This is a genomic window from Enterobacter sp. WI-ESBL-E8 (assembly GCF_053364895.1).
This window is the reverse complement of the sequence record NZ_JBRWXJ010000001.1, coordinates 3,080,920-3,196,262: the sequence shown is the minus strand read 5'-3', so window position 1 is coordinate 3,196,262 and position 115,343 is coordinate 3,080,920. Positions and strand designations below refer to the sequence as shown.

General features: G+C 54.4%; 105 protein-coding genes, 4 tRNA genes, 1 pseudogene and 1 other annotated feature (1 of these 111 running past the window's edge). Of the genes and pseudogenes, 57 read left to right on the top strand and 53 right to left on the bottom strand.

Annotation, left to right across the window (positions count from 1 at the left end):
• The 20 genes from wcaJ to ugd form a co-directional block, all read left to right on the top strand.
• Positions 1 to 787 carry the 3' portion of an undecaprenyl-phosphate glucose phosphotransferase gene (gene wcaJ / locus ACWHWP_RS15235; protein ID WP_047346487.1) on the top strand. 608 nt of this gene lie to the left of the window's left edge, so only the last 787 of its 1,395 coding nucleotides appear in the window; its start codon lies off the left edge, out of view; its stop codon occupies positions 785 to 787.
• Position 788: 1 nt separating this feature from the next.
• Positions 789 to 2,267, top strand: coding sequence for a colanic acid undecaprenyl disphosphate flippase WzxC (gene wzxC, locus ACWHWP_RS15230; RefSeq protein WP_447855944.1), 1,479 nt, complete (start codon positions 789 to 791; stop codon positions 2,265 to 2,267).
• Between the two features lie 17 nt (positions 2,268 to 2,284).
• A complete protein-coding gene (gene wcaK / locus ACWHWP_RS15225) occupies positions 2,285 to 3,565 on the top strand; it encodes a colanic acid biosynthesis pyruvyl transferase WcaK (protein WP_447855943.1) in 1,281 nt (426 codons plus the stop codon).
• On the top strand, positions 3,562 to 4,782 hold the full coding sequence (wcaL, locus tag ACWHWP_RS15220; protein ID WP_447855942.1) for a colanic acid biosynthesis glycosyltransferase WcaL: 1,221 nt from the start codon (positions 3,562 to 3,564) through the stop codon (positions 4,780 to 4,782). Before wcaK ends, wcaL begins: the two co-directional genes overlap by 4 nt.
• A gap of 12 nt (positions 4,783 to 4,794) precedes the next feature.
• Positions 4,795 to 6,186, top strand: coding sequence for a colanic acid biosynthesis protein WcaM (gene wcaM, locus ACWHWP_RS15215; RefSeq protein WP_447855941.1), 1,392 nt, complete (start codon positions 4,795 to 4,797; stop codon positions 6,184 to 6,186).
• Between the two features lie 176 nt (positions 6,187 to 6,362).
• The gene (gene galF, locus ACWHWP_RS15210; protein ID WP_063431930.1) at positions 6,363 to 7,259 is read left to right on the top strand and encodes a GalU regulator GalF; all 897 of its coding nucleotides are present in this window, start codon (positions 6,363 to 6,365) and stop codon (positions 7,257 to 7,259) included.
• 327 nt (positions 7,260 to 7,586) lie between these two features.
• Positions 7,587 to 8,219, top strand: coding sequence for an acetyltransferase (locus ACWHWP_RS15205; RefSeq protein ID WP_447855940.1), 633 nt, complete (start codon positions 7,587 to 7,589; stop codon positions 8,217 to 8,219).
• Entirely contained in the window at positions 8,212 to 9,252 is a 1,041-nt protein-coding gene (gene neuB / locus ACWHWP_RS15200) for an N-acetylneuraminate synthase (RefSeq protein WP_447855939.1), read from the top strand. The genes ACWHWP_RS15205 and neuB overlap by 8 nt, the downstream gene beginning before the upstream one ends.
• 6 nt (positions 9,253 to 9,258) lie before the next feature.
• Positions 9,259 to 10,521, top strand: a complete 1,263-nt coding sequence (locus tag ACWHWP_RS15195) for a cytidylyltransferase domain-containing protein (protein ID WP_447855938.1) — start codon at positions 9,259 to 9,261, stop codon at positions 10,519 to 10,521.
• On the top strand, positions 10,518 to 11,672 hold the full coding sequence (gene neuC / locus ACWHWP_RS15190) for a UDP-N-acetylglucosamine 2-epimerase (RefSeq protein ID WP_447855937.1): 1,155 nt from the start codon (positions 10,518 to 10,520) through the stop codon (positions 11,670 to 11,672). The genes ACWHWP_RS15195 and neuC overlap by 4 nt, the downstream gene beginning before the upstream one ends.
• Before the next feature lie 27 nt (positions 11,673 to 11,699).
• Positions 11,700 to 12,956, top strand: a complete 1,257-nt coding sequence (locus ACWHWP_RS15185) for a lipopolysaccharide biosynthesis protein (protein WP_447855936.1) — start codon at positions 11,700 to 11,702, stop codon at positions 12,954 to 12,956.
• Between the two features lie 98 nt (positions 12,957 to 13,054).
• Positions 13,055 to 14,392: a DUF6418 domain-containing protein gene (locus ACWHWP_RS15180; RefSeq protein WP_447855935.1), complete on the top strand. Its 1,338-nt coding sequence runs from the start codon at positions 13,055 to 13,057 to the stop codon at positions 14,390 to 14,392.
• Positions 14,392 to 15,354, top strand: a complete 963-nt coding sequence (locus ACWHWP_RS15175) for a polysialyltransferase family glycosyltransferase (RefSeq protein WP_447855934.1) — start codon at positions 14,392 to 14,394, stop codon at positions 15,352 to 15,354. The genes ACWHWP_RS15180 and ACWHWP_RS15175 overlap by 1 nt, the downstream gene beginning before the upstream one ends.
• A gap of 48 nt (positions 15,355 to 15,402) precedes the next feature.
• The gene (locus ACWHWP_RS15170) at positions 15,403 to 16,128 is read left to right on the top strand and encodes a glycosyltransferase family 32 protein (protein WP_447855933.1); all 726 of its coding nucleotides are present in this window, start codon (positions 15,403 to 15,405) and stop codon (positions 16,126 to 16,128) included.
• The gene (gene wecB / locus ACWHWP_RS15165) at positions 16,128 to 17,225 is read left to right on the top strand and encodes a non-hydrolyzing UDP-N-acetylglucosamine 2-epimerase (protein WP_447855932.1); all 1,098 of its coding nucleotides are present in this window, start codon (positions 16,128 to 16,130) and stop codon (positions 17,223 to 17,225) included. The genes ACWHWP_RS15170 and wecB overlap by 1 nt, the downstream gene beginning before the upstream one ends.
• Positions 17,226 to 17,305: 80 nt before the next feature.
• Complete coding sequence (locus tag ACWHWP_RS15160) at positions 17,306 to 18,112, top strand: glycosyltransferase (RefSeq protein ID WP_447855931.1); 807 nt, start codon at positions 17,306 to 17,308, stop codon at positions 18,110 to 18,112.
• Between the two features lie 144 nt (positions 18,113 to 18,256).
• Positions 18,257 to 19,663 (top strand): NADP-dependent phosphogluconate dehydrogenase, encoded by a 1,407-nt coding sequence (gene gndA, locus ACWHWP_RS15155; RefSeq protein WP_447855930.1) that lies wholly within the window; start codon positions 18,257 to 18,259, stop codon positions 19,661 to 19,663.
• A gap of 94 nt (positions 19,664 to 19,757) precedes the next feature.
• A complete protein-coding gene (gene rfbB / locus ACWHWP_RS15150; protein ID WP_447855929.1) occupies positions 19,758 to 20,843 on the top strand; it encodes a dTDP-glucose 4,6-dehydratase in 1,086 nt (361 codons plus the stop codon).
• Positions 20,843 to 21,724, top strand: a complete 882-nt coding sequence (gene rfbA, locus ACWHWP_RS15145) for a glucose-1-phosphate thymidylyltransferase RfbA (protein ID WP_252068358.1) — start codon at positions 20,843 to 20,845, stop codon at positions 21,722 to 21,724. The genes rfbB and rfbA overlap by 1 nt, the downstream gene beginning before the upstream one ends.
• A gap of 228 nt (positions 21,725 to 21,952) precedes the next feature.
• Entirely contained in the window at positions 21,953 to 23,119 is a 1,167-nt protein-coding gene (ugd, locus tag ACWHWP_RS15140) for a UDP-glucose 6-dehydrogenase (protein WP_447855928.1), read from the top strand.
• 52 nt (positions 23,120 to 23,171) lie between these two features.
• Here ugd and ACWHWP_RS15135 read toward each other — a convergent pair whose 3' ends face one another.
• Positions 23,172 to 24,176 (bottom strand): NAD-dependent epimerase, encoded by a 1,005-nt coding sequence (locus ACWHWP_RS15135; protein WP_063431908.1) that lies wholly within the window; start codon positions 24,174 to 24,176, stop codon positions 23,172 to 23,174.
• Between the two features lie 192 nt (positions 24,177 to 24,368).
• Here ACWHWP_RS15135 and wzzB point away from each other — a divergent pair, with 192 nt between their 5' ends.
• Complete coding sequence (gene wzzB, locus ACWHWP_RS15130; protein WP_447856690.1) at positions 24,369 to 25,349, top strand: LPS O-antigen chain length determinant protein WzzB; 981 nt, start codon at positions 24,369 to 24,371, stop codon at positions 25,347 to 25,349.
• A gap of 41 nt (positions 25,350 to 25,390) precedes the next feature.
• Here the strand turns inward: wzzB and hisIE are convergent, their stop codons facing one another.
• The 9 genes from hisIE to hisL all read right to left on the bottom strand — a co-directional run bounded on the left by hisIE (position 25,391) and on the right by hisL (position 32,607).
• On the bottom strand, positions 25,391 to 26,002 hold the full coding sequence (gene hisIE, locus ACWHWP_RS15125) for a bifunctional phosphoribosyl-AMP cyclohydrolase/phosphoribosyl-ATP diphosphatase HisIE (RefSeq protein WP_447855927.1): 612 nt from the start codon (positions 26,000 to 26,002) through the stop codon (positions 25,391 to 25,393).
• Positions 25,996 to 26,772, bottom strand: a complete 777-nt coding sequence (gene hisF / locus ACWHWP_RS15120) for an imidazole glycerol phosphate synthase subunit HisF (RefSeq protein ID WP_059311169.1) — start codon at positions 26,770 to 26,772, stop codon at positions 25,996 to 25,998. Before hisF ends, hisIE begins: the two co-directional genes overlap by 7 nt.
• Complete coding sequence (gene hisA / locus ACWHWP_RS15115) at positions 26,754 to 27,491, bottom strand: 1-(5-phosphoribosyl)-5-[(5-phosphoribosylamino)methylideneamino]imidazole-4-carboxamide isomerase (RefSeq protein ID WP_447855926.1); 738 nt, start codon at positions 27,489 to 27,491, stop codon at positions 26,754 to 26,756. Before hisA ends, hisF begins: the two co-directional genes overlap by 19 nt.
• Complete coding sequence (hisH, locus tag ACWHWP_RS15110; protein ID WP_059311171.1) at positions 27,491 to 28,081, bottom strand: imidazole glycerol phosphate synthase subunit HisH; 591 nt, start codon at positions 28,079 to 28,081, stop codon at positions 27,491 to 27,493. Before hisH ends, hisA begins: the two co-directional genes overlap by 1 nt.
• Positions 28,081 to 29,148 carry a bifunctional histidinol-phosphatase/imidazoleglycerol-phosphate dehydratase HisB gene (gene hisB, locus ACWHWP_RS15105; protein ID WP_059311172.1) on the bottom strand — a complete coding sequence of 356 codons (1,068 nt, stop codon included), beginning with the start codon at positions 29,146 to 29,148 and terminating at the stop codon, positions 28,081 to 28,083. The genes hisH and hisB overlap by 1 nt, the downstream gene beginning before the upstream one ends.
• Positions 29,145 to 30,206: a histidinol-phosphate transaminase gene (hisC, locus tag ACWHWP_RS15100; protein WP_059311173.1), complete on the bottom strand. Its 1,062-nt coding sequence runs from the start codon at positions 30,204 to 30,206 to the stop codon at positions 29,145 to 29,147. The genes hisB and hisC overlap by 4 nt, the downstream gene beginning before the upstream one ends.
• Positions 30,203 to 31,507, bottom strand: coding sequence for a histidinol dehydrogenase (gene hisD / locus ACWHWP_RS15095; protein WP_063957624.1), 1,305 nt, complete (start codon positions 31,505 to 31,507; stop codon positions 30,203 to 30,205). The genes hisC and hisD overlap by 4 nt, the downstream gene beginning before the upstream one ends.
• Positions 31,508 to 31,512: 5 nt before the next feature.
• On the bottom strand, positions 31,513 to 32,412 hold the full coding sequence (gene hisG, locus ACWHWP_RS15090; protein WP_000886595.1) for an ATP phosphoribosyltransferase: 900 nt from the start codon (positions 32,410 to 32,412) through the stop codon (positions 31,513 to 31,515).
• Between the two features lie 45 nt (positions 32,413 to 32,457).
• Positions 32,458 to 32,581 (bottom strand) — a sequence feature (His leader region).
• Positions 32,557 to 32,607: a his operon leader peptide gene (gene hisL / locus ACWHWP_RS15085; protein WP_001364200.1), complete on the bottom strand. Its 51-nt coding sequence runs from the start codon at positions 32,605 to 32,607 to the stop codon at positions 32,557 to 32,559. Its footprint overlaps the feature before it by 25 nt.
• Positions 32,608 to 32,782: 175 nt before the next feature.
• Between hisL and ACWHWP_RS15080 the strand changes: the two genes are divergently transcribed.
• The 4 genes from ACWHWP_RS15080 to plaP all read left to right on the top strand — a co-directional run bounded on the left by ACWHWP_RS15080 (position 32,783) and on the right by plaP (position 36,208).
• Positions 32,783 to 33,607 (top strand): SDR family oxidoreductase, encoded by an 825-nt coding sequence (locus ACWHWP_RS15080; protein WP_047346457.1) that lies wholly within the window; start codon positions 32,783 to 32,785, stop codon positions 33,605 to 33,607.
• A gap of 41 nt (positions 33,608 to 33,648) precedes the next feature.
• Positions 33,649 to 34,578 carry a LysR substrate-binding domain-containing protein gene (locus tag ACWHWP_RS15075; protein WP_059311175.1) on the top strand — a complete coding sequence of 310 codons (930 nt, stop codon included), beginning with the start codon at positions 33,649 to 33,651 and terminating at the stop codon, positions 34,576 to 34,578.
• 219 nt (positions 34,579 to 34,797) lie between these two features.
• The gene (gene yoeI, locus ACWHWP_RS15070) at positions 34,798 to 34,860 is read left to right on the top strand and encodes a membrane protein YoeI (protein WP_417063699.1); all 63 of its coding nucleotides are present in this window, start codon (positions 34,798 to 34,800) and stop codon (positions 34,858 to 34,860) included.
• On the top strand, positions 34,850 to 36,208 hold the full coding sequence (plaP, locus tag ACWHWP_RS15065) for a putrescine/proton symporter PlaP (RefSeq protein WP_447855925.1): 1,359 nt from the start codon (positions 34,850 to 34,852) through the stop codon (positions 36,206 to 36,208). The genes yoeI and plaP overlap by 11 nt, the downstream gene beginning before the upstream one ends.
• A gap of 100 nt (positions 36,209 to 36,308) precedes the next feature.
• On the opposite strand, the gene sbcB is transcribed toward plaP, so the two are convergent.
• Entirely contained in the window at positions 36,309 to 37,745 is a 1,437-nt protein-coding gene (gene sbcB, locus ACWHWP_RS15060) for an exodeoxyribonuclease I (RefSeq protein ID WP_415270342.1), read from the bottom strand.
• Between the two features lie 198 nt (positions 37,746 to 37,943).
• Between sbcB and dacD the strand changes: the two genes are divergently transcribed.
• The 4 genes from dacD (at position 37,944) to ACWHWP_RS15040 (ending at position 41,337) form a co-directional block, all read left to right on the top strand.
• Entirely contained in the window at positions 37,944 to 39,110 is a 1,167-nt protein-coding gene (gene dacD / locus ACWHWP_RS15055) for a serine-type D-Ala-D-Ala carboxypeptidase DacD (protein ID WP_045887846.1), read from the top strand.
• 119 nt (positions 39,111 to 39,229) lie between these two features.
• On the top strand, positions 39,230 to 39,703 hold the full coding sequence (gene sbmC, locus ACWHWP_RS15050; protein ID WP_063957623.1) for a DNA gyrase inhibitor SbmC: 474 nt from the start codon (positions 39,230 to 39,232) through the stop codon (positions 39,701 to 39,703).
• A gap of 92 nt (positions 39,704 to 39,795) precedes the next feature.
• Complete coding sequence (locus tag ACWHWP_RS15045; protein ID WP_063957622.1) at positions 39,796 to 40,854, top strand: FUSC family protein; 1,059 nt, start codon at positions 39,796 to 39,798, stop codon at positions 40,852 to 40,854.
• A 147-nt stretch (positions 40,855 to 41,001) separates the two neighbouring features.
• Positions 41,002 to 41,337 carry a DUF496 family protein gene (locus ACWHWP_RS15040; protein WP_008499467.1) on the top strand — a complete coding sequence of 112 codons (336 nt, stop codon included), beginning with the start codon at positions 41,002 to 41,004 and terminating at the stop codon, positions 41,335 to 41,337.
• A 47-nt stretch (positions 41,338 to 41,384) separates the two neighbouring features.
• Here the strand turns inward: ACWHWP_RS15040 and ACWHWP_RS15035 are convergent, their stop codons facing one another.
• A complete protein-coding gene (locus tag ACWHWP_RS15035) occupies positions 41,385 to 41,720 on the bottom strand; it encodes a gamma-glutamylcyclotransferase family protein (RefSeq protein WP_047346450.1) in 336 nt (111 codons plus the stop codon).
• A gap of 53 nt (positions 41,721 to 41,773) precedes the next feature.
• Positions 41,774 to 41,849, bottom strand: a tRNA-Asn gene (locus ACWHWP_RS15030).
• 161 nt (positions 41,850 to 42,010) lie between these two features.
• Here ACWHWP_RS15030 and emmdR point away from each other — a divergent pair.
• Both emmdR and ACWHWP_RS15020 read left to right on the top strand, forming a co-directional pair.
• A complete protein-coding gene (gene emmdR / locus ACWHWP_RS15025; protein WP_123138894.1) occupies positions 42,011 to 43,465 on the top strand; it encodes a multidrug efflux MATE transporter EmmdR in 1,455 nt (484 codons plus the stop codon).
• 103 nt (positions 43,466 to 43,568) lie between these two features.
• A tRNA-Asn gene (locus tag ACWHWP_RS15020) sits at positions 43,569 to 43,644 on the top strand.
• A gap of 142 nt (positions 43,645 to 43,786) precedes the next feature.
• Here the strand turns inward: ACWHWP_RS15020 and ACWHWP_RS15015 are convergent.
• The 3 genes from ACWHWP_RS15015 to shiA form a co-directional block, all read right to left on the bottom strand.
• A complete protein-coding gene (locus ACWHWP_RS15015) occupies positions 43,787 to 45,553 on the bottom strand; it encodes an aminopeptidase P family protein (protein ID WP_447855924.1) in 1,767 nt (588 codons plus the stop codon).
• Positions 45,554 to 45,571: 18 nt separating this feature from the next.
• Complete coding sequence (locus ACWHWP_RS15010) at positions 45,572 to 47,026, bottom strand: AMP nucleosidase (RefSeq protein WP_447855923.1); 1,455 nt, start codon at positions 47,024 to 47,026, stop codon at positions 45,572 to 45,574.
• 73 nt (positions 47,027 to 47,099) lie between these two features.
• A complete protein-coding gene (shiA, locus tag ACWHWP_RS15005; RefSeq protein WP_059310263.1) occupies positions 47,100 to 48,416 on the bottom strand; it encodes a shikimate transporter in 1,317 nt (438 codons plus the stop codon).
• 256 nt (positions 48,417 to 48,672) lie between these two features.
• Here shiA and pagP point away from each other — a divergent pair, with 256 nt between their 5' ends.
• A complete protein-coding gene (gene pagP / locus ACWHWP_RS15000) occupies positions 48,673 to 49,248 on the top strand; it encodes a lipid IV(A) palmitoyltransferase PagP (protein WP_447855921.1) in 576 nt (191 codons plus the stop codon).
• Here pagP and ACWHWP_RS14995 read toward each other — a convergent pair.
• The 3 genes from ACWHWP_RS14995 to ACWHWP_RS14985 are packed head-to-tail and all read right to left on the bottom strand — an operon-like array spanning position 49,245 to position 54,354.
• Positions 49,245 to 50,210, bottom strand: coding sequence for an acyltransferase (locus ACWHWP_RS14995; RefSeq protein ID WP_447855919.1), 966 nt, complete (start codon positions 50,208 to 50,210; stop codon positions 49,245 to 49,247). The two genes, pagP and ACWHWP_RS14995, sit on opposite strands and share 4 nt — an antisense overlap.
• Entirely contained in the window at positions 50,207 to 53,269 is a 3,063-nt protein-coding gene (locus ACWHWP_RS14990; protein WP_447855917.1) for an efflux RND transporter permease subunit, read from the bottom strand. Before ACWHWP_RS14990 ends, ACWHWP_RS14995 begins: the two co-directional genes overlap by 4 nt.
• Positions 53,269 to 54,354, bottom strand: a complete 1,086-nt coding sequence (locus ACWHWP_RS14985) for an efflux RND transporter periplasmic adaptor subunit (protein ID WP_447855916.1) — start codon at positions 54,352 to 54,354, stop codon at positions 53,269 to 53,271. Before ACWHWP_RS14985 ends, ACWHWP_RS14990 begins: the two co-directional genes overlap by 1 nt.
• Before the next feature lie 396 nt (positions 54,355 to 54,750).
• Here ACWHWP_RS14985 and ACWHWP_RS14980 point away from each other — a divergent pair, with 396 nt between their 5' ends.
• From ACWHWP_RS14980 to ldtA, 3 genes are all read left to right on the top strand, one after another.
• Positions 54,751 to 55,182 carry a universal stress protein gene (locus ACWHWP_RS14980; protein WP_063432480.1) on the top strand — a complete coding sequence of 144 codons (432 nt, stop codon included), beginning with the start codon at positions 54,751 to 54,753 and terminating at the stop codon, positions 55,180 to 55,182.
• Between the two features lie 47 nt (positions 55,183 to 55,229).
• Entirely contained in the window at positions 55,230 to 57,923 is a 2,694-nt protein-coding gene (locus ACWHWP_RS14975) for a cation-transporting P-type ATPase (RefSeq protein WP_447855914.1), read from the top strand.
• Between the two features lie 63 nt (positions 57,924 to 57,986).
• Positions 57,987 to 58,883 (top strand): L,D-transpeptidase, encoded by an 897-nt coding sequence (ldtA, locus tag ACWHWP_RS14970; RefSeq protein WP_063957614.1) that lies wholly within the window; start codon positions 57,987 to 57,989, stop codon positions 58,881 to 58,883.
• A gap of 134 nt (positions 58,884 to 59,017) precedes the next feature.
• Here the strand turns inward: ldtA and ACWHWP_RS14965 are convergent.
• Positions 59,018 to 59,093: transfer RNA gene (locus ACWHWP_RS14965), tRNA-Asn, on the bottom strand.
• Positions 59,094 to 59,414: 321 nt separating this feature from the next.
• On the opposite strand from ACWHWP_RS14965, the gene nac reads away from it, so the two are divergent.
• Positions 59,415 to 60,332, top strand: a complete 918-nt coding sequence (gene nac / locus ACWHWP_RS14960; protein ID WP_045908128.1) for a nitrogen assimilation transcriptional regulator NAC — start codon at positions 59,415 to 59,417, stop codon at positions 60,330 to 60,332.
• Between the two features lie 96 nt (positions 60,333 to 60,428).
• The gene (gene cbl / locus ACWHWP_RS14955) at positions 60,429 to 61,379 is read left to right on the top strand and encodes an HTH-type transcriptional regulator Cbl (RefSeq protein WP_063957613.1); all 951 of its coding nucleotides are present in this window, start codon (positions 60,429 to 60,431) and stop codon (positions 61,377 to 61,379) included.
• A 54-nt stretch (positions 61,380 to 61,433) separates the two neighbouring features.
• Here cbl and ACWHWP_RS14950 read toward each other — a convergent pair whose 3' ends face one another.
• A complete protein-coding gene (locus ACWHWP_RS14950; protein ID WP_447855912.1) occupies positions 61,434 to 62,354 on the bottom strand; it encodes a LysR substrate-binding domain-containing protein in 921 nt (306 codons plus the stop codon).
• A 140-nt stretch (positions 62,355 to 62,494) separates the two neighbouring features.
• Between ACWHWP_RS14950 and ACWHWP_RS14945 the strand changes: the two genes are divergently transcribed.
• From ACWHWP_RS14945 to ACWHWP_RS14935, 3 genes are all read left to right on the top strand, one after another.
• Entirely contained in the window at positions 62,495 to 62,884 is a 390-nt protein-coding gene (locus ACWHWP_RS14945; protein WP_059310254.1) for a RidA family protein, read from the top strand.
• Positions 62,885 to 63,339: 455 nt separating this feature from the next.
• Positions 63,340 to 63,597, top strand: coding sequence for an AbrB/MazE/SpoVT family DNA-binding domain-containing protein (locus ACWHWP_RS14940; protein WP_064594547.1), 258 nt, complete (start codon positions 63,340 to 63,342; stop codon positions 63,595 to 63,597).
• The gene (locus ACWHWP_RS14935; protein ID WP_059310252.1) at positions 63,598 to 63,930 is read left to right on the top strand and encodes a type II toxin-antitoxin system PemK/MazF family toxin; all 333 of its coding nucleotides are present in this window, start codon (positions 63,598 to 63,600) and stop codon (positions 63,928 to 63,930) included.
• 54 nt (positions 63,931 to 63,984) lie between these two features.
• Here the strand turns inward: ACWHWP_RS14935 and ACWHWP_RS14930 are convergent.
• From ACWHWP_RS14930 to ACWHWP_RS14905, 6 genes are all read right to left on the bottom strand, one after another.
• Positions 63,985 to 64,060: transfer RNA gene (locus ACWHWP_RS14930), tRNA-Asn, on the bottom strand.
• Between the two features lie 168 nt (positions 64,061 to 64,228).
• A complete protein-coding gene (locus tag ACWHWP_RS14925; protein ID WP_063957608.1) occupies positions 64,229 to 66,418 on the bottom strand; it encodes a TonB-dependent siderophore receptor in 2,190 nt (729 codons plus the stop codon).
• A gap of 26 nt (positions 66,419 to 66,444) precedes the next feature.
• Positions 66,445 to 67,770 carry a lysine N(6)-hydroxylase/L-ornithine N(5)-oxygenase family protein gene (locus tag ACWHWP_RS14920; protein WP_447855911.1) on the bottom strand — a complete coding sequence of 442 codons (1,326 nt, stop codon included), beginning with the start codon at positions 67,768 to 67,770 and terminating at the stop codon, positions 66,445 to 66,447.
• Positions 67,767 to 69,509 carry an aerobactin synthase IucC gene (gene iucC, locus ACWHWP_RS14915; protein WP_447855910.1) on the bottom strand — a complete coding sequence of 581 codons (1,743 nt, stop codon included), beginning with the start codon at positions 69,507 to 69,509 and terminating at the stop codon, positions 67,767 to 67,769. Before iucC ends, ACWHWP_RS14920 begins: the two co-directional genes overlap by 4 nt.
• Positions 69,506 to 70,453 (bottom strand): GNAT family N-acetyltransferase, encoded by a 948-nt coding sequence (locus tag ACWHWP_RS14910; RefSeq protein ID WP_447855909.1) that lies wholly within the window; start codon positions 70,451 to 70,453, stop codon positions 69,506 to 69,508. Before ACWHWP_RS14910 ends, iucC begins: the two co-directional genes overlap by 4 nt.
• On the bottom strand, positions 70,453 to 72,195 hold the full coding sequence (locus ACWHWP_RS14905) for an IucA/IucC family protein (protein WP_447855907.1): 1,743 nt from the start codon (positions 72,193 to 72,195) through the stop codon (positions 70,453 to 70,455). Before ACWHWP_RS14905 ends, ACWHWP_RS14910 begins: the two co-directional genes overlap by 1 nt.
• A 141-nt stretch (positions 72,196 to 72,336) precedes the next feature.
• On the opposite strand from ACWHWP_RS14905, the gene ACWHWP_RS14900 reads away from it, so the two are divergent.
• On the top strand, positions 72,337 to 73,548 hold the full coding sequence (locus ACWHWP_RS14900) for an MFS transporter (RefSeq protein WP_447855906.1): 1,212 nt from the start codon (positions 72,337 to 72,339) through the stop codon (positions 73,546 to 73,548).
• Here the strand turns inward: ACWHWP_RS14900 and mtfA are convergent.
• Complete coding sequence (gene mtfA / locus ACWHWP_RS14895; protein ID WP_059310246.1) at positions 73,545 to 74,330, bottom strand: DgsA anti-repressor MtfA; 786 nt, start codon at positions 74,328 to 74,330, stop codon at positions 73,545 to 73,547. The two genes, ACWHWP_RS14900 and mtfA, sit on opposite strands and share 4 nt — an antisense overlap.
• 220 nt (positions 74,331 to 74,550) lie before the next feature.
• Here mtfA and ACWHWP_RS14890 point away from each other — a divergent pair, with 220 nt between their 5' ends.
• The 3 genes from ACWHWP_RS14890 (at position 74,551) to ACWHWP_RS14880 (ending at position 77,214) form a co-directional block, all read left to right on the top strand.
• On the top strand, positions 74,551 to 74,697 hold the full coding sequence (locus ACWHWP_RS14890) for a DUF2256 domain-containing protein (protein WP_014884425.1): 147 nt from the start codon (positions 74,551 to 74,553) through the stop codon (positions 74,695 to 74,697).
• The gene (locus ACWHWP_RS14885) at positions 74,694 to 76,223 is read left to right on the top strand and encodes a cryptochrome/photolyase family protein (RefSeq protein WP_447855905.1); all 1,530 of its coding nucleotides are present in this window, start codon (positions 74,694 to 74,696) and stop codon (positions 76,221 to 76,223) included. Before ACWHWP_RS14890 ends, ACWHWP_RS14885 begins: the two co-directional genes overlap by 4 nt.
• Before the next feature lie 91 nt (positions 76,224 to 76,314).
• The gene (locus ACWHWP_RS14880; protein ID WP_047346013.1) at positions 76,315 to 77,214 is read left to right on the top strand and encodes a LysR family transcriptional regulator; all 900 of its coding nucleotides are present in this window, start codon (positions 76,315 to 76,317) and stop codon (positions 77,212 to 77,214) included.
• Here ACWHWP_RS14880 and ACWHWP_RS14875 read toward each other — a convergent pair.
• The 3 genes from ACWHWP_RS14875 to ACWHWP_RS14865 all read right to left on the bottom strand — a co-directional run bounded on the left by ACWHWP_RS14875 (position 77,189) and on the right by ACWHWP_RS14865 (position 80,866).
• On the bottom strand, positions 77,189 to 77,977 hold the full coding sequence (locus tag ACWHWP_RS14875) for a substrate-binding domain-containing protein (RefSeq protein WP_447855904.1): 789 nt from the start codon (positions 77,975 to 77,977) through the stop codon (positions 77,189 to 77,191). The genes ACWHWP_RS14880 and ACWHWP_RS14875 overlap by 26 nt on opposite strands.
• Positions 77,974 to 79,287: an MFS transporter gene (tcuC, locus tag ACWHWP_RS14870; protein WP_063431834.1), complete on the bottom strand. Its 1,314-nt coding sequence runs from the start codon at positions 79,285 to 79,287 to the stop codon at positions 77,974 to 77,976. Before tcuC ends, ACWHWP_RS14875 begins: the two co-directional genes overlap by 4 nt.
• Before the next feature lie 280 nt (positions 79,288 to 79,567).
• The gene (locus tag ACWHWP_RS14865; protein ID WP_447855903.1) at positions 79,568 to 80,866 is read right to left on the bottom strand and encodes a serine hydrolase domain-containing protein; all 1,299 of its coding nucleotides are present in this window, start codon (positions 80,864 to 80,866) and stop codon (positions 79,568 to 79,570) included.
• Positions 80,867 to 80,967: 101 nt separating this feature from the next.
• Between ACWHWP_RS14865 and ACWHWP_RS14860 the strand changes: the two genes are divergently transcribed.
• Positions 80,968 to 81,861 carry a LysR family transcriptional regulator gene (locus ACWHWP_RS14860; protein WP_059310241.1) on the top strand — a complete coding sequence of 298 codons (894 nt, stop codon included), beginning with the start codon at positions 80,968 to 80,970 and terminating at the stop codon, positions 81,859 to 81,861.
• Here ACWHWP_RS14860 and fumA read toward each other — a convergent pair.
• Together fumA and ACWHWP_RS14850 are read right to left on the bottom strand one after the other, a co-directional pair.
• A complete protein-coding gene (gene fumA / locus ACWHWP_RS14855) occupies positions 81,850 to 83,499 on the bottom strand; it encodes a class I fumarate hydratase FumA (RefSeq protein WP_447855902.1) in 1,650 nt (549 codons plus the stop codon). The genes ACWHWP_RS14860 and fumA overlap by 12 nt on opposite strands.
• Positions 83,500 to 83,554: 55 nt before the next feature.
• On the bottom strand, positions 83,555 to 85,063 hold the full coding sequence (locus ACWHWP_RS14850; RefSeq protein WP_072250552.1) for an anion permease: 1,509 nt from the start codon (positions 85,061 to 85,063) through the stop codon (positions 83,555 to 83,557).
• A gap of 609 nt (positions 85,064 to 85,672) precedes the next feature.
• Between ACWHWP_RS14850 and ACWHWP_RS14845 the strand changes: the two genes are divergently transcribed.
• Positions 85,673 to 88,453 carry a flavocytochrome c gene (locus ACWHWP_RS14845; protein ID WP_447855901.1) on the top strand — a complete coding sequence of 927 codons (2,781 nt, stop codon included), beginning with the start codon at positions 85,673 to 85,675 and terminating at the stop codon, positions 88,451 to 88,453.
• 94 nt (positions 88,454 to 88,547) lie between these two features.
• Positions 88,548 to 89,510 carry an FAD:protein FMN transferase gene (locus ACWHWP_RS14840; RefSeq protein WP_447855900.1) on the top strand — a complete coding sequence of 321 codons (963 nt, stop codon included), beginning with the start codon at positions 88,548 to 88,550 and terminating at the stop codon, positions 89,508 to 89,510.
• Here the strand turns inward: ACWHWP_RS14840 and dcuR are convergent.
• Both dcuR and ACWHWP_RS14830 read right to left on the bottom strand, forming a co-directional pair.
• Complete coding sequence (gene dcuR / locus ACWHWP_RS14835) at positions 89,491 to 90,210, bottom strand: two-component system response regulator DcuR (protein ID WP_063431846.1); 720 nt, start codon at positions 90,208 to 90,210, stop codon at positions 89,491 to 89,493. The two genes, ACWHWP_RS14840 and dcuR, sit on opposite strands and share 20 nt — an antisense overlap.
• Positions 90,207 to 91,823 carry a sensor histidine kinase gene (locus ACWHWP_RS14830; RefSeq protein ID WP_059310236.1) on the bottom strand — a complete coding sequence of 539 codons (1,617 nt, stop codon included), beginning with the start codon at positions 91,821 to 91,823 and terminating at the stop codon, positions 90,207 to 90,209. The genes dcuR and ACWHWP_RS14830 overlap by 4 nt, the downstream gene beginning before the upstream one ends.
• Before the next feature lie 165 nt (positions 91,824 to 91,988).
• On the opposite strand from ACWHWP_RS14830, the gene ACWHWP_RS14825 reads away from it, so the two are divergent.
• Positions 91,989 to 92,852, top strand: coding sequence for an N-acetylmuramic acid 6-phosphate etherase (locus tag ACWHWP_RS14825; protein ID WP_447855899.1), 864 nt, complete (start codon positions 91,989 to 91,991; stop codon positions 92,850 to 92,852).
• A gap of 52 nt (positions 92,853 to 92,904) precedes the next feature.
• On the opposite strand, the gene ACWHWP_RS14820 is transcribed toward ACWHWP_RS14825, so the two are convergent.
• Positions 92,905 to 93,978, bottom strand: coding sequence for a porin (locus ACWHWP_RS14820; RefSeq protein WP_059310234.1), 1,074 nt, complete (start codon positions 93,976 to 93,978; stop codon positions 92,905 to 92,907).
• Positions 93,979 to 94,262: 284 nt separating this feature from the next.
• On the opposite strand from ACWHWP_RS14820, the gene ACWHWP_RS14815 reads away from it, so the two are divergent.
• The 3 genes from ACWHWP_RS14815 to ACWHWP_RS14805 all read left to right on the top strand — a co-directional run bounded on the left by ACWHWP_RS14815 (position 94,263) and on the right by ACWHWP_RS14805 (position 96,913).
• A complete protein-coding gene (locus ACWHWP_RS14815; RefSeq protein ID WP_447855898.1) occupies positions 94,263 to 94,964 on the top strand; it encodes a phosphohydrolase in 702 nt (233 codons plus the stop codon).
• 61 nt (positions 94,965 to 95,025) lie between these two features.
• Positions 95,026 to 96,441: a DNA cytosine methyltransferase gene (locus ACWHWP_RS14810; RefSeq protein WP_447855897.1), complete on the top strand. Its 1,416-nt coding sequence runs from the start codon at positions 95,026 to 95,028 to the stop codon at positions 96,439 to 96,441.
• Positions 96,422 to 96,913 (top strand): very short patch repair endonuclease, encoded by a 492-nt coding sequence (locus ACWHWP_RS14805; protein ID WP_447855896.1) that lies wholly within the window; start codon positions 96,422 to 96,424, stop codon positions 96,911 to 96,913. The genes ACWHWP_RS14810 and ACWHWP_RS14805 overlap by 20 nt, the downstream gene beginning before the upstream one ends.
• Here ACWHWP_RS14805 and yedA read toward each other — a convergent pair.
• Positions 96,885 to 97,799 (bottom strand): drug/metabolite exporter YedA, encoded by a 915-nt coding sequence (yedA, locus tag ACWHWP_RS14800; protein ID WP_447855895.1) that lies wholly within the window; start codon positions 97,797 to 97,799, stop codon positions 96,885 to 96,887. The genes ACWHWP_RS14805 and yedA overlap by 29 nt on opposite strands.
• A 178-nt stretch (positions 97,800 to 97,977) precedes the next feature.
• Here yedA and ACWHWP_RS14795 point away from each other — a divergent pair, with 178 nt between their 5' ends.
• From ACWHWP_RS14795 to dgcQ, 3 genes are all read left to right on the top strand, one after another.
• Positions 97,978 to 98,889: a DUF808 domain-containing protein gene (locus ACWHWP_RS14795; protein ID WP_447855894.1), complete on the top strand. Its 912-nt coding sequence runs from the start codon at positions 97,978 to 97,980 to the stop codon at positions 98,887 to 98,889.
• A 78-nt stretch (positions 98,890 to 98,967) separates the two neighbouring features.
• Positions 98,968 to 99,150 carry a YodC family protein gene (locus ACWHWP_RS14790; protein WP_008500307.1) on the top strand — a complete coding sequence of 61 codons (183 nt, stop codon included), beginning with the start codon at positions 98,968 to 98,970 and terminating at the stop codon, positions 99,148 to 99,150.
• A 73-nt stretch (positions 99,151 to 99,223) separates the two neighbouring features.
• On the top strand, positions 99,224 to 100,924 hold the full coding sequence (gene dgcQ, locus ACWHWP_RS14785) for a cellulose biosynthesis regulator diguanylate cyclase DgcQ (RefSeq protein ID WP_063957593.1): 1,701 nt from the start codon (positions 99,224 to 99,226) through the stop codon (positions 100,922 to 100,924).
• Here dgcQ and ACWHWP_RS14780 read toward each other — a convergent pair.
• Both ACWHWP_RS14780 and yodD read right to left on the bottom strand, forming a co-directional pair.
• Positions 100,909 to 101,709: a mannosyl-3-phosphoglycerate phosphatase-related protein gene (locus ACWHWP_RS14780; protein ID WP_447855893.1), complete on the bottom strand. Its 801-nt coding sequence runs from the start codon at positions 101,707 to 101,709 to the stop codon at positions 100,909 to 100,911. The genes dgcQ and ACWHWP_RS14780 overlap by 16 nt on opposite strands.
• A gap of 302 nt (positions 101,710 to 102,011) precedes the next feature.
• A complete protein-coding gene (gene yodD / locus ACWHWP_RS14775; RefSeq protein ID WP_008500310.1) occupies positions 102,012 to 102,239 on the bottom strand; it encodes a YodD family peroxide/acid resistance protein in 228 nt (75 codons plus the stop codon).
• 129 nt (positions 102,240 to 102,368) lie between these two features.
• Between yodD and dsrB the strand changes: the two genes are divergently transcribed.
• The gene (gene dsrB / locus ACWHWP_RS14770) at positions 102,369 to 102,557 is read left to right on the top strand and encodes a protein DsrB (protein ID WP_013097741.1); all 189 of its coding nucleotides are present in this window, start codon (positions 102,369 to 102,371) and stop codon (positions 102,555 to 102,557) included.
• Positions 102,558 to 102,664: 107 nt separating this feature from the next.
• Here dsrB and rcsA read toward each other — a convergent pair whose 3' ends face one another.
• The 14 genes and pseudogenes from rcsA to fliF form a co-directional block, all read right to left on the bottom strand.
• A complete protein-coding gene (rcsA, locus tag ACWHWP_RS14765; RefSeq protein ID WP_008500313.1) occupies positions 102,665 to 103,288 on the bottom strand; it encodes a transcriptional regulator RcsA in 624 nt (207 codons plus the stop codon).
• A 287-nt stretch (positions 103,289 to 103,575) separates the two neighbouring features.
• Positions 103,576 to 104,368, bottom strand: a pseudogene (gene fliR, locus ACWHWP_RS14760) (flagellar biosynthetic protein FliR); the annotation flags it as partial.
• Between the two features lie 7 nt (positions 104,369 to 104,375).
• Positions 104,376 to 104,645, bottom strand: a complete 270-nt coding sequence (gene fliQ / locus ACWHWP_RS14755; protein WP_008500315.1) for a flagellar biosynthesis protein FliQ — start codon at positions 104,643 to 104,645, stop codon at positions 104,376 to 104,378.
• A gap of 9 nt (positions 104,646 to 104,654) precedes the next feature.
• Positions 104,655 to 105,392 (bottom strand): flagellar type III secretion system pore protein FliP, encoded by a 738-nt coding sequence (gene fliP / locus ACWHWP_RS14750; RefSeq protein WP_047345993.1) that lies wholly within the window; start codon positions 105,390 to 105,392, stop codon positions 104,655 to 104,657.
• Positions 105,392 to 105,766 (bottom strand): flagellar biosynthetic protein FliO, encoded by a 375-nt coding sequence (gene fliO / locus ACWHWP_RS14745; RefSeq protein WP_059310226.1) that lies wholly within the window; start codon positions 105,764 to 105,766, stop codon positions 105,392 to 105,394. The genes fliP and fliO overlap by 1 nt, the downstream gene beginning before the upstream one ends.
• Before the next feature lie 2 nt (positions 105,767 to 105,768).
• A complete protein-coding gene (gene fliN / locus ACWHWP_RS14740) occupies positions 105,769 to 106,182 on the bottom strand; it encodes a flagellar motor switch protein FliN (protein WP_014170738.1) in 414 nt (137 codons plus the stop codon).
• On the bottom strand, positions 106,179 to 107,183 hold the full coding sequence (fliM, locus tag ACWHWP_RS14735; protein WP_014170737.1) for a flagellar motor switch protein FliM: 1,005 nt from the start codon (positions 107,181 to 107,183) through the stop codon (positions 106,179 to 106,181). The genes fliN and fliM overlap by 4 nt, the downstream gene beginning before the upstream one ends.
• 4 nt (positions 107,184 to 107,187) lie before the next feature.
• On the bottom strand, positions 107,188 to 107,658 hold the full coding sequence (fliL, locus tag ACWHWP_RS14730; RefSeq protein ID WP_047345991.1) for a flagellar basal body-associated protein FliL: 471 nt from the start codon (positions 107,656 to 107,658) through the stop codon (positions 107,188 to 107,190).
• A 106-nt stretch (positions 107,659 to 107,764) separates the two neighbouring features.
• On the bottom strand, positions 107,765 to 109,006 hold the full coding sequence (gene fliK, locus ACWHWP_RS14725; protein WP_447855892.1) for a flagellar hook length control protein FliK: 1,242 nt from the start codon (positions 109,004 to 109,006) through the stop codon (positions 107,765 to 107,767).
• The gene (gene fliJ / locus ACWHWP_RS14720; protein WP_010432373.1) at positions 109,003 to 109,446 is read right to left on the bottom strand and encodes a flagellar export protein FliJ; all 444 of its coding nucleotides are present in this window, start codon (positions 109,444 to 109,446) and stop codon (positions 109,003 to 109,005) included. Before fliJ ends, fliK begins: the two co-directional genes overlap by 4 nt.
• Positions 109,447 to 109,467: 21 nt before the next feature.
• Complete coding sequence (gene fliI / locus ACWHWP_RS14715) at positions 109,468 to 110,838, bottom strand: flagellar protein export ATPase FliI (RefSeq protein WP_047345988.1); 1,371 nt, start codon at positions 110,836 to 110,838, stop codon at positions 109,468 to 109,470.
• Complete coding sequence (gene fliH, locus ACWHWP_RS14710; protein WP_447855891.1) at positions 110,838 to 111,545, bottom strand: flagellar assembly protein FliH; 708 nt, start codon at positions 111,543 to 111,545, stop codon at positions 110,838 to 110,840. Before fliH ends, fliI begins: the two co-directional genes overlap by 1 nt.
• Positions 111,538 to 112,536 carry a flagellar motor switch protein FliG gene (gene fliG, locus ACWHWP_RS14705; protein ID WP_047345986.1) on the bottom strand — a complete coding sequence of 333 codons (999 nt, stop codon included), beginning with the start codon at positions 112,534 to 112,536 and terminating at the stop codon, positions 111,538 to 111,540. The genes fliH and fliG overlap by 8 nt, the downstream gene beginning before the upstream one ends.
• A complete protein-coding gene (gene fliF, locus ACWHWP_RS14700) occupies positions 112,529 to 114,205 on the bottom strand; it encodes a flagellar basal-body MS-ring/collar protein FliF (protein WP_447855890.1) in 1,677 nt (558 codons plus the stop codon). Before fliF ends, fliG begins: the two co-directional genes overlap by 8 nt.
• A gap of 228 nt (positions 114,206 to 114,433) precedes the next feature.
• Between fliF and fliE the strand changes: the two genes are divergently transcribed.
• Together fliE and yedD are read left to right on the top strand one after the other, a co-directional pair.
• The gene (fliE, locus tag ACWHWP_RS14695; RefSeq protein WP_008500329.1) at positions 114,434 to 114,748 is read left to right on the top strand and encodes a flagellar hook-basal body complex protein FliE; all 315 of its coding nucleotides are present in this window, start codon (positions 114,434 to 114,436) and stop codon (positions 114,746 to 114,748) included.
• A gap of 74 nt (positions 114,749 to 114,822) precedes the next feature.
• Entirely contained in the window at positions 114,823 to 115,236 is a 414-nt protein-coding gene (gene yedD / locus ACWHWP_RS14690) for a lipoprotein YedD (protein WP_025759923.1), read from the top strand.
• The last annotated feature ends 107 nt before the right edge of the window (positions 115,237 to 115,343 follow it).

Genomic DNA, 115,343 nt, shown 5'->3' with positions numbered 1-115,343 from the left:
CAAAATTCACAACGTCTACATCGCCATGCAGATGAAAGACGAATCCCGCATTAAGCAACTGATGCGCGAGCTGGCGGATACCACCTGTTCGGTGATCCTGATCCCGGACGTGTTTACGTTCAACATCCTTCACTCCCGCATTGAAGAGGTGAACGGTGTGCCGGTCGTACCGCTGTACGACACGCCGCTGTCAGGTATTAACCGCGTGCTGAAGCGTCTGGAAGATATCGTGCTCTCTTCGCTGATTTTACTGCTCATCTCCCCGGTGCTGTGCTGCATCGCCCTGGCGGTGAAGCTGAGCTCTCCCGGACCGGTTATCTTCCGTCAGACCCGCTACGGCATGGACGGTAAGCCGATTATGGTGTGGAAATTCCGCTCCATGAAGGTGATGGAAAACGACAAGGTGGTAACCCAGGCAACGCAGAACGATCCGCGCGTCACCCGCGTGGGGAACTTCCTGCGTCGTACCTCGCTGGACGAGCTGCCGCAGTTCATCAACGTGTTCACCGGCGGGATGTCGATTGTCGGACCTCGCCCGCACGCGGTCGCGCATAACGAGCAGTACCGTTCGCTGATTGAAGGCTACATGCTGCGCCATAAGGTGAAGCCAGGCATCACGGGCTGGGCGCAGATTAACGGCTGGCGCGGTGAAACCGACACGCTGGAAAAAATGGAAAAACGTATTGAGTTCGATCTGGAGTACATCCGTGAGTGGAGCGTCTGGTTCGATATCAAGATTGTTTTTCTGACTATCTTCAAAGGTTTCGTGAACAAAGCGGCGTATTAAGATGAGCTTACGTGAAAAAACCATCAGCGGCGCGAAGTGGTCAGCGATGGCGACTATCGTCATCATTGGCCTTGGCCTGGTGCAGATGACCGTCCTGGCGCGCATTATCGATAATCACCAGTTCGGTCTGCTGACCGTTTCGCTGGTGATTATCGCGCTGGCCGATACGCTGTCTGACTTTGGTATCGCCAACTCGATTATCCAGCGCAAAGAGATTAGCCACCTTGAACTGACCACGCTCTACTGGCTGAACGTGGGGCTGGGGATTTTCGTGTTTGTGCTGGTCTTCCTGCTGAGCGACACCATCGCCAGCGTGCTGCACAACCCGGATCTCGCGCCGCTGATGCGTACGCTGTCGTTTGCTTTCGTGGTGATCCCGCACGGGCAGCAGTTCCGCGCGCTGATGCAAAAAGAGCTCGAGTTCAACAAGATCGGCATGATCGAGACCAGCGCCGTGCTGGCGGGCTTTACCTTCACCGTGGTGAGCGCCCATTTCTGGCCGCTGGCGATGACGGCCATTCTGGGGTATCTGGTTAACTCTGCCGTACGCACGCTGCTGTTTGGCTATTTTGGCCGCAAAATCTACCGTCCGGGGCTGCATTTCTCGCTGGCTTCCGTCTCCTCCAACCTGCGCTTTGGCGCATGGCTGACGGCGGACAGTATCATCAACTATGTAAATACCAACCTCTCAACGCTGGTGCTGGCACGTATTCTGGGCGCGAGCGTGGCGGGGGGCTACAACCTGGCCTACAACGTTGCGGTCGTTCCCCCGATGAAGCTGAACCCGATTATTACCCGCGTGCTGTTCCCGGCGTTTGCCAAGATTCAGGACGACACCGAGAAGCTGCGCGTCAATTTTTACAAGCTGCTTTCGGTGGTGGGGATTATTAACTTCCCGGTGCTGCTGGGGCTGATGGTGGTTTCCAGCAACTTCGTGCCGCTGGTGTTTGGCGAAAAGTGGAACGGAATTATCCCGATCCTGCAGCTGCTTTGCGTGGTGGGGCTGCTGCGCTCCGTGGGGAATCCGATTGGTTCCCTGCTGATGGCGAAGGCGCGCGTGGATATCAGCTTTAAGTTCAACGTCTTTAAAACCTTCCTGTTTATTCCGGCAATTATCGTGGGTGGACACATGGCGGGTGCCATCGGCGTCACGCTGGCCTTCCTGCTGGTGCAGATTATCAACACCGTTCTGAGCTACTTCATCATGATCAAACCGGTGCTGGGTTCCAGCTACCGTCAGTACATCCTGAGCCTATGGCTGCCGTTTTATCTCTCCTTACCCACGCTTGCGGTCAGCTATGGCCTGGGCGTGGTGCTCAGCGGTCATCTGCCGCTGGCGGCGCTGCTGGCGGTTCAGGTCGCCGCGGGCGCGCTGGCCTTCGTCGTGATGATTGTGCTGTCGCGCAATGCGCTGGTGGTAGAGATGAAGCGCCAGTTTTGCCGTAACGAAAAAATGAAAACGCTGCTTCGCGCAGGCTAGTTATTTAAGAGGCCATTATGAAATTATTAATTCTTGGCAACCATACCTGCGGCAACCGTGGCGACAGCGCCATCCTGCGCGGTTTACTGGATGCGATTAACACCCTTAAGCCTGAGACCGAAGTGGACGTGATGAGCCGTTATCCGGTCAGTTCATCCTGGTTACTGAACCGTCCGGTGATGGGCGACCCGCTCTACAGCCAGATGAAACAGCATAACAACGCCGCGGGCGTGATGGGGCGCGTGAAGAAAGTGCTGCGCCGTCGCTACCAGCACCAGGTGCTGCTTTCCCGCGTGACCGACACCGGCAAGCTGCGCAACATCGCTATCGCGCAGGGCTTTACCGATTTCGTTCGTCTGCTGTCGGGCTATGACGCCATTATCCAGGTTGGCGGTTCGTTCTTCGTCGATCTCTACGGCGTGCCGCAGTTTGAGCATGCGCTTTGTACGTTCATGGCGAAAAAGCCGCTGTTTATGATTGGTCACAGCGTGGGGCCTTTCCAGGACCCGCAGTTTAACCAGCTGGCAAACTACGTGTTTGGTCACTGCGACGCGCTGATCCTGCGCGAGTCGGTTAGCCTCGACATGATGAAGCGCAGCGAGATCGACACGTCAAAAGTTGAGCACGGCGTGGACACGGCCTGGCTGGTGGATCACCAGGACGACAGCTTCCAGGCAAGCTACGCGGTGCAGCACTGGCTCGACGTAGCGGCGAAACAGAAAACCGTTGCGATTACCCTGCGCGAGCTGGCGCCCTTCGATAAGCGTTTAGGCACGACGCAGGCGGCGTATGAGAAAGCGTTCGCCGACGTGGTGAACCGCGTGCTGGACAGCGGTTATCAGGTCCTGGCGCTGTCCACCTGCACCGGGATCGACAGCTACAACAAAGATGACCGCATGGTGGCGCTGAACCTGCGCAATCTTGTCAACGACCCGTCCCGCTATCACGTGGTGATGGACGAACTGAACGACCTGGAGATGGGCAAGCTGCTCTCCGCCTGCGACCTGACCGTAGGCACCCGTCTGCACTCGGCGATTATCTCGATGAACTTCGGTACGCCGGCCATTGCCATCAACTATGAGCACAAATCCGCCGGGATTATGCAGCAGCTCGGCATGCCGGAAATGGCCGTGGATATCCGTCATCTGCTGGATGGTTCGCTCGGCGCGATGGTGGGGGACAGCCTGGGCCAGCTGCCGGCCATCAATGAACGCCTGGCCGCGGCGGTGAAAGCCGAGCGCGAAAAAGGGATCGGCATGGTGAAATCGGTACTGGATCGCGTACGGGAGGGGAAATGAAGGTTGATTTCTTCTTGCTGAAATTTCCGCTGTCGTCTGAAACGTTTGTCCTGAACCAAATCACCGCGTTTATCGATATGGGATATGACGTGGAGATTATCGCCCTGCAAAAGGGCGATACCCAAAACACCCATGCGGCGTATACCCAGTATGGGCTGGAGGCGAAAACCCGCTGGCTGCAGGATGAGCCTTCCGGGAAGGTGAGCAAGCTGCGCCACCGGGCCAGCCGGACCTTACGCGGGATCCATCGCGCGTCGACCTGGCGCGCGCTGAATGTGACCCGCTATGGCGCAGAGTCCCGCAATTTGATCCTGTCGGCCATCTGCGGGCAAACGGCGCAGCCGTATCGTGCGGACGTGTTTATCGCCCACTTTGGCCCGGCGGGCGTTACCGCCGCGAAGCTGCGCGAGCTGGGGGTGATTGACGGTAAAATCGCGACCATCTTCCACGGCATTGATATTTCCAGCCGTGAAGTGCTGAACCACTATACCCCGGAGTATCAGCAGCTTTTCCGACGCGGTGACGTGATGCTTCCCATTAGTGAACTGTGGGCCGGACGGCTTAAAAACATGGGCTGCCCGGGAGAGAAAATTGCCGTTTCGCGTATGGGGGTGGATCTTACCCGCTTCACTCGCCGCCCGGTGAAGGTGCCGGGCAAACCGCTGCAGATCATCTCCGTCGCGCGTCTGACCGAGAAGAAAGGGCTGCATGTGGCCATTGAAGCCTGCCGCCAGCTGAAGGCGCGCGGGGTGGATTTCCACTATCGCATTCTCGGCATTGGGCCGTGGGAGCGTCGTCTGCGCACGCTTATCGAGCAGTATCAGCTGGAAGATGTTGTCGAGATGCCGGGCTTCAAGCCGAGCCACGAGGTCAAGGCCATGCTTGATGAAGCGGATGTGTTCCTGCTGCCTTCCGTCACGGGCACCGATGGCGATATGGAAGGCATTCCGGTGGCGCTGATGGAGGCGATGGCCGTGGGGATTCCAGTGGTATCGACCCTGCACAGCGGGATCCCGGAGCTTATCCAGTCTGACTATTCCGGCTGGCTGGTGCCGGAAAATAACGCCATGGCCCTGGCCGATCGATTAGCGGCATTCAGCGACATCGACCAGCAGGCGCTGGAGCCCGTGCTCCACAATGCCCGACAAAAAGTAGAAACCGATTTTAACCAGCAGGTGATTAATCGCCGGTTAGCGAGCCTGCTGCAAACGTTGTAACGCCGAGGTTGTATGCTGAAAAAGATTACCCGACGCACCTTCGTCTCTTCTCTGTCCGTTCTGGCCGCCGCGCCGCTGCTGTCGCCCCGCCTTGCGCGGGCGGCAGCCGGAAGAACGGTTTCTGTGAATCAGTACAATAACAACGACTGGATTGCCGCCTTTAAGCAGGCGTTTAAAGATGGGGACACGGTTGTTGTCCCTGCGGGGCTCACCTGCGAAAACATCAATACGGGCATTTTCATTCCCGACGGGAAAACGCTGCTGATCCGCGGGGCGTTAACCGGCAACGGACGCGGCCGCTTCGTCCTTCAGGAGGGCAGTAAGGTCATTGGCGAGGGCGCGGGACGCACGGAAAATATTACCCTGGACGTTCGCGGCTCTGACTGTGCGATCAAAGGACTCGCGATGAGCGGGTTTGGTCCGGTGACGCAGATCTACATCGGCGGGAAGAAGCCCAGCGTGATGCGCAATCTTGTCATTGATAACATCAGCGTGAGCCAGGCCAACTATGCCATCCTGCGCCAGGGTTTCCATAACCAGGTGGACGGCGCCCGCATCACCAACAGCAAGTTTAGCCACCTGCAGGGCGATGCCATCGAGTGGAACGTCGCCATCAATGACCGCAATATCCTGATTTCCGACCATGTGATCGACAACATTAACTGCACGAACGGCAAGATCAACTGGGGCATTGGCATTGGCCTCGCCGGAAGCACCTACGATAATGACTATCCGGAAAAGCAAACTGTTAAGAACTTCGTGGTGGCCAACATCACCGGCAGCAACTGCCGTCAGCTCGTGCACGTTGAAAACGGCAAGCATTTTGTTATCCGTAATATAAAGGCCAAAAATATTACGCCCGACTTCAGTAAAAAGGCGGGAATAGACAACGCCACGGTAGCAATTTATGGCTGTGATAATTTCATTATCGATAATGTCGACATGGTAAATAGTGCCGGAATGCTCATCGGCTACGGCGTGATTAAAGGCGATTATTTGTCCATTCCGCAAAACTTTAAGCTCAACAATATTCACCTCGATAATCGCCAGCTGGCGTATAAGCTGCGCGGAATACAAATTTCATCCGGCAACGCCACGTCATTTGTTGCGATTACTAACCTCGAGATGCAGCGCGCTACCCTGGAACTGCACAATAAGCCTCAGCATCTTTTCTTAAGAAATATCAATGTGATGCAGGAAGCTGCCGTGGGGCCTGCCCTGAAGATCAATTTCGACCTGCGCAAGGACGTGCGGGGCAAATTTATGGCTAAAGAGGAGACGCTACTGTCGCTGGCGAACATAAAAGCCGTCAATGAGAAGGGGCAAAGCTCGGTGGATATCGACCGGGTTGATCAGCAGGTGGTGAATACCGAGCGGCTGAATTTTGCGCTTCCGCACAGATAATCGACAATTGTCGATTTTGGGACTATTCCTGGCACAAAAGCGTGATCTAATCAGATTACAACTACAGAAATTAGTGTAGCCAGGGCGTAACATTACCTAATAATCACGGCAAATCATGCTGGCGAAAACGGGTTTAAGAGCTATAATTCGTCAACCATTTTAAGGTGGAAGATATAATGATTAATTTGAAAGCAGTCATTCCGGTAGCAGGCTTGGGCATGCATATGCTGCCAGCCACTAAAGCCATTCCTAAAGAGATGCTGCCGATCGTCGACAAGCCGATGATTCAGTACATTGTCGACGAGATTGTTGCTGCAGGGATCAAAGAAATCGTCCTGGTTACGCACTCGTCTAAGAATGCGGTAGAAAACCACTTCGACACCTCTTACGAACTCGAGGCGCTGCTTGAGCAGCGCGTCAAACGCCAGCTGCTGGCGGAAGTACAGTCTATTTGTCCGCCGGGCGTGACCATCATGAACGTGCGCCAGGCGCAGCCGCTGGGGCTGGGTCACTCCATTCTGTGCGCCCGTCCGGTTGTAGGTGATAACCCGTTCATCGTTGTGCTGCCGGACATCATCATTGATACCGCGTCTGCCGATCCGCTGCGTTACAACCTGGCGGCAATGGTGGCACGTTTCAATGAAACGGGCCGTAGCCAGGTACTGGCGAAACGCATGAAAGGGGATCTCTCCGAGTACTCCGTTATTCAGACGAAAGAGCCGCTGGAGACGGAAGGGCAGGTGAGCCGCATCGTTGAGTTCATCGAAAAGCCGGATCAGCCGCAGACGCTGGATTCCGACCTGATGGCGGTTGGCCGCTATGTTCTGAACGCAGATATCTGGGCCGAGCTGGAAAAAACCGCGCCAGGTGCCTGGGACCGTATCCAGTTGACCGACGCCATTGCCGAGCTGGCGAAAAAGCAGTCCGTTGATGCGATGCTAATGACAGGTGATAGCTATGACTGCGGTAAGAAAATGGGGTATATGCAGGCGTTTGTGAACTATGGGCTGCGCAACCTGAAGGAAGGGGCGAAGTTCAGAAGTCGGATTGAGAAGTTGCTGGCTGACAACTGACCCCCTCAGAACAAACCTTAACTATTCGAATGACAACTGATATTCTGTAAGTGTATATTGCTTAAGAATATTTGTTGTCATTTGTTACGTATAGCGACTGCATTCTATATCGAATTTCTGTGCGATAGAAAGCATCTTTTCACTTGTATCTGTTGCGCCTTAGGATCACAATCGAACCTTGTTTCGGATAGAGTCGGTTTCATGCGTTATAACATTTGCCCGGAAGCAGTTCAGTGCACTGGTAGCTGTAAAGCCAGGGGCGGTAGCATGGTTTTTATCCATATCACCTTCTGATTTGGCCCGGGTATATTTATATAATGGTGCTAAATGAAAAAAAAATTGATAATTATTGGGGCAGGGGGCTTTGCTAAAGCAGTAATAGATAGCCTGGATCATAATCAATTCTCGGTAGAAGGCTTTTTGGATAGCATAAAAACGGGATCCCATCAAGGATATCCGATATTGGGACATTCATTGAAAGATATCCCCGAGGTTAGAGAATATAAGTATTTTATTGCAATCGGGGATCCAGATGACAGGGCATTATGGTTCCAAAAAATTAAGGATGCTGAGCTTGAAACAATAAATGTGATCGATAAAACATCTATCGTATCGTCACGCTCCACCCTTGGAACCTGTATTTATATCGGTAAAATGGCGATTGTAAATTGCGATTCCTATCTGGAAGATGGTGTTGTAATAAATACACGAGCCTTGGTTGAACATGGCAATCATATTTCCTACTGCTCAAATATTTCCACAAATGTCGTTCTCAATGGCGATGTTCGTGTTGGTGAAAAAACCTTTATCGGTAGTTGTACCGTTGTCAATGGGCAATTAACTATCGGAAACTCAACTATTGTTGGCTCAGGTTCGGTTGTTATTCGAGATATACCCAATAATGTGGTTGTCGCTGGGTCCCCAACTAGACTAATAAAAGAAAGGAACAAAAATGGCTAATATTTATATTGTCGCTGAAATCGGTTGTAATCACAATGGTGATTTTAAATTAGCCAAGCAAATGGTTGATGAGGCAAAGAAAGCGGGTGTAGATGCTGTAAAATTCCAAACATTCAAAGCAGACCAGCTTATTTCGAAATATGCACCGAAAGCTGAATATCAAATAAAAGTTACCGGGAGCGAGGAATCTCAGTTAGATATGACGAGAAAGCTGGAACTTCCCTATGATGAGTTTATAAAGCTTGAAGAATATGCAAAATCATTAGGTTTGGATGTTTTTTCTACTCCTTTCGATTTTGATTCTATTGATTTCCTCGCATCTAGACACCAAAAAGTTTGGAAGATTCCATCTGGAGAGTTACTTAATTTACCTTATCTTGAAAAAATTGCGCGACTGCCAATCGAAAATAAAAAAATAGTAATTTCTACAGGTATGGCAACGACTGAAGAAATTAAGATGGCACTTAAAATACTTAGCGACAATGGTATTTCGTCTTCAAGTATTACAATACTCCATTGCAATACGGAATATCCAACACCTTTCGAAGATGTCAACCTAAACACTATCGCAGGATTTAAAAATATTTTCAGTGAATATAATGTTGGATTCTCTGATCATTCTCCTGGATATTTTGCTGGTATAGCATCTGTGCCATATGGCATCACTTTCATTGAAAAACACTTTACCCTTAATAAAGATTTCGAAGGCCCGGATCATAAGGCATCAGTTACTCCAGATGAATTGAAATTATTATGTGAAGGAATTCGAGCGGTTGAGCAATCTTTAGGAAGCTTTGAGAAATTAGTCACTCCATCAGAAAGAAAAAATAAGATAGTAGCAAGAAAATCTATTGTAGCAAACCGAAAAATAAAAAAAGATGAAGTGTTTACAATTGAAAATATTACAACAAAGCGTCCTGGAAATGGAATCAGTCCTATGCACTGGTATGACTTATTGGGCCAGAAAGCACAAACCGATTTTGAAGAAGATCAGTTGATTGTCCATTCGGGTTTTAAAGAACAAGAGGTATAATTTGGAATGCTTAAGAAGATAGCAATCATACCTGCGCGCTCTGGGTCCAAAGGATTAGCAAATAAAAATGTTTTAATGCTAATAGACCGCCCATTAATTGCTTATACTATTGAAGCGGCAAAAAAATCTGAATTATTCGAACATGTCATTGTTTCGACTGATTCTCATGAATATAAAGCCATCGCCGAATATTATGGAGCAGAAGTTGTGATGCGCGGTGAAGAATTATCTTCAGATGCTGCTACCTCTTTTATGGTTGTTGAAGACGTTCTTAATAAATATGAAAATTTTGATTACTTCGTATTATTACAACCAACTTCACCTTTCCGTACAGCCGAACATATCTGTGAGGCTGTGAATTTGTTTGAGAAAGCAACCCATGCTAAATTTCTGTCTTCGGTTGTAGAAAGTAGTAAAAGCATTGATTTGATTAAGCCGATTTCTGAATCTTTGAGTATGGCTAGTTTTGATTTGGATTACAGTAATTATAGGCGTCAAAATTACAAACAGTATACGCCTAATGGGGCTATATTTATCGGTTATAATGATGATTATATCCGTCAGAAGCACTTTTTCGGAGCAGAAAGTATCGCATATATTATGTCGAAGGAAGATTCTGTCGATATAGATGACAGGCTGGATTTTGATATTGCAATTATGTTGATGAATAAAAGGCTAAAAAATGAGCTCTTACTGAGTTCTGTAAATAGACGTATACAAGAAAAGAAAGATGCTTTCAAGTATTGCAAACCAGTGACATTAATTGGTCATTCAATTTTTGATTTTTGGAATGTTGAACTTTTAGGTGATAAAAAAGTTAACAATTTTGGTATCGCTGGAATAACGTCAGAGCAATATTTCAATCTTATATTAAAAAATGGATTAATCGATAGTATTGGTGATAATGTATTTATTATGGCAGGCACTAACGATATTGTAATCGATGGATGGAGTCCTGATTATACTGTCCGCTGGGTTAACAAAATTATTGATTATTTATTGTGCTTAAATCAAAAGGCCAAAATATTTGTTCTTAGTGTCCCACCAGTCATTGGCAGAATAGAACGAAATAACAATACTATAGAAATTTTGAACCAGGTTCTTAAAGCTGATATTGAAAACAAAAGAAATATTAAATGGCTTCAGTTAAGCAAGGATTTTTACGATGCTTATGGTAATCTAAATATAGAATTTACAAATGACGGATTACATTTTAGCAACTACGCTTATAAATGCCTTGAAAAATTAATTTTGAGTTATTTGGAATGAAAAAGAAAATTCTGTATGTCACTGGCTCACGAGCCGAATACGGTATCATGAAGCGCCTTCTTCTAGCTCTCAGAGATGACGAAGATATAGAGTTATCAATAGTCGCTACTGGTATGCATTGCGATGAAAAATATGGCTTAACCTATAAAAATATTGAAAGTGATGGCTTGATTGTTAACAAGCTAATCAATATCAACATCAATAATTCAACCAATGCTGACGTTATTAACTCAATGTCAGTCTGTCAAAAAGCATTTGGCTTATATTTTCAGAATAACAAATATGATGCCGTAATGATTCTTGGTGACCGTTATGAGATTTTCTCTGTCGCGATAGCTGCTGCTATGCATAATCTACCAATCATTCATCTTCATGGTGGAGAAAAAACATTAGGTAATTATGATGAGTTTATACGGCATGCTATAACTAAAATGTCTCGGCTTCATTTTGCCTCGACTGAGGAATACAGAAAAAGAATAATACAGATGGGAGAGCATCCTGAAAGTGTAGTTAACATTGGCGCACTTGGGGCAGAAAATGCACTTTCAATGGAATTGCCTTCAAAAAATAAACTTGAAGATAATTTCGGCTCCTTAAAAAGTCCTTATTTTGTGGTGGTTTTCCATCCAGAAACATTAAGTTCCGTTTCACCGGGATATCAGGTTACTGAGCTTCTTAATGCATTGCAAAAATTTAACGATCGCTATGAATATATATTTATAGGGTCAAATTCAGATACTGGTTCAGAGGAGATAATGACAAAAATTATCAATTTTTGTCATTCGACAAACTCTAGGATTTTTACGTCGGTTAAACCTGAAGAGTATCTTGCGCTAAACAAATATTCACAAGGCCTTATTGGTAACTCTTCTTCCGGGTTGATTGAAATCCCGTCATTACATATTCCAACTATAAATATCGGTGATCGCCAGAGGGGGAGAGTGCGCGGAGTGAGTGTCATCGATTGCTTGTGCAATACGAACGCTATCGTACAGGCGATCAATACCAGTCAAGAATGTGAATTTCGTGAAAAAATTAAAACCTCTGAAAACCCCTATTATAAAAATGATGTACTGAAAGCAGCATTGACAGCGATAAAAACTTTTCTGGAAGAGAATATTACAGAATACAAGGATTTTTATGATCTCTAACTTGAGTATAAACATTGGTCTCTTAAAATGAATTTGGTCAGGAATTCAACAATATATTTATCTTCAAATATATTAAATGCATTGGTACCTTTTCTTTTGCTACCAATTTTGACACATAATCTCAATCCTGGAGACTATGGTCAGATTGCTATGTTTCAGACTCTTGTTAGTGGACTCGCTGCTTTAACAGGGCTCAATACGATAGGTGCTGCAAATCGCCGCTATTATGATGACCAGACTCAAAATGAACTTAGTACATACAATGGAGCATGTATACACATACTTCTGTTGAGCTCGATTATACTTATTTTAGCTGCGACATTATTTAGCACGCAATTAAGTGAGTTGCTTAATATACCATCTTATTGGATTTACTTGGCAATAATTGTTTCTGCTGGAACCTTTATCATTCAGTTACGATTAGCGCAGTGGCAAATTCGTGAGCGAGCCTGGAATTACGGTTTTTTGCAAGTATCACAAAGTGTCTTTATTTTTGTATTAACATTAATTTTTCTTTTCGTAGTTAAGCAAGGTGCAGTTAGTCGCATCAACGCTTTGCTCTTAGGCACTATAGTCTATGTACTGTTCTCATTATTTACGCTTTTTAAAGAACGCTTATTAAATATTAAGACCATAAATACAGATTATATTAAAGATGCACTAAAGTTTGGCATACCTCTCGTCCCTCATATTGTTGGGATTTTCTTTTTAAGTGCGATAGACCGTATACTGATAAGCGGAAAGCTCGGTATAGAGGAAGCTGGGGTTTATATGCTAGGGGTTCAATTAAGTCTTGGAATGGTTGTAGTATTCGATGCCATTAACAAGGCTTTGATTCCGTGGCTCTTCAGAACCCTATCTGTGAATGATGTAGTCAAACTAAAAAAATTGGTAAGATTTTCATATTGCTATTTTGTCGTTTTATCTTTCCTTGGTGCTTTATCTTTTTGGATTGGCCCGCTTGTCGTAAATCTATTCGCAGGCCCTCAGTACCAACAAGCAACAAGCGTAATAGGTTGGCTCTGTCTAGGTCAGGCGTTTAATGGAATGTATTTGATGGTTACAAATTATCTGTTTTATGCAAAAAAGACCGGGCGTTTATCAATCATTACTATAAGCTCTGGGGTGTTTAATATTGTACTTTTACTCATAATGATGAAAATCAATGGAATAATTGGTGTGGCGATGGCTTTTTCGATATCAATGTTTATAAGGTTTATTGCTACATGGGCTCTTGTTTGGCAGTTAAATCTTGTATCGTGGAACATCCTTAAAAAAGCATAATGCAGCACTTCCACTTTATGAGGTATATCCTTTTAAAGTTATTTGTAACACACCATAATAGAGTAACACTGTTTATACTATATTTAAGGATTTACCTGGTGAATATAAGCGTATTCTTGTTTTACAGAATTATTTTGCTGTCTTTGACAGGTATTCTTGCCCTAATAAATGCTTTTGGACAAGATGTAAATATAGCCGGGGTCGTTGTTTTATTAACGTATCTATTCGTAGTATTCTATTATCGTCCTATTGAATTTGCTAACAACTTGATTTTTTTTATTATTCTTGTTGCTATGCTAATTGGCGGCGCTTTGATTGAAAGTGGCACTTATCTTTTTGAAATAAACGCATATAGCTATTGGAATGGAACATTCATAGTAAATTTATTTTTTTCCCTTATTTTTATCGAGTTTTTGTTAGTAAATCTGGCACCAACTCGTTCCAAATCTGTTCTAAAAATCAATCGTTTCAATATCGAAGTGATAATTATTGTTTTTATAGTTATATTATATGCGACTTTTTTGCATACCGGTGTACCATTATTTAATGGCACTCACCGAACTGTGTATTTTAGTACAATAGTGCCAGGGTATGTCAATTTGATAAAAGGGAGATTGAGTTTCGTGTGCCTTGCGCTTGGCATGTACTATTTTAATACCAGATACAAACGTTATCTCATTTACTTTGCGCTTATTGTTATTTATCATATCTTATGTTCGATCAAAGGTGGTGAGTTATTAATTATATTATACTGTTTTTATTTGCCAATCACCCTTCATTATGCAACAAGATATGGAGAAGCAGAGAAACAAAAACTTTATAAAAAAATACGAACGACTCTTTTGTTTTTCATTGTGGGTATTTTTTCAGTAATATTTATTAACTATCAGACAGTCGAAAACTATGATAGTGGTACATCTGCAATCGAGAAAATTCAAAAGCGTATCGAAGCTGCAGGACAGGTTTGGTGGGTAATTAATGATGATAGTCAGGTTCCGGAAAAAATTCGGTGGGATAAGTTTGCGCAAAACTTTTCTGCAGGTAATAATAAGTTCGATCAGGGAATGAATGAGCTTATGAATGTTGTGGTTCCGCCTAAAACGTTAGATGAATGGCGCTCAACAGAAGACCGCGGAAGAAGTCTTGCAAATGGATTTCCTGCCATAGGATATTATTATTTTGGTTATATAGGTGTAACACTCTTCTTAATTATATTTGGCTTTATTATTATAGTCATTAAAAAAGATATCCTTGCATCATTTGAAAGTGGTGATGTACTTTCATTTCTTTTTTTAGGACCTATCCTTGAGTTGATAATTCGAGTTGTAGCCCAGGGAGATATTAATCTTTTCTTTGAGGCTAGAACCTATGCAATATTTATTGCCTATATGGCTTACAGCCTTATGAAAAAAGCAGTAGTTGGGGTTAATAGATAATGAGAGTAAATTATTTCTTTTTATGGAATTATAATAAATTTCCATTTGTATACTCAATGATGAGAGGAGATGAGAAGAATATAATCATAATTAATACTCAAGATTGTAATGAACTCTATGCCAGTTTACTTGCTCTGAAGAAGTTAGATAAGATTTTTGATGTGATTCTTTTCAAGAACAATGTCACTGAATATATTTTTAATATTCTGGAAAGAATATCTATTTATCCGTTTAGAAAAAAGAACCATATCATCAATTTTTACCTTGATGGTTTTGTTGGCTATTATCCTTTGGTATTAGCTAATATAGGTCAACCGGATAAAGTTTTCTTTTACGAGGAAGGCGAAAGTACATATTGCGAAGATGTTCTTTTTGAAAAGAAAACAAAACCACAATTAAAAAGCATCATTAATACGTTCATAAAAAAGATACTCTTTGTTCAGCAAAACTCTATTAATGACATCTCAGGGTTTTATGTCAGAGATAAAAAACGTCTTGAAAGAATATTATCAACCAAAAAAGATTTGTTATGTAAGTTCCCTGTTCAAGAAATAGATGATATTCAAGCCATCAAAAACTTTTCTGAGAATGATAAGGGAGTTATTAAAGCTGTTTTCTTTAATGATTTTGACTGCGACTTCACACCTTATAACTCTAAAAAAGCAATTGTTTTAACGCAGCCAACTTATCTTTATGGCATGCATTCGAAAGAAGAGTTAGCCGACCTTTTTAATCGAGAAATAATAAAGCTCAAAGAAAATAATTATGATGTTTTTTTGAAATTACACCCTAGAGAAAAAGAAGATATTTATATTAAAGATAATGTTCGACGCATTAATGGGAAATTCCCATTCGAGTTATTGGCGATTTATAATATTCAGTTTGATGTAGGGTTAACATACAATTCAACAGCGATTAATTCCAGTTTAATTAAAAATAAAATATTGCTTAGTCAATTGTAGTTTTTGATTATAAGTTTAAATTTCAAATAATATACCATGAGGTCTAGTGTGATTCCAAAAAAAATTCATTATTGTTGGTTCGGACGTGGGCAAATGCCAGAGTTGGCTTTAAATTGCATCAAGTCATGGAAAGAAAAACTCCCTGATTATGAGATTGTGGAATGGAATGAAGACTCGTTTGATATTAATAGCAATCAGTATGTCAAAGAAGCCTATGAATCGAGAAAATTTGCATTCGTTACAGATTATGTGCGGCTGTATGCGCTCTATCATCAGGGTGGTATCTACATGGATACTGATGTCGAAGTGGTTAAATCATTAGATTCTTTCTTAGTGCACGATGCTTTTACCGGTTGTGAAGATGACTTGATGTGTGTGACGGGCACAATGGCTTCAATAAAAGGCCATAAATGGATAGGTGATCTTTTATCCGGGTATGATACTAGGACATTTATTTTACCGGATGGTAGCTTTGACAAAACACCGAATACAGGGGTAATAACTGACTTAACAATCCGCGACTTTGGCTGGAAACCTAAAAACGAACTCCAGTATCTCAACGAAGGGTTAGTTATTTATCCATTTGATGTGTTTTGTGCTAAACAATGGCGTACGGGTGAAATCGTTGTAACTGATAATACGCACACAATTCATCACTTTTCCGCTTCATGGTATTCGAAATCTGATAAATTAAAACACAGAATTGCTGTTTTTCTGGGGCCTAAAATTAGTGGGCATATAAAAGTTTTACTTAAAAAATTAAAGGGAAAATAATGAAAAAAGTAATGGTTGTATTTGGCACTAGACCAGAAGCAATTAAAATGTGTCCATTGGTTAAAGAATTAAAAACAAGAAATAAGATTGCAACTATTGTATGTGTAACTGGACAACACAGGCAAATGCTTGATCAAGTTTTAACTGCTTTTAAAATAGTCCCCGATTATGATCTTTCTATAATGAAGGATCAGCAGACTCTGTTTGATGTTACAGCTAACATCCTTGATAAAATGAAGTCTGTTTTAGCTGAGGTTAAACCTGACATCGTGTTGGTTCATGGTGACACAACCACTACCTTCGCAACTGCACTCGCTTGTTTCTATCTTCAAATCCCCGTTGGACATGTTGAAGCTGGGCTGAGAACTTATAATATTGACTCTCCATTCCCGGAAGAATTTAACAGACAGGCCGTCGGGATTGTAGCAAAATATCATTTCGCACCGACCAAAACTTCACGGGAAAACTTATTGCAGGAAGGGAAAAACCCTTCTTCAATTCATGTGACAGGTAATACAGCCATTGATGCATTAAAAACGACTGTTAAAGATAGCTATACACATGAATATCTGACATGGGCTGCAGATAGTCGGCTTATTATGATTACAGCACATCGCAGAGAGAATTTGGGTGAGCCAATGCGTAACATGTTTCGCGCAATAAAACGTATTATTGACGAAACATCAGATATCAAAGCTATTTATCCTATTCATTTGAATCCCGTTGTTAGAGAAGCTGCACAAGAAATCCTTGGTGACTGTGACCGTGTGAGAATAATCGAACCACTCGAAGTTTTTGACTTTCATAACTTCCTCGCACGATCGTTCATTATCTTAACTGACAGTGGCGGTATTCAGGAGGAAGCGCCAAGCCTGGGTAAACCTGTTCTTGTTATGCGCAATACTACTGAGCGTCCTGAGGGAATTCATGCAGGTACGCTGAAACTGGTAGGTACTAATGAGGATGTTATCTACAATACATTTAGAGAATTACTTGATGATAAAAATGAATATAATAATATGAGTAAAGCGAGTAATCCATATGGTGATGGATTTGCGAGTAAAAGGATTGCTGATATTTTAGAAATGGATGTTTAGTTTTTTTTGCTTTTTAATTGCATGCACTGATATGTATTAGCTACTTATCTGTCATGGCTATTTCCCGGATGTGTCATAATATGAAATTCACAGTGCTACTTTCTTTATATCATAAAGAAAAACCAGAATATCTTTATCAGTGTTTACAAAGCATCAATAATAATACACTTAAACCTGACCAGGTTGTTATGGTATACGATGGTCCGATTGGTGAAGAGCTTTCAGCAGTTGTGAATAACTTTACTCCGCTAATTAATATAAATGTTGTGGAATTACCGGAAAATGTGGGGTTGGGCAAAGCACTTAATCATGGAATGAACTTTTGTCAGTATAACTTGGTTTTACGAATGGATACTGACGATGTTTGCCTTCCGGATCGTTTTGAACATCAAGTTTCTCTTATGGCACAATATCCGAACGTTGCTTTATCAGGTGGCGCAATTAATGAGTTCAATGAAGATATGACTTCTTCGCAAGGGATCCGTTTCTCAGTCTGCAGTCATGAGCAAATAAAAGAATATTCCAAAAAAAGAAGTCCCTTCAATCATATGACCGTTGCCTTTAAAAAGGATGTCATTCAAAGCGTAGGTGGATATCAACATCATTTTTTAATGGAAGACTATAATTTATGGCTAAGAGTAATTGCAGCAGGGCATGAAACTCTTAACATAAATAAAGTGCTTGTAAATGTACGAGCTGGTCAAAACATGATTAGTCGTAGAAGGGGGCTGGCCTACGTTAAAAGCGAGATGCGCCTTGCAAAATTAAAATATGAATTAAATATTGATAATGTCTTTAATGTTTTTATTTGTTCTGTTATGAGGATAGTCCCTCGATTATTACCGACCCCATTATTAAGTCTTGTATATAAAGCGCTCAGAAAATAATCATTTTGTCACCTGCCTATATTTTCCATTGTGTGCGTTTTTCATGTCTTAACCACTGGTTAAAATGAAATTCATAGATTAACATCAGGCATACATTTCAAGCCGCGCATAAGTCGCGGTGACCACACCTGACAGGAGTATGTAATGTCCAAGCAACAGATCGGCGTTGTCGGTATGGCAGTGATGGGGCGCAACCTGGCGCTCAACATCGAAAGCCGTGGTTATACCGTCTCCGTTTTCAACCGCTCCCGTGAAAAAACTGAAGAAGTGATTGCCGAAAACCCAGGCAAGAAACTGGTTCCTTTCTATACGGTTAAAGAGTTTGTTGAGTCCCTGGAAACGCCTCGTCGTATCCTGTTAATGGTGAAAGCGGGTGCAGGTACCGATGCTGCCATCGACTCCCTGAAACCTTATCTGGACAAAGGCGACATCATCATTGATGGTGGTAACACCTACTTCCAGGACACCATCCGTCGTAACCGTGAACTGTCTGCCGAAGGCTTCAACTTCATCGGTACCGGTGTATCCGGTGGTGAGGAAGGCGCTCTGAAGGGCCCATCCATTATGCCTGGCGGTCAGAAAGAAGCGTACGAACTGGTCGCACCTATCCTGACCAAAATTGCTGCCGTCGCTGAAGACGGTGAGCCATGCGTAACCTACATCGGTGCTGATGGTGCTGGCCACTATGTGAAGATGGTTCACAACGGCATCGAATACGGCGACATGCAGCTGATCGCAGAAGCCTATTCGCTGCTGAAAGGCGGCCTCAACCTCTCCAACGAAGAACTTGCTGAGACCTTTAGCGAGTGGAACAAAGGCGAGCTGAACAGCTACCTGATCGACATCACCAAAGATATCTTCACCAAGAAAGATGAAGACGGCAAATACCTGGTTGATGTGATTCTGGATGAAGCCGCAAACAAGGGTACCGGTAAATGGACCAGCCAGAGCTCTCTGGATCTGGGCGAGCCGCTGTCTCTGATTACTGAATCCGTATTCGCTCGCTACATCTCTTCTCTGAAAGAGCAGCGCGTTGCGGCATCCAAAGTGCTGTCTGGCCCGCAGGCCAAACCAGCAGGCGATAAAGCTGAGTTCGTTGAGAAAGTACGCCGTGCCCTGTACCTGGGTAAAATCGTTTCTTACGCACAGGGCTTCTCTCAGCTGCGTGCTGCTTCAGACGAAAATAACTGGGATCTGAACTACGGTGAAATCGCGAAGATTTTCCGTGCGGGCTGCATCATTCGCGCCCAGTTCCTGCAGAAAATCACCGATGCCTACGCTGAAAATGCGGGCATTGCGAACCTGCTGCTGGCTCCGTACTTCAAGAAAATCGCGGATGAATACCAGCAGGCGCTGCGTGACGTTGTTGCTTACGCTGTGCAGAACGGTATTCCAGTCCCAACCTTCTCTGCTGCAGTGGCGTACTACGACAGCTACCGTGCTGCCGTACTGCCTGCCAACCTGATTCAGGCGCAGCGCGACTACTTCGGTGCGCACACCTATAAACGCACTGATAAAGAAGGTGTGTTCCACACCGAATGGCTCGATTAATCTGATTTAGTTGTTGCTATTCCATCAAGCCCGGTAGCGATACCGGGCTTTTTTATCCCGCCCAATCCACTCACTTTTTAACGGAATAGATTGCGTGAAAATTCTTGTTACTGGCGGAGCCGGTTTTATCGGCTCCGCAGTTATCCGACACATTATTAGCAATACTCGGGATAGCGTTGTTAACGTTGATAAACTGACCTATGCCGGTAACCTGGAATCATTGCGCGAAGTCAGCGATAACGCACGTTACGTATTCGAACATGCTGACATATGCGACAAAGCGGCCATGGAGCGCATTTTTGCCGCTCATCAGCCGGAGGCAATAATGCACCTGGCGGCAGAAAGCCATGTCGATCGTTCTATTACCGGGCCTGCGGCGTTCATTGAAACCAATATTGTCGGTACCTACGTCCTGCTGGAAACCTGCCGCGCTTACTGGTCATCACTGGATGATGCTGCAAAAGCAGCATTCCGTTTTCATCATATATCGACCGATGAAGTTTATGGTGATTTACCGCATCCTGATGAGCAAGCTGTTTCCACGCCATTACCGCTTTTCACAGAAACAACCTCATACGCACCGAGTAGCCCGTATTCCGCCTCCAAAGCGTCCAGCGATCATTTAGTCCGGGCGTGGGTCCGTACTTACGGCCTGCCGGCAATAGTGACTAACTGCTCAAACAATTATGGGCCTTTCCACTTCCCGGAAAAACTTATCCCGCTTGTCATTCTTAATGCCATTGAGAACAAGCCCTTACCGATTTACGGGAAGGGCGATCAAATTCGCGACTGGCTGTACGTGGAAGATCACGCCCGCGCGCTTTATACCGTTCTGACAACAGGCAAACCCGGCGAAACGTATAATATCGGTGGTCACAACGAGAAGAAAAATATTGAGGTTGTACACACCATTTGCGACTTGCTGGATGAAATCGTTCCGAAGGAAAAATCATATCGCGAACAGATAACCTATGTCACAGATCGTCCCGGCCACGACCGCCGTTATGCTATCGATGCGCATAAAATTAGTCGTGAACTGGGCTGGACGCCCAAGGAAACCTTTGAGAGCGGTATACGTAAAACGGTTGAGTGGTATTTAAACAATTCAGAATGGGTTTCTAATGTTAAAAGTGGTGCCTATAAGAGCTGGATTGAACAGAATTATGGGGAGCGCAGGTAATGACGAAGCGTAAAGGTATTATCTTAGCGGGCGGTTCGGGCACTCGACTTTACCCCGTAACAATGGCGGTGAGTAAGCAGCTGTTGCCCATTTATGACAAGCCGATGATCTATTATCCGCTTTCAACGCTGATGCTCGCAGGCATTAAAGATATTCTTATCATCAGTACACCGCAGGATACCCCTCGCTTTGAGCAACTTCTGGGTGATGGCAGTCAGTGGGGGCTGCGTCTCCAATATAAGATACAGCCGAGCCCCGACGGTTTAGCTCAGGCGTTCATCCTTGGCGAAGCGTTTATCGGCGAGGACAACTGTGCTCTGGTTTTAGGGGATAATATTTTTTATGGTCACGATCTCCCCCGATTGCTTGAGGGCGCCGCCAGCCAGGAAGATGGAGCGACCGTATTTGCCTATCATGTCAGCGATCCAGAACGTTACGGTGTGGTGGAGTTCGACAAAGAGGGTACAGCGATAGGTCTTGAAGAAAAACCTCAGCAGCCGAAAAGTAACTACGCCATAACGGGACTCTATTTTTACGATAACGATGTCATTGAGATGGCGAAGAGCTTAAGCCCTTCAGCGCGGGGCGAACTGGAAATAACCGATATCAACCGGCTTTATATGCAGCAGGGAAGATTATCCGTTGCGATGATGCGACGCGGTTATGCATGGCTGGATACGGGGACGCACCAGAGCATGATTGAAGCGAGTAACTTCATCGCCACTATTGAAGAGCGTCAGGGGTTGAAAGTGTCTTGTCCCGAAGAGATTGCATTCCGCAGAGGCTTCATTGATGCCGAACAACTTCGTGCACTTGCAGAGCCTTTGAAAAAGACCGGCTATGGGCAATACCTGCTAAATCTGACTAAGGGATTAGTCTGATTTGAACCTGCTTGCGATAAAGTCTGCGGCATCGTGAAAGAGCGCAGAGTTGCTGGAAGAAAGGCGCTTTGAGCCCTGTTCAGGCAACCCTCAGTCAGGGGGAAGTGCGTTTATCCCCCCAGGGATAACCTTGACAGTGAAATAGCGTTAGCGATAAAAAACCACCAGTTAATCATTGTGGTGACTGTTTGAATGTCATCAGAAACTCATACTGAAGAAGCCAAACGAATGAAAATAACCATTTCCGGAACAGGCTATGTTGGCCTTTCAAACGGTATCCTGATTGCGCAGAACCATGAAGTGGTCGCGCTGGATATTGTGCAGGCCAAAGTGGATATGCTTAACCAAAAGAAATCTCCGATCGTCGACAAAGAGATCCAGGATTATCTTTCAAATAAGCCGCTGAATTTCCGCGCGACGACGGATAAAGAAGACGCCTATCGCGATGCGGATTACGTCATCATCGCGACGCCAACGGACTACGATCCAAAAACCAACTACTTCAACACCTCTACGGTGGAAGCGGTGATCAAAGACGTTATCGCGATTAATCCAAAAGCGGTGATGGTTATTAAATCGACTATTCCGGTAGGTTTCACTAAATCTATTAAAGAGAAGTTCGGAATTGATAATATCTTCTTCTCGCCAGAATTCCTGCGTGAGGGAAGGGCGCTGTACGATAACCTGCATCCTTCTCGTATCGTTATTGGTGAGCGTTCAGAACGCGCCGAGCGTTTTGCCGCACTGCTTCAGGAAGGTGCTGTTAAGAAAGATATCGCGGTACTGTTTACCGACTCTACGGAAGCGGAGGCGATTAAGCTCTTCGCAAATACCTATCTTGCCATGCGTGTGGCCTACTTTAACGAGCTGGACAGCTATGCAGAAAGCCTCGGCCTGAACACCCGTCAGATCATTGAAGGTGTCTGCCTTGATCCACGTATCGGCAATCACTATAACAATCCATCATTCGGTTACGGCGGTTACTGCCTGCCAAAAGACACTAAGCAGCTGCTGGCCAACTATCAGGCGGTACCGAATAACCTGATTTCAGCCATTGTTGACGCCAACCGCACGCGTAAAGATTTCATCTCTGACTCTATCCTTGCGCGTCAGCCTAAAGTTGTGGGCGTGTATCGTCTGATCATGAAGAGCGGTTCAGATAACTTCCGTGCCTCTTCCATTCAGGGCATCATGAAGCGCATTAAGGCGAAAGGGGTGCAGGTTATTATTTATGAACCAGCGATGCAGGAAGATGAGTTTTTCCACTCCCGAGTGATTCGCGATCTGGATGCGTTCAAGCAGGAAGCGGACGTGATCATCTCTAACCGCATGGCGGAAGAGCTGGCGGACGTAGCGGATAAAGTCTATACCCGCGATCTGTTCGGAAGTGATTGATTACTCTTAACGCACGTAAAAAACCCGGCCATGTTGCCGGGTTTTTTTATTTTCAGACCTTGTAGAAAGCGCGATACCAGTCGACAAAGTTTTTCACCCCGTCTTTGACCGAGGTCTGCGGTTTAAAGCCAATAACGTCATATAACGCTTTCGTATCCGCGCTGGTCTCCAGCACGTCACCCGGTTGAATCGGCATCATATTTTTCTCTGCTTCTTTGCCGAGTGCTTCTTCCAGCGCCGTAATGTAATCCATTAGCTCGACCGGGGAGCTGTTACCAATGTTGTAAACGCGATAAGGCGCGGAGCTGGTCGCCGGGGAACCGGTCTCGACGGTCCAGTCCGCATCGGCCTGAGGAATGACATCCTGCAGACGAATAATGGCTTCGGCGATGTCGTCAATGTAAGTGAAGTCGCGCTTCATCTTGCCGTAGTTGTAAACGTCAATGCTTTTGCCTTCAATCATCGCTTTGGTGAATTTAAACAGCGCCATATCCGGACGGCCCCACGGGCCATACACGGTAAAGAAGCGTAGGCCAGTGGTCGGCAGGTTATACAGATGGGAGTAGGTATGCGACATCAGCTCATTGGCTTTTTTGGTCGCCGCGTACAGTGACACCGGGTGGTCTACGGAGTCGTCTGTAGAGAATGGCATCTTGCGGTTCAGACCGTAAACGGAGCTTGATGAGGCATACAGCAGGTGCTGTACCTTGTTATGACGACAACCTTCCAGCACGTTGAGGTGACCCACCAGGTTGGCGTCCGCATAGGCATGCGGGTTTTCAAGGGAGTAGCGTACACCTGCCTGTGCAGCCAGATGGATCACGCGATCAAACTTCTCGCTGGCAAACAGCGCTGCCATCCCTTCACGATCGGCTAACTCCAGCTTGTAGAAAGTGAAATTCGCGGATTTGAGCAAGTCCAGACGTGCCAGCTTGAGGTTCACATCATAGTAGTCATTGAGATTATCAATCCCGACGACCTGGTGTCCGGCATCCAGCAAGCGTTTACTGACATGAGAACCGATAAACCCTGCCGCGCCCGTAACCAAAAATTTCATATCTTCCCTCATTACTTTTCTATCTTGTCGATGCCTGAGGCATCAGAATTGCTATATGATAGCGCGTTGACCGCGAGTTATATAACCCATCTTTCCGATATAACTCATCGGATTCTGATAGAAAAATCGCTGGCAACAGATACACTATGTGAACATGATTATTTTTGCCCTTTTTCATCTGTTAGGGATTGTATGACGCAGAACAACAATACTCCGGTTAATAGCAGTAATGGTCCGGAGCAAATTGATTTACTTGATTTAGTGCTACAGCTGTGGCGTGGGAAGTGGATAATTGGCGCTTTTGTTGCTGTTTTTATCGTCCTGGCGGGTATTTACATTACGGTTGCAAAAGAGAAATGGACCTCTTCCGCAATCATTGCTCAGCCGGATGTGGCGCAGATTGCCACTTACGCCAATGCGCTGAATATCCTGTACGGTAGCGCAGCACCTTCACTGCCGGACATCCAAAACCGTGCTATTGGCCGTTTCAATTCCTCATTTTCTGCTTTAGCGCAAGCGCTCGAAAACCAGGAAATACCAGAAAAGCTGACCATCGACGCTACCGTTAAGGGCCAGCCGCTGCCGTTAAGCGTCTCCTATACCGGTGAGTCTGCAGAAGCTGCGCAAAAACAGCTGGCACAGTACATCCAGCAGGTAGATGAGCAAACGGCGAAGGAACTCGCTCTCGACCTCAAAGATAACATTAAACAGCAGATCACCACGCTAAATGACTCGCTGGAAAACCAGGAGAAGGTTGCTCAGGAGCAGAAAGAGCTGCGTATTAAACAGATCACGGAAGCGCTAAAGAACGCTGATGCAGCGAAAATTACCACTCCGCAGATCCAGCAAACCCAGGATGTGACTCAGGAAACGATGTTCTTACTAGGAAGCGAAGCGCTGAAATCAATGATTGATAACGAAGCATCTCGCCCGCTGGTATTCTCCGCAGCTTACTATCAGACGAAACAAAACTTACTGGATATCGAGAAGTTGAACGTGAAGCCGGATACCATCCACGTTTATCGTTACGTCATGAAGCCGGATCTCCCTATCCGACGTGATAGCCCGAAAAAGGCAATTGCGTTAATTCTGGCGGTGTTACTTGGCGGGGTTATCGGTTCTGGTGTGGTTCTGGGTCGCAACGCACTGCGAAACTACAAGCCCAAAGCCTGATTCACCTGAGATAAAAAAACCGGGGATATACCCCGGTTTTTTTATTTGTGACGCTTTCGAAGATTTTCTATCACCGCCGTCAAATCCAGCTCCTGATCCTGCAGCAGCACCAGCAGGTGATACATCAAATCCGACGCCTCGTTAGTCAGCTCCTCGCGGTCATGCACCGTCGCGGCCAGCGCGGTTTCAACGCCTTCCTCACCCACCTTCTGCGCAATACGCTTGGTTCCGCTTGCATACAGCTTGGCGGTATAAGAACTCTCAGGATCCGCCGTTTTACGCTCAGCCAGCAGCTGTTCCAGTTGGTACAGGAACAACCACTGGTGACTCGCCTCTCCAAAGCAGCTGCTGGTGCCCTTGTGGCAGGTTGGTCCGATGGGGTTTGCCAGCACCAGTAGGGTATCGTTATCGCAGTCGGGCGTAATGCTTACTACATTCAGGAAATGGCCTGAGGTTTCGCCTTTGGTCCACAGGCGTTGTTTGGTGCGCGAGAAAAACGTCACCTTACCGCTGCCGAGCGTTTTTGCCAGCGCGTCCTGGTTCATATACCCCAGCATCAGCACTTCGCCTGAAACCGCATGCTGCACAACCACCGGCAGTAATCCGTCAGTTTTTTCCCAGTCCAGCTGCGCCTGTTGTTGCTCTGTTAACATACCCTGATCTCCACGCCCTGGTCGGCCAGGTACGTTTTTAACTCACCAATATTAATAATCTGTTTGTGGAACACGGACGCGGCCAGCGCGCCGTCAACGTTCGCGTCGCGGAAGGCTTCCAGGAAATGTTCCATGGTGCCCGCGCCGCCGGAGGCGATCAGCGGTACGTGGCAGACCGCACGGACTTTTTTAAGCTGTTCGAGATCGTAACCGTTACGCACGCCGTCCTGGTTCATCATGTTCAACACGATTTCGCCCGCGCCACGCTTCTGCACTTCCTGTACCCAGTCGAGCGTTTCCCACTGCGTCACGCGCGTCCGGCTCTCATCGCCGGTATACTGGTTGACGTGGTACTTGCCCGTTGCGGCGTCATACCAGGTGTCGATCCCAACGACAATACACTGTACGCCAAAACGATCGGCGAGTCGGGTAATGAGCTCCGGCTCGGCCAGGGCAGGGGAGTTGATGGAAATCTTGTCGGCACCAAACGAGAGAATTTTGGCCGCATCGTCAGCGGATTTGATCCCGCCCGCCACGCAGAAGGGGATATCAATCACTTCCGCCACGCGCGCTACCCAGCTTTTATCAACCACTCGGCCATCGCTGGAGGCGGTGATATCGTAAAATACCAGCTCGTCTGCGCCTTCTTCGGCATAGCGTTTTGCCAGCGGAACGATGTCGCCGATGATCTCGTGGTTGCGGAACTGCACGCCTTTCACAACCTGACCATCGCGTACGTCAAGACAAGGGATTATCCGTTTTGCCAGCATTGAATCGCCTCCGTCACAGTAAATTTTCCTTCCAACAGGGCCCGGCCCACAATCACACCCTGCACGCCCGTTTCGCGCAGCGCGGCAATATCTTGCAGATCGCCAATTCCACCCGAAGACTGGAAGGCCACCTGCGGATAACGGGCGCAGACTTCTTCATATAGAGAAACATTAGAGCCCGCCAGCGTACCGTCGCGGGAGATATCTGTGCACAGCACGTGCTTCAGGCCGACGGGCAGATACATCTCGACCAGCGCTTCCAGCGTCACGCCAGAGTTTTCCTGCCAGCCGCTAACGGCAACCTGCTTGTTACCCTGTTCATCAATGCGAACGTCCAGCGCCAGCACCAGCGCATTGGCGCCGAAGCGGCGGAACCAGTCCTTCACCGTATCAGGATCTTTCACTGCGGTAGAACCGACCACCACGCGCGCCACGCCCGCGTCCAGCAGGGCGGCAACATCGTCTTCCGTACGCACGCCGCCGCCAACCTGCACGGGGACATCCACCCCAGCAACCAGCTTTTTGAGCAGTGGGATCTGGCGTTTCGCCGGGTCCTTCGCGCCGGTCAAATCCACGAGATGCAGGACCTGAGCACCCTGCGCGGCATACTCCTGCAGGCGCGGCAGCGGGTCGTTCCCGTAGTCACGCTGCTGCCCGTAGTCACCCTGGTGGAGACGAACAACCGTGCCGTCAATTAAATCTAAAGCGGGAATAATCATCACATCTCCAGGAAGTTTTTCAGCAGCTGCGCGCCCGCGGCGCCAGAGCGCTCCGGGTGAAACTGCACGCCGAAGAAGTTGTCTTTCTGCACGGCCGCCGTAAACGCCTCGCCGTAATTGCACTGGGCGATCGTATTTGCGTTCACCGGCATGGCGTAGCTGTGCACGAAGTAGAAATACGCGCCGTCTTCAATGCCGCGAAACAGGCGGTCGCCAGCTTTGGCGTAAACGCGGTTCCAGCCCATGTGCGGCAGAGGCAGGCCGTGGTCGACCATTTTCGGCACGTCTTCGTCAATAATGCCCAGCAGGTCGACGCCGTTACTCTCTTCGCTCCGGCGGCCCAGGATCTGCATGCCCAGGCAAATGCCCAGCACCGGCTGGGTACAGGCTTTGATAAGCTCAACCAGCTCGCGCTCGTGTATCTGATCCATTGCCGCCTGCGCGGTGCCCACGCCCGGCAGGAATAGCTTGTCGGCGCGCAGCACCACGTCCGGGTCGCGGCTGACCACGGGCTCATAGCCGTGGCGCGAGATGGCCGACTTTACGGAGTTCAGGTTGGCGCATCCGGTATCCAGAATCACCACATTCATTACAGCACTCCTTTCGATGAAGGCAGGGCGTCACCTTCCACGCGAATCGCCTGGCGAAGGGTACGGCCGAAGGCCTTGAAGAGACTCTCCACGCGGTGGTGGTCGTTCTTGCCCTTGGTCTTCAGGTGTAGCGTAAGGCCCATGGTGTAGGACAGTGAACGGAAGAAGTGCTCCACCATTTCGGTACTCAGGTCGCCAACGCGCTGGTAGGTAAAATCGGCTTTATATTCCAGGTGCGGACGACCGGAGATGTCCATTGCGCAGCGCGCAAGGCACTCGTCCATCGGCAGGACAAAGCCAAAACGGTTAATGCCGCGCTTATCGCCGAGCGCCAGCTTCAGCGCTTCACCCAGCGCCAGACCGGTATCTTCCACGGTGTGGTGATCGTCAATATACAGGTCGCCTTTTACCGCGATCTCCATGCGGAAACCGCCGTGGGTGGCAATCTGGTCCAGCATATGGTCGAAGAAACCGACGCCGGTGTGGATCTTGCTGCCGCCTTCACGGTCCAGCCAGACCTTCACGTCTATCTGCGTCTCTTTGGTGTTGCGCTCTACGTGGGAATAGCGGTCACGTTTTGTTAGCTGCTCGCCAATCTTCGCCCAGTTAAGGCTGTTGCGGTCATAGCGTAGCCCCGCGATGCCCATGTTTTCCGCCAGCGTAATATCGGTGATGCGATCGCCGATGACATAGCTGTTGGTTTTATCCAGCGCATCTTCCGCCAGGTAGCGTTCTACCAGCTTCACCTTCGGCTTACGGCAGTCACACTCATCGGCCGGCATGTGCGGGCAAATCAGCACCTCGTCGAATACGACACCCTGAGAGGTCAGTACCTGCATCATCAGATTATGCGGGCCGTCAAAGTCCGCCTGCGGGAAGCTGTCGGTGCCCAGACCGTCCTGATTGGTGATCATCACCAGCTTAAAGCCGGCCTTTTGCAGCTTGAGCAACACCGGAATGACGTCTGGTTCAAACGCCAGCTTGTCGAAACGATCGACCTGAAAATCTGCTGGTGGCTCCGAAATAAGGGTGCCGTCACGATCGATGAAAAGGATCTTCTGGGTCATACTTTCTCCGCTTTCAGGGCGTCAATCACGCGCTGGCTCTCTGCACGGGTGCCTACGGTAATACGCAGGCAGCCGCTCAGGGAGGGTTGTTTATTCTGGTCTCGTAAGATAATGCCCTGATCCCACAAAGATTTAAATACGGCACTGGAAGCGGTGAAGCGCGCCAGGATGTAGTTCGTTTCTGAGTCAAACACCTGCTCCACGCAAGGAATCTCTTTCAGGGCGGTCACCAGATACTGACGCTCCTCAAGAATCTGCGCCACGCGCTCGCGCATCGCGTTGATCCCCTGTGGGGTTAGCGCCTGCGCTGCAATATCAGCAACCGGCGTGGAAAGCGGATACGGGGCGATCACTTTCAGCAGCAGGTCGATGACCTCTTTATTCGCCAGGGTGAATCCGCAGCGCAGACCCGCGAGGGCGAAAGCCTTCGACAGCGTGCGCAGCACCACAAGATGCGGATACTCTTCCAGCCAGCCTGCCAGCGTCGCCTGCGGGCAGAACTCGATATAGGCTTCGTCGGCTACCACCAGGGCTTTGCCGCGCGTCATCTCAAGCAGGGTGCGGATATCCTGCGGGTTGATAATCTGCCCGGTCGGATTGTTCGGGCTGCAAACAAACACCACTTTTACGCCTTCGAGATTGTCGGCAATGCCCTGAAGATCCAGCTGCCAGTTGTCCAGCGCCTGCACGTTGCGGCACGCCACGCCGAAGGTCTCCGCGCTGACGCTGTACATGCCGTAGGTCGGCTGGCAGTACATCACCGCGTCTTTGCCCGGCTCGCAGAAGGCGCGGATCAGCAGCTCAATGCCTTCGTCCGCGCCGCGGCTGACCAGCACCTGCTCAGGCTTCACCCCCGCGTACTGCGCGTAGTTTTCAATAACCGCTTTCGGCTGACACTCCGGATAGCGGTTCAGCGTTTGTTGCGACAGCTCAAACTGCACCGCCGTCGGGAATTCATTGGCGTTCAGCCAGACGTCACCGTTACCGCCCAGACGACGTGCAGACTGGTAAGGCGTCAGGCGACGGACATTTTCGCGGGCTAACTCTTCAATGCTCATGCTTGCTCCTTCAGGGCTGCAACGCGCAGCGTAACGGCATTTTTGTGGGCTGTCAGGCGCTCGGCGCCAGCCAGCGTCTCAATGGTGGACGCCAGCGAGGCAAACCCTTCACGGGAGAGTTCCTGCACGGTCATGCGTTTCTGGAAATCCGCCAGCCCCAGGCTGGAACAGGTAGAGGTGTAGCCATACGTCGGCAGAACGTGGTTGGTGCCGGAGGCGTAATCGCCCGCGGATTCCGGTGACCAGTCGCCGAGGAACACCGAGCCCGCGCTGGTGATGCTGTCGACAAGATCGCGCGCGTTGCGGGTCTGAATAATCAGGTGCTCCGGGCCGTACTGGTTGGAAATGGCGATGCACTGCGCCAGATCGCGCGCCACAATCAGGCGGCTGGCCGACAACGCCTGACGTGCCGTTTCGGCGCGGGGCAGGTCGGCAAGCTGGCGCTCGACGGCTTCGCCGACGCGCGTGGCCATATCGGCATCCGGGGTTAGCAGTATCACCTGCGAGTCCGGGCCGTGTTCAGCCTGCGAAAGCAGGTCGGACGCCACGAAATCCGGCGTTGCGCCGCTGTCGGCAATGACCAGTACTTCAGACGGACCGGCAGGCATGTCAATTGCCGCGCCGTCCAGACGCTGGCTGACCTGGCGCTTGGCTTCGGTCACAAAGGCGTTGCCCGGGCCAAAAATTTTGTCGACCTTTGGAATGGATTCGGTGCCAAACGCCAGGGCAGAAATTGCCTGCGCGCCGCCCACTTTATAGACCGCCTGCACGCCGCACAGCTTCGCCGCATACAGAATCTCGTCGGCAATCGGGGGCGGTGAGCAAAGCACCACTTTCTGGCAGCCGGCGATGCGCGCCGGGGTGGCCAGCATCAATACGGTGGAGAAAAGCGGGGCAGAGCCGCCGGGAATATAGAGGCCGACGGACGCAACCGGACGGGTCACCTGCTGACAGCGCACGCCGGGCAGGGTCTCGACATCCACGGTCTGCAGCTTTTGTGCGGTGTGGAAGGTATCAATGTTTTTCACCGCGACGGCCATCGCCTGCTTGATGTCGTCACCCAGACGATTGCTGGCATCGATGATTTCCTGCTCGGTTACCCTCAATGCGCCGACGTTCGTCTTATCAAACTTTGCGCTGTACTCACGCAGCGCGTCATCGCCGCGGGCTTTGACGTTATCAAGGATCTCTGCCACTGTGCGTGAAATGCTTTCGGAGGCGGAAATCGCCGGGCGCATCAGCAGCTCGCGCTGTTGCGCTTCGCTACGCGTATTCCAGTCGATGATTGTGTTAAAACCCATGGCCGTTACTCCATCATCTTTTCAATTGGCAGCACCAGGATAGAGCTTGCCCCCAGCGCCTTCAGTTTTTCCATGGTTTCCCAGAACAGGGTTTCGCTGCTGACCATGTGCATCGCCACGCGCTGCTGATCGCCCGCCAGCGGCAGGATGGTTGGGCGCTCAGCGCCCGGCAGCAGGGCAATCACTTCATCCAGACGCTCGGTTGGGGCGTGCATCATGATGTATTTGGATTCACGCGCCTGAATCACGCCCTGAATACGGGTCAGGAGTTTGTCGATCAGCTGCTGCTTCGCGTCAGCCATCTCGCCATCGCGCTGGATCAGGCACGCTTTGGATCGGTAGATCACTTCAACTTCGCGCAGGCCGTTCGCTTCCAGCGTGGCGCCGGTGGAGACCAGGTCACAGATGGCGTCCGCGAGACCCGCACGCGGGGCCACTTCAACAGAGCCGTTCAGCAGACAGGATTTAAACTGCACGCCTTTCTGGTCCAGGTAACGCTTTAACAGGTGAGGGTAGGAGGTGGCGATACGTTTTCCGTTCAGCGCGGCTGGGCCGTCCCACGCTTCATCGACTGGCGTCGCCAGCGACAGGCGGCAGCCGCCGAAGTCCAGGCGGCGCAGGGTGAAGTAACGCGGGTCTTCACCCTGAGCGCGGCGGGTCAGCAGCTCTTCTTCCAGCACGTTTTCACCTATGATGCCGAGGTCAACGACGCCATCCATGACCAGGCCTGGAATATCGTCATCACGCACGCGCAGAATGTCGATGGGCATGTTTTCAGCCAGAGCAATCAGACGCTGGGTGTGCAGGTTAATTTTAATCCCGCAGCGGGCCAGCAGTTCGCGTGAATCGTCACTCAAACGGCCTGATTTTTGAATAGCTATGCGTAAACGTGAGTTATCTAACATTCTTTATTCCTCGTTAACCTGTTTTAACCTGTCTGAATTTGGTCCAAAAAAAAGCCCCCGGAAGAAGATCTTCCGGGGGCTTTTTCATGCGTTCATGCACCACTGGAAGATCCAAACGTCTTCCAGCACACATCGCCTGAAAGACTAGTCAGGATGATGGTGATGATGGTGGTGTTTAAATTGAACGCGTGTCATATAAATTCTCGATGAATGCTTATTCATTTGATGTCTTTTAACCTAAACCAGTTATACGACATATTGCAAGGGCTTTTTTTGATCATTAATTCATTTCATATTGATGCTATGAATTGTGTGTTCTGCCGGGCTGGCGTAGCCTTATAAAAGACGAGTGAGAGTCAGGAGAATTCGCATGAAAAAGGTCGCGATTGTCGGTTTAGGATGGCTGGGAATGCCGCTGGCGATGTCATTAGCCGCGAAAGGCTGGCAGGTGACCGGGAGCAAAACCACGGCGGATGGGGTAGAGGCAGCGCGCATGTGCGGTATTGACGGCGTGGAATTGCGCCTTGAGCCGCAGCTGGTGTGCGATGCTGACGATCTGGACACGCTGATGAACGTCGATGCGCTGGTGATAACCTTACCCGCCCGTCGCAGCGGGCCGGGCGAGTCATTTTACCTGCAGGCGATGCAGGAGATTGTCGACAGCGCGCTGGCGCACCATGTTCCTCGCATTATTTTTACCAGTTCAACCTCGGTCTATGGTGAGGTTGAAGGCGTAGTGAAAGAAACTTCCGAGCGCCGTCCCGTTACCGCGAGCGGGCAGGTCCTGAAAGAACTGGAAGACTGGCTGCATAATCTTCCCGGTACGCAGGTCGATATCGTCCGTCTGGCGGGACTAGTCGGCCCCGGGCGTCATCCGGGACGTTTTTTTGCCGGGAAGTCTGCGCCAGACGGCCAGCATGTCGTCAACCTGGTGCATCTTGGCGATGTCATTGGCGCGATCGAACTCCTCTTACAGGCTCCAAAAGGTGGACACATCTATAATATATGTGCACCGTCTCATCCCGCGCGCAGCACGTTTTACCCGCTGATGGCGCGCCAGCTGGGCCTTGCTCCGCCGGTTTTTGGTGAGACAAAGGATGACAGTAAAGGCAAAGTTGTTGATGGCAATCGCATTTGCCATGAGCTGGGGTTTGAGTATCAGTATCCCGATCCGCTGGTGATGCCCATGGAATAAGTCCCGCAGCGGAGACGATCGCGTACCGGAAGGGGGCGAATATGAAACCGCTGCTGGATGTTCTTATTATTCTGGATGCACTGGAAAAAGAGGGGAGCTTTGCGGCTGCGTCGGCAAAGCTCTTTAAAACCCCTTCGGCGCTGAGCTATACCGTTCAAAAGCTGGAAAGCGATCTCAATATCCAGATCCTCGATCGCTCCGGGCACCGCGCGCGGTTCACCCGTACCGGGCAAATGCTGCTGGAAAAGGGACGTGAAGTCCTCCATACCGTTCGCGAGCTGGAAAAACAGGCCGTCAAGCTCCACCAGGGGTGGGAAAATGAGCTTGTTATTGGCGTGGATGATACTTTTCCCTTTTCTCTCCTGACGCCGCTGATTGAAGCCTTCTTTCAACACCACAGCGTGACCCGGCTAATCTTTATCAACGGCGTGCTGGGTGGCTCCTGGGATGCCTTAACCCAGGGCAGGGCGGATATTTTTGTCGGCGCACTCCATGAACCACCCCAGTTGAGCGAGTTTGGTTTTGCCCGTCTGGGCGTGCTGGAGCAGGTATTCGCCGTGGCACCCCATCATCCGCTGGCTCAGGAGCCAGAGCCCTTAAATCGACGCGTAATTAAGAGCTATCGCGCGATAGTGGTCGGGGACAGTTCTCGTCCAGAGTGTGCGGTTTCCTCGCAGCTGCTTGACGAGCAGGAAGCCATTACCGTTTTTGACTTTAAAACCAAGCTGGAGCTGCAGATAAGCGGTCTGGGCTGCGGCTATTTACCCCGCTATCTGGCGCAGCGGTTTATCGACAGCGGTGCGCTTGTTGAAAAACAGGTACTTGCTCAAAGCAGTAATGAATCGGTGTGGGTAGGCTGGAATGAACAAACTGCCGGGCTGGCCAGCGCCTGGTGGCGGGACGAAATTTTAGCAAATAGTGCTATCGCCGCCGTTTACTCTCAGCCCGACGTCCAGAAATCAGCCAGTTAGCAAAAAGAAAATCGTCCCGCGCTTTGCAAAGTATTGCCTTTTGTATCCGATGTGGGGCAAAATGCCGCCGCTGCAACCAAATGAATAATCGACGATATAAAAGGCGTCGGTTATTTTTTTTTGCATGTACGAAACGAAACTAAAAACCAAGAGGCCGGGCTTCGTACCGGATAGATATTTACTAAAATCCGACAGTTGTTGTCGCTGAGGAAGAAAGAAATGGGGCAATTTTTAGCTTACGTGGCGGTTATCACCGTAAAGGAGAATAACTATGTCGCTTAACGCAACTCCAAACACCTCTCGCGTGGAATTACGTAAAACGCTTACGTTGATTCCGGTTGTTATGATGGGCCTGGCCTATATGCAACCAATGACGCTGTTCGATACATTCGGTATCGTATCAGGCCTCACGGACGGTCATGTGCCGACGGCTTACGCCTTCGCGCTGATTGCAATCCTCTTTACCGCGCTCAGCTACGGTAAACTGGTGCGTCGCTATCCGTCTGCCGGTTCCGCCTACACCTACGCCCAGAAATCCATCAGCCCGACAGTTGGCTTTATGGTGGGCTGGTCATCGCTGCTCGACTACCTGTTCGCACCGATGATCAACATTCTGCTGGCAAAAATTTATTTTGAAGCCCTGGTGCCGTCGATTCCATCCTGGATGTTCGTCGTGGCGCTGGTGGCCTTTATGACGGCCTTTAACCTGCGCAGCATCAAATCCGTTGCCAACTTTAACTCCGTTATCGTTGTGCTTCAGGTTGTCCTGATTGCCGTTATTCTTGGCATGGTGATCTACGGCGTGTTCCACGGCGAAGGCGCTGGCACCCTGGCGAGCAGCAAGCCGTTCTGGTCTGGTGATGCACACGTGATCCCGATGATTACCGGGGCAACTATTCTCTGCTTCTCCTTTACCGGTTTTGACGGGATCAGCAACCTGTCTGAGGAAACCAAGGATGCAGAGCGCGTCATTCCGCGTGCTATTTTCCTGACGGCGCTGATTGGCGGTCTGATCTTTATTTTCTCGACCTATTTCCTGCAGCTGTACTTCCCGGATATCTCTCGCTTCAAGGATCCGGATGCGTCTCAGCCGGAAATTATGCTCTATGTGGCGGGTAAAGCGTTCCAGGTTGGCGCGCTGATCTTCTCCACCATCACTGTACTGGCGTCCGGTATGGCTGCGCATGCAGGCGTTGCGCGTCTGATGTACGTCATGGGCCGTGATGGCGTATTCCCGAAAAGCTTCTTCGGCTACGTTCACCCAACGTGGCGCACGCCGGCGATGAACATCATCCTGGTCGGTGCAATTGCGCTTCTGGCGATTAACTTTGACCTGGTGATGGCAACAGCGCTGATTAACTTCGGTGCGCTGGTAGCGTTCACCTTTGTTAACCTGTCGGTTATCTCTCAGTTCTGGATCCGCGAAAAGCGTAACAAGACGCTGAAAGATCACTTCCAGTATCTGTTCCTGCCGATGTGCGGTGCCCTGACCGTGGGCGCGCTGTGGGTTAACCTGGAAGAGAGCTCTATGGTGCTTGGTCTGATTTGGGCGGCAATCGGCCTGGTTTACCTGGCCTGCGTCACGAAGAGCTTCCGTAACCCGGTTCCTCAGTACGAAGACGTTGCGTAATACTGTGTCGGGTGGCGGCTACGCCTTACCCGACCTACAAACCCCGTAGGGGACAAAAAAAAGCCGGAGACATCGCCTCCGGCTTTTTTATATTCATCACTCAGACTATCTCTTGCGCGTACTTGAATAACGCTTTCAGCAGCGCCTGCTTCTCTTCGTTCCCTTCGTATTGACCGTAAAGCATCTCCAGCTCCTGTGCGTAGTTGTGCAGATACTCTGGCGTAAACACGTTGCGACGATGCTGCAGCCAGCGTTCCTGCTCTGCTTCATCCAGCGTGCCGGGGTAGTTACGCGCGCGGTAATTAAACATCAGTTTTTCGATGCGTTTATCGGCGAAAGTGATATCCAGCGCCGGTAAGTTACGCGGCTCGGTTTGCAGCACGATATTCATGGCCGCGCGATCGGCATCGCTGAAGAACCCGTTGTACAGCTGGGCATCCACGTTTTCTGACGGCACGAACGGCTCGGCTTCGGCAAAGATGGCGACCACTTTCTCACGCACCTGCGGGTTTTCACGCAGTACTTTCAGGTTATCAAGGCAGTGCTGTCGGTTAATGCCCAGCCTGTCGGCATCTTCCGGGCGCAGCGTATTCGCCTGCGCCAGTACCGGGCATTTATTGATATGCACCAGTTTGACCGGCACCGCAGGCAGATCGCCGAGTTCATTTTTCGGGGTGTAAAGCCGCTCGCGCAGGGTATCGCTGTCGAGCTCCAGCAGCGGCGAAATGTCGCCGGCTAAATCCACCATGATGACCGCATTACGGTTGTCCGGATGCCACGCCAGCGGTGCGACCCAGCTGGTATTGCCGCGCCAGGCGCCAAACATGCCGGAAATATGCACCAGCGGCTTCATCTGCGGCACGTCAATCAGCGTGGTCAATTTCTGCTTGCTGCGGTGGCTCAGCAGATACTCAAACAGCCTTGGCTGCGCGCTTTTCACCAGCCTCGCCATGGCAATGGTGGCATAGACGTCCGCCATCGCGTCGTGGGCATTGCTGTGCTCTATACCGTTGGCGCGCGTCAGGTGCTCCAGCCGGAAGCTCGTCAGCCCTTCCTCATTTTCCGGCCAGTTGATGCCTTCAGGACGCAGGGCATAGCAGGCGCGCATGATGTCGAGTAAATCCCAGCGCGAATTGCGGTTCTGCCAGCTCCAGGCGTAGGGATCGTAGAAGTTGCGATAAAAGATGTTGCGCGTCACTTCGTCATCGAAACGGATGTTGTTGTAACCGACCACGCAGGTATGGGGGACGGTGAACAGATCGTGGATGCGGCGGGCGAACTCCGCCTCGCTAAGGCCTTTTTCCCGCGCTTCCTGCGGCGTGATCCCGGTGACCATGACCGCGCCCGGCTGCGGCAGGTAGTCATCAGCGGGCTTACAGTAGAAGACCTCAGGCTCGCCAATGATGTTGAATTCGTCGTCGGTGCGGATGGCGGCAAACTGCGCCGGTCGGTCCAGCGCCGGGTGAGTGCCAAAGGTTTCGTAGTCGTGGAACAAAAAAGTCGGGCGTGCGGCAGAGTCAGACACCAGTAATACCATCCTGTTAAAAAATGACGTGACTATGGTAAACGATCGCGCGGGCCAGACCGAATAAAAAGCACCGTTGTGACACAAATTTGCGCGGCAGCTTCAGCGGAAAATCTGCGTCCTGTCACATTTTTTTGCAATTAAGCCAGGTAACGACATCAGAACTCCCGTAAAAAGGTCATCGATTTTTAATGACCTGAGGATATACCGTTGAAACGCCGTCTGTTTATTGCTGTTTCTTTACTCGCTTCGAGTGTCTCATCTGCTTTTGCGGCCGAACCGCTGGATTTTTCGCCGCAGCCTCCGGCCATTCAGGCTGGCTCCTGGGTGCTGATGGATTACACGACTGGTCAGATCTTAACGGCGGGCAACGAACATCAACAACGTAATCCGGCGAGCCTGACCAAGCTGATGACGGGCTATGTGGTGGATCGGGCCATTGATAGCCATCGCATTACGCCGGACGACATTGTCACCGTAGGACGTGATGCCTGGGCAAAAGGCAACCCGGTTTTTGACGGTTCGTCGCTGATGTTCCTGAAAGAGGGCGATCGCGTCTCCGTGCGCGATCTGAGCCGCGGTCTGATTGTCGATTCCGGTAACGATGCCTGCGTGGCGCTGGCAGATCACGTGGCGGGCGGCCAGCCGCAGTTTGTGAAGATGATGAACGACTATGTGCAAAAGCTGAACCTGCGCGATACGCACTTTGAAACCGTCCACGGCCTGGACGCGCCGGGCCAGCACAGCTCTGCCTATGACCTGGCCGTACTCTCCCGGGCCATCATTCACGGCGAGCCTGAGTTTTACCATATGTACAGCGAAAAGAGCCTCACCTGGAATGGGATCACCCAGCAAAACCGCAACGGCCTGCTGTGGGATAAAACCATGAACGTGGACGGTCTTAAAACGGGGCATACCTCGGGGGCAGGCTTTAACCTGATTGCGTCCGCCGTTGACGGCCAGCGTCGCTTGATTGCGGTGGTAATGGGGGCGGACAGCCCGAAAGGGCGCGAGGACCAGGCCCGGAAACTCCTGCACTGGGGGCAGCAGAATTTCGATACGGTGCAGATCCTGCACAACGGTAAAAAAGTGGGGACAGAGCGTATCTGGTACGGCGATAAGGAGCAGGTGAAGCTGGGCACCGACCAGGACTTCTGGCTGGCCCTGCCGAAAGCGGAAGTGCCGAATATCAAAGCCAAATACGTGCTGGATAAAAAAGAGCTGGAAGCGCCAATTGCCGCGCATCAGCGGGTCGGTGAGATCCAGCTCTATGACCGCGACAAGGTGGTAGCCCACTGGCCGCTGGTGACGCTGGAAGCCGTTGATAAAGGCGGCCTGTTCTCCCGCATGAGCGACTATCTGCACCACACGCTTTAACTGCTGCTGAGCAGACTGGCAGGGTTGCGAGTCTGCTCACATAATAAACACTTCACGTTTGCCGATAGGCCACGATCCGCTTTATAGTGTATAAATATACAGTGATAAATGGAGGCAGCATGGACTACAGCATTAAGCAGCAACAGAAACGTAAGATTGCCGGTTTTCATTTGGTCGGGCCGTGGGAACACACGGTAAAACAGGGTTTTGAACAGCTGGTGATGTGGGTCGACGGGCGTCACATTGAGCCACTGGAGTGGGTTGCGGTCTACTACGATAACCCGGATGAGGTCCCGGCAGAAAAACTGCGCTGCGACACGGCCGTCACGGTACCGGATGATTTCGTTATCCCGGAAAACAGCGAAGGCGTCATGATGACGGAAATCGCGGCCGGGGATTATGCCGTGGCGACGGCGCGCGTGGAAAACTACGACTTCGCCACGCCTTGGTATCAGTTCTTTAATTCCCTCCTGCAGGACAATAAGTACCAGATGGCGCTTAAGCCCTGCTTCGAGCGCTATCTCAACGACGGCAATGCAGACGGCTTCTGGGATATCGAAATGTATATCGCAGTAGAGCATAAAAAGGTTTAAGCCTGCTAAATGAAGGGTTTTTCAGCCGGAAGCGATCCGCCCGGCTGAAAACACAGTACAATTGTGATTTGCCGTGTAGCTGGAGAGCGGGTGTGCGTCCCGACAAATCATTAACTCCTTTTGAAATTCGCTTGTACAAACACTACCGCGTGGTGCATGGATGTCGCATCGCGCTGGCGTTCGTGTTGACGTTTGTCCTGGTCCGCTTGCTGGATGTTCCGGAAGGGACGTGGCCGCTGATCACGCTGGTGGTGGTGATGGGGCCCATCTCGTTTTGGGGAAACGTTGTTCCGCGCGCCTTCGAGCGGATTGGCGGGACCGTTTTAGGCTCGGCGCTTGGGCTTATCGCCCTGAAGCTGGAGCTTATATCGTTTCCAGTTATGCTGGCATGGTGCGGTGCCGCTATGTTCCTGTGCGGCTGGCTGGCATTGGGCAAAAGACCGTATCAGGCGCTGCTGATTGGGATTACTCTCGCGGTGGTGGTTGGTGCGCCCGCCGGAGATATGACCACCGCGCTGTGGCGAAGCGGGGATGTCATTCTGGGGTCACTGCTGGCCATGCTCTTTACCGGTATCTGGCCGCAGCGTGCTTTTCTGCACTGGCGCATTCAGATGGCCAACTACGTTACCGCGTTTAACCGCGTCTATCAGGCCGGTTTTTCTCCCAACCTGGTTGAGCGTCCCCGGCTGGAAAAGCATCTGCAAACGATCCTCAACGACGTGGTTAAAATGCGCGGCCTGATCACCCCCGCCAGCAAAGAAACCCATATTCAGAAAGCAATTTTCGAAGCCATCCAGACGGTAAGCCGCAACCTGGTCTGCATGCTTGAACTGCAGATCAACGCGCACTGGGCCTCGCGCCCCAGCCATCTGCTGATGCTTAACGCGCAGACCCTCAAAGAGACCCAGCAGATGACGCAGCAAACGCTGTTGACCATCGCACACGCGCTCTATGAAGGTAACCCGCAGCCGATACTGGCGAACAGCGAGCGGCTGAATGAGATCGTTGCGGAGCTGAAGCAGTTAATCAATGAACGCCAGGGCGATAACGTGGCAGAAACGCCTATTCACGGCTATGTCTGGCTGAGTATGGAACTGGCGCGTCAGCTTGAGCTGCTATCGCATCTTATTTGCCGGGCGCTGCGCAAATAAAAGGCGTATGTGACGCCTGCTGCTTCGATTCAGCAGCAATTGGGGTTATGATAGATTTAAACGATATACTCATTGTCATTCGCAGCCGCTGTCTGTTACAACGGTTGCCTTAACGAATCCGAATCTCACATTATCAGGGGTGTAAAAATGGAAACTACCAAGCCTTCGTTCCAGGATGTTCTGGAATTCGTCCGCCTGTTCCGCCGCAAAAACAAACTGCAGCGTGAAATCCAGGACGTTGAGAAGAAGATCCGTGACAACCAGAAGCGTGTTCTGCTGCTCGACAACCTGAGCGACTACATCAAGCCAGGAATGAGCGTTGAAGCTATTCAGGGCATCATCGCCAGCATGAAGAGCGACTATGAAGACCGCGTTGATGACTACATCATCAAAAACGCTGAGCTGTCCAAAGAGCGTCGTGACATCTCTAAGAAGCTGAAAGTGATGGGCGAAATCAAGAACGGCGAAGCAAAAAGCGAATAATCGCAGCGAATAGTGAAAAAGGCTCTCTGGTGACAGAGAGCCTTTTTTTATGATTCAGAACGCGGCTGTAGCTGATAAATCCAGGCATTAACCTGTTTGCCTTCGAGGGTGGTTACCGTGACCTCAACCCGATCGTAGCCGTCTTCAAATTCATCGAGCATTTGCCAGTGTGCGGCAAGGTTATCAGAGATAAACAGATAGCCTTCGACGCGGGGCCCGTCAGGGTGGAGCACAATCCCCGGGAAGTCTGCCGCAGCGCCCCAGCCTCGTTCGTAAAACGTGCCGGATACGAAGCCGGCCAGCCATTCACCGCCAATGTTTTCAAGAATATGCGCATTAGAGTGGCCCGGACGCAGCGTGCCGTAGACAAACAGAGCGTTCATTTTCCCTCACCCGCAAAGCAAAAAGCCTGCTTTAAAAGCAGGCTTTTTAAATTTGGCTCCTCTGACTGGACTCGAACCAGTGACATACGGATTAACAGTCCGCCGTTCTACCGACTGAACTACAGAGGAATCGTTGTGGAGGCTTATCTTAGCGGCGAAAAAAGTTTTGTCAAACCTGATCTTAGAGAAAATCGACCGATTGCTGATTCTGTCGTCAGTTTGTTGTAAATCCACACATCTTTTTCTGGAAAATACTTTGCAGGATGAGCATTTGTCCCCCATCATTTGAAATGGAGTTTCAACTTTTCTCTCTAAGGTCCATTTTGAACGTCACTGCCTCCTTACGCCAGGCGATAACGCGCACGCCATGGTATGCAAAACGTAAAAGCTATCGTGTTCTGTTCTGGCGTGAAATCACCCCTCTTGCTGTGCCTATCTTTCTGGAAAATACCTGCGTTCTGCTGATGGGGGTTCTGAGTACCTTCCTGGTGAGCTGGCTGGGGAAAGAGGCGATGGCCGGGGTCGGGCTGGCGGACAGCTTTAATATGGTGGTGATCTCGTTCTTTGCCGCCATAGACCTCGGGACGACGGTGGTGGTGGCCTTTAGCCTCGGCAAGCTTGACCCCAAGCGCGCGCGCGAGGCGGCCCGTCAGTCGCTGATGATCATGACCATTTTTTCGATCGTTCTGGCGGCGGTGATCCACTATTTCGGTAAAGAGATTATCGACTTTGTCGCCGGGGAAGCCACTAATGAGGTTAAAGACCTGGCGCTGACCTACCTGGAAATGACCGTCTTAAGCTATCCGGCGGCGGCCATTGCGCTGATTGGCAGCGGTGCGCTCCGCGGGGCGGGCAACACCAAAATCCCGCTGCTGATCAACGGCGGGATGAATATCCTGAATATCATCATCAGCAGCGTCCTGATCTACGGCGTGTTCTCCTGGGAAGGGCTGGGGTTCGTCGGTGCCGGACTGGGGTTAACCATTTCACGCTATATCGGCGCGGTGGCCATCATCGGGGTGCTGATGGCGGGGATCACGCCTTCGCTGCGCCTTACGCTGAAAAGCTATTTCCGCCCCTTTAATTTCGCCATTATCTGGGAAGTGATGGGGATCGGCATTCCCGCGAGTATTGAATCGGTGCTGTTTAACGGCGGGAAGCTGCTCACGCAGATGTTTGTCGCCGGGATGGGGACCGACGTTATCGCCGGTAACTTCATCGCCTTTTCCATCGCCTCGCTGATTAACCTGCCGGGTAACGCGCTGGGTTCGGCCTCGACCATCATCACGGGTAAGCGGCTCGGGAAAGGGCAAATAGGGCAGGCGGAGCGGCAGCTGCGGCACGTGTTCTGGCTATCAACCATTGGGCTGACCCTGATCGCCTGGGGCACCGCGCCGTTTGCCGGGCTGATGGCCTCGTTCTATACCCACGAAGATGATGTTAAAGAGGTCGTTAAGATCCTCATCTGGCTCAACGCGGCCTTTATGCCCATCTGGGCGGCCTCATGGGTTCTGCCCGCCGGGCTGAAAGGCGCGCGCGATGCCCGCTTTGCGATGTGGGTATCAATGCTCGGCATGTGGGGTTGTCGCGTTGTCGCGGGGTATACGCTCGGGGTGATGCTCGGATGGGGCGTTATCGGCGTCTGGCTGGGGATGTTCCTTGACTGGGCCGTGCGGGGCGCGCTGTTCTACTGGCGTATGGTCAGCGGGCGCTGGCTGTGGAAATATCCGCGGAAAAATGCCTGACAATTGCGCGAAATGGAGAATTATTCGGCAAACGATCGGAAATATGCATTCTGCCTTTGACATCATGGGGGAGCATCGATAATATGCGCCCCGTTCACACGATTCCTCTGTAGTTCAGTCGGTAGAACGGCGGACTGTTAATCCGTATGTCACTGGTTCGAGTCCAGTCAGAGGAGCCAAATTTGAAAAGCCTGCTTTTAAAGCAGGCTTTTTGCTTTTCTGCGGCGGGTAAAATTGTCGGGTGGCGGCTTCGCCTTACCCGACCTACAGGACATGTAGGCCCGGTAAGCGAAGCGCCACCAGGCACCAGACCGCACGAAATTACACACGAATCGGCGCCGTCGCCTCCTCGAGCCACGCACGCGCTTCACTATTCACCAGCGGCAACAGCGCCTCACGTACCTGCCGGTGATACGCATCCAGCCACTTTTTCTCCTGCTCGCTCAATAGATGCAGCTCAACCTGAGTTAAGTCGACAGGGATCAGCGTCAGCGAGGCAAATCTACAAAACCCCGGACGGCTCTCCACAATCTCCACCTGGTTTTCAATGCGAATACCGTGGCTATCGCCCAGATAATATCCCGGCTCGATAGTCATGATATTGCCCGCCACCAGCGGCCACGGGTTGACCTTTTTGGCAATACGATGCGGGTTTTCATGGATCAAAAGCTGATGCCCCACGCCGTGCCCCGTACCGTGATCGTAATCCAGCCCCATCTCCCACAGCGGACGACGCGCAAAAGCGTCCAGCTGATGCCCCTGAGTTCCGGAAGGAAACTGCAGGGTAATGAGTGATAGGAAACCTCTCAGCACGGCGGTGTAGTGCAGGCGCTGCTGCGGATCGACCTGACCCCATGCCAGCGTGCGCGTGGCATCGGTGGTGCCATTAGCATACTGACCTCCGGAATCGTTCAGGTAAAAATGGTCATGGCCGATAGGCTTGTTGCTGGCCTCGCTGGAATGGTAATGGCACATCGCCGCATTGCTGGAGGAGGCGGAGATAGTGGCAAAACTCTGCTCGATAAACCCCGGCTGCTGTTTGCGGAACGCGAGCTGCTGCGCCTGCGCGTCCAGCTCAGTCAGCGGTTGTCCTGCCGCCTCGCGCAGCGGCACTTCACGGCTTAGCCAGGCGAGGAAGTTGACCCACGCGGCACCGTCCTGGTGATGACACTCGCGGTAACCCGCAAGTTCGACCGAGTTTTTAGTTGCCTTCATCAGGGTAATAGGGTCGGTCCGCCAGACAATTTCTCCCCGTGGTTCAATGGCGAAGCGCAGGGCTACCGGCGCGGAGTCGGCATCCACCATCACCCGCTTACCTTCAGCAATCTGCTGGCAACGTTCGATAAAGGCGTCCTGCGGCGCAATGGTGAACGCACTGCGCACCGCGTCTGGCAGGGCGCTGAGCTTGTTGTCGTTAACAAACCACTCAACGTGACCGTCACGGCCAAGCAGGACAAAGGAGAGCGGGACCGGGCTGTAAGGGATATCCGCGCCCCGCACGTTCAGGAGCCAGGCGATGTTATCCGGCAGGGTAACGGCCAGATAATCGGCATTGTTCGCCGCCAGCACGGCGGCAGCGCGCTGGCGTTTGTCTGCGCTGCTTTCGCCGCTCAGCTCAACCGGCATTTCACGAATCAGCCCCGCCGGCGCGGCAGGGCGGTCAGTCCACAGGGTATCAAAAGGAGACTGACTCAGTGGCACCAGCTCGCACGGTGTGGTGGAGAGCTGCTCAAACTCCGAATGGGTCATCAGCAGCGCCTCAAAGCCGATGCGTGTCCCTACCTCAACGTTTTCCGCCAGCCATTGCGCCAGCGGCTCGTTATGCAGGTGGTGGATCTCAACCTCATCCGTATTGACCTGCACGCGCGCCTGAACCTGATAGCGGCCATCGACGAACAGCAGCGCTCTATCCTGCAGCACCAGCGCCACGCCGGCCGAACCGTCAAAGCCCGTCAGCCAGGCCAGCTTTTCGTCGTAGGACGCGCAGTATTCGCTCTGCCAGGCATCGGCGCGCGGGACGATCATCCCGTCGAGGTTATTGGCTTCAAGCCACTGGCGCAGGGCAGAGAGCGGTGATGTGCTGTACATTCTTTATCCTTATCGTGATTAGCGGAACGGCGGCTCGTTAAAGGTGCGCAGCTTGCGGGAATGCAGCTTGTCGCCTTCCGCCCGCAGCAGGTCGATGGCGCGAATGCCAATTTGCAGATGCTCTGAGATAGCCCCCTCATAGAAGCGGTTGGCCTGGCCCGGCAGCTTAATTTCGCCGTGCAGCGGCTTATCGGAGACGCACAGCAGCGTGCCGTAGGGGACGCGGAAGCGATAGCCCTGCGCGGCGATGGTGGCGCTCTCCATATCAATCGCCACCGCGCGGCTCAGGTTGAACCGCAGCGCGGAGGCGGAGTAGCGCAGCTCCCAGTTGCGGTCATCCGTCGTGACGACCGTACCGGTGCGCAGGCGCTGTTTAACCTCTTCACCCGGCATGCCACTGACCTCTTTGGTGGCGTCATACAGCGCGCGCTGCACTTCGGCGATGCTCGGGATTGGGATATCCGGCGGCAGTACGGCGTCAAGCACGTGGTCGTCGCGCAGGTAGGCGTGGGCGAGAACGTAATCGCCAATCAGCTGACTTTCGCGCAGGCCGCCGCAGTGGCCAATCATCAGCCACACGTCCGGGCGCAGTACCGCCAGATGGTCGCAGATGGTTTTCGCATTCGACGGTCCCACGCCAATGTTGATCAACGTGATGCCCTGACCGTCGGCGGTGATCAGGTGCCAGGCGGGCATCTGGTGTTTTTTCCACGCCAGGTCGGAAATGGCCTGCTCGGGCGCTTCGGTCTCCGCGGTGATCCAGATCCCGCCCGCACAGGACAGCGCGATGTAAGGGCTCTCCGGGTCAAGGATCTGGCTACAGCCCCAGCGGACAAACTCGTCGACGTAGCGGGTGTAGTTGGTAAAGAGCACGAAGGGCTGGAAATGTTCGGCTGGCGTACCGGTGTAGTGGCGCAGACGTGCCAGGGAGAAATCGACCCGGCGGGCATCAAAATGCGACAGGGGAGAAAATTCTGCCGGGTGATAAATCCCGTCAGCCGTCTCATCGCCAATCTGCGAAAGTTCAGTCGTCGGGAAGTGGCGGGTCAGTCCCGCGCTCATGGAGCGGTCAAGCGTTAACGCCGAGCCGTCAATCACGTAGGGATACGGGATTTCATGCTGTGAGGGCTCAACGGCTATATGCGCACCGTAGTCCTGGTACAGCAGCGTGAGCTGTTCTTCAAGATAAGGGCGGAACAGTGCAGGGCGGGTGACGGTGGTGCTGTAGCAGCCGGAGTGGGTAAAACGCGCGTAGGCGCGGGTTTTCGGCGTGGTGCTAGCGCTGCCGTCCCAGGTTACAGAGAGCGATGGATAAACAAAAAGGCCCGCGATTCTGGCCTTTTCGTCGGGGAGTTTCCCTGTTTCGATATACTCGCTAATGGCGCTGCGCAGCGCATTGACGGACTGTTCATACAGCGCGTCGAGTTTTTCCAGCGCCTGAGCCGGGGTCAGGCTGGAGCCCTTATTATTCATCTCTGTCTCCTTGTTCCACAGGTGTGCGACTCTACCCGATAGTATGTCACACGCCTGTGAAACAAAAGTGAGATCAGCGGTGGCTCGTCTCTTTCATCAATAGCGCCGTCGCCGCCGACAGCAGGCAGCCGGCCAGCAGATAAATGGCCACGCTGTGCCAGTTTCCGCCGGAGAAGGTCACCAGCGCGGCGGCAATAAACGGCGTAAACCCGCCGCCGACAACGCTTGCGACCTGGTAACCCACCCCTGCGCCGCTGTAGCGGTAGCTGGCGCCGAACAGTTCGGTAAACATCGGCTGCTGGACGCAGACCACCATATCGTGAGCGATGTTCGCGAGCATGATGGCGAAGAAGACAATCCAGAAGATCGACTGCGCCTCCAGCGCCATAAAGAATGGCCACGCGCTGAGGGTTCCCACCAGCGCCCCGGTAATGTAGACGCGACGGCGGCCAAACCGGTCCGCCAGCCAGGCGAAGCAGGGGATTGTCAGGCAACTGATCCCCCCGACCACCAGGCCGATATTGAGGAACAATTCGCGCGGCAGGCCGAGGTTCTGCGTCGAATAGTTCAGCGCAAACGCGGTGACGATATACATCGTCAGCAGTTCGCACAGGCGCAGGGCGATAATTTTCAGAAAAGCGCCAGGGTGCTGAACCAGGGCTTCCATCACCGGCAACCGTTTTTTGGCGGCCGGCTTTTCCTGCTGCTGCTGTTCGAATTCAGCGGACTCTTCCATCCCGTTACGGATCCACAGCGCGGCAATGACCAGCACGATGCTGAAGATGAACGGAATGCGCCAGCCCCAGCTCAGGAACTGCTCGTCGGTGGTGAGCTGGCTGATTAAGGAGACCAGCCCGGTGGACAGGAGCAGACCCACGCCATAGCCAACCTGCACGCCGCTGCTGTAAAAGGCTTTCCGGTGCTTCGGCGCGCTCTCTACGGACAGCAGCGCCGCGCCGCCCCATTCGCCGCCCACGGCGAAACCCTGGATGGCGCGCAGCGTGACCAGCAATACCGGCGCCCACCAGCCAATCGCGGAAAACGAAGGGAGAATGCCAATCAGCGCGGTGGCGATCCCCATCATCCAGACGGTGAGCATCAGCATGCGTTTGCGGCCGAGGCGGTCACCGAAGTGGCCGAAGATCACACCGCCCAGCGGGCGAAACAGAAAGCCAACGCCGAAGGTGGCAAACGCGGCGAGCGTGCCCATCGCGGGGCTGACCTGCGGAAAGAACTCGCGGTTAAAGACCAGGGCGGCGGTAATGCCGTAGAGCAGAAAATCATACCAGTCGACGACGGCACCCGCGAAGCTGCCTAAGGCTGCGCGGCGGGCACGATTGAGCGAAGATGTCTCCTCGTTGGGACGTTCGGAGATGAGGGTGGAGTCCATAGTTGTCCTGTCTGTACTGATTTTTAATTATTGGTATAAGAAAAGGTCACTCACGTTGCGTCCGTCATATAAACGGAACCTATGAGACTACCGCGACAAAACGCCTGAGAAAACGTTTTTATCTTTCCGGAAGGCGCTGAATAAATAAATTTCATCTTACCCTGCCTCGAGATAAATCAGTCTGTTTGGCTCCGGTTAGTGCTGAATGGATTACAGTAATAGATACCGCTGCGTGACTTAAGCTGAGGGAAAAACGATGCAACGTAACTTTTCGGCCATCTGGATTGTCCTGTTTTTATTCGCCGCACCGCTTCATGCCGAGCCGAAAGTCTATGGAGAACAGCGTATTAGCGGCTGGTGGAATGCGCTGACGGAGGATATATCCCAGACCTGGGAAGAGCCGCAACGTTACGATTTGTACCTGCCGTTCCTTAGCTGGCACGCTCGCTTTATGTACGACAAAGAAAAAACGGACAATTACAACGAAATGCCGTGGGGCGGCGGGCTGGGCGTTTCCCGCTATAACGAAGAGGGCAACTGGAGCGCGCTCTTCGCGATGATGTTCAAGGACTCGCACAACGAATGGCAGCCCGCGATGGGCTATGGCTGGGAGAAGGGCTGGTATCTGGATAATGCCAAAGATTTCCGCCTTGGGCTCGGTGCCGCAGCGGGCATCACGGCGCGAGATGATTTTGCCAACTACGTGCCGCTACCGTTCATCTTCCCGCTGTTTTCAGCCGGCTATAAGCGCGTTACCGTCCAGTTCACCTATATTCCAGGAACCTATAACAACGGTAACGTGCTCTTTGCCTGGATGCGCTTAGGCTTTTAAAGGGTGATCACTTTTTTTGCCACGGCGTTGGACAATACCAGCATGGAGAAGAGCACCGAGGTGACGAAAGTGAGCACAATCAGCGCCAGCTTCATACCGAGAGAGGTCACCGGGATCAGCGCCGTCAGCAGGTGAAACACCGAGTAGTGGACAATATACACGCCGGTCATTGTTTTGCTGATGGCGGCCAGCACTGACTCCTTAAACTCAGCATTGCGGCGAAAGCGCACCCCGTTCGCCGCAATCACCAGCGCAATAATCAGAATGTAGATTTGCGAGCCGGTAAGAATAAAGGCGTTTCTGTCGGCCTTGAACAGGGCAAAAAAGAAGTGGCGTTCGTAAAACCAGGTGAAGAGATAAATAAACGGGATGGCGATAACCGCCGCCCTGACGACATTTTTGCGGCTAATCCACTCGGCGATTTTCGGGTCGCAGAAGAGTTGCCCCGTCAGATAAAACAGCAGCCATGTCCACAACCGATACTGCGGTGAAAGCGAAAGGACGTGCGTTTCAGGATAAAGCGCCGATAGCAGATCGTATCCGTAGGAAAAGAGCAGCAGGGCGGCAATCGCCCCGCAGAATAGCGCTCGCCGCTGGCTAAGCCACTCCACCGCCGGGTGGAAGGTGTAAATCACGACAAAGGCGAACACGAACCAGGGCTGGATTAAATACCCGCGCTGGTAAGGCTCCCACAGGTAGTAGATCGTTATCCAGAACAGAAAAACAATTATCAGACTTTTAATCTTACCCAACTGCCAGCGGGTGCCGTGCCGGGATTGTCCGTCGAGATAGCCCGCAACCACAAAAAAAAGCGGCGTGGCGATGGTCGAAATAAAGGTTAAAAGCCCAAGGATCCAGTGATAGTCGTAATCATAATGATCCCAGGTATTGTAGATAGTGAAGAAGGTGACCGCCGTCATACAGCCCAGCGTCTTGATAATATTCAGCCCTGTCGCATTCATTGTTGTTTGGCTTCGTCCTTACGATGGAAACACGCATAGATCACCGGGAGTACCAGTAGCGTCAGGATTGTAGCAAACCCAAGTCCAAACATAATCACAACGGCCATGCTCTGGAAGAAAACGTCCAGCAGCAGCGGAGCCAGGCCAAGTACGGTAGTGAACGCGGTGAGCAGGATGGGGCGCAGGCGCGAGGTGGCGGCATAAACGATCGCGCTGTGCTGATCCTTTTGCGTTTTCTGCTGTTCGATCTCTTCCACCAGCACGATGCCGTTGCGGATGAGCATTCCGCTCAGGCTCAGCAGGCCAATCAGCGCCATAAAGCCAAAGGGAATGCCGGTAATTAAAAATCCCGGCGTGACGCCAATCAGCGCCAGCGGTACGGTCAGCCAGATGGCGACGGCATTTTTCACCGAGCTAAACATCAGCACCGTAATGACAAACATCACCAGATACCCGACAGGTAGCGTAGTGAACAGCCCTTGCTGCGCTTCGCTGGAGTTTTCCGCGTCGCCTCCCCACTCAATGCTGTAGCCGTGTGGCAGGGGAAGGGCATCTACCTGCGGCTTCACGCGGGCGAGAATATCGCCGGAGGTTTGCTGGCTTAGCGGGTCCGGGTCCGTCTGAACCGTCAGAACCCGCGAGCGGTCGCGTCGAAGGATGAGCGGATCTTCCCACTCCAGCGAAAAGCGGCTGACGACGTTACTCAGCGGGATATACTGCTGCCGCGTCTGGCTCCACACCAGCACGTTGTTCAGGTGATTGGCGTCCAGCCGTTCGCTTTCAGGGGGCCTCACCACCACGGGCAGCAGGTCACTGCCTTCCCGATACAACCCCGCCCGGCTGCCGGAGAAATTCATCTCCAGCGCGTTGTCGACGTCCTGTTTATCTACGCCAAGCTCGCGGCCCAGGGCGGCAACGTACTGTGGGCGGATCACCTTGCTGCGGTTTTGCCAGTCGTTCCTGACGCTGCCCGTGGCCGGGTCGCGGGTGAGGATGTCGTCCACCTGGCTGGCAATCAGGCGCAGCCGGTCAGGATCGGGACCTTTAATGCGTACCTCAATGGCGCTGTCGCCGGAGGGGCCAAACATCACGCGCTTGGTGCTGGCGTTGACCTGCGGATAGTTTCGCGCGATGTACTCGTCCACGTGGCGCGTCAGGGCGGAGATGTTGCGCTGGTCGTCCATGCGCACCATGATCTGCGCGTAGTTGCTGTACTGCCGCTGTCCGCTGTAGGTCAGAATAAAGCGCATACTTCCCTGACCAATGGTTGAGACGGTGGTTTCCACGCCCGGCTGGCCGTTAATGGTTTTTTCGATATCGCCGGTCATTTTCTCGGTCCATTTAATATCGGTGCCGTAGGGTAGCCAGAGGTCGACAAAGAAAATCGGCGTATTAGACGACGGGAAAAAGTTTTGCCGTACGGCGCCAAAACCCCAGACGGACGCTGCCAGCAGCGCAGCCATCACAATGAGCGTCGATGCCTTATGGTGCAGCAGCGTGTTAAGCAGGCGCTGGTAGAGGCGGTAGAGTCGTTTATCGTAAGGATCTGACTCATCGGTTTTATCGGGGGTGTTGTCGTTTTTAAACAACCACCACTTAATCAGCACCGGGGTGAGGGTGAGCGCCGAAAACCAGCTCAGCATCAGGGAAATCAGCAGCACCTGGAAGAGTGATTTACAGTATTCCCCGGTGGAATCCTGCGACAGCCCGATAGGGGCAAACGCCAGTATGGCAATCACCGTCGCCCCCAGCAGCGGCAGGGCGGAGCGGCGGATGATGTAGTTCACAGCGGCCAGCAGAGGCGAGCCCTGCTGTCGGGCAATCAACACCCCTTCGACAATCACGATGGCGTTATCCACCAGCATGCTGAGGGCGATAATCAGCGCCCCGAGCGAGATGCGCTGCAGCTCAATGCCCCACAGATACATAATCAGCAGCGTGCCGAGCACGTTGAGCGCGAGCGAAAACGCAATGATGATCCCGCTGCGTACGCCCATAAAGATCAGCAGCACGCCGATGACAATCGCCAGCGCCATCAGGAAGTTAATAATAAAACCGTTAACAGAGTGGCCCACTTCGGCTGCCTGATCGTAAAACAGGTCTATTTGTATGCCTGCCGGTTTTTCCGCCGACATCTGGTTTAGCTTCGCCTCCAGCGCGTGGCCCACGTCGATTACGTTCACGCCGGGAATAAACGAGACGCCCATGGTGACGGCTTTTTTGCCGTTGGCATGGTAGATACTGGCTGGCGATTCGTTCAGCCCGCGAGACAGCGTGGCGATATCCCGCAGGCGCGTCGCCGCACCGGTGCCGGAAGGCGTGATGATGATATCCGCCAGTTCATCAAGATTCTCGAATTCACCGGTCGGGTGCAGGCGAATGGATTCGGTGCCGGAGGTGATTTCTCCGGCGCTGGAAACGACGTTAAGCCTGCTGAGCAGGGCGGAAAGCTGGTTCAGCGTAATGCCGCGCGCGGCCATTTTAGTCAGGGAGATATCGATGTTGACCTGCTGGCTAATGGCCCCGCCGATGGCAACCTTCGCGACGCCGGGGACCAGAATCAACGCGCGGCGCAGCTGCTCCGCATATCTCACCAGTTCAGGATTACTGAATTCATCTCCGGAAATGGCGAAGAAGAAGCCGAACACGTCGCCGAAATCGTCATTCACAAAGGGCGCGATGACGCCGGGCGGAAACTGACGCGAGGCATCGCCCACGCGGCGGCGAAGTTCATCCCAAATCTGCGGCAGTTCGTTCGAGTGATAGCGTGAAGCGATGTTAACGGTGATTTGCGACAGACCGTTTGACGAGATGGAGCTCACGTTGTCCAGATAAGGCAGCTGCTGAAGGGCATTCTCCAGCGGCAGCGTAACCTCCTCTTCAACCTGCTGAGCGGATGCGCCGGGATAGTGGGTGACCACCACGGCGGTTTTGATGGTAAAGGCGGGATCTTCCAGCCTGCCGATATTCAACAGGGCGAAAATACCGCCGATGCCCAGCAGCAGAATCGTTAGCCAGACGCGAACAGGGTTATTAATAAATTGACGAGAGATATCCATTACAGTCCCCGTTCACGCGTCCAGATACGCACTGGCTGGTTAGCGTGGAGCTCCCCAACGCCTGCGGCCACCACGCGCTCGCCCGCCTTAAGCCCGCTGGTGATTACCACGCCTTCGGTACTCACTTGCCCCACGCTGACCTTGCGGTCTTCAAGATGGAGCGTGTCGCCTTCTCCCGTTACGACCCAGACGTGCGGCTCATTGCGCGGGCTGTTGTCCGGGTTAAAGACTGCCTCAACCGGTACGACGAGCGCCTGAGCGCCTGCGCCAGCCGGGAGATTGGTTAAATTAATGGTCACCGTACCGCTTACGCCACCGACGGCGGGAAAATCATCGGGTCGCGGCATGGTGAGTATCACTTGCCAGGTCAGGGTATTGCTGTCGCTGCTGCCCGAATGCTCTTTGTAGACGGCGGTAAATTCCCGATCCGGAAGGGCGTTAATTTTCACCACGGGGCGGTACTGCGCGTTGCGAATATCAAAGGTCTTAAACAGGTTTTCAGGAATGCTGAACACCACGTCCAGCAGATCGGTACGGGTTAACGTCGCGATGGGCTGACCGGCGGACACCACCTGATGGTTTCGCACGTGCACGCTGGCCGCCGTCCCGCTAAAGGGCGCAACGAGCGTCATCTGATTTAGCTCTTCCCGGGCAATCTGCAGCGCCGCATTCGCCGAATCGCGGTTCGCACGCTGCACGTCCATCTCGGCTTTTGAAATGGCCTGTCGTCCTGCCAGCGTCTGGAAGCGGTCGAACTGCCTCTGGGCCAGCGTCGCCGCCGTTTGTCTGTCATTTACCCGCTGCTGGGCTTCACGGGCATTCAGTCTGGCAAGCTGTTGCCCCTGCTTGATGGCAGCGCCCTGACGTACATCAAGCGTTTCAATTTGACCGGCGCGCTTGAAGGAAAGGTCTGTGGCATCGCCCGATTCAATGCGGGCGGGAAAAACGCGCTGCTGGGCGTGACCCGGAGCCGTCACCTCCGCCACTTTTACCATTCTGGGCAGGGGAGAGGCTTGCTTGGGTTTCGGATCGCATGCCGTGAGCGTTAACAAAACGAACGGTAAAAGAGAGAGGTAGCGGTTCACTGTATTCCCCTAATAAATAACTGTTTTATTTATTCCATAACCTGGACAGGGGGTGACACTATTCTGCCAGAACAGTGACGACCATATAGGTAAATAAACCAATCGCCGTGCTGGCGATAATGGCAAGCGCAATAAACATACCCAGGCGGATCAGGCTTAAACCATACATACATTCCTCCATGAGCCGGAAGCGGTGTCTGACTATGAGCATAGTCGGCGAAAAGATAAATGTTAAATAACCATTATCAGTGGGGAAGCGCTAAACCTGATATTCCTGTGCTACGTTTAATATTATTCATCTCTTTTTATCGTAACTGGCATTAAGGGCAACCCCCTGCATTTAATGCGTTTTTTGCTTCATTCACTCTCGTGTTGGTTATAAAAAGGATGCTCGATATGTATAAAAACATTCTCGTTCCGGTGGATGTCTACGAGACAGGTCTGGCGGATAAAGCGTTGCAGCATGCACGGTTTCTGGCGCAAAGCGCGTCGGGTGACATTCATTTGCTGCACGTCATGCCCAAATTTTCAGCCGAACTGACGCGTGGTTTTATTTCAGATGCGCGCAAAATGGATGAATATATGATTAATAATTCGAAAGAAAAACTGTCTGACCTGGTCAAAAAATTGAATCTGCCAGAAGAGCGTGTTCATCTCCATGTCCGTAGCGGGAACGTTCGTGATGAGGTTATTAAGCTGGCGGATGAACTGGCTGCCGGTGCAATTATTGTCGGCTCTCGAAATCCAAATATTCAAACCCATTTGTTAGGATCGGAGGCGGCAAGTATTGTTCGTTACGCACATGTTCCTGTTTTCGTTATTCGTTAATTACAGAGAAGCAAGGTGATTTCTGAATAGAACCTGAGGAAGGAACGATGAAAACAGGAAAACCTGAACGTCCGTATTATCAACAAACCGTTGACGAAACCCTGTCGAATATCCACTCCACCCTGGAAGGCCTTAGCGGCACTGAGGCATCAGCCCGACTTCAGCAGCATGGTGAGAATGCGTTACCGCAAAAAAAGGGCAAACCGGCCTGGCTGCGCTTCCTGGCGCATTTTAACGACGTATTGATTTACGTTCTGCTGGTGGCCGCGTTGCTTAAGCTCTTTATGGGCCACTGGGTAGACATGTTTGTGATCCTTGGGGTTGCCATCATTAACGCGCTGATTGGCCATATCCAGGAGAGCAATGCTGAAAAATCCTTGCAGAGTATTCGCAATATGCTCTCCAGCGAAGCCGTGGTGGTACGGCAGGGGAAACATGAAACGATCCCCACCACGGCGCTCGTCCCGGGTGATATCGTGGTGATCCGCGCCGGGGATCGTATCCCTGCGGATCTGCGCGTGATTGAAGCGCATAATCTTCGCGTGGAGGAGGCCATCCTGACCGGCGAATCCACCGTTGTTGAGAAAAACAGCGATGCGTTAAGCGGGGAACTGCCTTTAGGTGACCGGTATAATCTGCTCTACTCAGGCACCACCGTCAGCTCCGGCGGCGGTAAAGGCGTGGTGGTGGCAACCGGGGGCGAGACCGAGTTGGGTCACATCAATCAGATGATGTCCGACATTGAAAAGCACCGCACGCCGCTGATGGTGCAGATGGATAAGCTCGGTAAGACCATCTTCATCACCATCCTGGTGATGATGGTGGCGCTGTTTGTCTTTAGTCTCCTGTTCCGGGATATGCCGGTTTCTGAACTGGTGCTGTCGCTTATCAGCCTCGCCGTTGCCGCCGTGCCGGAAGGCCTGCCGGCCATCATTTCCATCATCCTTTCACTTGGCGTACAGGCCATGGCGCGTCGCAAGGCCATCATTCGCAAGCTGCCCACGGTGGAAACGCTGGGGGCGATGACGGTCATCTGCTCGGATAAAACCGGCACCCTGACGATGAATGAAATGACGGTCAAAGCGGTGATTACCGCTGACGCGACCTACCGCGTGGAGGGTGACAGCTACGAACCGGTGGGGAATATTCACCCCGTAGATGACCCGACGCCCGTCAGCGTGACGCAGGGTTCCCTGCTGGAGCGCTACCTGCGCACCATCGACCTCTGTAATGACAGCCAGCTGATCAAAGACGAGCAGGGGCTGTGGAAAATCACCGGGGGACCCACCGAGGGTGCACTGAAGGTGCTGGCGGCGAAAATTTCGCTCCCACCGCTCGATACCGAAATGCGCAGTAAAATCCCGTTTGATTCGCAGTATAAATACATGTCCACGTTGTACCGGTTGGGCAATGAAGAGGTGATTTTAATCACCGGCGCACCGGACGTCCTGTTCCGCCTCTGCCAGTACCAGCAGACGAATGACGGACTGGAGCCGTTCGATCAGCCTTACTGGGAAGGGAAGATTGAGGAGTATGCCCGGGAAGGCTTGCGTATGGTGGCGGCGGCCTGGAAACCTGCCCACGAGGGACAACGCGAGCTGGATCACCCGGACCTGCATGATGGCGTGATCCTGCTGGGTATTGCAGGAATGATGGATCCGCCGCGTCCGGAGGCCATTACCGCCATTGCCGACTGTCTGCAGGCCGGGATCCGCGTGAAAATGATCACCGGCGACCATCCGCAAACGGCAATGAGCATTGGGCAAATGCTGGGGATTGGTAACGCCGCAAGCGCTATCACCGGACGTGAGCTGGAGGCGATGGACGATCGTCAGCTGAGCGACGCCGCGCAGCAGTACGATATTTTCGCCCGTACCAGCCCGGAGGATAAGTTCCGCCTTGTGCAGGCCCTTCAAAGTAAACAGGAAGTCGTGGGCATGACCGGGGATGGCGTAAATGATGCCCCGGCGCTCAAGCGGGCGGATGTGGGTATTGCCATGGGGATTAAGGGGACGGAAGTCACCAAGGAAGCCGCCGACATGGTATTAACGGATGACAACTTTGCCACCATTGCCAGTGCGGTGCACGAGGGGCGTCGGGTTTACGATAACCTGAAAAAAACCATTCTGTTCGTTATCCCCAGCAACATCGCGCAGGCCCTGCTGATCATCATCGCGCTGCTGGCGGGGAACCTGATCCCGCTAACGCCGGTCCTGATCCTGTGGATGAACATGGCGACGTCGGCAACGCTGTCGTTTGGCCTGGCGTTTGAAGCGGGTGAGAAGGACATCATGAACCGGCCTCCGCGTAAGGCGAATCTTCATGTGATGGACGGCTATGCCATCTGGCGCGTGGTGTTTGTTGGTCTGATGATTGCCATTAGCGCCTTCGTGCTGGAAGCCTGGCTACAGCCGCGTGGCTATTCGGCGGAATTTATCCGCACCGTGCTGCTGCAAACCCTGGTCACTGCGCAGTGGTTCTACATGCTCAACTGCCGCGTGAATGACGGCTTTTCGCTGAGCAAAGGCCTGCTGGCGAACAAAGGGATTTGGATCGTGAGCGGCGTACTGCTGGCGCTACAGCTTCTTATTATTTACGCACCCTTCATGCAGATGCTGTTTGGCACCGAGGCGCTGCCGTTCCGCTATTGGGTCATCACCCTGCTTATTGGTTTTGTGATGTTCCTTATTGTCGAGGCGGAAAAAGTACTGACGCGCAGGTGGCGCAAAACCGAGGCGTGATAGCGTAAACTGAGAAAGCCTGCCTGAGCCCAGGCTTTCTCTTTTTTTTGAGCACAGGAAACTATGATTCGACTTGTCTGGTTCGTCCTTACGCTGTGTGCCGCTGTTCCCGGTGCGTTTGCCGTAACCTATCCTCTACCGCCGGAAGGCAGTCGTCTGGTGGGAACCCCGATTATCATCAAGGTTCCTGAAGGCAACACGCTGCCTCTTGAAGCCTTTGCCGCGCGCTACGGGCAGGGGCTAAGCAATATGCTGGAAGCTAACCCGGGCGTGGATCCTTTTTTGCCCAAATCCGGTACCCGGCTGGTCATTCCCCAGCAGCTGATTTTGCCTGACACCGTCCGGGAAGGCATTATCGTGAATGCGGCGGAAATGCGCCTTTACTACTATCCGCCCGGCGGTAACACCGTTGAAGTGCTGCCCATCGGCATCGGCCAGGCCGGGCGTGAAACGCCGCGTAACTGGGTGACGGCGGTTGAGCGCAAGCAGGAGGGACCCACCTGGTCGCCAACGCCCAATACGCGCCGCGCCTATGCGGCAGAGGGGAAAACGCTGCCGGCATTCGTGCCCGCCGGGCCAGATAACCCGATGGGGCTGTATGCGATCTATATCGGCAGGCTGTACGCCATTCACGGCACAAACTCGAATTTCGGCATCGGGCTGCGGGTGAGCCAGGGCTGTATTCGTCTGCGTAATAACGACATCAAATACCTTTTCGATAATGTCCCTGTTGGAACCCGCGTGCAGCTTATCGATCGGCCCGTGAAAACCACCACCGAGCCGGACGGTAGCCGCTGGGTGGAGGTGCATGAGCCGCTGTCACGTAACCGTGCGGAATTTGAATCAACCAATAAGGTACCACTGCCAATTTCAGCCGCGCAGCGGACACAGTTGGTAAACGAGGGAGCGGGAGCCGAACTGGAGCGGCGGTCGGGGATGCCGGTGAAGCTCAGTCAATGAGTTCGTTTAGCCCGGTGGCGCTGCGCTTACCGGGCCTACAGTCCCGTAGGTCGGGTAAGGCGAAGCCGGCACCCGACAATTTTACCCGCCGCAGAAAAGCAAAAAGCCTGCTTTAAAAGCAGGCTTTTCAAATTTGGCTCCTCTGACTGGACTCGAACCAGTGACATACGGATTAACAGTCCGCCGTTCTACCGACTGAACTACAGAGGAATCGTGTGAACGGGGCGCATATTATCGACCTGCGTTCGCCTTGTCAAAGGGTGGATCAACGCCTTTTGATCGTTTGCTGACAAAATCGGCAAAGTGGTGTTTTTGCCAGCGGAATGCACCGCTTTGGTGCGCGTATACCCCTAATGGGGCAGATCATAAACTGCTGTTTCAGTAATAAAACCCACCTCCGTGATTAGGTTTCCTTATTTTCAGGCGCTTAGCGAACAATTCAGACCGCCTGGTAAAAGTGGCATTCATATTGCAAAACCTGTTCAACAACGACAGCCGGTTCCGGCACAGCATTTTCGAACAGGGGGCAAAATGAACTTAAGACGACTGAAATACTTCGTAAAAATCGTCGATATCGGCAGCCTGACTCAAGCGGCAGAAGTGCTGCATATCGCGCAGCCTGCGCTGAGCCAGCAGGTGGCTACTCTGGAAGGCGAGATGGATCAGCAGCTGTTGATTCGCACCAAACGCGGCGTCACGCCAACGGAAGCCGGTAAGATCCTGTATACCCACGCGCGCACCATCCTCCGCCAGTGTGAACAGGCGCAGCTGGCGGTGAACAACGTGGGTCAGACCTTGAGCGGGCACGTTTCTATCGGCCTGGCGCCGGGAACGGCCGCATCGTCTATTACCATGCCGCTGCTGCAGGCCGTTCGCGCCGAGCTGCCGGAAGTGCTGGTTTACCTGCACGAAAACAGCGGGTCCGTACTGAATGACAAACTGCTGAGCGGCCAGCTGGATATGGCGGTCCTTTACGATCGCTCCCCGGTCGCCGGGATCACCAGCCAGCCGCTGCTGAAAGAAGATCTTTACCTCGTGGGCACCCGCGACTGTCCGGGTCAGAGCGTAGACCTGACCGCCGTGGCAGAGATGAACCTCTATCTGCCGCGCGATTACAGCGCCGTGCGCGTGCGCGTGGATGAAGCGTTCTCCCTGCGCCGCCTGACGGCAAAAATCATCGGCGAGATCGACTCTATCTCCACGCTGACCGCGGCCATTGCCAGCGGAATGGGGGTGACGGTTCTGCCGGAATCTGCCGCGCGCTCGCTGTGCAGTGCGGCAAACGGCTGGATGGCGCGCATCACCACGCCTTCGATGAGCCTGCCGCTGTCGCTGAACATGTCCGCACGCGGATCGCTCTCGCCGCAGGCGCAGGCGGTCAAAGAGATTTTGATGTCGCTGGTCAGCAAGCCATCGCTTGAGAACCGTGAGCTTCAGCTCGTGAGCTGATATTCCATAAAAGCATAAGATGCTGGTTTTTATTATTTGTTCTGCAGCTCAGCTGACTCTAACAATAGAGCTATCTCAGATGCGCCGGAGTGAATCGTGAATTTCCAGCAACTTAAAATTATCCGTGAGGCGGCCAGGCGGGACTACAACCTGACCGAGGTCGCCAACATGCTTTATACCTCTCAGTCCGGCGTCAGCCGCCATATCCGCGAGCTGGAAGAAGAGCTGGGGATAGAGATCTTTATCCGCCGCGGCAAGCGTCTGCTGGGCATGACCGAGCCCGGCAAGGCCTTGCTCACCATCGCTGAGCGGATCCTTAACGAGGCCAGCAACGTTCGACGTCTGGCGGATCTCTTTACCAATGATGCATCCGGCGTGCTTACCATCGCCACCACCCACACCCAGGCCCGGTACAGCCTGCCGCCGGTGATTAAAGCCTTCCGCGAACTTTTCCCCGATGTCCGTCTGGAGCTCATCCAGGGCACGCCGCAGGAAATTGAAGTGCTGCTGCAAAACGGCGGGGCGGATATCGGCATCGCCAGCGAACGCCTGAGCAACGACCCGCTGCTGGTGGCTTTCCCCTGGTTCCGCTGGTACCACAGCTTATTGCTCCCCGTCGATCATCCCCTGAATCAGGTCTCTCCCCTGACGCTGGAAGAGATTGCTAAGTGGCCGTTGATTACCTACCGCCAGGGCATTACCGGGCGCTCGCGTATTGATGAGGCCTTCAACCGTAAAGGGTTAACGCCGGACATCGTGCTGAGCGCGCAGGATTCCGATGTGATTAAAACCTACGTCGAGCTGGGCCTGGGCATTGGCCTGGTGGCGGAACAGTCCGGCGGCGAGCGCGAGGCCGGGGAACTGGTGCGTCTTGATACACGCCATTTGTTTGACGCCAATACCGTCTGGCTCGGCCTGAAGCGCGGGCAGCTACAGCGCAACTACGTGTGGCGCTTTATCGAGCTCTGCAACGCCGGGCTGTCCGTCGATGAGATTAAACGCCAGGTGATGGAGCCGGAAGAAGTGGCGATTGATTACCAGATTTAAGTGCTGGCTTGCCCGGTAGCGCTGCGCTGACCGAATTAGGGGACAGGGATGTCGTCATTTGTTGTAAGTAGTGGGGACATGCTGCTGCATCAATTCAACAATCCAGTCAATAAAAACGCGCAGTTTAGCGTTGACGTGGCGGTTCGGCGGGAACGCCAGGTGCAGGGGCATTGGACTGATACGCCATTGTGTAAACAACGGAATCAAAGCGCCGGCGGCCTGATGCACTGCCGCCATATAGACTGGCAGCGCAATCACGCCCAACCCGGCTAACCCGGCTTCGAGGTAAGCATTGCCATCATCCACGGCAAGTACATAGCTGCCCGTGATTTCAATATGTTCACTCTCACTGCGCAGTACCAGAGGATCAATCTTGCCGGTGCGTGAGGACAAGAATCCTACTCTGCGATGGTCGGAATTTTCCAGCTCTCGCGGGTGCGCAGGGGCGCCAAGGCGTTCCACATAGCTGGGGGCGGCGTAGACGCCGATTTGCAAATCTCCGACATGGCGAGCTATGAGGGACTGGTCGTTGATTTCGCCGCCGCGCAGGACGCAATCCACGCTGTCACCAATCAGATCCACCACCCGGTCGCTCACGCCCATGTCGAACTGGATGTCAGGGTAGCGTGCGTGGAACGCCGGTAGCGCCGGTACAAGGATGAGGCGGGCCAGCGGACTGGGCACATCCACCCGTAGCCGCCCCCTGGGCGTCATCGCCGCGCTGGACAGGCAGTTTTCAGCATCTTCCATGTCCGCCAGCAGGCGGATGACGCGTTCGTAGTAGACCGCGCCGTCGGGAGTCACGCCGAGCCTGCGGGTGGTGCGATGGAGCAATTTGACGCGTAGGCGCGCTTCCAGCTGCTGAACGAGCTGCGTCACCGTCGTTTTGCTCATATGAAGCGTTTGGGCAGCCTTTGTGAAGCTACCTGCCTCCACCACGCGAGCAAAGGCGCGCATCGCATCGAAACGATCCATTCCATACCTCTCTTTTCGCCGATTGTTTGGATATTACAAACAATGATGGACAAAGTCGCTTGTTTATCCGCCCGATCCTGCACCTGTAAAGTGTCCTTATGTTCACCGGGCTGATTTCGCCCCATTGCAAAGGTACAAACATGACGGCACGCGATGCAGTTTTCCCCACCGGTCGGCAGGCGCTCTATGAGCGCAATCGCTATTCACCGGCCATTAAATCCAACGGTTTTCTGTTCGTTTCGGGGCAGGTTGGTAGCCGCGAGGATGGTTCGCCAGAGCCCGACCTGAAAGCGCAGGTCCGGCTGGCCTTCGATAATCTTAATGCTGTCCTCGCGGCCGCGGGCTGCACGTTCGCTGACGTGGTTGACGTGACCCTCTTTGTCGTCGATCCCGAGTCAAACCTCGACGCTATCTGGAGTATCCTGCCAGAATATTGGGGGAAAGCGCCTTATCCTACGTTGACCGGGATCGGCGTGACGTGGCTGTACGGATTCCACTTTGAGATTAAGGTGATTGCCAGGCTACCCTAGCGTTACGGGTCTTTCCGCCGGTCGAAAGATAAGACAGAGGAAAATTTATGAAAGCAGCGGTTTATTGCCCAGTGACGCTGCGCTTACCGGGTCTACAGTCCCGTAGGCCGGGTAAGGCGAAGCCGCCACCCGGCAAATTTTCCGAATGCACAAAAGTAAAAAGCCTGCTTTAAAAGCAGGCTTTTCAAATTTAGCTCTCTTTAATCGCTCGATTGCTGTCATTTCGCCGACACGGCTCCAGTCCTGAAACCGCCTCGCATTTCGTTTATCCGATCCGCCATATTCCTTTGAAGCACATAAACAATTTTCTATTATCGGCCTTCCTACTACGAGCAACGTTCCCGCCTGCTTTCTGCCCACTTAATTATGAAAAGGAAATCACCATGAATCTGATGAATAATTGCGCACTTCCTGCCATGAATGTTATATTAAAATATAATATTAGGAGGTGCGCTATGTATAAAACTCGCCTGAAAAAGGTTGGCGGATCCATCATGCTGGCGGTTCCTCCCGCCGTGCTGAAAACGCTGGAACTGTCGACGGACAGCGAAGTCGGCATGACCATTAATAATGGTTGCCTGATTATTGAACCCCAGAAACGGCCTCATTATTCGCTTGAGGAGCTGCTGGCGCAGTGCGATCCGCACGCTGAAATGAGCGAAGAGGAGCGGGAATGGATTGATGCGCCTGCGGTGGGCAAGGAGATCCTGTAAATGGACAGAGGGGAAATCTGGCTTGTTTCACTGGATCCGACTGCTGGCCACGAGCAAAGTGGAAAACGTCCGGTACTCATCGTATCGAAGGCATCGTTTAACAAGCTGACCCGGCTACCGGTAGTGGTTCCCGTCACCAGCGGCGGAAACTTTGCGCGTACAGCAGGTTTCACCGTTTCACTGGAAGGGGCGGGGACCAAAACAATCGGCGTTATTCGCTGCGACCAGCCCAGAACCATTGATATGGCTGCCCGGAACGGCATGCGGCTGGAACGCATACCTGACGCCGTTGTAAATGAAGTGCTTGCGAGGCTGGATGCGATTCTGAATTAAGATCAGAAATGCAGAAAAGCAAAAAGCCTGCTTCAAAAGCAGGCTTTTCAAATTTGGCTCCTCTGACTGGACTCGAACCAGTGACATACGGATTAACAGTCCGCCGTTCTACCGACTGAACTACAGAGGAATCGTGTGAACGAGGCGCATAGTAGCGACCTCGGTTCGCCTTGTCAAAGGGGGAAAACACGCTTTTCGCTCGTTTGCTGACAATTTCAGCAAATCGCTGATTTTATAGCAAATTTGCGTTGAAATTACACAAGGAAAAGCGCCGCCCGCAGGCAGGCGGCGCGAAGGGTTAGAACAGTACGGAGTAGTTCAGGCCAAACGTGCGTCCACGGCCCTTATAGGTATACAGGCCCGGTGCGCCGTAGGTTGGGCTATACAGCCCCGGCGCGCGCTGGCCCCAGGCGGTGGTGTAGTCTTTGTCCAGCAGGTTTTCCACGCTGAAGCTGACTTTACCCACCGGCAGGGCGTAGCTGCCCAGGAAGTCGACCGTGTTATAGCCATCGATCTTCTTGCCGTCGGCGTCTGACACGTCAAAGGTCTGCGTGCTCTGCACGCGCAGGGTCCAGTCGCCCGGCGCCCAGTTGACCCATGCGCTGGCTTTCGACGGGCTGGCGCTGTCTACCGTCAGCTTCTCCCATTTGCCGTTCTCGCGGGTTTCAGACTTAATGGCGTTAAAGTTCGCGCCCGTGCTCCAGTCGCTATTAGTGAAGAAATAGTCCACCTGACCTTCCACCCCGTAGATACGACGCTTGTCGTCTTCCAGGTTGATGGTCATATCCGTTTTGTTGATGGTGATGGTTTTATCCGAGAGCGAGTAGTACGCCGCAACCTGCGTGCGCAGGTTATCCCCGGTATAGCGCCAGCCCAGCTCGTAAGCGTTGACCTTGATGCCATCCAGCTTCGAATCGTTCACGTTCACGCTGTTCAGCAGGCGATAGTGGCCGTCGACGAGCTGATAGGTACCCGAGCCGTAGTACTTCGCCAGGTCCGGAATTTCGAAGCCCTGGGAGAAGTTAAACCACAGCTGCTGCTGTTCGGTCAGGCGGCCAAGGATCCCGGCGTTAAACAGGAAGTTGTTGTAATCGGTTTTCCCGCCCGGCACCGCGTCTGCGGAGGTGGCTTTCCCGGTGGCGATGGCCTGCTGCTGGGCGTAACCAACAAAGTCGTCCACCTTGTTTTCGGTGTACTGGTAACGCACGCCGCCGCTCAGGGTGATGGCGTCAATGTCGTAACTTGCCTGCAGGAACGGGGCGAGGTTGGTGATGCTGTAGCCCGGGTAACGGCCCACGTTGTAGGCGTTGTCCAGCTCCATGCCGCCGCTCGCCGCGGCTTTGCTCAGGTCGAAGAACTGCTGGTTGGCATCGAAGGTTTCGTGGTCGGCATCCACGCCCCAGGTCAGCGTCAAATCGTCCACCGGCTTGCTGTTCAGCGTCAGCTTGCCGCCGTAGAAATCGGTTTTCTGCTGAGAGGCACCGATGCTGCTCACCACACCTTTGGTCAGGGTCGGGAACGGATAATAGGTCAGGCTCTCGTCGCGGTAGTAAATCTGCGCAACCAGGTCCTGGCCCCAGAAATCGGTATTCGAGTACTGCAGGTTAATCAGATGGCGCTCGGTCCCCGGGACGCGGTCAGAGTCCAGGTTGCCTTTGTTGTACGCGTTCGCATCCCCCGTTACCGCGGAGAAGTTCTTCCCGAGATAGAGCCCGTGCTTGCCGTCGGATTCGCTCTTGTAGTACTGCGTGGTTAACTGCAGCTGCTGGTGATCGTCAATGTTGATGGTGCCTGTCCCCATCACATCGATACGGTCGGAATACTGCAGGCCGGTCTGGGTGTTATCAATAATCACCTCGTCGCCGTTGCCGTCGTACCAGCCGCCGTAGCGCTGATACGACACCGACAGACGACCGGACGCGTTATCATTGCCGCCGCTGACTGCCGCCGACACGTTCTCATCGTGGTCGTTGTGGCTGTTAAAGCCGCTTTTTGCCCCGGTCTGGAACTCAACCTCGGTCTCCGGCTGCCCTTTTTTGGTGACGATATTCACCAGGCCGCCGGTGCTGCCGCCGCCGTAGAGCGAGGTGGCACCGGAGATTACTTCAATGCGATCGATATTGAACGGGTCGATAGAGTCCAGCTGACGGCTGTCGCTGCGCGACGAGTTCAGGCGCACGCCGTCCACCATCACCATCATGGAACGGCCGCGCAGGTTCATGCCGTAGTTGGTCCGTCCCTGGCTGCTGACGTCCATCCCCGGGATCAGCTGCGCCAGCACCTCTTTAATCTCTTTTCCGCCCTGAACCTGCTGCTCAATTTCAGCCCGCTCAATGACCCAGGTCGTCTGCGCCATCTCCGCCACGCTGCGGTGCGCGCGGCTGGCGGAGACAACGATATTTTCTTCCTTTTGTTCTTCCGCCCACGCAGAGGTAGAAAGCATTGCAAGCAAGCAAGGATTTAAAACCCAAAGATGAGAACGTTTCATTGTTATGTTGATCCTGATTGTGTGTGTCAGTACTCGGTGGTTTTTGCTAATGATTTAAAAACCGGATTGCTGTCCGGGCTGGCGGTAGTCCGCCAGTGGATAACGCCGGGTGTGGTGGCCAGCTCAAACGGCTCGTCCGCGTGCGCGCGATTCAAAATTCGCGCCGCGCGCCAGGCCATCAGGCTGAGCTGGGGTTCGGCAATACCGAGACGGTGCATCCCGGCATTCACGGCAAACAGGCGGTTGCTCTGCGGGCCGTCCCATTCGAGGGTGAAATCGTTGTTGATGCAGAAGGCTTCGTCCGTATCCAGCTTCAGGCGGTGAGACAGCGGCGCGAGGAACGCCGGCTGTACGGCGCGGTAGCCGGTGGCAAAAATCACCACGTCGCTCTCCAGCTGCTCGCGGCCGCCGTCGAGGTGATGCTGAATGCTCAGACGATGTCCGTTTTCCTGACGCGTCAGCGCCGATACCGAGCGGGACGGCAGGAGATGCGCCCAGGGTTTTTCACGCAGCACTTCAAAGCGGTGGTACATGGCGCGGTAAATCGCCAGCAGGGACTCGGTGGTGATACCGTCAGAGGTCATCTTCTGCTCGTGCAGCATCTGGCGACGGGCCTCTTCACCGAGCGTGGAGAAGCTGTCCACGTACTCCGGCGTGAAGTACTCGTTGGCAAACGCGGCCTCATCCAGCGCGTTGTAGTTATTGCGGCGCGACACCCAGTTCAGGCTCAGCGGCTGGCCCCATTCGCCGCGGAAGATGTTCAAAAACAGGTCCGCACCGCTCTGGCCGCCGCCGACGACGGTAACGCGCTTGCCAGCGAGCTCCGGCGTGCGCAGCATCATCTCGCTGGCGTGGAAGCAGGTATCGTCCTGCACGGTAACGCAGTCGGGCAGATTGATCTGTTTGCCAATCCCCACGCAGACGTGGCGCGCCAGGAAGCGATCGCGCTGGGTTACCACCTCAAACAGGCCGCTTTTCTCATCAAAGCTGACCTGCTGCACCTGCTGGCTGAAGGCGAGATTGGTGAGGTTTTCCGCCGCCCAGCACAGGTAATCGGCAAACTCTTCGCGGGAGACGGTGCGCTGCTCGGTGGTCAGAAAGCGGTAGAACTTTTTACGCTGCACCAGGTAGTTCAGGAAGCTGTGGCGGTTGGTAGGCTCCACGGCGCTGACCAGATCCTTCAGGAAGCTGGTCTGCATGTGGCAGTCCGGCACCATCATCCCCGGGTGCCAGGAAAAGTGCGGTTTGCGCTCAAGGAACAGCGAGCTAAAGCCGTCCAGCCCTTCTGCGAGGGCGGCGATGCTGAGGTTAAACGGGCCAATACCAATGCCGATGAAATCATAGGTTTTCATTGCGCTGACTCCCGTGAGGCCAGAAAAAGTGGGTTATCGAGATCGGTGACATAGTTCGGCAGCATGCGGCTGCCGCCGTCGTGTTCGGAGAAGGTCAGTTTGACCGGGTTGAGGATCACGCGAATAATCTGCGGCTTGAAGAGATCGAATTTGGCGAAGCGGTCCGCCAGATCCGGGTGCGCGGCCATATAACCCCGCAAAACCTGCGCGAGGATCTGGTAGAAGCGCGTTTCGCTGACGCCGCTTTGCAGGGTAAGACGCGAGATAAAACGCAGCACCGTTACAAAGTTGCCGGTTTGCAGGTCGTGAATAATATAATCCGCGCTCAGGCGCGCCGTGACGGCCTTTACCTGCTCCGGCAGGCTCTGCGCCTGCGGGAAGTCCTCATCCACCAGGCGCATATCGCCCTGGAAATCTTTCAGCAGGATGCGCTGCGGGACGTAATCTTTCATCACCAGCGTCACGTTCTGCCCGTGGGCGATCAGCGCCACGCCGTAGCGGCAGAGCAGGTGATAGAACGGGATCACCGTTGCTTCAAAGAGCTTTTCCAGCCACGCCTCGGCGCTTAACCCCGAGCGTGCGATCCACGCGTCGATCAGCGGACGCCCGGCGTTATCGGTTTCCATCAGCGCCGCCATCAGCACCGCCTGTTCACCGTCCTCTAAATAACAGGACGGGTTTTCGCGCCAGATCACCCCCAGCATCTCCTGGTAGCGGTAGGGCGCTTTCGGCAATGCGGCATAGCCCGGATGCGACAGATACCCGGCAGCGGGCTCACCCAGGACCTGCGCACCGCAGCGGGTAAGCGTCGCATCGCTGGCAAACTGCTGCTGTAGCCAGCGCGAGGCCAGCGGCCCGGCGGCAATGTATTTGCCCGGAATGCCGCGATAGCAGGAGGTGTTGTAGATGGTCAGCGGCAGCTTGATGTCATACGGCGCGCGGCGGCTGGCGTTGGTGAGCGTGCGCAGGGACTGCTGCGCCAGATACTCATCGCCAAACTCGCCCAGCTCAACCATCTCACCGCGCGCCAGCTGCGCCAGGAAATGAATGGCGATCTTCTGCTGCCACTGCCACGGGTGCAGCGGCACGGGCAGCCAGCCGTCGTCGAAGCCCAGCGCCTGCCAGCGGGCGTCAAATCGCGCGCGCTCGGCGTTGTCCATGGCGCTGGCCAGCAGAGTGTGAATGTCGCAATCGGCGTCGCTGCTCCAGACCAGGTGTTCGCGCTGGACGGCGACCCAGTGCAGGCGAAAACGCCCGCGGTATTCCGGCGCGTACTGGCGCAGGGCATCCAGGCCCCAGCCGCGGCGACCTTTGTTAAAAATAAACTTCGGATGGCCGCTCATCAGGCACTGCAGTTCGTCCGGATCGAGGTGGATAAGCGCGTCGGCATCCAGCGCTTCGCGCGCCTGTAAAAGCTGAATATCCCCCCGCAGCGTGGCGTAGAGATCTTCCATATGCTCAGCCGTTTGCGCGTCGCTCATCTCCAGCACCGTTGCCAGCTGCAGCAGCGCGCTTTCGGCTTCCACTGCCGCGCCGCTGAGGGTCGTCAGGCTGTTCGGGTCGATATGCAGCCAGCCCCAGATCCCGCGCGTGGCGCTAAACTGCCATGTTTCGCTGCCCATGGCGATCTGCCAGCGGTCCGACGAAAGCGGTTCGGCGCGCAGGGTGCGTTCGTATTCCAGCTCGGCGAGGATCTTCGCCACCATCTCGCGGTTCACTTTTTGCCAGAGAGCGTTCACAGGCCCACCTCGCTGAAGAAGCGGTGACGCTGGCTCATGATGAGGCGCGAGCGCTTGTGCGGGAAGTCGAACTCTTTCACCGTGTCAAAACCGGCAGAGGAAAGGTGACGGAACAGGCGCTGGTTGTCGAAGCGCGGCTCGGCGACAATGCGCGCGGTGCGCGGCTCGTCGAGATACAGATAGTGGCTCAGGCCGCGCAGCCAGCTGCGGATGTACTGCGCGCCGCGCCAGTTTTCTTCACCCACCAGCATGTGCAGCCCGCGGTCAAACGGCTGCCAGCGATAGTGGCGGCCAATGCGGTCTTCCGGCGCCCAGTAGAGCTCAAAATAGCCGAACGGCTGGTCGTCGAAGCAGCCGATAACCGGGTAGCAATACGTTGAGTCGAGCTGGCGGCGCAGGTAGTTTTCCTGCTCGTCCTGCGGACCGGCCATCTCCCAGAAGGCGTTCACGCGCGGGTTATTCATCCAGCGGGTGAATCGCTCGCCGTCCAGCGCCACGTCCGCCACGCGGAAGCTGAGGGTGCGCTTAATTTGCGGATCGTAACGGCGATACACCTCGCCCTGCGGGCGGTGAGGGCGCAGCGGGAAGTACAGCTGGCGGCTCTCGTCAAACTGCATCCCGCCGCTGGCCTGCGGCCGTTCACCCTTCAGCCAGAGCGGCAACTGCCAGAAGGCGTCGCGCGCCAGATAATCTCCGTGGGCCTGGCTAAACAGCGCCTGCGCCTGAGGTTCATCCTGCCACGCCGCCCACGGCAGCGTGATGCCGGTTAGCGCAGGTGCGGCGACGAACAGCTGATCCAGGGCTTCGACCAGCCAGCCGTCCGGGATGTCGCGCAGGCGCTCAAGCACCGCGCTGCCGTCGAGACCCAGCGCCAGCGGCAGCGCGCGGTCCGTGGTGGTGCAGCGAAAGCCGTAGCCGGAATGGACGATATTCGCGATGGCCATCACGCCTTCTCCTTGTAAAACGGGTTGCTAAAGTCGAAATAGATCACCGCCGGATCGGCGATGGTGTTTTCATTGCGGTCGTGCAGGTAGCAGAAGAAGTTGCCTTTGCAGTTCCAGGTTGGGCTGTCCAGCACGTAGTCGAGGCAGCGGGTCTGCTTCGCGGTCTGGCGCAGGCCCACCAGCGCGTCGCGCACCCGGGACATCAGGCTCTCTTCGCTGTCGAAACCCGCGGCGGCGAGGGCGGCGGTGACGGCAAGCGTGGAGTTCAGCAGCAGGTAGTAGGGGAAGTAGCGCAGCAGCTGGCTCTCACCAAAGCGGTTTTCCACCTCGCTTTCGCCCGCCTCCTGCAGCCACGCATCGGCCCCTTCGGTCCACGCGCTGCCCTGGCAGTCGCGGTAGATAAGCCCGACGGGGAAGTCCTGCTGCATCTCAACGAGGATATTTTGCTGATGCGCCAGCAGGACCAGACCGTAGTCCGCCTCGGCGCTGAACAGCGGGAGTAATACGCGGTCGCAATAGGCGTCCAGCCAGCAGCGCGCGGCCTGGGCGAGCGGTAAATCCAGACGCTGGCTCAGACGGCGCACCGCCGCGGCCAGCAGGCTGTCACCGCCGTCCGGCGCGGCCTGCGTCAGGCTGACCAGCACGTTAGTCTGCGTAGCCGGCGTGTCAAACAGCAGGTTGACGCGCAGGGCCATCAGGCTCTCTTCCTGAACGGCGCCGCTTTCATCACGCAGCCCGGCCCAGCCGTCCTCCTGCATGACGCGCATGGTAGGGTAGCGCGCCTGGAGCTCTTGCCAGCGCGCCGTTTTCGCCAGGCGCGCCAGGCGCATCCCGCGCTTAACCTCTTTCACCGACAGCGTGCGCACGGAGTTCGTCAGGCGCACGCTGAGGGAGAACTTAATCATGTCGCTGTTGGTTTCGCTGTACAGCGAGCGCGAGGAGCTGGTGGGCAGCCACTGTGCGCCCGCTTCACCCAGGTCCTGCAATGAACCGTTTTCCACCAGACGCTGGCACCAATCCTGCTTCAGCAGATAGTCGGCCTGCCACGGGTGCATCGGCAATAGCCAGCGGGTGTCGGTAAAGTGGCCGAGCAGCTCGGGCGCGCTCTGGGCGGCGAAGCGCAGCAGGCGTTCACGCAGGGAGACGTTCAGGCTGTCGCCGGCAATCAGCGTGCTTTCAACGGCAAACCAGCGCAGCGGGAAGCGGGAGGCGAAGTCAGGCAGATAGCGGCGCGCTTCGGCTTCATCAAACGGCTCGTGCGACTTCGGTGCCGGGTGAAACGCATGGCCGACCAGCAGCGCCTGTTCCGCGTCGGCAAACGTTAGCGGCTTATCGCGCAGGGTTGCCCAGCCGTGGCGTAAATCAATCGCCTGCCAGGTGTGCGCATGGCTTTCGAGGACGCGCTGCTTAAAACGCGACAGCGTAGCGGCATCGAGAGCGCCTTTTACGGACGGTTTTTCAAGAAGTAAATCAACCAGTTGGTGGAATGTGACGGCGTCACCGTCATCGCTGTCGCTCTGAATAAGGGTTGCCGGGAAACGGTACTGATGATGCTGGGTGGGGGAGAAATAGCGTACCGGAACCCGAATAGCCTGGGTTTGAGAAAGCGGGATATGAATCTGCGATAGCGCATCCTCAGTGGCAGAGGGGAGATAGCGCCAGTCCTTCGTTTCGCGCAGCAGGGCGTTTAGAAAACACTGGGCAGCAACGTCTGTACCGGCAGCGCGGGGCAGAGCACGCATAATAGATGTACCTCATTCCATGATTGATAATAATTCTCGTTATGATATTCATTCTGTTTACAGCCGCAACCATTTTTGCAATATTTGTTTTCATAAACTTCATGATTTCCACACATTTATTGACACTATGTTCACATTCTTATGCGCGCTGACTCTGAAACATTGACCGAAAACGTCACCTCAAAAGCCAACTGGCCCCTGGCGCTATGTGCCGGTTTATTAGGTATTGGGCAAAACGGCCTGCTGGTGATGCTCCCGCAGCTGGTCACCCTGACCGGGCTGTCACTCTCGGTCTGGGCCGGGCTGCTGATGTTCGGATCCATGCTCTTTTTACCGGCCTCGCCCTGGTGGGGACGCCAGAGCGAGCGGCGGGGGTGTAAGGCCGTGATGCTGGCCTCGCTGGGCGGCTATCTGGCCAGTTTTGTGGTGATGGCGCTGGTGGTCTGGGCGATGTCGGCCGCAAGGCTCGATAGCGTCTGGGGACTGGCGGGGCTTGTTCTCTCACGTCTGTTCTACGGGCTGACGGTTTCGGGGCTGGTGCCTGCGGCCCAGACGTGGGCTATTCAGCGCGGTGGGCTGGAGAAAAGAATGGCCGCGCTGGCGACGATAAGCTCCGGCCTCAGCTGCGGGCGTTTGCTCGGCCCGCCGCTGGCGGCGCTGATGCTGAGCGTCAATCCGGTAGCGCCGCTCTGGCTGATGGCGGTCGCGCCGTTTATCGCTCTGCTGCTGGTGCTGCGCGAAGTCGCTGACCCGCCGCTGCCGGCGGTGGCGCACCAGGCGACCCGCCTGCAGGCCTCCATGCTGCCGTTCCTGCTGCTGGCGCTGCTGCTGGCGGCGCTGGTAAGCCTGATGCAGCTTGGCCTGTCACCGCATCTTAGCCCCCTGCTGGACGGTAACGCCCGGGATATTAGCCATCACGTTGCGCTCCTGCTGAGCCTGGCCGCGCTGGCCACGCTCGCGGCGCAGTTCCTGGTCGTCCGCCCGCAGCATTTCAGCCCGGTGACGTTGCTCTGTATGGCGGCGGCGTTGATGGTCGTGGGCCTTGGGCTGATGGCTGTCGCCGGCTTAGCGCTGTTCTACGTGGGGATTGTTATCACGTCGCTCGGTGCGGCGATGGCCACGCCGGGCTACCAGCTGCTGCTGAACGATCGGCTAACCACCGGGAAAGGGGCCGGGGTTATCGCCACCAGCCATACGCTGGGCTACGGCGTCAGCGCGCTGCTGGTGCCGGTGGTGACGCGCTTTTATGGGGAGCACTCTTTAACGCTGGCCGCGTGGGGTATGGCGCTGCTGTTTTTAGCGTTGAGCATAGGGGTATGGTCTACCGAGCGTACCCCTGCTGAAAAACCTTAATGGATCGCGCCGCCAGACGCCTCATTCTGCCGCAGGCGCTGCAGGGGATCCTGCTGATAAAACTGGCAGAAACGCTGCCAGAGCGCCGGGAAGCGTGGGGCAAATAGTTCCGGCGCGCTGAAGAAATACTCCGAGAGTACCGCGAAGCACTCTGCGGGGTCGGTTGCTGCATAGGCATCAATGCTGGCTGCGCTTTCACCCACCAGGTCGATTTCGTCCTGGATGTTATCCATCGCCGCGTGCAGATCGTGCTCCCAGCCCGCCACCTCGCGAAGCGGGATCAGCGGTACGCCGCTGGCGCGATCGCCGTTGCGGGTATCCAGCTTATGCGCCACTTCATGAATAACCAGATTAAAACCGGACGCGTCGAACGAGTCCTGAATGTCTAACCAGTTCAGGATTATCGGCCCCTGCTGCCAGCTTTGCCCGGACTGCACCACGCGCTGGTTATGCACCAGGCCTATATCATCTTCCCACTCGTCATCCACCACGAACGGTGCCGGGTAGATCAGCACTTCGTGAAAACCGTCCAGCCACTCGATGCCGAGCTCAAGCACCGGCAGGCAGAAAAGCAGGGCGATACGCGCGTTTTTCAGGGGATCGAGCTCGAAGCCCTGCAGCGGGACCAGGCGTTTTTGCTGCAAAAAACGATCTGCCATCTGAACCAGTTTCGATTGTTCATCCGGCTTAAGATTAGCCAGAACAGGGATCGCCAGCGCGTCATCCCACGGCAGCGCCATATCCCGGCCAGCCTCATTCGTTTTCCAGGGCCACTTAATCATCGCTTTGCAAACTCGTCATTTGAACAAAATGGAAAGGTCAGGTTGAGTTAAGATGCCAGAAAATCGGTCATTGCTACAATTCCAGCCTGAATAAACTATCATTTCGTACGTAGCGGTGGGTAGCGGTTTGCAGGCATCACCTTCATTTTGTGAAGTCTGTCGTAGGCTTACACCACAGGCTCGTGACGAAATCAGTACGGTATGAACAAAGGCTATCCCGATGAGCGACTTTAAAGGTAATAAGCAGAACCTGCCCAGCCGGGCGTGCGTGCACTGCCAGCGGCCCATGACGTGGCGTAAGAAATGGGCGAAATGTTGGGATGAGGTCAAATACTGTTCTGAGCGCTGTCGCAGGAGCCACCGTTGACCGAACTGCGCCTCATTCTGGGCGATCAGCTTAATCCGCACCACAGCTGGTTCGATACCTGCAATCCGAATGTCATTTACGTGATGCTGGAGCTTCGGGCAGAAACCGCGTATGTGCTTCATCACGCCCAAAAAGTTATCGCCATTTTCGCGGCCATGCGCGCGTTTGCCTCTGGGCTAAAGGAGAAGGGGCATCGGGTGAGGTATGTCCGACTTTCAGACAGTTCAAACCGCGGCGCGCTGGAAGACAATCTCAACGCGCTTGTTGCGCATTACCATGCCGACAGGGTGATGTGGCAGGAACCCGATGAATGGCGTCTGGATACGCAGCTGAAGGCGTGGGCGAAAACGGTGACCGTCGAAACGGCATGCGTCAGCAGCGAGCATTTTTTCACTACCCGTGAGCAGGTAGGTGCGTTCTTTGCGACGCGCAAAAGCTGGCGAATGGAGTTTTTTTATCGGGAAATGCGACGTCGGCACGATGTACTGTTGACCTCTGAAGGCAAGCCAGAAGGGGGGAAATGGAATTTCGATGCTGAAAACCGCAAGCGCTGGTCCGGCGAACCGTCCGCACCGGCTGACTCGCGTGCCTGCCACGATCGTTCAGACTTATGGGCGGAGATCCAACGCTGCGGCGTAAACACCTTCGGCGAACCGCAGGCCGAGCATTTTCGCTGGCCGCTCAACCGTTCGGAAGCCAAAGACAGGCTGGATGAATTTGTCACTTACGTGCTTCCGCAGTTCGGCGCATGGCAGGATGCGATGCACGTGGATGAACCTTTTCTTTTCCACTCGTTAATTTCATTTGCGCTGAACACTAAAATGCTGAATCCGCGGGAAGTGGTCGCCGCCGCCCAGCAGGCGTGGCGCTCTGGCCACGCGCCGCTGCCTGCCGTCGAAGGATTTATCCGACAGATTCTCGGCTGGCGGGAGTACGTGCGCGGGATCTACTGGTCGCAGATGCCGGGCTATCGGGAACTGAATGCATTAGACCAGCACGCCCCGCTGCCGGACTGGTTCTGGACGGGCAAGACGCAAATGCGCTGCCTGGCGCATGCTATTGGGCAGTCACTTACTGAGGCTTACGCCCACCATATCCAGCGCCTGATGATCGTCGGGAACTTTTGCCTGCTCAGCGGGATGTCGCCGCAGGCCGTACATGAATGGTATCTGGGGGTCTATATTGATGCCTTTGAGTGGGTGGAACTGCCCAATACCCTCGGCATGAGCCAGTTTGGCGATGGCGGGCTACTGGCCAGTAAACCCTATGTCTCAAGCGCGTCTTATATCCATAAAATGAGTAATTACTGTCAGGGGTGCCGGTATCAACATAGCCAGCGTACCGGGGAGCTAGCGTGCCCCTTCAATGCCCTTTACTGGGATTTCTTTGCGCGCAACCGGGCGCGTCTCGGTAACAATCCTCGCCTGGGCATTGTCTTTAAACAGCTTGCGGATATTAACGAAGAGGAGCGAAAGGCCATTGCCGACCGCGCCGGATACATTCGCCTGCATCTCAACGACCTTTGAGTATTTCATCACCGCGTCGGTTGCGGAAGGTCAATAAGACGCTATTATTTTTGACTTTGTTGCGTATTCCCTGACAGGACATCCAGACGCTATGCCCGTGAATTTTGACCTCAACGATCTTTATGCTTTCCGAGCGTTAGTAGAATACGGTAACTTCCGCGTCGCCGCTGAATCTATCTGCCTGTCCCAGTCGGCGCTGAGCCGCAGGATTGAGAAGCTGGAGGCCGCGCTGGGAACTAAGCTCTTTGACCGCACCACCCGGCGCGTGGCCTTAACGCTATACGGGCAAAACTTTGCGGAACGCTCCGCGCAGCTGCTCGACAACGTTGAGTCAATGCTGGCGGATGTCGATAAGGTCAGCGAAGAGCGGACGGGGCTGATCACGGTCGCCACGGTACCCTCCGCGGCCTGCTATTTTATGCCAGACGTGATCCGTCGTTTTCAGTCCCGCTATCCACGCGTTCGCATTAAGCTCATCGACAGCAGCGCGGGGAATGTGATTGACGCCGTGGCCCGAAGCCAGGCGGATTTTGGAATCTGCTTCGCAGGAAACTTGCCGTCGGAAATCGAGTTTTTCCCGCTGGTGGAGGATGTCTACGTCGCGGCGTGCCGAAAGGATCACCCGCTGGCGCAGAAGAGCCACCTGACGTGGCAGGCGTTTTATCAGCAGGATTACATCTCTCTCGATAAAACGTCAGGTAACCGTAACCTGCTCGACCGGATGCTGGGGGATATTGTTCCCGAGCGCCCCAGCGTTTGCGAAACCCGTCACGTCACCACGATGCTCGGCATGGTAGAGGCGGGGATCGGCATTGCTGCCGTTCCCGCCATGTCGATGCCCACGTCAGAGCACACCGTGCTGACGCATCTGCCGCTGGTGGCGCCGGAAGTGAAGCGCGCCGTGGGGCTTATCCGGCGCCGGGGGCGTATCCAGTCCTATATTGCGGCTGAGCTGGAAAAACATATCACCGAGCAGTATCGCCGGACGTAACGGGGATCATCCCCGTCTCCTGGATGACGGCCCGGGAGGGCGGCGAGGCGAGATAGGTCAGCAGCGCTTTTCCCTCGGCGGGATGCTCCGCGTGACGGGTCACCGCCCCGGCGAAGCGCGTAATGTACTGCAGATTATCAGGGATTTTACCGACAAAGGTGACGCCCTCAACCGGCAGCAGCTCGCTGACCTGCTGGAACCCTACGGCGTACTTTCCTTTTGCCACTTCCGAGGCGACCGGAATACGCTCGACCTTTGTCGCTTTACCCGTCACCTCTTTCTCTATCCCCAGCTTTGTGAACAACGTCTGGCTGACATACCTGCCGCTGGCGCTGTCAGAGTAGGCGATGGAGCTGGCCTGCAGCAGCGTTTTACGCAGGTTTGCATCGTTACTGATATCGGGGACCCCGTCGCCTTTTTTGACCACCATGCCGATGGGGGAGTCCGCAAGCTCGGCTCGCGAGCCGGGCTCGGTCAGGCTGGCTTTTTCAAGCTTCTCCAGCGCATCGCCCACCATAATCACCACGTCGGCTTTCTCACCGCGCGCGAGCCGGTTTGGGATCGCCTGCGGCGTAGCGCCCATTGAGGGGCCGGGGATAATAACAATCTTATCCCCGGTCCGGCGTTCATATTCCGGCGCCAGCTTTTCAAGGGCGGCTTTGAAACCGCCTGAAATCATCACCTTGACGTCCTGAGCACAGGCGTTGGCGCTCAGTAAGGCCAGCACCAGCGCGCTGGCGGTATAGCGAAACGTAAGTTTCATGCGGCCTCCTGTGACTTGACGGTGTTTTGCAGCGATACCGCGCGACGGCGATAGAGGTAGAGCGTTGCCAGCAGCGCGCACACCGCGGCGAAGCTCATCCAGTAGCCCGGTGAGGCTTTATCACCGGTGTATTCAATCAGCGCGGTGGACATCACCGGGGTAAAGCCACCGAATACCGCCGTTGCCAGGCTATATGCCAGCGAGAAGCCCGCCACGCGCACTTCCGCAGGCATAATTTCCGTCAGGGCCGGGATCATCGCGCCGTTATACAGGCCGTAGAGGAAGGAGAGCCACAGCAGGACGCTCAGCATCATGGAGAAGCTGGGGGCGTTAGCCAGCATCGTCAGGGCCGGGTAGCTGGTCGCCAGCGCCAGCAGGGTCATGGCAATCAGCACCGGTTTGCGCCCGAAGCGGTCCGACAGCGCGCCGCCCACCGGCAGCCAGATAAAGTTAGAGACAGCCACCAGCAGCGTCACCAGCAGGCTGTCTGATGCGCTCAGCATCAGCACCTTTTTGCCAAAGGTGGGCGCGTAAACGGTGATCAGATAAAAAGCCGTTGTGGTCATCGCCACCATCAGCATGCCCGCGACCACTACCTGCCAGTTAGCCAGCAGCGTTTTAAAGACCTGGCGCATTTCCAGATGATGGCGGCGCGCGCTGAACTCTTCCGTCTCCTCCAGCTTGCGGCGCAGGAAAAAGATAAACGGCACGATTAAACAGCCGAACAGGAACGGGATGCGCCAGCCCCATTCGCGAATGGCGCTCTCTTCCATCAGGGCGTTCAGGGCAAAGCCCATCGCCGCCGCCACCATAATGGCGACCTGCTGGCTGCCGGACTGCCAGCTGGTGTAAAAGCCCTTGCGGCCCGGCGTGGCGATTTCAGCCAGATAGACCGATACGCCCCCAAGCTCCGCCCCGGCGGAAAAGCCCTGCAGCAGGCGGCCCGTCAGGACCAGCAGCGGCGCCCATAGCCCGATGCTTTGATAAGACGGGATAAGCACAATCAGGAAGGTGCCCGCCGCCATGATGGAAAGCGTGACGATCAGCCCCTTTCTGCGCCCCACCTTGTCGATGTATGCGCCAAGCACAATGGCCCCGATCGGGCGCATCAAAAAGCCCGCGCCGAAGACGGCAAAGGTCATCATCAGCGACGCAAATTCACTGCTCGCCGGGAAGAACGTGTGGGCGATATAGGTGGCATAGAAGCCGAAAAGAAAGAAATCGAACTGCTCAAGAAAGTTGCCGGACGTCACGCGAAGTATCGCGCCCGCTTTCGACCGTACGGTTGCAGGTGAGGTTGAGGAAAACATGGTTATCTCCAGTTTATTGTTGACGTTTTACGCGTCTGTTTCTGAAAACTGGATCAGGATGGGAAAATAGATAAGCGCAATTAACACATTGATTGATGCGCGGGGCGCATCAATGGCGATGCGGTAACAACGAGCGCTATAAGCAACAATAACTTAACAAATCATTGGCTTTTTATTCACCAATGTTCCGTAAGTCGCTGATATTGCGATTTTGTGAAGTCGCGCAGAGAGGCGCTTCCGAAAGAGCCGGGTAACCGCTTCGTTACCCGGCGGGTGCAGTTTAGCGCAGCGCCTCGGCAATGGCGCTGAACATCAGGGAGGCCTCCAGCGGCTGGGCGCTAAAGGACGGCTCCGCCTGCGGCCAGGTAGACCACTGGACGATGACCAGGTTTTCCTTCTGGTTCACTACGATCATCTGACCAAAAATGCCCAGCGCCCAGAGCGAGCCTTTCAGCGAATCCTGCGCTGCCGGCTCAACGCCGGTGGCGTTGGCGGGCACCGCGTTGTTCCACCACTGATAGCCGTACAGCCCGTCCGGGTGGGCGTCTGATACCGAGCCTTTCGCCTTCGTCCAGTCTGACGACTGCTGGATCCAGCCATCCGGAAGGATCTTTTTACCGTCCGGCAGCGTGCCGTTGTTGCGGATAAACTCCCCGAAGCGGCCCCAGTCCTCCAGCGTGGCGTTAAAGCCGTGCGCGCCGACGTCGTGCTGGCCTTTGCTGTAGGCATGCCATACGCCGTCGCTCGCCATGCCGTACGGCTGCCAGATGCTTTTCTCCAGATACGCTGCCAGCGTCATTCCGGTGGCGCGCTCCAGCACGTCGCCCAGCAGCCAGGCGCCGCCGGAGGAGTAAGACCAGCTCTCGCCGGCCGGGTGAGCCCTGCGTAACCCCTTCACCAGCCTGCGCACGCAGTCGTAGGTACCCGGCTTCGCCTCGCACTCGGTGAGCTGCGCGAAATCGGAGTTCGGGTTGGTGTAGTCCTCGTTCCACGCCACGCCGGAGGTGTGGGTGATAAGCTGCTTAAGCGTCACGCCGTCCCACGCGGTGCCTTTCAGATCGGGTTCATACCGCGTGACCAGGTCGTCGAGCGAGTGAATTTTTCCCTCTTTGAGAGCTACGCCCACCAGGGCTGATACCACCGATTTGCCTACCGAACGCGAGGTCCAGAGCGTGGAGTCGGTATTGCCCTGGGCGAGATACTTCCAGGCGATTTTGCCGTCCTTCAGCACCAGCATGCCGCTGACGTTCTGGCGTTTAAGGTACTCCTGAAGGCCGTAGCGCCTGCCGTTGACCTCATAGTGGGCATCCGCGAGCGGCTTGTCCGACATTTCCAGCGGTGCGGCGTTACCGTGGCGGAAAACATCCCCGGCGTAGTTGCGGTAGTCATTGCGAAAACCTACCACGCGGTCGGCCTGGCTCCAGGTGAGCATCTTATGGGTGTCCGGCAGCGCGGCGTCAAAGGGGGCAGGGCAGGCGCGGAGGCCGGTGTCTTCGCAGGCGGCCATTGCCGCAGGGGAGAGCAGGCTGCTGAAGACAAGGCTCGCCAGCAGGGCATGGTTTACTTTTCTGTTTTTCATATCCGTCTCGTATGGGTTAAGAACGGCTTCAGTTTAAAAAGCCCGGCGCTATAATAAAAAACGCATAATGGGGGAAAATCCCCCTCAAAAACGGAGAAAACGTGGCGGGTCTACTCTATTCCTTTGCACAGCTTGAGGCATTCACCGCCGTGGCTGAGAACGGCAGCCTGAGTAAAGCGGCGGTGGCGCTGAAGAAAGACCGCACGACGCTTCGCGATCTGATTGATTTTCTTGAGGACGGGCTGGGTTACCCGCTGTTTATTCGCGAGGGACGCACCCTGCGGCTCACGGCTGAAGGAGAGCAGCTCCAGCGCCAGGCGCATCTGCTGATGCGGCAGGTCAAAGCCTTTGAGGCCTTTGCCAGAGAGGTGCCCCACGGCGCCACGCAGGACCTGACGCTGGTCTACGATCCTTTTACCCCCAGAACCTTTCTCCACGGTGTCATCGCTGAAATGGCGGCGCGAAAAATCCGGCTGAGCCTCATCTGCGCCTCGCGCGATGAATCTGAACGCCTGCTGGCGAGCGGCCGCGCGGATCTGGCCATCTGTCAGGCGCGAAACCGCAGCGTGGGCAATGACATGGAGTGGCGGGCCCTGGGGGCAATCGATATGGATTTTTACGCCTCCGGCACGCTGTTTACGGATATGTCATCTCCGCTTTCGCTGCTTGACCTCTCCCTGGTTCCACAGGTTGTAATGCACCCCGCCTCGGACGAGCCGGTTGCGCGGCGCCTGCAGATTTCAGGGCACACCCTCTTTACTAACGAGCCGGAGATGCTGCGCGGCCTGCTGGAGCGCGGATGCGGCTGGGGATTCTTGCCGACCCATTTTGATGCAGTGCGGTGGCAAAACGTAAAAAGGCTGCGCACCGAAGTGGGCAGCCAGGGGATTAGTCAGACGATGGTCACCATCTGGAAGCCGGGGAGCGACAAGCGCGCCGTCATTGCTGACGCGCTTGCGCTATTGCCGGACGTGTGGAAGCGCTCAGCGCTGTGAACAGCCTTTGCACTGCTGGTTCTGGATCTGCTGGAAGAAATCGTTGCCTTTGTCATCTACCAGGATAAACGCCGGGAAGTTTTCCACTTCGATTTTCCAGATGGCTTCCATTCCCAGCTCCGGATACGCGACGCATTCCAGGCTCTTGATGCTGTTTTGCGCCAGCACCGCCGCCGGGCCACCAATGCTGCCCAGGTAGAAGCCGCCGTGCTTATGGCAGGCGTCGGTCACCTGCTGGCTGCGGTTGCCTTTCGCCAGCATGATCATGCTCGCACCGTGGGACTGCAGTAAATCGACATACGAGTCCATACGTCCCGCCGTGGTCGGGCCGAGCGAGCCGGACGCGTAGCCTTCCGGCGTTTTGGCCGGTCCCGCGTAGTAGATCGGGTGATCTTTAACGTACTGCGGCAGTTCTTCGCCGTTGTCGAGCAGCTCTTTCAGCTTCGCGTGGGCGATGTCGCGCGCCACGATGATGGTGCCGTTCAGCGACAGGCGGGTAGAGACCGGATGAGCGGAGAGCTGCGCCAGGATCTCATTCATCGGCTTGTTCAGGTTAATGCTGACCACGTCGCCTTCGCCTTGCTGGCGCAGCGATTCAGGAATGTACTGGCCCGGGTTGTGTTCCAGCTTCTCAATCCAGATCCCGTCGCGGTTGATTTTCGCCTTGATGTTGCGGTCTGCGGAGCAGGAGACGCCCATGCCGATCGGGCAGGAGGCGCCGTGGCGCGGCAGGCGGATCACGCGGATGTCGTGGGCGAAGTATTTACCGCCGAACTGCGCGCCGAGGCCGAGGCTCTGCGCTTCCTGAAGCAGTTCCTGTTCGAGCTGAACGTCGCGGAACGCCTGGCCGTGTTCGTTACCTTCGGTTGGCAGCGCGTCGTAGTAGCGTGTGGAAGCCAGCTTCACGGTTTTCAGCGTCGCTTCCGCCGACGTGCCGCCAATCACAAACGCGATATGGTACGGCGGGCACGCCGCGGTACCCAGGGTGCGCATCTTCTCAACCAGGTAGTTTTTCAGCTTCGCCGGGGTGATCAGCGCTTTGGTTTCCTGGTAGAGATAGGTTTTATTCGCGGAGCCGCCGCCCTTCGCCATGCACAGGAATTTGTATTCGTCGCCGTCCACGCTGTAGAGGTCAATCTGCGCGGGCAGGTTGGTGCCGGTATTCACCTCTTTATACATGTCCAGCGCCGCATTCTGGGAGTAGCGCAGGTTGTCTTCAATGTAGGTGTTGTACACACCCTGACTCAGCGCGGCTTCATCTCCGCCGCCGGTCCAGACGCGCTGGCCTTTTTTACCCATGATGATCGCCGTGCCGGTATCCTGACAGGTTGGCAGCACGCCCTTGGCGGCGATTTCAGAGTTACGCAGGAATTGCAGGGCAACGTATTTGTCGTTCTGGCTGGCTTCCGGGTCGTTGAGAATAGCGGCAACCTGCTTCTGGTGGGAAGGACGCAGCATAAACGCGGCATCGTGGAAGGCCTGCTGCGCCAGAAGCGTCAGCGCCTCTGGCTCGACTTTCAGGACTTCCTGACCGTCGAATTCGGCAACGGAGACGTGCTCTTTGGTCAGCAGATAGTATTCGGTGTCGTCATGCGCGAGAGGGAAGGGGTTCTGGTAGTAAAACGGTTTGTTTGACATAGCGTATTGCTCCACAAAAATAAAACCGCCGGAGGAGAAGTCCGGCGGTCAGGAATCAGAACATCATGGACATCCACGGATAACCAATCAGCAGCAGGGCCGCCAGGAAGATGGCACCGAAGATGGTGCCGAGGCGCCAGTAGTCTTTGGTTGGCAGGTAGCCGCTTCCGTAGTAAATCGGGCTTGGGCCAGTACCGTACGGGGTGATGATCCCCATTACGCCCAGCGAGGTCACCATCAGCAGGACGAACACTTCCATATTCATGCCCGGAATGGTGGAGGCGATGGTCAGCATTGCCGGCAGCAGCGCCGTGGTGTGCGCGGTGGTGCTGGCAAACAGGTAGTGCAGCAGGTAGAACGCCAGCAGCAGGACGATGGTCGCCACGCCCGGAGAGATACCGCTCATCAACAGACCGCCTTCTTTACCTAACCAGCTGATAAAGCCGGTAGAGGAGAGGCCATCCGCCAGCGCCACCAGGGTGGCGAACCAGACGAAGGTGTTCCACGCGGCTTTGTTACCGGTGATATCGTTCCACTCCAGCACGCCGGTCCACAGCATCAGACCTACGATGAGCAGGGCCGCCATCGCCGGTTCAATCCACGCGGCAGCGAAGATCCACATCAGCAGCGCACAGCACACGAACACCAGCAGCAGAATTTCATTGCGGGACAGTTTGCCCAGTTTTTCCAGCTCGCGGGTCGCCCACAGCGGCACTTCGTTATTCACTTTGACTTCAGGCGGGTAGAACCAGTAGGCCAGCAGCGGCATGGCCAGAATCAGCAGGATACCCAGCGGCAGGAAGGCGAGGAACCAGGTCCCCCAGGAGATATCAATCCCAACCGTACTTTTTACCAGCGCCAGCGCCAGCAGGTTCGGCGCGAGGGCGGAGAGGAACATTGAGCTGGTGATACAGGCTGCGGTGATCGCCACCCACATCAGATAGGAACCAATCTTGCGCGCGCTTGGGTCGTTCGGTTTTGAACCGTACAGCGGCGGCAGGTTAGCGATGATCGGGTAGATGGTCCCGCCGCTGCGCGCGGTGTTGGACGGGGTAAACGGTGCCAGCAGCAGGTCCGCGAAGGTGATAGCGTAACCGAGCGTCAGGCTGCGACGGCCCAGGTACTTCACCAGAATCAGCGCCAGACGGCGACCGAAGCGGGTTTTGTCATAGCCTGCGGCAAACATGAAGGCACCGAAAATCAGCCAGACGGTAGAGTTACCAAACCCGCTCACCGCCCATTTAAAGGAGGCGCCCGCCAGCTTGAATTTTGGATCCGCCAGCTGGTCAGGGCTGAACAGCACCCACTGGCTGCACAGGGCAATGGCGACGACGCCCGTCAGGCCGATGACCGCGCCCGGCAGCGGTTCGAAGATCAGGCCGACGATCACGCCGACAAAGATAGCGAAGTAGTGCCACGCGTAAGGCGGTAAACCTTCAGGGACGGGAACAAACAGCAGCAGTACGGCGACGATGACGGGCAATGCCATCATCAGCAGTCGTTTTGCTTTTCCGTTTGATGCCTGGTTCGCCACAGGGGGCGTTACAGCAGTTTTTGTATTCATAGTTTCACGTCTTAAGTTGTCAAGGATTCGGTTGCTCTGAAAAAACAAAATCGCTTTCTTAAGTTTTTTTGCTTTCTTTAGTTATTTAAGGTGCTGTTTTGTATTTTCAGTAATAGCTATTTAACGCTTTTTGGTTTGCGCTAAATTAAAAATTGATGATGTTTTTATATTGCGCCTTTGGATGCCATAACTATTGATCGAGATCAAAAAAACAGAATTGCAGCGTTATTTTTATGCTTTTATTAATAACCACTCTGGCGTATGTGGGTATTACGTATTTTACGATTGTATTTTATCATTCCTGTAACATTATTATTATTTGTAATTTTTCATATTGTTGATTTATATTGGTTTTTATGTGTAATGGTGAATTGGTTTTACCATTAATCATTTAACGAATTTTAAATTATTGTGAATGGTTAAATTACAATCTCTAACACCAATGTGTTATTTGTGTTATCGCAGGGATTAAATAGTTTTTTAACTAACGTAATAACTTTAGAAACTAAAAAAATCATTATATTAATATCATGACATCGGCAAATAACGACGAAATAAAAACCAATCCGATAACGAATTCTTAATTTTTAAAAGTTTGGAGTTTCTATTATGAGCACTAACGAACGCATTCTTAGCCCCTTCACATTACCGAATGGCACTGAACTGAAAAACCGTTTGTTAATGGCCCCTATGACAACCTGTACCGGCTATTATGACGGCACCGTCACCAGCGAGCTGGTGGAGTACTATCGGGCCCGTTCCGGCAGCATTGGCACCATCATCGTTGAGTGTTGCTTCATCGACGATCTCGGTCTCGCCTTCCCGGGTGCGATCGGTATTGATAATGACGAAAAAATCGCCGGGCTGGCGAAAATCGCGGAGGCGATTAAATCCAAAGGCTCTAAGGCGCTGCTGCAGATCTACCACGGCGGCCGCATGGTTGACCCGAAACTGATCGGTGGCCGTACGCCTGTTGGCCCAAGCGCTGTTGCCGCGCCGCGTGAGGGCGCAGCAACGCCGGTTGCGCTGACTGGCGAAGAAGTCGAAGGCATGATCGCCAAGTTTGGTGAAGCCGTACGCCGCGCTATTCAGGCCGGCTTCGACGGCGTGGAGATCCACGGCGCAAACACCTACCTGATTCAGCAGTTCTATTCGCCGAACTCAAACCAGCGCGACGACGAGTGGGGCGGCAGCCGCGATAACCGCGCGAAATTCCCGCTGGCGGTGCTGGATATCACCCACAAGATGGTGCGCCAGTACGCGGACGATGCGTTCATCGTTGGCTATCGCTTCTCCCCTGAAGAGATGGAAGTCCCGGGCATTCGCTTTGACGACACCATGTACCTGCTGGAGAAACTGGCGGCGCGCGGCGTGGATTATCTGCACTTCTCCGTCGGCGCCACCCTGCGACCTTCCATCGTCGATACCCAGGACCCGACGCCGCTTATTGAAAAATACTGCGCCATGCGTTCAGAAACGCTGGCACAGGTTCCGGTCATGGGCGTGGGCGGCGTGGTGAATGCCGCGGACGTCAATGAGGCGCTGGATCATGGTTATGACCTGATTGCCGTGGGTCGCGCGACTATCGCTTACCCGGACTGGACCGACCGCATCGCGTCCGGCGAAAGCCTGGAGCTGTTTATGGACAGCACCAAACGCGAGGAGCTGAGCATTCCTGAACCGCTGTGGCGCTTCTCGCTGGTGGAGGCGATGATCCGCGACATGAGCATGGGCGAGTCCAAATTCAAACCGGGCACCTTTGCGGAGAAAGTGCAGGATGACGCGAACGAGCTGGTGATTAACGTCAGCCTGGAGACCGATCGCATTGCCGATATCGAGCTGGCGTCTGGCCCGAGCGAAGACGTTGAGTTCGTTACCAGCTTTGAAGAGATCCGTACCCGCATTCTGGACGCCAATACCCCGCACGTCGATGCCATCACCGGCGCAACCAGCCAGAGCGAAGCGGTGAAAAAAGCGGTCTCTAAAGCGATGCTGAAATCCAGCAAAGCGCTGGCGGCAGAAGAGGGCGTTGACCCGAATGAAACCCGCTGCGTGGACGTTGTGGTGGTCGGCAGCGGCGGTGCCGGTCTGGCCGCGGCCATTCAGGCCCACGACGAAGGCGCAAGCGTGCTGATTGTTGAGAAGATGCCAACCATCGGCGGTAACACCATTAAAGCCTCTGCCGGGATGAACGCCGCAGAGACGCGCTTCCAGCGGGTGAAAGGCATTCAGGACAGCAAAGAGCTGTTCTATCAGGAAAGCCTGAAAGGCGGCGGCAACAAGAACAACCCGGAACTGCTGCGCCGCTTTGTTGAGAACGCGCCGCAGGCGATTGAGTGGCTGGCAACGCGCGGCATTATGCTGAATGACATCACCACCACCGGCGGGATGAGCATCGACCGTACTCACCGTCCAAAAGACGGCTCTGCGGTAGGCGGCTATCTGATCAGCGGCCTGGTGCGTAACGTCAACAAACGCAACATCGAGGTTATGCTGGATACCTCCGTCAGCGACATCATCGTCGAAAACGGCGAAGTAACCGGCGTGCGCCTGACCACCGAAGAGAACGAAACGCTCACCGTGGCAGCCAAAAGCGTGATTGTCGCCACCGGCGGCTTCAGCGCCAACAGCCAGATGGTTGTTAAATATCGTCCGGATCTGGAAGGTTTCGTCACCACCAACCACAAAGGGGCGACCGGCGGCGGTATCGCGCTGCTGGAACGTATTGGGGCAGGTACGGTCGATATGGGTGAGATTCAGATCCACCCGACCGTTGAGCAGAAAACGTCGTACCTGATTTCCGAATCCATCCGCGGCGGCGGGGCGATTCTGGTCAACCAGCAGGGGAACCGCTTCTTTAACGAGATGTCGACCCGCGATAAAGTCTCGGCGTCAATCATCGCGCTGCCGGAGAAATACGCATACATCGTCTTTGACGAGCATGTCCGTGCCAAAAACAAAGCCGCGGATGAGTACATCGCCAAAGGCTTTGTGACCAGCGCCAGCTCGCCTAAAGCCCTGGCCGAGGCGCTGGGCATGGATTACCACGCTTTCCTGGCGACCCTGGAACGCTACAACGGTTTCGTTGAAAAACAGCACGATGACGACTTTGGCCGTACCACCGCGCTGCGTGCGCCAATCAATGAAGGGCCGTTCTACGCCATTCAGATTGCGCCGGGCGTGCACCACACCATGGGCGGCGTGACCATCAACACCGAAACCTGCGTGCTGGACGGCAACCACAACGTGCTGCCAGGGGCGTTTGCGGCGGGTGAAGTGGTCGGCGGGATCCACGGCGGTAACCGTATTGGCGGTAACGCGGTGGCAGATATCATTATTTTTGGTACGCTTGCCGGACATCAGGCGGCGATGCGCTCGAAAAGAACGTAAGGCACCTGTTATGTAGGCCGGATACGCGCAGCGCTATCCGGCAGTTTCCCCGGCGGCGCGGTGCTTGCCGGGGCTACATCTGAGGAAACATGCCATGTCTAATGACAACCGCGTCTACAGTTACTCCGCCGTCCTGATGGGCTCACCCATCCTCCTGAAACTCTTCTCCCATGACGAAGCCCTCGCGTCCCGCGTGTTTCGCCTGATCAAACAGTATGAAGATCTGCTCACCGTCAACCGTGCACGCTCGCAGGTGATGGACATCAACCATGCGGCCGGCCAGCATCCGGTCACCGTCAGCCGACCGGTGTTTGAGCTGATCCGCTGTGCAAAAGCGGCAAGCCTGCTCAACGACAGCGCCTTTAACCTGGCCATTGGCCCGCTGGTGAAGCGCTGGAAAATTGGCTTCCAGGGAGACCGCGTTCCGCCTGCCGATGAAATTGCGTCGCTGCTTGCGATTACCCATCCTGAGGACGTCATTCTTGACGAGGCCAGCAGCAGCGTGTTTCTGGCCAGAGCGGGTATGGAGATCGATCTGGGGGCCATCGCCAAAGGGTATATCGCCGACAGGGTGCGTGATTACCTTCATAAAGAGGGCGCTGAGCTGGGGCTTATCAACCTCGGCGGAAATATCCAGACGCTGGGCTCGCCGGAAGGGGGCTGGAACGTGGGGCTTAAAAAACCGTTCGCCGCAGAAGCGCTCATTGGCACCCTGACCGTTGAGAACCTGTCGGTCGTCACGTCGGGAACGTACGAGCGCTATTTTGAACAGGACGGCAGGCGTTACCACCACATTCTCGATCCGCGCACCGGGTATCCGCTGGATAACGAACTGGATAGCGTGACTATTATTTCTAAAAACTCCATCGACGGTGATATCTGGACCACGCTGATGTACGGCCTGGGCGTGGAAAAGGGCTGCGCCGCCCTGCGCGCGCGCCCCGATATTGACGCTATCTTTGTGACCAAAACAAAAGAAGTGGTGTTCTCTTCAGCACACCACTTCCGCTTTACCCTGCTGGATAACGACTACCGCGTTATTGGCAGTATTGCTTGAGCAGGCCCGTCTGCTCCGGCTGGAGACGGTAGCGATACACCGGACGCCCGGTGGCGCCGTAGTGAATGCTGGTGAACAGAATATTGATTTGCGCCAGCCAGATCAGATATTTGCGGCAGGACACGCGGGAGATATTGACCGCGCTTGCCAGGTCATCGGTGGAAAACTCCGTCTCCGGGTGTGCGTCGATCCACTGGCAAATCGTGCGCAGCGTTTGCGGCGTTAACCCTTTCGGCAGCTTTTTACTGTCCGCCAGCTCCGGCGCCCCGCCGTGGATCAGCCGGTCGACGTCCGCCTGCTCATAATACTGGTGCGATCCCATCAGATTGTGCTTTGCCTTCCAGCCGTTCAGCGCCTCTTCAAAGCGCGGGAACTGGAACGGCTTTATCAGATAATCCACCACGCCGTAATGGATGGAGGTCTGGATCGTGGCGGCATCGGCGGCCGAGGAGATCATAATCACATCGATTGGGCGGCCGGATGCGCGAATAACGGGCAGCAGATCCAGCCCGTTATCCTGCTGCATATAGACGTCCAGTAGCACCAGATCGACAGGCTGGCTGGGGTTATTAATGATGGCCTCGGCCTGGTTTAGCGTGGAGGCGACGCCGCAGCAGCTAAAGCCTTCAACACGGTTGACATACAGACGGTTGAGGTCGGCTACCATGGCGTCATCATCGACAATTAATACATTTATCACGCGATATTCCTCTCGCTATCCCAGGGGATGTGAACAAAAAATTGGGTAAATACGCCTGGCTCAGACTCGACGGTGATATCGCCGCCGAGGTTCTGGATTTGCTGGCGGGCAAGGAACAGCCCAACGCCGCGGTTTTCACCTTTTGTTGAGAAGCCCTTTGTAAAAATAGCCTCCAGCTGCGTGGGATCAATGCCGGGGCCATCGTCGCTGACTTCACAGCTGAGCCAGCCGTTCTGATAGTGCAGCAGCAGAGTTATTTCACCTTCCGGCTGGCCTTCCATCGCGTCCAGTGCGTTTTCAATTAAGTTACCGAGCACGGTGACCAGCACCGCTACTTGTTCTTCGCTGGCGGTATCGGGGATCTGGCATTCGTCCGCCAGCGTCAGGGTGACGCCCGCTTCTTTCGCCCGGTTGATTTTACCCAGCAGGAATCCGGCAATCACCGGGGATTTTACCTTGCTCTGTATCGTACCGATATCCGTCTGGTAATGATGCGCCGTCTGGATGATGTACTCTTCCAGCTTGTCGTAGCGCTTAATGTGCAGCAGGCCCAGGATGACGTGCAGCTTGTTCATAAACTCGTGCGTGTGGGCGCGCAGGGCGTCGACGTAATTGACCATGCCATCGATACGCTGCATCAGCTGGCTGATTTCCGTTTTATCGCGGAAGGTGGTGATGGCGCCGATGACCCGATCCTGACTTTTAACGGGCACCATGTTGCACAGCAGCAGTCGGCCGTTGCAGCTGATCTCCTGATCCTGGCGCGCGACGCCCGTCTTTGAGACTTCACGCAGGCCGGCCAGCAGGGGAGCGCTGGCGTTTTCGGTCTGCTTGCCGGAAGGCAGAAGCAATATTTCTCTGGCGGTGTGGTTAATCATCGTCACGCGCCCGTGAATATCGACGGCCAGAACCCCTTCACGCAGCGACTGCAGCATCGCCTGACGCTGTTCGAACAGGGCGGAAATTTCGTAAGGCTCGAGCCCGAACAGGATGCGTTTCAGGACCCGCACCAGGCCCCAGATTGCCATAGAGCTCATAAAGATGCTGAACAAAATGGTCCAGACGGCGTTTAGCCGCCCGCGGGTGATTTGCTCTTCAACCTTATTGAGGGAGATACCCACCGCTACTACGCCGATCTGCTCGTGCTGACTATCGTAGACGGGCGTAAAAACGCGCAGCGCTTCGGCGAGCGCGCCCCGGTTAACCGATACGTTCTCTTTGCCTTCCAGCGCGGGAGTTAAATCGTCGCCGATAAAATGCAGCCCCAGCAGCGCCTCGTTCGGGTGAGAATAGCGGATCCCGCGCATATCGGTCACCACGGTGAACAGCAGATCGTTTCGTTTCGTCACCGCCTGGGCGATGGGCTGAATAATATTCTCCTGCGGTGCCTGCATCAGGCCGCGCTGTATCTCGGGGCTGTCGGCGAGGGTGCGGGCAATGCCGAGCGCGGTGTCTTTGACGTCATCGCGCGTTGCCCGGGTGATCTGCACCGCATAGAGCGCAAAGACCACCAGCAGCACTGAACCGATAATCGCGCACACCATCAGCGTGACCAGGGTGTTCAGCTTCATGGGGCGCTTGCGCGTCGGAAGGAAAGGCTGCAAATCGCTCATTAACACTCCGCGATGATTAAGAAAGGGGGTAATTATCGCTGATGACGCGCTTTTCTTAAAGCCGAGTAAAGCCGTGGATTTGGTCCTCTTTTCGTGACCCTCCTCGCAGGTCATCGATATAAAACACTTTATAGTGTGTGGGTACTCATAATAAGGAGGCTGTTTATGAGCATTATGCTTACCGGTTCGGTCAAGGAAAGACGGCACGCCAGCACGATGAATATTGATAGATTGTCCACGCTGGACATGCTGAAAGTCATTCACCAGGATGATGCACTCATTTCTGCTGCTATTACCCCCTGTTTACAAACTATCGCCCGCGTGGTGGATAACGCCGCCGCGACCCTCAGCCACGGGGGGCGGCTGGTGATTGTCGGCGCCGGGCCGTCCGGCTGCGTTGCACAGCAGGTTGCAGATGACTATGCACCGGGCAAAACCCCGGTGATTGCCGTGACGCCACAGGAAGGGGAAGGGAGCTACGAGCGCGGCGTTGCCGACCTGCAGGCCATCAAATTTGGTGAACACGATATGATGCTGGCAGTAAGCGTCAGCGGAAAAACGCCGTGGGTCTGGGGCGCAATGCGGCATGCCTGGTCGCTGGGTTCGCCGGTCGCCATCATTACGGGTGATGCGCAAAGTGAAGCCGCGCAGCTGGCGAGCATGGTCATCGCTCCGGAGTTGGGTGCTGACGTTGTTGCCGGGTATCTCAACACCAAAGCGGGGATTGCGCAAAAAATGATCCTCTCGATGATTACCACCGGGCTGGCCGTTCGAACCGGACGCGTTTACAGCAACCTGCGCGTGGATCTCGAGGCAGACAATACCAAATGGGCCGAGCGGCAAATCGCCATTGTGATGGAGGCGGGGGGATGCACCCGGGCGCAGGCAAAAGCCGCGCTGGAGAGCTGTAATCATAATTGTAAAACGGCGGTACTGATGGTGCTGACGGGGCTGGATGCGTGGAAAGCCCATGAACTGCTGGCGCAAAATAACGGGTTTATTCGCGTGGCGCTGCAGGAAGCGCCGTAAGATCTTCAGATAGTAAAAAGGCCGCAATTGCGGCCTTTGGTATTTTTGATGATTAGAACTGGTAAACAATACCCATAGCAAACTGATCGTCAGTTGCGTTGCCAGTGATGGCACCGTCTTCTTCGTCCAGCAGGTTAAATTTATAGGCAGTATAAACGTTCATATTTTTATTGAAGTAGTACCAGGTACCCACTTCAATATAATTTACGCGGTCAGCGTCAACGCCTTTATAACCATTGCGGGCATACAGGTCTTTACCCTGTGAGTATACGTAGCCCAGAGATGGACGCAGACCAAAGTCGAATTGATACTGAACAACGGCTTCCACGTTTTGGGTTTTATTGGCGAAGGCATTGTATCCAACTTTAGTCATATTACGGGTTTCACCGTACATCACCGCAGCATAAACGTTGTTTGCATCATATTTTGCAGACAGAGACCAAACTTCCGCCGTATCGCCATAACCGTCAGCAGACTGCTCATCGGTACGGTCGGATTTACCGTACACGCCAACGAAACCAAAGCCATCAATGTTATAATTCACAGACATGCTGTAACCATCACCATTCGCTTTGAATTCATTGCGGTTATCGTTTTTACCCTGGTACTGTACAGCAAAGTTAAGACCTTCAACCATGCCGAAGAAATCGGTGTTACGGTAAGTCGCAACGCCGTTGGTACGCTGTGTCATAAAGTTATCAGTGGCAGCCCATGAGTCTCCACCCCATTCAACCAGCATATCGGTATACGCCGCGCCGTCATAAGCCACGCCGTAATTGCGGCCATAATCGAATGAGCCGTAGTCTGCGAATTTCAGACCCGCGAAGGCCAGACGTGTACTTTCGTCCTGCTCACCTTCAGGTGTGCTGGCATCAATGTTATATTCAAACTGGCCGTAACCGGTCAGTTCGTTATTGATCTGTGTTTCGCCTTTCACACCAAAACGGGCATATGAAGTATCTTCATTTTCACTGTTGCTTGTGTCAGTGTCCGACCAGATGCGTTCACCCACCATCTTGCCGTAGAAATCAACTTTATTGCCGTCTTTGTTGTAAATCTCAGCCGCATTTGCTGCGCCTGCCATTAATAAGGCGGGTACAAGAATAGCCAGAACTTTTCTTTTCATTATATATTCCCTTGAAAGATAATTTATATGAATATATGTAATCACTCTCCATAATTACAGGGTCGATACTATTCCAGGAGTTGTCATTTAGTTTCAAAAATAAATGTAATTAAATTCGTTCAAATATTGCAAAATATTTCTATTAATCTCTTTATTTTTCTTGTGAATTAATTAATTGAATTTATATGATGTAATTATTATTAAGTATTTCACAATTCTATTATTAAATTGATTTAATTCGGTTGTGTTATAATTCATTCTCTTTTTAACAACAGGACATGACGATGGAACTTGCCCGGTGGCAGCACGGCTTTGAGCGCTGGCTCGAGGAAAACCACACGACCGACGATACCGCACATGATATTTCGCACTTTCGTCGCGTCTGGATGACGGCGCAAAAAATCATGACTCACCAGGCGGCAAATCCCCTGGTGGTCCTGGCCGCGTGTTATTTTCACGACATCGTCAGCCTGCCGAAAAACCATCCTGAACGCGGCCGGTCATCGCAGCTGGCAGCGCGCAAGACGGGTGACATTCTGCGCCGGGACTTCCCGGACTTCCCGTCTGAATGCTATGCCGCCGTGGAACATGCCGTTGAGGCGCACAGCTTCAGTGCCGGGATTACGCCGCAGAGTATCGAAGCCAAAATTGTGCAGGACGCTGACCGGCTGGAGGCGCTAGGGGCTATTGGCCTGGCGCGCGTCTTTGCCGTCTCGGGCGCGCTGGGCGTACCGCTGTTTGACGCGGACGATCCCTTTGCCGATGCGCGCCCGCTCGACGATCGCGCGTTTGCCCTCGACCATTTTCAGACCAAGCTGCTGCGCCTGCCTGATACAATGCAAACGGAAATGGGCCGCGAGCTGGCACGCCACAACGCCGATTTCCTGATCCAGTTTATGGCGAAACTGAGTGCTGAACTACACGGCGACTGTATTGGGCAGGATAGCCAGGTGCTGAGCCGCTTCCGTCGCAGTTTGCGCGAATGAACTGTGGTAATCTGTTCCCAGTCTTTCTTCTCCGGTTAAAAGAATGCAGGAAAATCGATCAGTGACAGAGCCCGCGCCTGAGCAGGCTGAGAAATCAACGGCAACGGTGCAGGCGTTACTGCGCCAGCTGTTGGATAGCTATGATGCTAAAACGCTGGCAAATCTGCTGGTGGCACACGGCGAGAGCCACTGGAGCCCGGCCATTCTTAAACGTCTGCTGACCAGCGAACGGGCAGGGCGTCGCCTGAGCGAAGGCGAGTTTCGTTATCTGCAAAACCTGCTTCCGCGTCCTCCTGCTGCGCACCCGAACTATGCCTTCCGCTTTATCGATCTGTTTGCCGGTATCGGCGGCATCCGACACGGTTTCGAAGCTATCGGTGGTCAGTGCGTGTTTACCAGCGAGTGGAACAAACATGCCGTGCGTACCTACAAGGCTAACTGGTACTGCGATCCGCATGAGCATCATTTCAACGCGGATATCCGCGATGTCACCCTGAGCCATAAAAGCGGCGTGAGCGATGAACAGGCCGCCGAACACATTCGTCAGACCATCCCGGCGCATGACGTGCTGCTGGCGGGGTTCCCGTGTCAGCCTTTCTCGCTGGCCGGGGTTTCAAAAAAGAATGCCCTCGGACGCGCCCACGGTTTCGCCTGCGATACGCAGGGAACGCTGTTTTTTGACGTGGCCCGTATCATTGACGCCCGTCGTCCGGCCATCTTCGTGCTGGAAAACGTCAAAAACTTAAAAAGCCACGACGGCGGGAAAACCTTCCGCATTATCATGCAAACGCTGGATGAGCTGGGCTATGACGTGGCGGATTGTCAGGACATGGGCGCGGATGACCCAAAAATCATTGATGGCAAGCATTTCCTGCCCCAGCATCGTGAACGTATCGTGCTGGTGGGTTTCCGCCGCGACCTTAATCTGAAGGGGGATTTCACCCTGCGGGATATCCCGTCTCTCTATCCGGAGCGACGTCCCACCGTGGCCGACCTGCTGGAACCTGTCGTTGACGCGAAATTTATCCTCACCCCGGTGCTGTGGAAATATCTCTACCGCTATGCCAAGAAACATCAGGCGAAAGGCAACGGCTTCGGTTTTGGGATGGTCAACCCCAACGATCCGCACAGCGTGACCCGCACGTTGTCCGCGCGCTACTACAAAGACGGCGCGGAAATCCTCATCGACAGGGGCTGGGACAAGGCGCTGGGTGAAAAAGATTTCGACGATCCGCACAACCAGCGTCACCGCCCGCGACGCTTAACGCCGCGGGAATGCGCCCGGCTGATGGGCTTTGAGTCCCCGCAGGGTTACCGCTTCCGCATTCCGGTTTCGGACACCCAGGCGTACCGCCAGTTTGGTAATTCGGTGGTGGTTCCCGCGTTTGCGGCCGTGGCAAAACTGCTGGCCTCGCGCATCAGACAGGCGGTGGCGCTCCGTCAGGGTGAGGCCGTCAATGACGGATGTTCACGATAAGGCGACGCGCAGTAAAAACATGCGTGCCATCGGCACGCGTGACACCGCCATTGAAAAACGTCTGGCCGGGCTGCTGACGCAGGCGGGATTTGAGTTCCGCGTGCAGGATCCCACCCTGGCGGGTCGCCCCGATTTTGTCATCGACGCATGGCAGTGCATCATCTTTACCCACGGCTGCTTCTGGCACCATCACGACTGCTACCTGTTTAAAGTCCCCGCGACGCGCACCGATTTCTGGCTGGAGAAGATTGGCAAGAACGTCGAACGCGACAGGCGGGATCTCACCGCGCTGATTGCGCAGGGCTGGCGGGTGCTTATCGTCTGGGAGTGTGCGCTGAGAGGCCGATTAAAGCTGAACGATACCGATCTGACCGAACGGCTGGAAGAGTGGATCTGCGGCGGCGGCCAGACCGCGCAGATCGACACGCAGGGCATTCACCTGCTTAAGGTTTCTCCACCTCGCAAGGGGTGACCACCGGTTTTGCTGGCAGCAAATATTTGCCTAAGGTGACCAGCACGACGGCGAAAACAATCACCCCTAAAGCAATCCATTCAACGGAAGAGAGCGTTTCGCCGCCTAATCCCGTGCCGAGCAGCACGGCCACCACCGGGTTGACGTAGGCATAGCTGGTGGCAACCGCCGGGGAGACGTTGCGGATCAGGAACATATAGGCATTAATGGCGATGAGGGATCCAAACAGCGCCAGATACCCTACCGCGAGAAAGCCCGACATGCCCGGCAGGGTAGTCAGCTTTTCTCCCGTCAGCGCGGAGGCGAGCAGCAGCACAATCCCCGCGGCGAGCATCTCAATCGCGCCGGCCATCATGCCGGTGGGAAGTTCGATGCGTGAACCGTATACGGAACCAAATGCCCAGCTCATTGAGCCAATCAGGATAATCACTGCGCCCCACGGATTCCCGCTCAGGTTACCGCCGCTATTGAGCAGAATAATGCCGGCGAGGCCGATACCAATCCCCAGCCATTCCAGCTTGCGGGTGCGGATACCGAAAAGGCGGCTGAAGCAGAGGGTAAACAGCGGAACGGTGGCAACGACCACGGCGGCGATCCCGGACGGTACGTTCTGGTGCTCGGCAATCGTCACAAACCCATTTCCCACCGCCAGCAGCAGCAGGCCGATCAGGGCGGCATTCAGCATCGGTCGCAGAGGGGGAAGCTTATGTCCGCGCAGCAGCAGAAACGCGAGCAGCAAGACGCCAGCCGAGAGGAAACGGATGCCCGCCATCATCAGCGGCGGCCAGCTTTCCACGCCGATGCGAATGACAAAGTAGGTTGAACCCCAGATGATGTACAGCGAAAAGAGTGCCCCGATGAGCGGTAGCAATTGCCGGAAACGCATAATCCCTCACGACGTAATAAAAAGGTCGCTGATAGTAAACGCGAAAACTATCGTGCTGGCGAGTCCTTTAATTGTGCAGTTGATGTTAATTTTTTGTTGACGTGAGGTGCCTGTTTCCGGGTTTGCACTTTTGCTCCATACTATTCACCTAATTACCAAAAAATGAAGGATTAAGATTTTGGCAGGAAGTAGCTTATTAACATTGCTGGATGATATTGCCACCTTACTGGATGACATTTCAGTGATGGGAAAACTGGCGGCGAAGAAAACCGCAGGCGTGCTGGGCGATGATTTATCGCTTAACGCCCAACAGGTGAGTGGGGTGAGGGCCAACCGCGAACTGCCGGTGGTGTGGGGCGTGGCGAAAGGCTCCTTCCTGAATAAGGTGATTCTGGTGCCGTTGGCGCTGCTGATCAGCGCCTTTATTCCCTGGGCGATCACGCCGCTGCTGATGATCGGCGGGGCATTTCTCTGCTTCGAGGGCGTGGAGAAAGTTCTGCACTCCTTTAGCGCGCGCAAGGAGAGCGATACCCCGGAAATGCGCCAGCAGCGTCTTGAAGCGCTGGCCGCACAGGATCCGAAAACCTTCGAGCGCGATAAGGTCAAAGGCGCCATTCGGACCGACTTTATCCTGTCCGCAGAAATCGTCGCCATTACGCTGGGCATTGTGTCTGACGCACCGCTCCTGAATCAGGTCCTGATCCTCTCCGGCATCGCGATTCTGGTCACGGTAGGCGTGTACGGTCTGGTAGGATTGATCGTTAAGCTGGACGATATTGGCTACTGGCTTGAAGATAAATCGAGCGCGGTAGCAAGAGGCATCGGTAAGAGCTTACTGGTGCTGGCCCCCTGGCTGATGAAGAGTTTGTCCGTGGTGGGCACGCTGGCAATGTTCCTCGTGGGCGGCGGTATTGTGGTTCACGGCATTGCGCCGCTGCACCATGCTATCGAACATTTCTCCTCGGCGCAGGGTGCTGTTGTCGCGGCGATACTGCCTACGCTGCTGAATCTGGTGCTCGGCTTTATCATTGGCGCTATCGTGGTCGCGGCGGTGAAGCTGGTTGAGAAATTACACGGCACGGCGCACTAATTGTTACCCGCTGTGGGATGCAAAAAGACCATTCCTCGTCTAAATTGAAACAGTTTCACCCTGATACAGGAGGCAGGTATGGTCTTTTTGGTCAGTGATGAAGTTAAGCCTAAGAAGGGCGGCCCACGTATGATTGTGACCGGGTATTCCAGCGGAATGGTGGAATGTCGGTGGCACGATGGCTATAGCATCAAGCGGGAGGCATTTCGTGAAGATGAGCTTCAGCCGGGTGACGGGCAGCACAAGCGAGATAAGGCTTAATCTCATAACGCCCGGCTTTGCCGGGCGTTTTTATCTCAAGTACCAGGCGTAAGGCAGTAATCAGGGAGTGTGTGTGCAGCGCGATACCTTTGTTGTAAAACAATCTTTTCTACAATGGCTGCATAAGCGTAGCAATCCGGGGTTGATTGTTAATCTCTGTTTTTTGACCGTTCTGGTGTTTTCCACGCTGCTGACCTGGCGTGAGGTGGTGGTGCTGGAAGAAGCGTATATCTCGAGCCAGCGTAACCATCTGGGTACAGTGGCCAGTTCGCTGGACCGGCAGCTACAGAACAGCGTGGACAGGATGCTGTTGTTCCGTCAGGGCATGCGTGATGCGATCCAGACGCCGCTGGCGTTTGATGTCTTACAGAATGCGGTGTCACGCTTTAACGCGGTCCGCATGCTCCCCACCTGGCAGCTTGCCGTTGATAAAAAACGCACCCTTCCCATTAACGGCGTTTCGGATGCCTTTGTTGAAAAAACCACGCTTCTGAGTCGTGACGCTGAGCGCATCAGTCATGAAATTTCTGCCGCGCTCGAAGTGGGGTATCTGCTCAGGCTGGCCTCGTCGAGAGCGCAAACGGAGTCGCGGGTCATCTACGTCTCCCGCGCCGGTTTTTTTCTTTCCACCGACACGCCGGATCGGGCGGGCGATATCACCTCCCGCTACTACCACCTGGTCACGCAAGCCTGGTTTACCCAGCAATCGGAACGTAACAACCGCGCTCGCGCGGTGCGCTGGTTTATCTCCACGCCTTCATCCTGGACCAATGACGAACGCACGATCACCGCCAGCGTCCCCATCTATTTCGATCACTACTGGTATGGCGTCGTGGCGATGGATTTTGCGTTAAACACGATGCAGCGTCTGCTGGCCGACGCGACGGAAGACCGAACGGAGGGGGAGTACCAGCTGTACGACACCCGGCTCAATATGATTGCCACCTCTGCCCATGCGGGTAACCCGGTTAACCACTTTGACGAACGCGAGACGGCGCAGATTGCCCATGCGATTGAGAACGATACCGGCGGTGGCATCCGCCTCGGAAGCCGTTTTATTAGCTGGGAGCGGCTCGATCACTTCGACGGCGTCGTCCTGCGGATCCACACCCTGCATGAAGGTGTACAAGACGACTTCGGCAGCATCAGTATTGTGCTGGCGCTGCTGTGGGCGCTCTTCAGCGCCATGCTGTTGATCTCGTGGCTGGTTATCCGTCGGATGGTGAGTAATATGTATACGCTTCAGCATTCGCTCCAGTGGCAGGCCTGGCACGACCCGCTTACCCGGCTGAATAATCGCGGCGCGCTGTTCGATCGCGCAAAAATTCTGTCGGATACCTGTCGCCAGAAGTCTCTGCCATTTTCGGTGATTCAGATCGATCTCGACCATTTTAAAAACATCAACGACCGTTTCGGCCATCAGGCCGGGGATAAAGTGCTATCCCACACGGCGGGGCTGATTGCCAGCGCCTTACGCAAGAATGATGTGGCAGGCCGCGTCGGCGGGGAAGAGTTTTGTATCGTCCTGCCGGGGATCGATCTGGAGGAGGCGAGAGGCGTCGCGGACCGTATTCGCTGCCGAATCAACAGTAAGGAGATCCTGGTGAAGAAGAGCACGACGCTGCGCATCAGCGCGTCGCTGGGCGTCAGTGGGGCGGATGAAGCGGGGAACTACGATTTCGAGCAGCTGCAGTCCGTGGCGGACGCCCGGTTATATCAGGCTAAACAGACCGGGCGTAACCGGGTCGTCTGGCGGGATCAGGACAGGAAGTGATCCAGCCCCTCGTGCCAGCCCGCAGGCCCGGGCTGCTGGGTGTGATACACCCGCTCGGGGTTGTCATCCCGTAGCGCGATGCCCTGGCGGTTAATGCCCTTAATCACCACCGCGTAGTCAACGCTGTCCAGCAGCGGCGCATCGTTAGGACCATCACCGAGCCCCAGGGTAGTGGGTTCAATCTCTTCCTGCTCGCGGTACTGCTCAATTAGCCAGTTAACCGCCACGTCCTTGCCGCAGCGGACGTCCAGAATATGCCAGAAGCGCGCGCCCTGCAGGCATTGCAGGCCGCTCTGCGCCAGCGCCTCTTCAAACTGGAGCAGGTTCTCGTCGGTGTCACGCCAGATGAGCGTAACGGAGGCTTCATGCCTGCGGGCAAGCGCCGAACGATAACGCGTCAGGCCTGTCCACTCGCTGATGACGCGATCGTCCACGTCGTCAAAGGTGGTGAATTTAAAGCCCATCTGCAGACGGATGTGTTCGATTCGCGGGCGAATGTCCCGGTGCGTCATTCCTCTTATCTGACGCGGTATCTTTTCCCAACGCACGTCAGGCTGAATAACCGCGCCGTTCTCGGCAATAAAAGGTAACCCTTCCAGCCCCAGATCCTGCTGGATATCCAGCATCTCAGCCGCCGTTTTGCTGCTGCAGAGAATGACCGGCACCTGGTTATCCAGTAGCCTGTCCAGCCAGGGCATTGCGGGTTGCCACGCATAGGTATGAATATCCAGCAGCGAGCCGTCCAGGTCAGAAAAAATCAGCAGTGAATCCCGCAGTGAAGGCATAGTGGCTCCTGGTAACGGCTGCGCTACGAACTAAGAAAATTCCTAAAAAAATACCGAGGTGGAAACCGGGAAAAAGAGAACAGTCCCTGGCAAACCCGCATTCGGCGTATGTTATTGCTCATAACTAAAAGCATTATGTTAAAAATATTATATTCATCATGAGAATATATGCTTGTCAGACAAATTCGTTGGGGATAGTGTGGTTTGTACATCAGATTTCCTGGTGTAACGAATTTTCAAGTGCTTCTTGCATAAGCAAGTTTTGATCCCGGTCATCCCCATGACCGGGATTTTTTTCGCCCCTACCGATTGGCTTCCGACACGCTAAAGTCGTGAATATCCAGCTCGAAGGCCTCCGCCAGTTCACGATAGGTGTGATAATCCCTTCCGTTGACAATGACGCGGTCCGAATTGTCATCCGACCGGCGGACTTCTGACTCACTGATCTCATTGATGGCGGCAAGCAGGGCATCGACATCCACCTCGACTTCGCGCTTGATGGTGTCGCTGTACTCTTTATCGGTCTTCATTGCGGGGTTCCTCATTCAACCGTGTCCAGTGGTAAGTATAGACTGTGCATAAAAACGCCATTCACGCCGGGCAGCGATGTGCGTTTTTGCGTTTTGTTCTAAACTGGCTCAAAACCAGAGGAGGAATGTATGAAGGTCAACGATCGGGTAACCGTTAAAACGGACGGTGGGCCGCGCCGCCCGGGTGTGGTGCTGGCAATTGAAGAGTTTAGTGAGGGCACAATGTACCTGGTATCACTTGAAGACTACCCGCTCGGCATTTGGTTTTTTAACGAACTGGGGCATCCTGACGGCATTTTTGTTGAGAAAGCAGAGTAGTGTGGCGTCGGGTAGCGCATCGCATGCCCGACAACGTCCGCAAAAGCAAAAATCTCTGGCCAGGCCAGAGATCAAAGGTAGGGTGCACAGGGTCTTTTCTTAAGCGACTAACGCATGTTGACGAAAATCCCGTTCGTCACATTATCGGTCAGGCGTACCACGTGGTAGATCACTTGCTTATTATGCGTTTTAATTTTCCTTTTAATATTTCCTTTGTGTGACGAAACGGTTTTAGCTTTAATATTCATCTGGTCGGAGATCTGAATAGTGCCCTGGCCCGCCATCCACATTCTCAGCATACTTGATTCAGTCCTGCTTAATGATAGGGTGGGTAAGTTAACCGCTCCTACATTTTTAACTTCTTTATTCAAATAATCACCCAGAATGTCATCCAGCGACTCTGGTTTAATCGATTTAGAACTGATCAATAAATTTTTACGGACCAACAAATACTCATCGAAATGGATATTTGCGATCGCCATAAAAACAATAAACAGGGTTTTTGGATGCTGATTAATGATTTGCTTAATGTGCTGACTGTTGGCTGGATCGTGAATGAAACAGTCCTCATTAATAAACACCACGCCTGGTTTTAGTTCGTCACAAGCGGCTGCGAGTTCGTCAACGGTGTGCGCATCGTTGATGTCTCTCTTTCTTACCCCTCTGCTTGCCAGGTACCCGGTTAACCCTAGCCGGGTGTAGCTGCATAAATCCATAATGATCGTTGACATGGCATACCCTCACTCAATGCGTAACGATAATTCACCATCTGCCTGAGAGCTCAAAACAGCCATACGGGATGGAAAAAAATAATAAACCTGTGAGCATGACAAAGACTTTCAGGCGGACTCACTATCCCGTAAAGTTACGTATAATTTGCCAGGAATCTTCTTAAAGTAAAGTAAATATTAAGTATTGTGAGGTGGTTAGAAACAATTAAACCGCGTCAGATATATCCTGGAAGATGTTTTTCATGTTTTATTTTAGGATTATCCTCAGAAAGACAATAGCAACAGTGAGGGTTATTATTTGCGAGGCAGTTCGCTGACAATATCCGCTAACAGGTTGAATATCTCGCCGAATAAATGTTCACAGAAGGGAGCGATAAGTGGCATCAGTAATGACATTAATAAAATTCCGACCGTCAGCGTCAGCGGAAAGCCAATCACAAACACCGACAGCTGCGGTGCCATTCGGTTCAGTAAGCCTAATGCCAGGTTGACGGTCAGCAGCAGGGTAATGATCGGCAGCGCCAGCATCAGCCCATTCAGGAATATCAACCCCGCAGCGCGGGTGAGCGCCAGGAAGGCATTGCTGTTCACCGGATTTTCCCCAATCGGCAGCGTATGGAACGTATCCACCAGCATGGAGATAAGCCACAGATGGCCGTTGAACGACAGGAACAGCAGCATGGCGAGCAAATCAATAATGCGCGCCAGCACGGGCATGTTGAGATGGCTGCCGGGATCAACAAACGTGGCGAACGATAACCCCATCTGCAGGCCAATCAGCTCCCCTGCGGTACGCACCGCGGCAAAGGCGAGCTGCATGGTGAAGCCTACGGCGACGCCAATCATGACCTGCTGCAAGGCTACCCACACCGCATTCGCCGAGAAAATGGGAATATCCACGGGGGGCAGGGACGGGGCGACGATAATGGAGATGATGATGCCAAGCCCCACTTTGACGCGCTTGGGGATCGATTTCTCGCTGAGAATCGGGGCGGTTGATATCAGCGCCATGATGCGCAGCATCGGCCAGAAATAAACGCCGAGCCACTGAACCCACTGGTCACTGGTGAAGTGCAGCATCGTCAGGTCAGCCGATGATGTACGGCAGGTTGGTAAACAGGTTGCGCATATAGTCCAGCAGCAGGTTCAGCATCCATGGCCCGGCCACGATAATCGCCACGAACACGGCGATGATTTTGGGGATGAACGACAGCGTCATTTCGTTAATCTGCGTGGCGGCCTGAAGAATACTGATAATCAGACCGGTGACCAGCGCGACAAGCAGCAGTGGAGCGGCAACGGCAATGGCGATTTTCATCGCTTCCGTGCCCATCATCATGACCGATTCGGGTGTCATTGCCGTTCCTTAACTGTAGAAACTCTGCGCCAAAGAACTGACCAGCAGCTGCCAGCCATCGACCAGTACAAAGAGCATGATCTTAAAGGGCAGGGCAATGGTGGCGGGCGGAACCATCATCATCCCGAGCGCCATCAGGACGCTGGCGATCACCAGGTCGATAATCAGGAACGGAATAAAGATGGTAAAGCCAATCTGGAACGCGGTCTTCAGCTCGCTGGTGACGTAGGCAGGCAGAAGAATGCGCATGGGCACCGCTTCCGGACCCTGCAGCTCGCCGGTGTTGGACAGGCGGGCAAAGAGGGCGAGGTCAGCTTCGCGCGTCTGGCGCAGCATAAATTCCCGCAGCGGCTGCGCGCCTTTATCCAGCGCCTCCTGCATGGAGATTTTATCTTCGCTGAACGGCTGGTAGGCGTCGGTGTAAATCTTATCGATCACCGGCGACATAATGAAAAAGGTCAAAAACAGCGCCAGCCCCAGCATAACCTGGTTTGGCGGGGCGGAAGGGGTTCCCAGCGCGTTTCGCAGCAAACCAAAAACAATGATGATGCGGGTGAAGCTGGTCATCATCAGCAGAATGGCCGGAATAAACGTCAGCGAGGTGATGAACACCAGCGTCTGAACCGGAAGCGACCAGCTTTGACCGCCGCCTGCGAGAGGGGTTGAAACCAGACCGGGCAGCTGCGCATAGACCGCGGGAGCAAACAGGCCAACGCCCGCAAGCGTCAGGGATAACAAACGGCGCATCAGGATCTCCCGGAACGCTTAAGCAAACTCTTCATGACGGACTGAAAATCCGCAGGGGCGTCTGCGCGCTCGTCCACCACAACAGGGGCGGGCGGCAGCTTATGTAATACGCTGATGTTTGAGGCCGTGACGCCCAGGACCAGGCGTGCGTCGTCCACTTCGACGATGACCACGCGTTCGCGAGGCCCCAGCGTGGTGCTGGCGCTGACCTTCAGGCCGCGGGTACCGGCGGTTTTACCCGCCAGGCCAAAGCGCTTCGCCAGCCATGCGGCGATAAGAATAAAGGCAATAATACCGAGCAACGCCCCGCTCACCTGGAGCAGAGGTGAGCCGGGAACGGCAGAAGGTTGTGATATTGTTGCCTGGGTTTTCATGCTTAACGGCTCAGACGACGCATACGTTCAGACGGGGTAATGATGTCAGTGATACGTACGCCGTATTTATCGGCAACTACCACCACTTCCCCCTGAGCAATCAGATAGCCGTTGATCAGGATATCCAGCGGCTCACCGGCCAGGCCGTCAAGCGCCACCACGGAACCCTGCGTCAGGCGCAGCAGCTCTTTAATGGTCATGCGGGTGCGTCCCAGCTCAACGGTCAGCTTAACCGGGATATCCATAATCAGGTCGATGTCCTGCAGCGTGCCGCTAACGTCACCGCCGCCGAGCTGCTGGAATACGGCATCCGCTGCACTTTTGGCCGGGGTCGTTTTTTGCTCGTTTAACGCGTCAGCCCACAGATCGTCCAGTGCTCCGCTGTTTTCATCGGACGGATTGTTCATGTCACTCATTTGGGCTGTTCCTCATTCAGCGAATTCAAAATCGGGTTGATCAGGTGCTCAACGCGTAACGCATACTGACCGTTAATCGTGCCGTACTGGCTTGTCAGCACGGGGACACCATCCACGTGGGCAATAATGCGGTCGGGTTTTTCTATCGGCAAAACATCGCCGGGTTGTAATTTCAGGATCTGGGATAACCGCAGCGGGATATCGGCGAAGCTCGCCACCAGCTCAAGCTGCGAATGCTGGACCTGGCGGACCAGGTTTTCACGCCAGTTCTGGTCTTCGTTGCGGGAGTTCTCCAGCGGCGGGTTCACCAGCAGCTCGCGCAGCGGTTCGATCATGCTGAACGGCAGGCAGATGTTGAACTCGCCGGTCAGGTTACCGATCTCTACGTGGAACGGCGTGTTCACGACGATATCGTTCGGGGAGGTGGTGATATTGGTAAATTTCACCTGCATCTCAGAACGGACGTACTCCACTTCCAGCGGGTTAATCGCTTTCCACGCGTCGCTGTAAGACTCCAGCGCCAGCTTAAGCATGCGGTTAATGACGCGCTGTTCGGTGTGGGTGAATTCACGACCTTCTACTTTGGTCGGGAAACGCCCGTCGCCGCCGAACAGGTTATCCACCGCGATGAACACCAGGCTTGGTGAAAACACCACCAGGCCGGTGCCGCGCAGCGGCTTCAGATGAATCAGGTTAAGGTTGGTTGGCACCGGCAGGTTGCGGGCAAACTCGTGATACGGCTGAATGCGGATCGCACCGACCGTAATGTCCGGGCTACGACGCAGCAGGTTAAACAGCCCCATACGGAACTGACGTGCAAAACGTTCGTTAATGATCTCCAGCGCCTGCAGACGTTCACGTACCACGCGACGCTGGGTATTCGGGTCATAGGGACGAATATCGCTATCGCCGCCAATACCCGGTTGCGGATCGTCATTTTTATCGCTGTCGCCGTTAAGCAGCGCATCGATTTCTGCCTGAGAAAGAATACTGTCGCCCATGTCGTTACCGCAGAATGAAAGCTGTGTACAGAACGTCAGTGACTTCCTGCTTAGGTTGACCATTTACCAGCGGAGTCGCCAGCGTTTGTTTAATGGCGTCGACCAGCTTTTGCTTACCGACATCGGTGGCAAGCGTCGAAGCGTCCTGACGGGAGAACAGCAGCAGAAGGCGGCTACGCACCTCCGGAAGATAATCATTCAGCCGCGAGCGCGTGGCTTCATCCTTCAGGCGCAGCGTAATACCGACATACAGCACGCGGTCCGCATCACCGAGATTCACGGTGAAGGTGTCCAGAGGGAAAAATACCGGCGCCGGCGGTGGTGCAGGTTCGGCTTTGGCCGCAGCGGTAGAAGGTTCCTGCTGCATACGCCAGTAACTATAGCCCGCAGTAGCGCAGGCGGCGAGCGTGATCAACACCAGCAGCGGGATCCAGATGGAACGCTTACTTTTTTTGGTGATAGCGGAGTCAGTCATCTGATACGAGCTTCCTGTTTCGGTACAGCTTAATAAGGTGATTATCCCGTGTCCTGCTGTCGTCAAAGCGTGGAAAAGACGGGGATAATCACGCTACCTCTGGCGTTTAGGCGAAGATGTCTACGGCACTGTTACCGCGCGCCGCGGATTGCAGGGCGGATGGGACAGGCAGTAGCTCATCGCTCTCTTCATTAAAACCGCCGGTATTGCCGGAACGCGAAGCCTGGTGCTGCTGCTGGGAAGAGGACTGCTGCCCGGCAAAGCTCTCGCTGCTGACGCTGCTTTGCGTAAGCTGGATGCCGTTCTCCGCAAGCGAGGTCCGCAGGACCGGCAGCGCCGCTTCCAGTGCCGCACGGACATGGCCGTGCGCAGAGACCATCTGCAGCTGCGCCTGGTTATCATCCAGCTTAAGCGAGATTTGCACTTGACCCAGATCTTCCGGGTGCAGACGCAGCTCCGCTGTTTGCTGGCCCTGCTTGGTAAACAGCGTGATGTGCTGGCTCAGAGATTGCTGCCATTCGTGGGTGCCCAGAGGCTGGCTTAATACCGGCGTGGGGGCAACGGTGGCGGCTGGCTGGCTGGTCGCATGGCTGGACATAATCGGCGCCAGAGTGGCCGTCGGCGACGTTGAGGAGGACGCGCTGGCGAATTCCTGCTTCTCTGCCGCTGCGGCCACGACCGGCGCTGCAGGTACGTTGCCCGATAGCGCCGGGTCGCTGTTTTTCGCCAGGCTTTGGCTCAGGTTCTGGTAAGGCGCAGCCGTCTGCTCTTTATCATGGCTTCCCGGCAGGGCGTTCAGGGACGGCTGGCCCGCACCCGCTTGTGCAGGCGTGGCGGAACCGAGCGCAGACCGTGCGGTAATCCCGTCGCTGGCTGCCGCGCGAGAGGTGCTGGTCTGCTGGTGCGGCAGCATGGCCATCAGCGCGCTTAATCCGGCCAGCTCTTCTTCGCTCAGGTCGCTTTTGCCGTCATCTTTGTCGCTGGCCGCGGTAAGCGTTTTCAGGGCATCGCCCTTTGATACCGGCACCAGCCCGGAAACCAGCGTTTCAGGCAAGGCGGCAGGCGTGGTTTCATCGCCACGCAGCGCAGGCTGACGCGCGAGCAGGTCGGCAATTTTGGCCTGCAGGGTGGTATCGCCTTTGGCGTCCTGCGCGACTTTGGACAGCTTACTGCCGGCGGCTTTCAGGTCGGCCAGGGTCAGCGGCGCATCTTTGCCCTTGCCCATTGCGTCCGTAAGGGCGCCCGCCAGCAGAGAGAGAAAGTCTTGCGCACCGTCGGTGCCTTTCCCCGTCTGCGTGCCGCCTGACAGGTCGCTGTCGCTCATCAGCAGTTGTTGCAGTGTGATCATTCCGGTTTCCTCATTGATGCGCGCTGGGCAAACTCATCCATTTTTTTCTGATCCAGGCGGTTTTCCGCCAGGGTTGACGCCGCGACCTGTCGGTCCTGTAGCGTTTGCCAGGCCTGCAGCCGCTGTTTTTTCTCGCGCCAGAAGTTGAGCGCGGTATCCACTTTTTCAGTCCACTGGTTAAGCTGCAGGCGGTGTTGCTCAATCGCCTTTTCCAGCGTCTGGATAAACTGCTGATAGTTGATCCAGCGCTGGCTGCCAATGCCCTGCGTCATATCGGTATTCAGGTTGGTGCGATATTCATGCTGATAGTCGATTAACATCTTCAACTGCTCTTCAGCCTGCTGGCACCCGCGTCGCATTGCGCCGAGCTGCAGTGCGGCATCATCAACTTCTTTTTCAGCCAGATCTTTCAGCGTTGATAACGCGCTGTTTTGCGCCATGACCTTCGCCCTCCACCTGTGTTACACCTGCGGGAAAATCAGCTCCAGTGCCTGAATTGAATCTTCCCAGTCGGCGCGTTCAAAAATGCCCTGTTGCAAAAATGCCTCCAGCTGCGGCCACAGGCTAATCGCTTTGTCGAGCATCGGGTCGCTGCCTTTGGCATACGCCCCAACGCTGACCAGATCGCGGTTGCGCTGGAAGCTGGAGAGGAGTTGTTTGAAGTTACGCACGCGGGCGTAGTGCTTCTCGGTTATCAGCGCCGTCATTGCGCGGCTGATGGATGCTTCAATATCAATCGCCGGGTAATGCCCCGCTTCGGCCAGACGTCGCGACAGTACAATATGTCCGTCAAGGATCGCGCGCGCGGAGTCGGCAATCGGGTCCTGCTGGTCATCGCCTTCCGTTAGCACCGTATAGAACGCGGTGATAGAGCCGCCGCCGCTGATGCCGTTCCCGGCACGTTCAACCAGGGCAGGGAGCTTGGCAAAGACCGAAGGCGGGTAGCCTTTGGTCGCAGGCGGCTCACCGATGGCCAGCGCGATTTCACGCTGCGCCATCGCGTAGCGGGTCAGGGAGTCCATGATCAGCAGCACGTGCTTGCCGCGGTCACGGAAATCTTCGGCGATACGGGTGGCATACGCGGCGCCCTGCATGCGCAGCAGCGGCGAAACGTCCGCCGGTGCGGCGATAACCACCGAGCGGGCACGGCCTTCCGCACCCAGAATGTTTTCAATAAAGTCTTTTACTTCACGACCACGCTCGCCGATCAGCCCCACGACGATCACATCGGCCTGCGTGTAGCGCGCCATCATGCCGAGCAGGACGGATTTACCCACGCCTGACCCGGCGAACAGGCCCATACGTTGTCCGCGACCGACGGTCAGCAGGGCGTTAATTGGGCGTACGCCGGTATCCAGCACGTGCTCGATAGGGGTTCGCTGCAGGGGGTTAAACGGCTGAGTGATCAGCGCGCCGGTTTCGGTGGTGTCCGGGGAGGGCAGACCGTCGAGCGGTTTCCCGCTGCCGTCCAGCACGCGGCCCAGCAGGGCTGGTCCAAGCGGCAGCTGTTTCCCGCTCTGCAGCCCGTCGCCAGCGATGTTTTTAGCATACACGCGCGCGCCGGGCAGAATGCCTTCCACCTCTTCAAGCGGCATCAGGAACAGACGCTGGCCGTTAAACCCGACCACTTCGCTTTCAACTTCACGCGTTTCCAGCCCATCCTGGCGCTCAATCACGCAGGTCGCGCCCAGCGGAAGCTGCAGGCCGGTGGCTTCAAGCACCAGACCGGTGGCCCGCGTCAGGCGGCCATAACGACGAACGGACGGCAGTTGCGCCATCTTCGTCTCAAAGTTGTCGAGCGTGGTGAGCCAGCGGGTGAGGCGTGCGGTCATCAGACGACTCCCGGTGCCGCCAGGCGGCACAGTTCCTGCCAGCGGGTGGCGACGCTGGCATCCAGGTCACCTTCATCGGCAGAGACTTTGCATCCGCCGTGGTGTAACGACGGGTCACCGCGCAGGCGCCAGCCGTGCAGGCTCAGCGTTGCCCCCAGGCTCACTTCCACGCGCTGCAGGTCGTCCGGATGGACGCGCAGCTGCGGCTTGCCGCTGAACAGCGGCTCCTGCTGCAGCAGACCCTGAATTTGTTTAATCAGCGCCGTGTTATCCACCACGGGCGTCTGGCCGATAACCTGACGCGCGGCTTCCAGCGCCATCTGCATCAGCCGCGAGGCAATCACGCTGTCCAGCGCGTCCAGCGTATGCTGAAACTCGCTGACCAGCTGCTGCATGCGGGCATGGATCGGCGCCTGCTGCTGGCGCGCCTGATCGATGCCGTGCTCCAGCCCTTTCGCCAGGCCTTCCTGATAACCCTGCTCGTGGCCTTTCTGCCGGCCTTCGTTCATGCCGGCGTTATAGCCCTGCTCGTGCGCCTGCATTTGAAGCTGAGCCAGCATCTGTGCCTGCTGCTCTTCTTCGCTCAGCTCGGGCTGCTCGACGTCCGGGTCACTCTCCTCGGTCGCTATCACGGCTGGCGTGAACTCGGAGAGGGGAGGAGCCAGATCGTCCGGCGTCCAGCGCTTCCACGGCAGCTCATTAGACATAGGTGTCGTCTCCGCTGCCAATCACCATCTCGCCGGTTTCTGCCAGACGACGAACGATAAGCAGGATGGCTTTCTGTTCGTTTTCCACCTGAGACAGACGAACCGGGCCGCGGTTGGCAAGGTCGTCGCGCAGGATATCCGCCGCACGCTGCGACATGTTGCGCAGGAACTTCTCGCGCAGCGGCTGCTCGGCACCTTTGAGGGCGATAAGCAGGGACTCGGAATCCACTTCCTGGAGCAGGCGCTGGATGCTGCGGTCGTCCACTTCGACCAGGTTTTCGAACAGGAACATCTCGTCGATAATTTTCTGCGCCAGCTCGCCGTCGAATTCGCGAACCGCCGTAATGACCGCCTCTTCCTGCTGCGTTTTCATCAGGTTGATGATTTCCGCCGCCGTTCTTACGCCGCCCATTTTGCTGCGCTTGAGGTTCTGACCGTCGAGCAGGTTGTTCAGCACTTCGGTCAGCTCCGCCAGCGCGGCCGGCTGGACGCCACCGAAGGTCGCGATACGCAGCATCACATCGTGACGCAGACGCTCTTCGAACAGCGCCAGAATATCGGCCGCCTGACCACGTTTGAGGTGGACAAGGATGGTGGCGATAATCTGCGGGTGCTCGTCGCGAATAAGGTCGGCGGCACTCTGCGGTTCCATAAAGTTGAGCGTTTCGATACCGCTGGCGGTATCGCGCGTTTCCAGAATGTCTTCCAGCAGGCTGGCGGCACGCTCTTCGCCCAGTGCCTTGACCAGCACGGAGCGCAGGTAGTCGTTGGCGTTGACGTTGAGCGCGGCAAACTGCTCGGCTTCCTGCTCAAATTCCGCCAGCACTTCGGTCAGCTGTTTGTTGGAGATCTGACGCACGTTGGCCATGGCCGCACTCAGAATTTGCACTTCCCGCTGGGAGAGGTGTTTAAACACCTCTGCCGCGCGATCTTCGCCAATGGTCATCAGCAGGATGACGCTTTTATCGGTGCCCGTAAGCGTATTACTCATGTTCGTTACCCATCCACTGGCGGATGACCAGCGCCACGACGCGCGGATCGTTATCTGACATTTCGCGAATGCGCTGGCTCATGACCTCAGCGCCCATGCGCTGGTTAGCACGACGCTGCTGCATCTGTTCATCTTTGCTGAGGCGGACTTCAACCGCTTCTTCCGTCTCCTGACGCGTGTTCATCTGCTCGCGAGCCGCTTTTTCGGCTTCAGCACGACGCTGGAGCTGTGGACGAATGCCCTTACGCCACAGCAGCCACGCGACAATTAGCACCAGCAGCCAGCGTCCTGCGGACAGCAGCTGGTCGATAAACGCCTGCTGTTGCCAGAACGGCAGTTCACCACCGGTCTCTTCAACCGAGTTGAACGGCGAGTTCACCACGTTGAGGCTATCGCCGCGCTTCTCGGAATAACCCATCGCTTCACGGGTGAGGTCTTCGATCTGCTTCATCTGCTCGGCGGTCAGCGGCAGCGGTTTGCCATTCGGCAGCGTTTTATAGTTCACGACCACGGCGACGGACAGACGCTGAATATCGCCCACGTTCAGTTTGGTGTGGCGAATCGTCCGGTCCACTTCGTAGTTTGTGGTTTCGTTACGGCTGCTGGTACGCGGACCGGCGCTAGTGGCCGTCGAGGTGGTTTGCTGATTTTGCTGACCGTTCTGCTGATTGGCCGGCGGCGTAGAGATCGGCGCCGCGTTAGCCGGGGCAGGCTGGTTAGACAGCGCGCCCGGCACGCCGCCCGGGTATGCGCCACCAACCTGTTCATTTGAGTTGATCTGGCGCGAACGCATAACCGCCTGAGACGCATCGCCGTTCGGGCTGTACTGCTCTTCGGTTTGCTCTTTATTGGCGAAGTCAATCTGCGCGGTAACCTGCGCATGCACGTTGCTGTTGCCTACAACCGGGCCGAGGATGGCTTCAATACGACGCTGGAGACGGCTTTCGACATCGGCGGCATATTTCAGCTGCGCGTCGTTCAGATCGCGACCGGCGGTATTGGATTGCGTCAGCAGGTGGCCGCTCTGGTCGACCAGCGTCACGTTACCCGGCGGCAGACCGGCCACGGCGCTGGAGACGAGGTGCGTCACCGCGCTGATTTGCCCTTCGTCCAGCGCGCGGCCAGGCTCGAGGTTCACGGTTACCGAAGCCGAAGGCGATTTCTGTTCGCGGACAAATAAGGAAGGTTTAGGCATTGCCAGGTGCACGCGGGCGCTCTTCACCGGGCCTAATGTTTCAATGGTGCGGGCCAGTTCACCTTCCAGCGCACGCTGGTAGTTCACCTGCTCGCTGAACTGGCTGATACCGAATTTTTCCTGATCCAGCAGTTCAAAGCCCACCGCGCCGCCCTTTGGCAGCCCCTGCTGAGCCAGACGCAGACGGAGTTCGTGCACCTTATCCGCAGGAACTTCAAGCGCGCCCCCGTTATCGGCAAAGCGATAAGGGATGTTCATCTGGGTCAACTGGGTGACGATGGCGCCGCCATCCTGATCGGAAAGGTTACTGTAGAGCGTCCGGTAGTCAGGGCTTTTCGCCCAAAGGACCATCGCTACAAGGATCGCAATTGCGGCAGCGCCTGCCACGATCAACGGGATTTTAGGATTCGCGCGAAGGCGGTTCATCCACTCGAGTGATTTATTCTGCGGCGCTGTCGATGCTGTTGCACTCATTGCGCACCTCTTAAATCCTGGTGGTTTACGTTATTCGTGTAGAGAAACAAAACTGACTCCCGGGTCGGCAAACACGACAAAAGTTCCATATTGATGGCCCTGCCATTATTTGATGATTCGTGATTTTCTATGCGTCAAATAACCTGGTTTTTTAACGCTATTTACCGCCATTATCTTATTGACAAGCTGTTAGTCTTGACCGCGTAAAAAACCATCCAGGGGAGAGTCATGGCTATTCAGGGTATTGAAGGGGTAATCAGTCAGCTGCAGGCGACGGCGATGACGGCCCGTAATCAGAATGTGGCAGATCAACAGCCGAGCATCAGCTTTGCGGGGCAACTGCATGCCGCGCTTGACCGTATCAGTGATACCCAAACCGCCGCGCGCACCCAGGCAGAGAAGTTCACCCTCGGCGAGCCGGGCGTGGCGCTGAATGACGTCATGACCGATTTGCAAAAAGCCTCGGTATCCCTGCAGATGGGGATCCAGGTGCGTAACAAGCTGGTGTCGGCCTATCAGGAAGTCATGGGGATGCAGGTTTAACGCCTGTCGATCTTCGCTGGCAGCCTTAGCGCTTTAATGCCACAATATTTTTTTCTTCGAATGCAGGAAAGATGATGAAAAAAATAGCAATTGCTGGCGCGCTGCTGGCACTGACCGGATGCGTTCAGGTGGATAACTATCAGGATGTGATCAAGCATCCTGTCCCGGCGCATCTGGCGGGATACTGGCAGTCGAAAGGGCCGCAGAGCAAAATGGTCAGCCCGGAGGCGATTGCCACGCTGGTGGTGACGGAGGAGGGCGATACGCTGGACTGCCGTCAGTGGCAGCGCGTGATTGCCGTGCCGGGTAAAATCATGCTGCGTTCAGACAGCTATTACAACGTGACCCGCAAGCTGGATATCTATCCGCTGGAGCGCGATGGCTCTGTGCTGGAGTACGACGGAATGGAGCTGCAGAAGGTCGACCGTCCAACGGTTGAATGCGCCGATTACCTGAGTAAGAATCCGCTGGAAAGTAAACTACCGTAGCCGTTTGTTGCCGGGTGGCGCTGACGCTTACCCGGCCTACGGGACTGAGGGAAAACGCAAAACGGCAACCTTGTTGCCGTTTTTGGTATTTGCGCCCTCTTCCTGTG

Coding starts and splice junctions, on each gene's coding strand:
- wzxC (WP_447855944.1), top strand. CDS start 789: ATGAGCTTACGTGAAAAAACCATCAGCGGCGCGAAGTGGTCAGCGATG.
- wcaK (WP_447855943.1), top strand. CDS start 2,285: ATGAAATTATTAATTCTTGGCAACCATACCTGCGGCAACCGTGGCGAC.
- wcaL (WP_447855942.1), top strand. CDS start 3,562: ATGAAGGTTGATTTCTTCTTGCTGAAATTTCCGCTGTCGTCTGAAACG.
- wcaM (WP_447855941.1), top strand. CDS start 4,795: ATGCTGAAAAAGATTACCCGACGCACCTTCGTCTCTTCTCTGTCCGTT.
- galF (WP_063431930.1), top strand. CDS start 6,363: ATGATTAATTTGAAAGCAGTCATTCCGGTAGCAGGCTTGGGCATGCAT.
- ACWHWP_RS15205 (WP_447855940.1), top strand. CDS start 7,587: ATGAAAAAAAAATTGATAATTATTGGGGCAGGGGGCTTTGCTAAAGCA.
- neuB (WP_447855939.1), top strand. CDS start 8,212: ATGGCTAATATTTATATTGTCGCTGAAATCGGTTGTAATCACAATGGT.
- ACWHWP_RS15195 (WP_447855938.1), top strand. CDS start 9,259: ATGCTTAAGAAGATAGCAATCATACCTGCGCGCTCTGGGTCCAAAGGA.
- neuC (WP_447855937.1), top strand. CDS start 10,518: ATGAAAAAGAAAATTCTGTATGTCACTGGCTCACGAGCCGAATACGGT.
- ACWHWP_RS15185 (WP_447855936.1), top strand. CDS start 11,700: ATGAATTTGGTCAGGAATTCAACAATATATTTATCTTCAAATATATTA.
- ACWHWP_RS15175 (WP_447855934.1), top strand. CDS start 14,392: ATGAGAGTAAATTATTTCTTTTTATGGAATTATAATAAATTTCCATTT.
- wecB (WP_447855932.1), top strand. CDS start 16,128: ATGAAAAAAGTAATGGTTGTATTTGGCACTAGACCAGAAGCAATTAAA.
- ACWHWP_RS15160 (WP_447855931.1), top strand. CDS start 17,306: ATGAAATTCACAGTGCTACTTTCTTTATATCATAAAGAAAAACCAGAA.
- gndA (WP_447855930.1), top strand. CDS start 18,257: ATGTCCAAGCAACAGATCGGCGTTGTCGGTATGGCAGTGATGGGGCGC.
- rfbA (WP_252068358.1), top strand. CDS start 20,843: ATGACGAAGCGTAAAGGTATTATCTTAGCGGGCGGTTCGGGCACTCGA.
- ugd (WP_447855928.1), top strand. CDS start 21,953: ATGAAAATAACCATTTCCGGAACAGGCTATGTTGGCCTTTCAAACGGT.
- ACWHWP_RS15135 (WP_063431908.1), bottom strand. CDS start 24,176: ATGAAATTTTTGGTTACGGGCGCGGCAGGGTTTATCGGTTCTCATGTC.
- wzzB (WP_447856690.1), top strand. CDS start 24,369: ATGACGCAGAACAACAATACTCCGGTTAATAGCAGTAATGGTCCGGAG.
- hisIE (WP_447855927.1), bottom strand. CDS start 26,002: ATGTTAACAGAGCAACAACAGGCGCAGCTGGACTGGGAAAAAACTGAC.
- hisF (WP_059311169.1), bottom strand. CDS start 26,772: ATGCTGGCAAAACGGATAATCCCTTGTCTTGACGTACGCGATGGTCAG.
- hisA (WP_447855926.1), bottom strand. CDS start 27,491: ATGATTATTCCCGCTTTAGATTTAATTGACGGCACGGTTGTTCGTCTC.
- hisH (WP_059311171.1), bottom strand. CDS start 28,081: ATGAATGTGGTGATTCTGGATACCGGATGCGCCAACCTGAACTCCGTA.
- hisB (WP_059311172.1), bottom strand. CDS start 29,148: ATGACCCAGAAGATCCTTTTCATCGATCGTGACGGCACCCTTATTTCG.
- hisC (WP_059311173.1), bottom strand. CDS start 30,206: ATGAGCATTGAAGAGTTAGCCCGCGAAAATGTCCGTCGCCTGACGCCT.
- hisD (WP_063957624.1), bottom strand. CDS start 31,507: ATGGGTTTTAACACAATCATCGACTGGAATACGCGTAGCGAAGCGCAA.
- hisG (WP_000886595.1), bottom strand. CDS start 32,412: ATGTTAGATAACTCACGTTTACGCATAGCTATTCAAAAATCAGGCCGT.
- ACWHWP_RS15080 (WP_047346457.1), top strand. CDS start 32,783: ATGAAAAAGGTCGCGATTGTCGGTTTAGGATGGCTGGGAATGCCGCTG.
- ACWHWP_RS15075 (WP_059311175.1), top strand. CDS start 33,649: ATGAAACCGCTGCTGGATGTTCTTATTATTCTGGATGCACTGGAAAAA.
- plaP (WP_447855925.1), top strand. CDS start 34,850: ATGTCGCTTAACGCAACTCCAAACACCTCTCGCGTGGAATTACGTAAA.
- sbcB (WP_415270342.1), bottom strand. CDS start 37,745: ATGGTATTACTGGTGTCTGACTCTGCCGCACGCCCGACTTTTTTGTTC.
- sbmC (WP_063957623.1), top strand. CDS start 39,230: ATGGACTACAGCATTAAGCAGCAACAGAAACGTAAGATTGCCGGTTTT.
- ACWHWP_RS15040 (WP_008499467.1), top strand. CDS start 41,002: ATGGAAACTACCAAGCCTTCGTTCCAGGATGTTCTGGAATTCGTCCGC.
- ACWHWP_RS15035 (WP_047346450.1), bottom strand. CDS start 41,720: ATGAACGCTCTGTTTGTCTACGGCACGCTGCGTCCGGGCCACTCTAAT.
- emmdR (WP_123138894.1), top strand. CDS start 42,011: ATGGAGTTTCAACTTTTCTCTCTAAGGTCCATTTTGAACGTCACTGCC.
- ACWHWP_RS15015 (WP_447855924.1), bottom strand. CDS start 45,553: ATGTACAGCACATCACCGCTCTCTGCCCTGCGCCAGTGGCTTGAAGCC.
- ACWHWP_RS15010 (WP_447855923.1), bottom strand. CDS start 47,026: ATGAATAATAAGGGCTCCAGCCTGACCCCGGCTCAGGCGCTGGAAAAA.
- shiA (WP_059310263.1), bottom strand. CDS start 48,416: ATGGACTCCACCCTCATCTCCGAACGTCCCAACGAGGAGACATCTTCG.
- pagP (WP_447855921.1), top strand. CDS start 48,673: ATGCAACGTAACTTTTCGGCCATCTGGATTGTCCTGTTTTTATTCGCC.
- ACWHWP_RS14995 (WP_447855919.1), bottom strand. CDS start 50,210: ATGAATGCGACAGGGCTGAATATTATCAAGACGCTGGGCTGTATGACG.
- ACWHWP_RS14990 (WP_447855917.1), bottom strand. CDS start 53,269: ATGGATATCTCTCGTCAATTTATTAATAACCCTGTTCGCGTCTGGCTA.
- ACWHWP_RS14980 (WP_063432480.1), top strand. CDS start 54,751: ATGTATAAAAACATTCTCGTTCCGGTGGATGTCTACGAGACAGGTCTG.
- ACWHWP_RS14975 (WP_447855914.1), top strand. CDS start 55,230: ATGAAAACAGGAAAACCTGAACGTCCGTATTATCAACAAACCGTTGAC.
- ldtA (WP_063957614.1), top strand. CDS start 57,987: ATGATTCGACTTGTCTGGTTCGTCCTTACGCTGTGTGCCGCTGTTCCC.
- nac (WP_045908128.1), top strand. CDS start 59,415: ATGAACTTAAGACGACTGAAATACTTCGTAAAAATCGTCGATATCGGC.
- ACWHWP_RS14950 (WP_447855912.1), bottom strand. CDS start 62,354: ATGGATCGTTTCGATGCGATGCGCGCCTTTGCTCGCGTGGTGGAGGCA.
- ACWHWP_RS14945 (WP_059310254.1), top strand. CDS start 62,495: ATGACGGCACGCGATGCAGTTTTCCCCACCGGTCGGCAGGCGCTCTAT.
- ACWHWP_RS14940 (WP_064594547.1), top strand. CDS start 63,340: ATGTATAAAACTCGCCTGAAAAAGGTTGGCGGATCCATCATGCTGGCG.
- ACWHWP_RS14935 (WP_059310252.1), top strand. CDS start 63,598: ATGGACAGAGGGGAAATCTGGCTTGTTTCACTGGATCCGACTGCTGGC.
- ACWHWP_RS14925 (WP_063957608.1), bottom strand. CDS start 66,418: ATGAAACGTTCTCATCTTTGGGTTTTAAATCCTTGCTTGCTTGCAATG.
- ACWHWP_RS14920 (WP_447855911.1), bottom strand. CDS start 67,770: ATGAAAACCTATGATTTCATCGGCATTGGTATTGGCCCGTTTAACCTC.
- ACWHWP_RS14910 (WP_447855909.1), bottom strand. CDS start 70,453: ATGGCCATCGCGAATATCGTCCATTCCGGCTACGGCTTTCGCTGCACC.
- ACWHWP_RS14905 (WP_447855907.1), bottom strand. CDS start 72,195: ATGCGTGCTCTGCCCCGCGCTGCCGGTACAGACGTTGCTGCCCAGTGT.
- ACWHWP_RS14900 (WP_447855906.1), top strand. CDS start 72,337: ATGCGCGCTGACTCTGAAACATTGACCGAAAACGTCACCTCAAAAGCC.
- mtfA (WP_059310246.1), bottom strand. CDS start 74,330: ATGATTAAGTGGCCCTGGAAAACGAATGAGGCTGGCCGGGATATGGCG.
- ACWHWP_RS14890 (WP_014884425.1), top strand. CDS start 74,551: ATGAGCGACTTTAAAGGTAATAAGCAGAACCTGCCCAGCCGGGCGTGC.
- ACWHWP_RS14880 (WP_047346013.1), top strand. CDS start 76,315: ATGCCCGTGAATTTTGACCTCAACGATCTTTATGCTTTCCGAGCGTTA.
- ACWHWP_RS14875 (WP_447855904.1), bottom strand. CDS start 77,977: ATGAAACTTACGTTTCGCTATACCGCCAGCGCGCTGGTGCTGGCCTTA.
- tcuC (WP_063431834.1), bottom strand. CDS start 79,287: ATGTTTTCCTCAACCTCACCTGCAACCGTACGGTCGAAAGCGGGCGCG.
- ACWHWP_RS14865 (WP_447855903.1), bottom strand. CDS start 80,866: ATGAAAAACAGAAAAGTAAACCATGCCCTGCTGGCGAGCCTTGTCTTC.
- fumA (WP_447855902.1), bottom strand. CDS start 83,499: ATGTCAAACAAACCGTTTTACTACCAGAACCCCTTCCCTCTCGCGCAT.
- ACWHWP_RS14850 (WP_072250552.1), bottom strand. CDS start 85,063: ATGAATACAAAAACTGCTGTAACGCCCCCTGTGGCGAACCAGGCATCA.
- ACWHWP_RS14845 (WP_447855901.1), top strand. CDS start 85,673: ATGAGCACTAACGAACGCATTCTTAGCCCCTTCACATTACCGAATGGC.
- ACWHWP_RS14840 (WP_447855900.1), top strand. CDS start 88,548: ATGTCTAATGACAACCGCGTCTACAGTTACTCCGCCGTCCTGATGGGC.
- ACWHWP_RS14830 (WP_059310236.1), bottom strand. CDS start 91,823: ATGAGCGATTTGCAGCCTTTCCTTCCGACGCGCAAGCGCCCCATGAAG.
- ACWHWP_RS14825 (WP_447855899.1), top strand. CDS start 91,989: ATGAGCATTATGCTTACCGGTTCGGTCAAGGAAAGACGGCACGCCAGC.
- ACWHWP_RS14820 (WP_059310234.1), bottom strand. CDS start 93,978: ATGAAAAGAAAAGTTCTGGCTATTCTTGTACCCGCCTTATTAATGGCA.
- ACWHWP_RS14815 (WP_447855898.1), top strand. CDS start 94,263: ATGGAACTTGCCCGGTGGCAGCACGGCTTTGAGCGCTGGCTCGAGGAA.
- ACWHWP_RS14805 (WP_447855896.1), top strand. CDS start 96,422: ATGACGGATGTTCACGATAAGGCGACGCGCAGTAAAAACATGCGTGCC.
- yedA (WP_447855895.1), bottom strand. CDS start 97,799: ATGCGTTTCCGGCAATTGCTACCGCTCATCGGGGCACTCTTTTCGCTG.
- ACWHWP_RS14790 (WP_008500307.1), top strand. CDS start 98,968: ATGGTCTTTTTGGTCAGTGATGAAGTTAAGCCTAAGAAGGGCGGCCCA.
- ACWHWP_RS14780 (WP_447855893.1), bottom strand. CDS start 101,709: ATGCCTTCACTGCGGGATTCACTGCTGATTTTTTCTGACCTGGACGGC.
- yodD (WP_008500310.1), bottom strand. CDS start 102,239: ATGAAGACCGATAAAGAGTACAGCGACACCATCAAGCGCGAAGTCGAG.
- dsrB (WP_013097741.1), top strand. CDS start 102,369: ATGAAGGTCAACGATCGGGTAACCGTTAAAACGGACGGTGGGCCGCGC.
- rcsA (WP_008500313.1), bottom strand. CDS start 103,288: ATGTCAACGATCATTATGGATTTATGCAGCTACACCCGGCTAGGGTTA.
- fliQ (WP_008500315.1), bottom strand. CDS start 104,645: ATGACACCCGAATCGGTCATGATGATGGGCACGGAAGCGATGAAAATC.
- fliP (WP_047345993.1), bottom strand. CDS start 105,392: ATGCGCCGTTTGTTATCCCTGACGCTTGCGGGCGTTGGCCTGTTTGCT.
- fliO (WP_059310226.1), bottom strand. CDS start 105,766: ATGAAAACCCAGGCAACAATATCACAACCTTCTGCCGTTCCCGGCTCA.
- fliN (WP_014170738.1), bottom strand. CDS start 106,182: ATGAGTGACATGAACAATCCGTCCGATGAAAACAGCGGAGCACTGGAC.
- fliM (WP_014170737.1), bottom strand. CDS start 107,183: ATGGGCGACAGTATTCTTTCTCAGGCAGAAATCGATGCGCTGCTTAAC.
- fliL (WP_047345991.1), bottom strand. CDS start 107,658: ATGACTGACTCCGCTATCACCAAAAAAAGTAAGCGTTCCATCTGGATC.
- fliK (WP_447855892.1), bottom strand. CDS start 109,006: ATGATCACACTGCAACAACTGCTGATGAGCGACAGCGACCTGTCAGGC.
- fliJ (WP_010432373.1), bottom strand. CDS start 109,446: ATGGCGCAAAACAGCGCGTTATCAACGCTGAAAGATCTGGCTGAAAAA.
- fliI (WP_047345988.1), bottom strand. CDS start 110,838: ATGACCGCACGCCTCACCCGCTGGCTCACCACGCTCGACAACTTTGAG.
- fliH (WP_447855891.1), bottom strand. CDS start 111,545: ATGTCTAATGAGCTGCCGTGGAAGCGCTGGACGCCGGACGATCTGGCT.
- fliG (WP_047345986.1), bottom strand. CDS start 112,536: ATGAGTAATACGCTTACGGGCACCGATAAAAGCGTCATCCTGCTGATG.
- fliF (WP_447855890.1), bottom strand. CDS start 114,205: ATGAGTGCAACAGCATCGACAGCGCCGCAGAATAAATCACTCGAGTGG.
- fliE (WP_008500329.1), top strand. CDS start 114,434: ATGGCTATTCAGGGTATTGAAGGGGTAATCAGTCAGCTGCAGGCGACG.
- yedD (WP_025759923.1), top strand. CDS start 114,823: ATGAAAAAAATAGCAATTGCTGGCGCGCTGCTGGCACTGACCGGATGC.